Source organism: Microbacterium sp. ZW T5_56, from assembly GCF_044987425.1.
GTDB lineage: Bacteria > Actinomycetota > Actinomycetes > Actinomycetales > Microbacteriaceae > Microbacterium.
In genome coordinates this window covers 57,672-152,275 of the sequence record NZ_JBJDRI010000005.1, presented here as the reverse complement: position 1 = coordinate 152,275, position 94,604 = coordinate 57,672, and the positions used below count along the sequence as shown (strand labels likewise).

The 94,604-nt window shown below is 67.8% G+C and carries 95 protein-coding genes (1 of these 95 only partly in view); 25 read left to right on the top strand and 70 right to left on the bottom strand.

Annotated elements, in window-relative coordinates:
• Nucleotides 1–137 (bottom strand): FCD domain-containing protein (locus ACI3KU_RS04145; protein ID WP_404921022.1); only part of this gene is annotated, 137 nt, incomplete at its 3' end.
• Nucleotides 138–521: 384 nt separating this feature from the next.
• Between ACI3KU_RS04145 and ACI3KU_RS04140 the strand changes: the two genes are divergently transcribed.
• Nucleotides 522–1,496, top strand: a complete 975-nt coding sequence (locus tag ACI3KU_RS04140) for an o-succinylbenzoate synthase (RefSeq protein ID WP_404921021.1) — start codon at nucleotides 522–524, stop codon at nucleotides 1,494–1,496.
• A gap of 70 nt (nucleotides 1,497–1,566) precedes the next feature.
• On the opposite strand, the gene ACI3KU_RS04135 is transcribed toward ACI3KU_RS04140, so the two are convergent.
• The gene (locus tag ACI3KU_RS04135; RefSeq protein ID WP_404921019.1) at nucleotides 1,567–2,241 is read right to left on the bottom strand and encodes a TetR/AcrR family transcriptional regulator; all 675 of its coding nucleotides are present in this window, start codon (nucleotides 2,239–2,241) and stop codon (nucleotides 1,567–1,569) included.
• Nucleotides 2,242–2,365: 124 nt separating this feature from the next.
• Here ACI3KU_RS04135 and ACI3KU_RS04130 point away from each other — a divergent pair, with 124 nt between their 5' ends.
• Both ACI3KU_RS04130 and ACI3KU_RS04125 read left to right on the top strand, forming a co-directional pair.
• On the top strand, nucleotides 2,366–5,095 hold the full coding sequence (locus tag ACI3KU_RS04130; protein ID WP_404921018.1) for an MMPL family transporter: 2,730 nt from the start codon (nucleotides 2,366–2,368) through the stop codon (nucleotides 5,093–5,095).
• Complete coding sequence (locus ACI3KU_RS04125; RefSeq protein ID WP_404921017.1) at nucleotides 5,092–7,635, top strand: YhgE/Pip family protein; 2,544 nt, start codon at nucleotides 5,092–5,094, stop codon at nucleotides 7,633–7,635. The genes ACI3KU_RS04130 and ACI3KU_RS04125 overlap by 4 nt, the downstream gene beginning before the upstream one ends.
• Before the next feature lie 87 nt (nucleotides 7,636–7,722).
• On the opposite strand, the gene ACI3KU_RS04120 is transcribed toward ACI3KU_RS04125, so the two are convergent.
• The 16 genes from ACI3KU_RS04120 to ACI3KU_RS04045 form a co-directional block, all read right to left on the bottom strand.
• Nucleotides 7,723–8,967 (bottom strand): four-carbon acid sugar kinase family protein, encoded by a 1,245-nt coding sequence (locus ACI3KU_RS04120; protein ID WP_404921016.1) that lies wholly within the window; start codon nucleotides 8,965–8,967, stop codon nucleotides 7,723–7,725.
• Nucleotides 8,964–9,833 (bottom strand): NAD(P)-dependent oxidoreductase, encoded by an 870-nt coding sequence (locus ACI3KU_RS04115; protein WP_404921015.1) that lies wholly within the window; start codon nucleotides 9,831–9,833, stop codon nucleotides 8,964–8,966. The genes ACI3KU_RS04120 and ACI3KU_RS04115 overlap by 4 nt, the downstream gene beginning before the upstream one ends.
• 57 nt (nucleotides 9,834–9,890) lie before the next feature.
• The gene (locus ACI3KU_RS04110; protein WP_404921014.1) at nucleotides 9,891–11,285 is read right to left on the bottom strand and encodes an MFS transporter; all 1,395 of its coding nucleotides are present in this window, start codon (nucleotides 11,283–11,285) and stop codon (nucleotides 9,891–9,893) included.
• Between the two features lie 148 nt (nucleotides 11,286–11,433).
• Nucleotides 11,434–12,204: an SDR family NAD(P)-dependent oxidoreductase gene (locus tag ACI3KU_RS04105; protein WP_404921013.1), complete on the bottom strand. Its 771-nt coding sequence runs from the start codon at nucleotides 12,202–12,204 to the stop codon at nucleotides 11,434–11,436.
• 10 nt (nucleotides 12,205–12,214) lie between these two features.
• A complete protein-coding gene (locus tag ACI3KU_RS04100) occupies nucleotides 12,215–13,183 on the bottom strand; it encodes a 3-hydroxyacyl-CoA dehydrogenase family protein (RefSeq protein ID WP_404921012.1) in 969 nt (322 codons plus the stop codon).
• 25 nt (nucleotides 13,184–13,208) lie between these two features.
• The gene (locus tag ACI3KU_RS04095; RefSeq protein WP_404921011.1) at nucleotides 13,209–14,156 is read right to left on the bottom strand and encodes a sugar phosphate isomerase/epimerase family protein; all 948 of its coding nucleotides are present in this window, start codon (nucleotides 14,154–14,156) and stop codon (nucleotides 13,209–13,211) included.
• 140 nt (nucleotides 14,157–14,296) lie between these two features.
• Complete coding sequence (locus ACI3KU_RS04090) at nucleotides 14,297–15,019, bottom strand: GntR family transcriptional regulator (protein WP_404921010.1); 723 nt, start codon at nucleotides 15,017–15,019, stop codon at nucleotides 14,297–14,299.
• A gap of 25 nt (nucleotides 15,020–15,044) precedes the next feature.
• Entirely contained in the window at nucleotides 15,045–15,785 is a 741-nt protein-coding gene (locus ACI3KU_RS04085; protein WP_404921009.1) for a triose-phosphate isomerase family protein, read from the bottom strand.
• Between the two features lie 6 nt (nucleotides 15,786–15,791).
• Nucleotides 15,792–16,247 (bottom strand): ribose-5-phosphate isomerase, encoded by a 456-nt coding sequence (locus ACI3KU_RS04080; protein WP_404921008.1) that lies wholly within the window; start codon nucleotides 16,245–16,247, stop codon nucleotides 15,792–15,794.
• 1 nt (nucleotide 16,248) lies between these two features.
• Nucleotides 16,249–17,970, bottom strand: coding sequence for a dihydroxyacetone kinase family protein (locus ACI3KU_RS04075; RefSeq protein WP_404921006.1), 1,722 nt, complete (start codon nucleotides 17,968–17,970; stop codon nucleotides 16,249–16,251).
• Between the two features lie 319 nt (nucleotides 17,971–18,289).
• Complete coding sequence (gene ccsB, locus ACI3KU_RS04070) at nucleotides 18,290–19,291, bottom strand: c-type cytochrome biogenesis protein CcsB (protein ID WP_404921005.1); 1,002 nt, start codon at nucleotides 19,289–19,291, stop codon at nucleotides 18,290–18,292.
• 4 nt (nucleotides 19,292–19,295) lie between these two features.
• On the bottom strand, nucleotides 19,296–21,089 hold the full coding sequence (locus tag ACI3KU_RS04065; protein ID WP_404921004.1) for a cytochrome c biogenesis protein ResB: 1,794 nt from the start codon (nucleotides 21,087–21,089) through the stop codon (nucleotides 19,296–19,298).
• Nucleotides 21,070–21,810 (bottom strand): cytochrome c biogenesis CcdA family protein, encoded by a 741-nt coding sequence (locus tag ACI3KU_RS04060; RefSeq protein ID WP_404921003.1) that lies wholly within the window; start codon nucleotides 21,808–21,810, stop codon nucleotides 21,070–21,072. Before ACI3KU_RS04060 ends, ACI3KU_RS04065 begins: the two co-directional genes overlap by 20 nt.
• A gap of 28 nt (nucleotides 21,811–21,838) precedes the next feature.
• Complete coding sequence (locus tag ACI3KU_RS04055; protein WP_404921002.1) at nucleotides 21,839–22,447, bottom strand: TlpA disulfide reductase family protein; 609 nt, start codon at nucleotides 22,445–22,447, stop codon at nucleotides 21,839–21,841.
• Complete coding sequence (locus tag ACI3KU_RS04050) at nucleotides 22,444–23,073, bottom strand: histidine phosphatase family protein (RefSeq protein WP_404921001.1); 630 nt, start codon at nucleotides 23,071–23,073, stop codon at nucleotides 22,444–22,446. Before ACI3KU_RS04050 ends, ACI3KU_RS04055 begins: the two co-directional genes overlap by 4 nt.
• A 58-nt stretch (nucleotides 23,074–23,131) precedes the next feature.
• Nucleotides 23,132–23,485, bottom strand: a complete 354-nt coding sequence (locus tag ACI3KU_RS04045; RefSeq protein ID WP_404921000.1) for a hypothetical protein — start codon at nucleotides 23,483–23,485, stop codon at nucleotides 23,132–23,134.
• Between the two features lie 157 nt (nucleotides 23,486–23,642).
• Here ACI3KU_RS04045 and ACI3KU_RS04040 point away from each other — a divergent pair, with 157 nt between their 5' ends.
• The 5 genes from ACI3KU_RS04040 (at nucleotide 23,643) to ACI3KU_RS04020 (ending at nucleotide 27,922) form a co-directional block, all read left to right on the top strand.
• A complete protein-coding gene (locus ACI3KU_RS04040; RefSeq protein ID WP_404920999.1) occupies nucleotides 23,643–24,803 on the top strand; it encodes an ABC transporter substrate-binding protein in 1,161 nt (386 codons plus the stop codon).
• Entirely contained in the window at nucleotides 24,800–25,720 is a 921-nt protein-coding gene (locus ACI3KU_RS04035; protein WP_404920998.1) for an ABC transporter permease, read from the top strand. The genes ACI3KU_RS04040 and ACI3KU_RS04035 overlap by 4 nt, the downstream gene beginning before the upstream one ends.
• Nucleotides 25,717–26,526, top strand: coding sequence for an ABC transporter permease (locus ACI3KU_RS04030; RefSeq protein WP_404920997.1), 810 nt, complete (start codon nucleotides 25,717–25,719; stop codon nucleotides 26,524–26,526). The genes ACI3KU_RS04035 and ACI3KU_RS04030 overlap by 4 nt, the downstream gene beginning before the upstream one ends.
• On the top strand, nucleotides 26,523–27,623 hold the full coding sequence (locus ACI3KU_RS04025) for an ABC transporter ATP-binding protein (RefSeq protein ID WP_404920996.1): 1,101 nt from the start codon (nucleotides 26,523–26,525) through the stop codon (nucleotides 27,621–27,623). The genes ACI3KU_RS04030 and ACI3KU_RS04025 overlap by 4 nt, the downstream gene beginning before the upstream one ends.
• A gap of 116 nt (nucleotides 27,624–27,739) precedes the next feature.
• Nucleotides 27,740–27,922 (top strand): YegP family protein, encoded by a 183-nt coding sequence (locus ACI3KU_RS04020; RefSeq protein WP_404920995.1) that lies wholly within the window; start codon nucleotides 27,740–27,742, stop codon nucleotides 27,920–27,922.
• A 42-nt stretch (nucleotides 27,923–27,964) separates the two neighbouring features.
• Here ACI3KU_RS04020 and ACI3KU_RS04015 read toward each other — a convergent pair whose 3' ends face one another.
• The 7 genes from ACI3KU_RS04015 to ACI3KU_RS03985 form a co-directional block, all read right to left on the bottom strand.
• Nucleotides 27,965–28,264 carry a Dabb family protein gene (locus ACI3KU_RS04015; RefSeq protein ID WP_404920994.1) on the bottom strand — a complete coding sequence of 100 codons (300 nt, stop codon included), beginning with the start codon at nucleotides 28,262–28,264 and terminating at the stop codon, nucleotides 27,965–27,967.
• Between the two features lie 17 nt (nucleotides 28,265–28,281).
• On the bottom strand, nucleotides 28,282–28,554 hold the full coding sequence (locus ACI3KU_RS04010) for a glutaredoxin family protein (RefSeq protein WP_404920993.1): 273 nt from the start codon (nucleotides 28,552–28,554) through the stop codon (nucleotides 28,282–28,284).
• Between the two features lie 60 nt (nucleotides 28,555–28,614).
• Nucleotides 28,615–28,905 carry a rhodanese-like domain-containing protein gene (locus ACI3KU_RS04005; RefSeq protein WP_404920992.1) on the bottom strand — a complete coding sequence of 97 codons (291 nt, stop codon included), beginning with the start codon at nucleotides 28,903–28,905 and terminating at the stop codon, nucleotides 28,615–28,617.
• Entirely contained in the window at nucleotides 28,892–30,595 is a 1,704-nt protein-coding gene (locus ACI3KU_RS04000; RefSeq protein ID WP_404920991.1) for an FAD-dependent oxidoreductase, read from the bottom strand. Before ACI3KU_RS04000 ends, ACI3KU_RS04005 begins: the two co-directional genes overlap by 14 nt.
• Nucleotides 30,596–30,681: 86 nt before the next feature.
• Nucleotides 30,682–30,780, bottom strand: a complete 99-nt coding sequence (locus ACI3KU_RS03995; protein WP_003792170.1) for a 30S ribosomal protein bS22 — start codon at nucleotides 30,778–30,780, stop codon at nucleotides 30,682–30,684.
• A 105-nt stretch (nucleotides 30,781–30,885) separates the two neighbouring features.
• Entirely contained in the window at nucleotides 30,886–31,077 is a 192-nt protein-coding gene (locus tag ACI3KU_RS03990; RefSeq protein ID WP_231091616.1) for a helix-turn-helix domain-containing protein, read from the bottom strand.
• Between the two features lie 369 nt (nucleotides 31,078–31,446).
• Nucleotides 31,447–31,848 (bottom strand): ArsR/SmtB family transcription factor, encoded by a 402-nt coding sequence (locus ACI3KU_RS03985; protein ID WP_404920990.1) that lies wholly within the window; start codon nucleotides 31,846–31,848, stop codon nucleotides 31,447–31,449.
• A gap of 69 nt (nucleotides 31,849–31,917) precedes the next feature.
• Between ACI3KU_RS03985 and ACI3KU_RS03980 the strand changes: the two genes are divergently transcribed.
• Nucleotides 31,918–33,360 carry a TrkH family potassium uptake protein gene (locus ACI3KU_RS03980; RefSeq protein WP_404920989.1) on the top strand — a complete coding sequence of 481 codons (1,443 nt, stop codon included), beginning with the start codon at nucleotides 31,918–31,920 and terminating at the stop codon, nucleotides 33,358–33,360.
• On the top strand, nucleotides 33,353–34,024 hold the full coding sequence (locus ACI3KU_RS03975) for a TrkA family potassium uptake protein (RefSeq protein WP_231091613.1): 672 nt from the start codon (nucleotides 33,353–33,355) through the stop codon (nucleotides 34,022–34,024). Before ACI3KU_RS03980 ends, ACI3KU_RS03975 begins: the two co-directional genes overlap by 8 nt.
• Nucleotides 34,025–34,032: 8 nt before the next feature.
• On the opposite strand, the gene proC is transcribed toward ACI3KU_RS03975, so the two are convergent.
• Nucleotides 34,033–34,869, bottom strand: coding sequence for a pyrroline-5-carboxylate reductase (gene proC, locus ACI3KU_RS03970; RefSeq protein WP_404920988.1), 837 nt, complete (start codon nucleotides 34,867–34,869; stop codon nucleotides 34,033–34,035).
• A 226-nt stretch (nucleotides 34,870–35,095) separates the two neighbouring features.
• On the opposite strand from proC, the gene ACI3KU_RS03965 reads away from it, so the two are divergent.
• The 4 genes from ACI3KU_RS03965 (at nucleotide 35,096) to upp (ending at nucleotide 38,346) form a co-directional block, all read left to right on the top strand.
• On the top strand, nucleotides 35,096–36,199 hold the full coding sequence (locus ACI3KU_RS03965; protein ID WP_404920987.1) for an alpha/beta fold hydrolase: 1,104 nt from the start codon (nucleotides 35,096–35,098) through the stop codon (nucleotides 36,197–36,199).
• Between the two features lie 70 nt (nucleotides 36,200–36,269).
• Complete coding sequence (locus tag ACI3KU_RS03960) at nucleotides 36,270–37,199, top strand: DUF808 domain-containing protein (protein WP_404920986.1); 930 nt, start codon at nucleotides 36,270–36,272, stop codon at nucleotides 37,197–37,199.
• Between the two features lie 31 nt (nucleotides 37,200–37,230).
• Nucleotides 37,231–37,662 carry a nucleoside deaminase gene (locus ACI3KU_RS03955; RefSeq protein ID WP_404920985.1) on the top strand — a complete coding sequence of 144 codons (432 nt, stop codon included), beginning with the start codon at nucleotides 37,231–37,233 and terminating at the stop codon, nucleotides 37,660–37,662.
• Between the two features lie 51 nt (nucleotides 37,663–37,713).
• Nucleotides 37,714–38,346, top strand: a complete 633-nt coding sequence (gene upp / locus ACI3KU_RS03950) for a uracil phosphoribosyltransferase (RefSeq protein ID WP_404920984.1) — start codon at nucleotides 37,714–37,716, stop codon at nucleotides 38,344–38,346.
• A 59-nt stretch (nucleotides 38,347–38,405) separates the two neighbouring features.
• On the opposite strand, the gene ACI3KU_RS03945 is transcribed toward upp, so the two are convergent.
• From ACI3KU_RS03945 to ACI3KU_RS03910, 8 genes are all read right to left on the bottom strand, one after another.
• Nucleotides 38,406–38,582 carry a PspC domain-containing protein gene (locus tag ACI3KU_RS03945; RefSeq protein ID WP_404920983.1) on the bottom strand — a complete coding sequence of 59 codons (177 nt, stop codon included), beginning with the start codon at nucleotides 38,580–38,582 and terminating at the stop codon, nucleotides 38,406–38,408.
• A 33-nt stretch (nucleotides 38,583–38,615) separates the two neighbouring features.
• The gene (locus ACI3KU_RS03940; RefSeq protein WP_404920982.1) at nucleotides 38,616–42,128 is read right to left on the bottom strand and encodes a TM0106 family RecB-like putative nuclease; all 3,513 of its coding nucleotides are present in this window, start codon (nucleotides 42,126–42,128) and stop codon (nucleotides 38,616–38,618) included.
• 242 nt (nucleotides 42,129–42,370) lie between these two features.
• Entirely contained in the window at nucleotides 42,371–42,547 is a 177-nt protein-coding gene (locus tag ACI3KU_RS03935) for a hypothetical protein (RefSeq protein WP_404920981.1), read from the bottom strand.
• Between the two features lie 58 nt (nucleotides 42,548–42,605).
• Nucleotides 42,606–45,908: an AAA family ATPase gene (locus ACI3KU_RS03930; RefSeq protein ID WP_404920980.1), complete on the bottom strand. Its 3,303-nt coding sequence runs from the start codon at nucleotides 45,906–45,908 to the stop codon at nucleotides 42,606–42,608.
• Nucleotides 45,905–47,059 carry an exonuclease SbcCD subunit D gene (locus ACI3KU_RS03925; protein ID WP_404920979.1) on the bottom strand — a complete coding sequence of 385 codons (1,155 nt, stop codon included), beginning with the start codon at nucleotides 47,057–47,059 and terminating at the stop codon, nucleotides 45,905–45,907. The genes ACI3KU_RS03930 and ACI3KU_RS03925 overlap by 4 nt, the downstream gene beginning before the upstream one ends.
• Nucleotides 47,060–47,178: 119 nt before the next feature.
• Entirely contained in the window at nucleotides 47,179–47,592 is a 414-nt protein-coding gene (locus tag ACI3KU_RS03920) for a VOC family protein (RefSeq protein ID WP_404920978.1), read from the bottom strand.
• A 105-nt stretch (nucleotides 47,593–47,697) separates the two neighbouring features.
• Nucleotides 47,698–48,675: a DNA-3-methyladenine glycosylase family protein gene (locus ACI3KU_RS03915; protein ID WP_404920977.1), complete on the bottom strand. Its 978-nt coding sequence runs from the start codon at nucleotides 48,673–48,675 to the stop codon at nucleotides 47,698–47,700.
• Nucleotides 48,676–48,728: 53 nt separating this feature from the next.
• A complete protein-coding gene (locus ACI3KU_RS03910; RefSeq protein WP_404920976.1) occupies nucleotides 48,729–49,424 on the bottom strand; it encodes a winged helix-turn-helix domain-containing protein in 696 nt (231 codons plus the stop codon).
• A gap of 386 nt (nucleotides 49,425–49,810) precedes the next feature.
• Here ACI3KU_RS03910 and ACI3KU_RS03905 point away from each other — a divergent pair, with 386 nt between their 5' ends.
• A complete protein-coding gene (locus ACI3KU_RS03905; RefSeq protein WP_404920975.1) occupies nucleotides 49,811–50,296 on the top strand; it encodes a DIP1984 family protein in 486 nt (161 codons plus the stop codon).
• Nucleotides 50,297–50,549: 253 nt separating this feature from the next.
• On the top strand, nucleotides 50,550–50,843 hold the full coding sequence (locus tag ACI3KU_RS03900; RefSeq protein ID WP_404920974.1) for a GNAT family N-acetyltransferase: 294 nt from the start codon (nucleotides 50,550–50,552) through the stop codon (nucleotides 50,841–50,843).
• A gap of 7 nt (nucleotides 50,844–50,850) precedes the next feature.
• Here the strand turns inward: ACI3KU_RS03900 and ACI3KU_RS03895 are convergent, their stop codons facing one another.
• The gene (locus ACI3KU_RS03895) at nucleotides 50,851–51,669 is read right to left on the bottom strand and encodes an alpha/beta fold hydrolase (protein WP_404920973.1); all 819 of its coding nucleotides are present in this window, start codon (nucleotides 51,667–51,669) and stop codon (nucleotides 50,851–50,853) included.
• 271 nt (nucleotides 51,670–51,940) lie between these two features.
• Nucleotides 51,941–52,645 carry a phosphatase PAP2 family protein gene (locus ACI3KU_RS03890; protein ID WP_404920972.1) on the bottom strand — a complete coding sequence of 235 codons (705 nt, stop codon included), beginning with the start codon at nucleotides 52,643–52,645 and terminating at the stop codon, nucleotides 51,941–51,943.
• Between the two features lie 144 nt (nucleotides 52,646–52,789).
• On the opposite strand from ACI3KU_RS03890, the gene ACI3KU_RS03885 reads away from it, so the two are divergent.
• From ACI3KU_RS03885 to ACI3KU_RS03875, 3 genes are all read left to right on the top strand, one after another.
• Nucleotides 52,790–53,152 carry a PLDc N-terminal domain-containing protein gene (locus ACI3KU_RS03885; protein ID WP_404920971.1) on the top strand — a complete coding sequence of 121 codons (363 nt, stop codon included), beginning with the start codon at nucleotides 52,790–52,792 and terminating at the stop codon, nucleotides 53,150–53,152.
• A gap of 71 nt (nucleotides 53,153–53,223) precedes the next feature.
• Nucleotides 53,224–54,603 (top strand): hypothetical protein, encoded by a 1,380-nt coding sequence (locus ACI3KU_RS03880; RefSeq protein WP_404920970.1) that lies wholly within the window; start codon nucleotides 53,224–53,226, stop codon nucleotides 54,601–54,603.
• Nucleotides 54,604–54,645: 42 nt separating this feature from the next.
• Complete coding sequence (locus tag ACI3KU_RS03875) at nucleotides 54,646–55,524, top strand: alpha/beta hydrolase (protein ID WP_404920969.1); 879 nt, start codon at nucleotides 54,646–54,648, stop codon at nucleotides 55,522–55,524.
• A 3-nt stretch (nucleotides 55,525–55,527) separates the two neighbouring features.
• Here the strand turns inward: ACI3KU_RS03875 and ACI3KU_RS03870 are convergent, their stop codons facing one another.
• The 4 genes from ACI3KU_RS03870 to ACI3KU_RS03855 all read right to left on the bottom strand — a co-directional run bounded on the left by ACI3KU_RS03870 (nucleotide 55,528) and on the right by ACI3KU_RS03855 (nucleotide 58,954).
• Entirely contained in the window at nucleotides 55,528–55,938 is a 411-nt protein-coding gene (locus ACI3KU_RS03870) for a DUF6157 family protein (protein ID WP_404920968.1), read from the bottom strand.
• A gap of 36 nt (nucleotides 55,939–55,974) precedes the next feature.
• A complete protein-coding gene (locus tag ACI3KU_RS03865; protein ID WP_404920967.1) occupies nucleotides 55,975–56,613 on the bottom strand; it encodes a dihydrofolate reductase family protein in 639 nt (212 codons plus the stop codon).
• 41 nt (nucleotides 56,614–56,654) lie between these two features.
• On the bottom strand, nucleotides 56,655–58,271 hold the full coding sequence (locus ACI3KU_RS03860) for an ABC1 kinase family protein (RefSeq protein ID WP_404921020.1): 1,617 nt from the start codon (nucleotides 58,269–58,271) through the stop codon (nucleotides 56,655–56,657).
• Between the two features lie 137 nt (nucleotides 58,272–58,408).
• On the bottom strand, nucleotides 58,409–58,954 hold the full coding sequence (locus ACI3KU_RS03855) for a PadR family transcriptional regulator (RefSeq protein ID WP_404920966.1): 546 nt from the start codon (nucleotides 58,952–58,954) through the stop codon (nucleotides 58,409–58,411).
• A gap of 196 nt (nucleotides 58,955–59,150) precedes the next feature.
• Between ACI3KU_RS03855 and ACI3KU_RS03850 the strand changes: the two genes are divergently transcribed.
• On the top strand, nucleotides 59,151–60,131 hold the full coding sequence (locus ACI3KU_RS03850) for an aldo/keto reductase (protein ID WP_404920965.1): 981 nt from the start codon (nucleotides 59,151–59,153) through the stop codon (nucleotides 60,129–60,131).
• Nucleotides 60,132–60,192: 61 nt separating this feature from the next.
• Nucleotides 60,193–60,618 carry a GIY-YIG nuclease family protein gene (locus tag ACI3KU_RS03845; RefSeq protein ID WP_404920964.1) on the top strand — a complete coding sequence of 142 codons (426 nt, stop codon included), beginning with the start codon at nucleotides 60,193–60,195 and terminating at the stop codon, nucleotides 60,616–60,618.
• Here ACI3KU_RS03845 and ACI3KU_RS03840 read toward each other — a convergent pair.
• The 25 genes from ACI3KU_RS03840 to rpsJ all read right to left on the bottom strand — a co-directional run bounded on the left by ACI3KU_RS03840 (nucleotide 60,608) and on the right by rpsJ (nucleotide 74,394).
• The gene (locus tag ACI3KU_RS03840) at nucleotides 60,608–61,024 is read right to left on the bottom strand and encodes a VOC family protein (RefSeq protein ID WP_404920963.1); all 417 of its coding nucleotides are present in this window, start codon (nucleotides 61,022–61,024) and stop codon (nucleotides 60,608–60,610) included. The two genes, ACI3KU_RS03845 and ACI3KU_RS03840, sit on opposite strands and share 11 nt — an antisense overlap.
• A gap of 105 nt (nucleotides 61,025–61,129) precedes the next feature.
• Complete coding sequence (locus tag ACI3KU_RS03835; protein WP_404920962.1) at nucleotides 61,130–61,906, bottom strand: DsbA family protein; 777 nt, start codon at nucleotides 61,904–61,906, stop codon at nucleotides 61,130–61,132.
• Nucleotides 61,907–62,024: 118 nt separating this feature from the next.
• Nucleotides 62,025–62,876: a type I methionyl aminopeptidase gene (map, locus tag ACI3KU_RS03830; RefSeq protein ID WP_404920961.1), complete on the bottom strand. Its 852-nt coding sequence runs from the start codon at nucleotides 62,874–62,876 to the stop codon at nucleotides 62,025–62,027.
• The gene (locus tag ACI3KU_RS03825) at nucleotides 62,876–63,478 is read right to left on the bottom strand and encodes an adenylate kinase (protein WP_404920960.1); all 603 of its coding nucleotides are present in this window, start codon (nucleotides 63,476–63,478) and stop codon (nucleotides 62,876–62,878) included. The genes map and ACI3KU_RS03825 overlap by 1 nt, the downstream gene beginning before the upstream one ends.
• Nucleotides 63,475–64,800, bottom strand: coding sequence for a preprotein translocase subunit SecY (secY, locus tag ACI3KU_RS03820; protein WP_404920959.1), 1,326 nt, complete (start codon nucleotides 64,798–64,800; stop codon nucleotides 63,475–63,477). The genes ACI3KU_RS03825 and secY overlap by 4 nt, the downstream gene beginning before the upstream one ends.
• Nucleotides 64,801–64,891: 91 nt before the next feature.
• Nucleotides 64,892–65,443, bottom strand: a complete 552-nt coding sequence (rplO, locus tag ACI3KU_RS03815; RefSeq protein ID WP_404920958.1) for a 50S ribosomal protein L15 — start codon at nucleotides 65,441–65,443, stop codon at nucleotides 64,892–64,894.
• The gene (rpmD, locus tag ACI3KU_RS03810; protein ID WP_167038504.1) at nucleotides 65,443–65,628 is read right to left on the bottom strand and encodes a 50S ribosomal protein L30; all 186 of its coding nucleotides are present in this window, start codon (nucleotides 65,626–65,628) and stop codon (nucleotides 65,443–65,445) included. The genes rplO and rpmD overlap by 1 nt, the downstream gene beginning before the upstream one ends.
• Nucleotides 65,628–66,314, bottom strand: a complete 687-nt coding sequence (gene rpsE / locus ACI3KU_RS03805; protein ID WP_404920957.1) for a 30S ribosomal protein S5 — start codon at nucleotides 66,312–66,314, stop codon at nucleotides 65,628–65,630. The genes rpmD and rpsE overlap by 1 nt, the downstream gene beginning before the upstream one ends.
• Entirely contained in the window at nucleotides 66,311–66,670 is a 360-nt protein-coding gene (gene rplR / locus ACI3KU_RS03800) for a 50S ribosomal protein L18 (protein WP_404920956.1), read from the bottom strand. The genes rpsE and rplR overlap by 4 nt, the downstream gene beginning before the upstream one ends.
• Nucleotides 66,671–66,672: 2 nt before the next feature.
• Nucleotides 66,673–67,209, bottom strand: coding sequence for a 50S ribosomal protein L6 (gene rplF, locus ACI3KU_RS03795; RefSeq protein ID WP_404920955.1), 537 nt, complete (start codon nucleotides 67,207–67,209; stop codon nucleotides 66,673–66,675).
• Between the two features lie 6 nt (nucleotides 67,210–67,215).
• The gene (gene rpsH / locus ACI3KU_RS03790; RefSeq protein ID WP_404920954.1) at nucleotides 67,216–67,614 is read right to left on the bottom strand and encodes a 30S ribosomal protein S8; all 399 of its coding nucleotides are present in this window, start codon (nucleotides 67,612–67,614) and stop codon (nucleotides 67,216–67,218) included.
• A 156-nt stretch (nucleotides 67,615–67,770) separates the two neighbouring features.
• Complete coding sequence (gene rplE / locus ACI3KU_RS03785) at nucleotides 67,771–68,337, bottom strand: 50S ribosomal protein L5 (protein WP_404920953.1); 567 nt, start codon at nucleotides 68,335–68,337, stop codon at nucleotides 67,771–67,773.
• Nucleotides 68,337–68,696, bottom strand: coding sequence for a 50S ribosomal protein L24 (gene rplX / locus ACI3KU_RS03780; protein WP_404920952.1), 360 nt, complete (start codon nucleotides 68,694–68,696; stop codon nucleotides 68,337–68,339). The genes rplE and rplX overlap by 1 nt, the downstream gene beginning before the upstream one ends.
• 2 nt (nucleotides 68,697–68,698) lie before the next feature.
• The gene (rplN, locus tag ACI3KU_RS03775; protein WP_231091576.1) at nucleotides 68,699–69,067 is read right to left on the bottom strand and encodes a 50S ribosomal protein L14; all 369 of its coding nucleotides are present in this window, start codon (nucleotides 69,065–69,067) and stop codon (nucleotides 68,699–68,701) included.
• A gap of 34 nt (nucleotides 69,068–69,101) precedes the next feature.
• Nucleotides 69,102–69,392: a 30S ribosomal protein S17 gene (gene rpsQ / locus ACI3KU_RS03770; RefSeq protein WP_269143071.1), complete on the bottom strand. Its 291-nt coding sequence runs from the start codon at nucleotides 69,390–69,392 to the stop codon at nucleotides 69,102–69,104.
• Entirely contained in the window at nucleotides 69,392–69,703 is a 312-nt protein-coding gene (rpmC, locus tag ACI3KU_RS03765; protein ID WP_404920951.1) for a 50S ribosomal protein L29, read from the bottom strand. Before rpmC ends, rpsQ begins: the two co-directional genes overlap by 1 nt.
• Nucleotides 69,703–70,122, bottom strand: coding sequence for a 50S ribosomal protein L16 (gene rplP / locus ACI3KU_RS03760; protein WP_404920950.1), 420 nt, complete (start codon nucleotides 70,120–70,122; stop codon nucleotides 69,703–69,705). Before rplP ends, rpmC begins: the two co-directional genes overlap by 1 nt.
• Nucleotides 70,122–70,886 carry a 30S ribosomal protein S3 gene (gene rpsC, locus ACI3KU_RS03755; RefSeq protein WP_404920949.1) on the bottom strand — a complete coding sequence of 255 codons (765 nt, stop codon included), beginning with the start codon at nucleotides 70,884–70,886 and terminating at the stop codon, nucleotides 70,122–70,124. Before rpsC ends, rplP begins: the two co-directional genes overlap by 1 nt.
• Nucleotides 70,886–71,281, bottom strand: coding sequence for a 50S ribosomal protein L22 (gene rplV, locus ACI3KU_RS03750; protein ID WP_231091572.1), 396 nt, complete (start codon nucleotides 71,279–71,281; stop codon nucleotides 70,886–70,888). The genes rpsC and rplV overlap by 1 nt, the downstream gene beginning before the upstream one ends.
• A gap of 21 nt (nucleotides 71,282–71,302) precedes the next feature.
• Nucleotides 71,303–71,584 (bottom strand): 30S ribosomal protein S19, encoded by a 282-nt coding sequence (gene rpsS / locus ACI3KU_RS03745; RefSeq protein WP_040162977.1) that lies wholly within the window; start codon nucleotides 71,582–71,584, stop codon nucleotides 71,303–71,305.
• An 11-nt stretch (nucleotides 71,585–71,595) separates the two neighbouring features.
• A complete protein-coding gene (gene rplB / locus ACI3KU_RS03740) occupies nucleotides 71,596–72,435 on the bottom strand; it encodes a 50S ribosomal protein L2 (RefSeq protein WP_404920948.1) in 840 nt (279 codons plus the stop codon).
• Between the two features lie 21 nt (nucleotides 72,436–72,456).
• Nucleotides 72,457–72,756, bottom strand: a complete 300-nt coding sequence (gene rplW / locus ACI3KU_RS03735) for a 50S ribosomal protein L23 (protein WP_231091570.1) — start codon at nucleotides 72,754–72,756, stop codon at nucleotides 72,457–72,459.
• Entirely contained in the window at nucleotides 72,753–73,409 is a 657-nt protein-coding gene (gene rplD, locus ACI3KU_RS03730) for a 50S ribosomal protein L4 (protein WP_404920947.1), read from the bottom strand. The genes rplW and rplD overlap by 4 nt, the downstream gene beginning before the upstream one ends.
• 2 nt (nucleotides 73,410–73,411) lie before the next feature.
• Nucleotides 73,412–74,071 (bottom strand): 50S ribosomal protein L3, encoded by a 660-nt coding sequence (gene rplC, locus ACI3KU_RS03725; protein ID WP_404920946.1) that lies wholly within the window; start codon nucleotides 74,069–74,071, stop codon nucleotides 73,412–73,414.
• A gap of 14 nt (nucleotides 74,072–74,085) precedes the next feature.
• The gene (rpsJ, locus tag ACI3KU_RS03720; RefSeq protein ID WP_040162964.1) at nucleotides 74,086–74,394 is read right to left on the bottom strand and encodes a 30S ribosomal protein S10; all 309 of its coding nucleotides are present in this window, start codon (nucleotides 74,392–74,394) and stop codon (nucleotides 74,086–74,088) included.
• Nucleotides 74,395–75,048: 654 nt separating this feature from the next.
• Between rpsJ and ACI3KU_RS03715 the strand changes: the two genes are divergently transcribed.
• Nucleotides 75,049–75,888 carry an endonuclease domain-containing protein gene (locus ACI3KU_RS03715; protein WP_404920945.1) on the top strand — a complete coding sequence of 280 codons (840 nt, stop codon included), beginning with the start codon at nucleotides 75,049–75,051 and terminating at the stop codon, nucleotides 75,886–75,888.
• A gap of 670 nt (nucleotides 75,889–76,558) precedes the next feature.
• Here ACI3KU_RS03715 and ACI3KU_RS03710 read toward each other — a convergent pair.
• The 3 genes from ACI3KU_RS03710 to ACI3KU_RS03700 all read right to left on the bottom strand — a co-directional run bounded on the left by ACI3KU_RS03710 (nucleotide 76,559) and on the right by ACI3KU_RS03700 (nucleotide 89,492).
• Entirely contained in the window at nucleotides 76,559–87,085 is a 10,527-nt protein-coding gene (locus ACI3KU_RS03710; RefSeq protein WP_404920944.1) for a hypothetical protein, read from the bottom strand.
• Between the two features lie 239 nt (nucleotides 87,086–87,324).
• Nucleotides 87,325–87,570, bottom strand: coding sequence for a hypothetical protein (locus tag ACI3KU_RS03705; protein WP_404920943.1), 246 nt, complete (start codon nucleotides 87,568–87,570; stop codon nucleotides 87,325–87,327).
• A 110-nt stretch (nucleotides 87,571–87,680) separates the two neighbouring features.
• Nucleotides 87,681–89,492 carry a DUF4012 domain-containing protein gene (locus ACI3KU_RS03700; RefSeq protein WP_404920942.1) on the bottom strand — a complete coding sequence of 604 codons (1,812 nt, stop codon included), beginning with the start codon at nucleotides 89,490–89,492 and terminating at the stop codon, nucleotides 87,681–87,683.
• A gap of 349 nt (nucleotides 89,493–89,841) precedes the next feature.
• On the opposite strand from ACI3KU_RS03700, the gene ACI3KU_RS03695 reads away from it, so the two are divergent.
• Both ACI3KU_RS03695 and ACI3KU_RS03690 read left to right on the top strand, forming a co-directional pair.
• Nucleotides 89,842–90,945, top strand: a complete 1,104-nt coding sequence (locus ACI3KU_RS03695) for a glycosyltransferase (protein WP_404920941.1) — start codon at nucleotides 89,842–89,844, stop codon at nucleotides 90,943–90,945.
• Nucleotides 90,942–91,907: a glycosyltransferase family 4 protein gene (locus ACI3KU_RS03690; protein ID WP_404920940.1), complete on the top strand. Its 966-nt coding sequence runs from the start codon at nucleotides 90,942–90,944 to the stop codon at nucleotides 91,905–91,907. The genes ACI3KU_RS03695 and ACI3KU_RS03690 overlap by 4 nt, the downstream gene beginning before the upstream one ends.
• Nucleotides 91,908–91,970: 63 nt before the next feature.
• Here the strand turns inward: ACI3KU_RS03690 and ACI3KU_RS03685 are convergent, their stop codons facing one another.
• Together ACI3KU_RS03685 and ACI3KU_RS03680 are read right to left on the bottom strand one after the other, a co-directional pair.
• The gene (locus ACI3KU_RS03685) at nucleotides 91,971–93,038 is read right to left on the bottom strand and encodes a glycosyltransferase (RefSeq protein ID WP_404920939.1); all 1,068 of its coding nucleotides are present in this window, start codon (nucleotides 93,036–93,038) and stop codon (nucleotides 91,971–91,973) included.
• Nucleotides 93,035–94,120, bottom strand: coding sequence for a hypothetical protein (locus ACI3KU_RS03680; RefSeq protein ID WP_404920938.1), 1,086 nt, complete (start codon nucleotides 94,118–94,120; stop codon nucleotides 93,035–93,037). Before ACI3KU_RS03680 ends, ACI3KU_RS03685 begins: the two co-directional genes overlap by 4 nt.
• Before the next feature lie 359 nt (nucleotides 94,121–94,479).
• On the opposite strand from ACI3KU_RS03680, the gene ACI3KU_RS03675 reads away from it, so the two are divergent.
• Nucleotides 94,480–94,604, top strand: partial view of a hypothetical protein gene (locus ACI3KU_RS03675; RefSeq protein WP_404920937.1) — the 5' end (the start) only. It continues 502 nt past the right edge of the window; the window shows 125 of its 627 coding nt (coding positions 1–125); the start codon lies at nucleotides 94,480–94,482; the stop codon falls past the right edge of the window.

Here is a 94,604-nt window from a genome sequence, read left to right as displayed (position 1 = left end):
TGCAGCACGGACTGACGCATGCGGTGCAGCTGCGCACCGAGAGACTCGGACATGTCGCTGAGGTAGCGGTTGCCGCAGTGATCGAAGACCACGCGGTGGAAGGCGGCGTCGGCGGCGAAGTAGGACGCCGACGCCACCGACCCTGAGACCACCGACGCACTGGTCTCACCCCCCGCAGCACAGCAGCCTCAACACCACCGAACCTGAGACCACCGACGGCCTGGCCACCAAGCACAGCATTCCAACGCCGACGCCGCCCGACCCGAAGCCAACCACGGACTGGTCTCAACTCCTGCAGCACGCCAGCGCCAATACTGCCCAACTTGAGACCAACCAATCGACTGGTCTCAACACCTGCAGCACAACAGTGCCAACACCGCCGAACCTGAGACCAACGGGGGCGCCGGCGGCGTCATGCGTCAAAGCGGGCCCATGCGCGCCAAACCTGAGACCACACCTGAACCGTGCCGGGCGGCGATCTGCGTTGCGGACCGAGGCGCCGGGGGCAGAATGGGGGCATGATGCTGCCACCGCTGGCCGAGGTCCTGGAGACGATGCGCGTGGTCGCCCTGCCGATGGCGGTGCGATTCCGCGGGGTGGATCTCCGCGAGGTGGCCCTGTTCGAAGGGCCGGCTGGCTGGACGGAGTTCTCGCCGTTCCTGGAGTACGAGGACGCCGAGGCATCAGCATGGTTGGCGGGAGCGCTGAATTTCGGCTGGCACGTCGCTCCCCCGGCACGCCGAGATCACGTACCCGTGAACGCAACGGTGCCCGCCGTCCCGGCCGCGGATGTCGCGGGCGTCCTCGCGCGGTTCGACGGCTGCCGTACCGCGAAGGTGAAGGTGGCCGAGCGCGGTCAGTCACTCGCGGATGACGTCGAACGGGTGCGCGCGGTGCGCGCCGAGATGGGACCGGCGGGCCGGATCCGCGTGGATGCGAACGCGGGATGGAACGTGGACGAGGCGGAGCGGGCGATCCACGCGCTCGCGGAATACGACCTGGAGTATGTGGAGCAGCCTTGTGCCACGGTGGCCGAGCTGGCCGATGTCCGTCGACGCGTGAAATACGCGGGCATCCTGATCGCAGCCGATGAGAGTGTGCGCAAGGCGGAAGACCCGATCGCGGTGGCGCGAGCGAAGGCAGCCGACGTGCTCGTTGTGAAGGCGCAGCCGCTCGGCGGGATCCGTCGGGCGCTGGACATCGTCGCGAAGGCAGGTCTGCCCGCCGTGGTCTCCAGTGCTCTGGACTCGGCGATCGGCATCAGCATGGGCGCGGCCCTCGCGGCGGCGCTGCCGAACCTGGATTTCGATTGCGGTCTCGGCACCGCCTCGCTGCTCCGCGATGATGTGGCCGACGCCCGTCCTCGTGACGGCGTCCTGCCCGCCGGACGCATCGCGCCGGACGCCGGGGCGCTCGCGCGGCTCGCGGCCGACGCCGAACGGACGCAGTGGTGGCGCGAGCGAGTCACCCGCTGCTATCGCCTGCTGGAGACCTGAGCCACACCCCTCACCGGAGCTGATCTCCACCCGTCACGGGAGCCGACCCACACCGCTCACGAGCACTGAGTCAGTCGCGCCCCGTGGTCTGCGAAGCCACGAGCGCGGCGATGATCGCCACCGTGCGTCGACACACCTGCTCGGCCAGATCCTCCTGATCGCGACGCTCGATAACCGCCTGCACGCTGGTGCCCTCCCAGATGAACATGACCATCTGCGCGAGTTCGGCGGGCTGCATCGACAGCTGCAGCCCGGTGCCGCGCGCGATGTCGGCGACGATGCCCACGACACGCTCCTCCATGCCGTGCTGCCAGCCGAGATACGCTTCCGCGGCACGCGGGTCGCGCATCGCACGGGTACGGAACTCATTCATGAGGCGGACGGCCACGGGTTCGTCGACGATCACGTCCAGGATCCGGGTGAGCAGCTCCTCCACGGGCATCTCCCGCAGGCCCTCGGATTCCAGCGAGCGCACGCGGTCGCTCACGGCGAGCAGCTTGCGATCGGAAACCGTGGAGACCAGGGCGAAGAAGAGGTCGTCCTTGGATTCGAAGTTCGAGTAGAACGCGCCACGGGTGAAGCCCGCCCGCTCCGTGATCATCTCGACGGACGCGGCGTCGACGCCGATCTCGCCGAACACCTCGGCCGCAGCCTCGAACAGTCGCGCGCGCGTGTTTCCGCGGCTGCGTCCAGTCTTCGTCTCGCCCGTCACGTCATTGTTGGGGCCGTCGACCTCGTCGCGCATGCATCTCCTTCTCTAGCTCCCAGTCTCACATCCCCCGTTCAGAAACGGGCAACGGATTGGGGTTACGATACAGAACTGTATCCGATACACGACTGTATCGAACCTGAATGCTGGAGGCTCTCGCGTGTCGACCCTGCTCTACTCTCTCGGCCGCTGGTCGTACCGTCACCCGTGGCGGGTTCTGGTCGCCTGGCTGCTCGTTCTGGGCATCGCCGGCGGCGGCGCGATGCTGAACAAGGGAACCGACAACTCGTTCTCGATCCCCGGGACGGAGTCGCAGGCAGGACTCGAGCAGCTGTCGCGCACCTTCCCGCAGGTGAGCGGCACCAACGCGCAGTTCATCGCCGCGGTTCCGAGTGGCTCGATCGAGACCTACAAGCCGCAGATCGAGGCGACGATCGCCGAGCTGGAGAAGCTGGACGGCGTGCTGGCCGTCACCGACCCGTTCGGTGAGACGGTGGACGGGCTGGTCGCGGAAGACGACTCGGCGGCGATCGTGCAGCTGCAGTTCGATGGCGAGGCCACCAACGTCCCCCAGCAGACGAAGGACGATCTGACCAGCATCACCGCAGACCTGCGCACAGAACTGCCGGACGGATCCGACGTGCTGCTCGGCGGAGACCTGTTCGCCGTCTCGATTCCCGCGATCTCCATCACCGAGGGCGTCGGTCTGCTGATCGCCCTGCTCGTGTTGATCGTGACGTTCCGCTCGTTCGTGGTGGCGGGACTTCCGCTGCTCACCGCCATCCTCGGCGTCGGCATCTCGATGGCCGCCATCTTCATCGCCACCCTCTTCACGTCGATCTCCGCCACCACGCCGCTGCTGGCGCTGATGCTGGGGTTGGCGGTCGGCATCGACTACTCGCTGTTCATCGTGTCCCGACATCAGGATCAGGTGAGAGCGGGAGCCGACCCCGAGGAGTCCGCCGCGCAGGCCACCGGAACCGCCGGGTCGGCCGTCGTATTCGCCGGTATCACCGTCCTCATCGCCCTCATCGGTCTGGGTTTCGCGGGTGTCCCGTTCCTCACCACGATGGGAATCGCCGCCTCCGGTGCCGTGCTCATCGGCGTGTGCCTCGCGATCACCCTGACTCCCGCACTACTCGGCTTCGTGAAGGGCAAGGTGGCCGGCCGCCCGCCGCGCAAGGCACGTCCGCGCAGCCGCACGTTCTCGGCGCGCTGGGTTCGTCTGGTCACCCGCCATCCCGTGATCACCACGGTGGCCGTGGTGATCGGACTCGGTGTCGTCGCGATCCCGTCCGGAAGCCTCGCGCTCGCCCTGCCGAACGCCGGCGTGCTACCGCACTCGTCCGAGGCGCGGCAGAGCTACGACCTGGTCGCGGACAAGTTCGGGCCCGGTTTCAACGGTCCGCTCATCGTCACCGGCACGATCGTCACCTCCACCGATCCGGTCGGACTGATGAACGACCTCGCCGACGAGATCCGTGACCTCCCCGGCGTGAAGGCGGTGCCGCTCGCGACGCCGAACATGACGGCGGACACCGGCATCGTGCAGGTGATCCCCACCACGGCTCCCGACGACCCCATCACCGCCGACCTGGTGCGCGAGCTGCGCTCACACCACGATGAGTGGAAGGACACGTACGGCATCGACGTGTCGGTGACCGGCTTCACGGCCGTCGCGATCGACATCTCCGACAAGCTGGGTGCAGCTCTCCTCCCCTTCGGCGTGTTCGTGGTGGGCCTGTCGTTCATCCTGCTGATGATCGTGTTCCGCTCCATCTGGGTGCCGCTGAAGGCCACCGTGGGATACCTGCTCAGCGTGCTCGCCGCGTTCGGCGTGGTGAGCGCGGTGTTCGAATGGGGCTGGCTGGCCGACGCCCTGCACGTGGCGAAGGTGGGACCCGTGATCTCCTTCATGCCGATCGTCCTCATGGGCGTCCTGTTCGGCCTGGCGATGGACTACGAGGTGTTCCTGGTCTCCCGGATGCGCGAGGACTTCGTGCACGCCACGCGATTCCGTCGGGCCGATCGTGCCGTCGCCATCGCCTCGGTGCGCAGCGGCTTCTCCGCCTCGGCGCGCGTGGTCACTGCGGCCGCGCTGATCATGTTCGCCGTGTTCGTGGCGTTCGTGCCCGAGGGCGATTCGTCCATCAAACCCATCGCGCTGGGTCTCGCCGTGGGCATCGCCGTTGACGCCTTCCTCATCCGCATGACGCTGACGCCCGCCATCATGGCGCTCCTCGGCGACAAGGCGTGGTGGTTCCCGCGCTGGCTCGACCGACTGCTACCCCACTTCGACATCGAGGGCGAGGCGGTCGTGCGGGAGAAGGAACTCGAGCAGTGGCCATCGCCCGAATCCACCGCGGTCATCGCGGCACAGGACCTCGCCGTGCGCGACGAGGATGTGGAGCTCTACTCCGGCGTCAGCTTCCAGGTCGAGGCCGATGACACGCTTCTGGTCAGCGGCAGCGGCGATCGTGCCGTCCTGCTGACAGTGGCGGGACGGCTGGCACCCACTCACGGCATCGTGAAGGTGCTGGGACGCCTGCTCCCCGCCCGCGCGTCGTGGGTGCGCTCCAATGTGGGTGTGGCACTGCTGACCGACGCCGCCGATCCGCTGCGCGCGCTGCGCTCGGCGTTCTCCGGCGGCACCCGCCTCGTGGTGATCGACGGTCTGGACACGCTGTCCGCCCCGGCGCGCGAGCAGGCCGCCGCGACGATCCGCGACGCCGGGCTGCGTGCCGCGCGCGCCGGCCACTCGCTCACCGTCGCCGCCGCGGGTGGCCAGTATCCCGCCGCCGTCTCCGACGTGCTGCTGCGGGCCGACCGGTCGCGTCCGGTCGTCGTCGAACTCGCATCCGTCCGCTCCACCCGTGAGGTGATCGCATGACCCTTCCCATCGAACGAGCCGGCACCCGGCGCCGGGTCACCTGGTTGACCGTGATCGGGGTGATCCTGCTCCCCGTGCTGATCGGCGGCGTGCTGGTCGCCGCGCTGTGGAATCCGACCGAGCGACTCGACAACATCCGCGCCGCCATCGTGAACGAGGACTCCCCTGTCACGCTCAACGGGCAGACCGTGCCGCTGGGGCGTCAGCTCACCGCGGGGCTCGTGGAGGGCTCCGACGAGGTCGACAGCAACATCGACTGGGTGATCTCCAACGCGGATGACGCGAAGTCCGGCCTCGCGGATGGAAAGTACGACGCGGCCATCACCATCCCGAAGAACTTCTCCGCCGCCGCCACGTCCACCGCGGGCGACAACCCCGAGCAGGCGAAGATCGCGGTGACCACCTCGCCGGATGCGAAGGTCTTCGACGCCACGATCACCAACCAGATCGCCACGATCGCCTCCGGCACCATGGGCGACATGCTCTCGAAGACCTACCTCGAGAACGTGCTCCTCGGCTTCACGACTCTCAACGAGCAGCTGGGGACCGCCGCAGACGGCGCCACTCAGCTCGCCGACGGCACGAAGCAGAGCGCAGACGGCACGCGGCAGCTGGCCGACGGCGCCACCGCACTCGCGGACGGGATCGGTCAGCTCGGCAGCGGTGCGGAGCAGCTGTCGACGGGTGCGGCGACCGCGGCCGACGGGACGCATCAGCTCGCGGATGGCGCAGGTCAGCTCGCGTCCGGCCTGGATCAGCTCGCCCCGGGTGCGACTCAGCTCGCCGACGGCGCTGCGGCATCGGCAACGGGCGCGCAGGGACTCGCGCAGGGCGCCGGTCAGCTGACCGAGGGCCTCAGCGCTCTGGCGCCGGGCGCCCGCGGCATCGCGACGGGCGCATCGGACCTGTCGAGAGGAGTGAAGACGTACGCCGACGGCGTGTCGGCCGCGCTCGGCGCGCTTCCCCAGCTCTCGGACGGTGCCGCTCAGCTCCGGGACGGCATCGGAACGCTGGCAGACGAGATCCGCGCCAACGCGGAGACCATGCGCTCGTCCTCGCTGCTTCCCGAGGAGCTGCTGACGAACGCCGGCGACGCGGCCGCAACCACGGCGTCCGTCGCCACGCAGATCGGCGAAGCCGCGCAGACGCTGGGCGCGGCGGCGCAGACGTGCATGGCCACGCACGGTCAGACGGATGCCTCGTGCGTCACCCTCGCGCAGCAGGCCCAGGCGCTCGGTGCCCTCGCGGAAGGCGATGCGACCGCCGCCGCCACGCAGGCCGGAACGGCTTCCGCCTACGCCCAGGGCACAGCCGAGGCTCTTCCGGGGACGATCGCGGACCAGCTCGTCGCCCTCGGTGACGCGATCGACACCACCCCCGGTCCCGACGGCACACCCAACCTCGCGCAGGGTGCCACCGCGCTGGCCGCCGGCATCGACGCGCTGATGGACCAGGCGACCCCGCTCGGCGAGGGCGGGTCGACTCTCGCCGCGGGTGCCGCGACGCTCGCCGCGGGTGCCACCTCCGTTGCAGACGGCGTGGACGCCACGGCGACCGGCGCCTCCTCGCTCGCGTCCGGATCCTCCCAGCTGGCCTCCGGCATCCAGCAGCTCTCCGACGGGGCCTCGGGGCTCTCGCTCGGGCTCGGGCAGACGCAGATCGGAGCGGGCTCGCTCGCCTCCGGCACCAGCGCGCTGGCCGATGGCGCCGATCAGCTCGCCTCCGGCGCCTCAGCGCTGAGCGACGGTGTCGGCCAGACGTCGGACGGTGCCACCACGCTCGCCGAGGGAACGACCACCCTGGCCGACGGCAGCACCCAGCTCGCGGACGGCAGCGCCGGTCTTGCTGACGGGCTTCAGGACGCTGTGAAGCAGATCCCGACCTACTCCGAACAGCAGCGCACCGACCTGGCCGCCGTGGTGGCGAACCCGGTGGTCACCGAGGGCACCGGATCGAACATGTTCGGCGACTCCGCCATCCCGCTGCTCGCCGTGTTCGCGCTCTGGTTCGGCGGCCTTGCCTCCTACATCGCCATGCAGGCACGCACCGCGCGCACGCTCGCCGAGCGTCGTCCGTCGGTCGTGCTGACCCTCCGTGCCCTCATCCCGGGTGCGCTGATCGGTGCCGTGCAGGGTGTGTTGATCGCCGGCGTGGTGCAGTTCGTCGCGAAGTACGACGTCGGCGAATGGTTCGCGTTCGCGGGCGTCGCGGCACTGGCGGGCATCGCGTTCGCCGCGGTGAACCAGGCGCTCGTCGCCCTGTTCGGTGGCGCGGGCCGCTGGATCTCCGCGATCGTCGGCGTGCTGTTCTTCGCCACGGGGGTCGTGTCCACCACTCCCGGTTTCCTCGACGCGATCGCCGGTCTCCTGCCGACGGCCCCCGCGTATCAGGGTCTGCTGGCGCTCGTCACTCCGGCCGGCGGATTCGACGGCGCGCTCACGGCCCTGGTCATCTGGACCATGCTTTCGATCGTGGTGACCACCGCCTCGATCGCCCGCCGCCGCATCACCTCGGTCCGGGCCTTGCAAGCCGGCGCCTGACGCTGACGCACGAAGCGGCCCCGGCACATGCCGGGGCCGCTTCGTCGTGTCAACGACGTCGGCCCGCTGCCGGGCCCTGATGCAGTATCAACGGCCGAGGGCCGCCAGCACGTCAGTGAGAGCAGCCGCGTCGCCCACGTTTCCGGGGACCACGACGTACAGCCGCGGATCCCCCTCAGCGGAGACGAGATCCCAGACGGAGACGCCGGCGATCACCTGCCCGCGCACCTCGGCGCGCGTGGCACCGACGCCGGTACGGGCAAGCTCGGCGGAGGTGATCCCGCCCTTCGCGACGACGGCTTCCACCTCCGGGACGAGAGCGCGCACCGCGACGGTGAGCGCCTGCATGACGAGTTCGCCGTGGCGCAGCGTGTTGTGCTCCGGGCGACGGTGCCGCTCCGTCGAGACGATGGCGAGGCCGGTTCCGGCAAGCTGTGCCCGCGCCTGGGCGGCGGCAGCGAGGCCTGCGGCGACCGGATCGGCGAACGCATCCTCCGTCGGGATGACCACCGGCGCAGCGCGAGTCCGCGCGACCGCGTCGAGCTGAGCCGTGGCACCGGCCGTGTGCGAGCCGCAGGCCAGCAGAGTCGGCACGGGTGCGGGCACGAGCGGTCGTGGCAGGAGACCGTCGCTCTCCACGCCGGCCAGAGCCGCAGCCAGGGGCGACGCGCTGCGGACGACAACCGACCGTCCGGCGCGACGCACGGCAGTGATCGCGCTCGCGATCTGGCGGATGTCATCATCGTCAAGGGCATCGGGCACCACCACGGAACCCGCGGGGGCGGCGGCGATCACCGACGCGGCTCGTCCCGAGCGGACCGTGGCAAGGTCCACCGGGACGGCCACACGATCGGACTTCTCGGCCACGTACTCAACGAGCACGCCAGAGGAGAACGGGAAGACCGGGTCTTCGGCGTACTCGGTCTCATGTGCCGGCAGATCCCGATCCCCGATGCGCACGCGGTGCACACCGTCGAGCGTCGTACGACCCCCGGCGGGAAACGCCGGGCAGAACACGATGACGGAGTCCTCGTCGAGGAACTGCTCCGTCTCCGCGAACACGTGCCCACGCAGGGTCGAGTCGCCGCGGAGGACGAACTGCACGTCCTCACCCAGCTCCGCCGCCGCCTGGCGTGCGGCATCGCGAACGGCGGACACGAGAGTCACCGCGGCGGCCTCATCGATGGCACGGGAGTTGGTCTGGACGTAGACGCTGTCCGCACGCGAGAGCGCCTCCCGGATGAGGTCGGCGTCGAACTCCAGCAGGACGGTCACACCCGACGCGGACTGCGTGCCGGTGGGGTCGTCGTCCAACACCACGGTCTTCATCATGCGACCACCGTACGGTAGGTCTCGATGACGCTGGAGTCGTCGCGGGTGCGCAGCCCTGCGGCATCAGCGAGCAGGAAGCGATCTCTGGCCGCCTCGAGCACCGGCAGGGAGACGCCCGCGGCGACGGCGGCGTCGGCTACCAGTCCGGTGTCCTTCACGAAGATGCCCACCTGGCTGCGCACTGGGGCCTCTGCGCCCTGCAGCATCCGCGGGCCACGATCGCCCAGCATGAACGACTGCGCCGCACCGTCCGCCACGACGTCGAGCACGAATCCGGGATCCAGACCGAGGCCCTCCGCGAGCGCCAGAGCCTCGGCGGCAGCGACGATATGGACGGCGCACAGATGCTGATTGACGACCTTGACCGCCTGGCCGTCGCCGACGGTGTCGCCCACGACCCGCGGCGAACCCATCGCGTCCAGCACCGAACGCACGGCGGCGATGTCGTCGTCCGTCCCGGATACAAACAGCGCGAGCTCGCCGGTCGCGGCACGGCCGACACCACCGCTCACGGGTGCATCGACCACGCGTGCGCCCGCCTCGACCAGCCGCTTCGCCTCCCGGCGCACGGCGTCTGGTCCCACCGTGGACATCACGATCCACCGTGATCCCGCGACAGATTCGGTCGTCAGGGCGGTGTCCGCCACGGCACTGAGCTGGCCGGCCGTGGCCACCATGACCACGACGGTGCCCACCTCCCCCGCGTCGGCGAGCGACGCCACGCAGGAGATCCCTGCCGCGGCTGCACGCTCACGACCCTCGGGAGAGGGCTCCACACCCAGCACGGGCGAGCCCGCTCGGGCGATGCTCTGCGCCATCGGCAATCCGATGGCCCCGAGTCCGATGAAGACGATCGTGGATGACATGCGTTCCTCCTGTCGAAAGAGCAGGGGGCGCGCACCGTGTGGTGCGCGCCCGCTGATTCAGTGTCCCGGAGCTCGATCCGTGACGAGCAGGGCATCGGCCTTCGCGCTGAAGAACCGCGTGGCCCACATCATCACCGCGGCGACGAAGGCGAACACACCGAGCGACACCACACCCCAGGCGCCGCTGTCGGTGGGAACAGCATCGTTGATTCCGGTGCGCATGATCGGCGCCACGAAGCCGCCGAGGTTGCCGAGCGAGTTGATCAATCCGATGCCGGCTGCCGCAGCGGCACCCGTGAGGAACGAGGTCGGGAAGGACCAGGTGATGGGTCCGGTCGACAGGAACGCGGCGACGGCGACGGTGATGGCCGCAATGCCCAACAGCCCCTGTCCGTTGGCGCCTGCCCAGGCCGACACGAGGATCGCGATGCCTGTGGTGAGGAAGAACAGCGCTCCCCAGGTCCGCCGCCGCTTCACCGTGGTGGCGTGCTTGCCCACGTAGTAGCAGGCGAACAGACCCACCGCCCACGGAATCGCGGAGACGAGACCCACCTGCCAGCCGACCGACTGGCCGATCAGGCTCGACACCTGCTGCGGCAGGTAGAACGTCGTTCCGTACACAGCGATCTGCAGGCAGAAGTAGATCGCCGTGAAGTACCAGACCTTCCAGCTGATCATGGCCGCTCCGATACCGCGCGGGCCGTCGGACTCCTTGACGGCATCCTCGTGAGCCATGACCTCCTTGAGCGCGGCCTTCTCGTCGTCGTTGAGGAACTTCGCCTTCTGCGGGGAGTCGACGAGGAAGAAGAATGCGGCGATACCGGCGACGACGGCCATCAGACCCTCGACGAAGAACATCACCTGCCAGCCGGCCCATGGCGTGACCTGGTTGCCGAAGCTGATGAGGCCGCCCGATAGCGGAGCACCCAGCATCTGCGAGAACGGCTGCGCGAGGTAGAACAGCGCGAACATCTGGACGCGGCGCTTGTTGGGGAACCACTGCGCGAGGAACATGATGACGCCAGGGAACAGGCCGGCCTCCGTCACACCCAGCAGGAAGCGCAGGATGATGAACATGGTCTCGCCGTTCACGAAAGCGAACGCCGCGGCGACGATTCCCCACGTGATCGCGATGCGAGCCAGCCAGAAGCGGGCGCCGAACTTGTCCAGCAGAAGGTTCGAGGGGATCTCGAAGATCGCGTAGCCGATGAAGAAGATGCCGGCGCCCAGCGCGTACGCGCCGGCCGAGATGCCGCGATCCACCTCCATCGCGGCTTCGGCGAAGCCGACGTTCGTGCGATCGAGGAACGCGACGAAGTACAGGATGATGAGCATCGGCATGAGGCGGAAGGTCGCCTTGCGGATGCCGCTGTTCAGATGCGGGCTGGACAGCAGGTCCTGTGCGACGGTGACATTGGCCCGCGTGGCGGGACCGAACTCCGAGTGAGACACAGACTCTCCTTTGAGTGGTTGTCGTGAGGGGAAAGGGTCAGCCGCCCAGGGTCGGGAGGATCATGACGAGGCCGACGGCCACGCAGATCACCCCGACCACCAGGAAGGCGATACGGCTGGTGGACCAGCGCCGAGACATGTGCGCGCCTCAGTGCATGTACAGGCCACCGTCGACGTTCAGGGTCTGGCCCGTCACGAATCCGGCGTCCTCGCTGATGAGATAGGCGACCGCGGCGGCGATGTCGGTCGGCGTGCCGATGCGCGGCAGCACGCCGTCTGCGGCCATCGCTGTCTTGCGCTCGTCGGTCAGGGTGCCGCCCATGATGTCGGTGTCGATCGGTCCGGGCGAGATCACGTTGGCCGTCACGCCCAGCGGTCCGAGCTCGCGGGCGATGGATCGCATCAGGCCGATGACGCCCGCCTTCGATGCCGAGTACGGCGTCTTGGAGAACGTGCCGCCACCGCGCTGCGCCGACACCGACGAGATGCCGACCAGACGACCGACACCGTTCTCGGCCAGGGTGCGCGCGACGCGCTGGGTGACCCAGTGCACACCTTCGAGGTTGATCGACTGCACGCGGTGCCACTCCTCGGGAGTGACCTCCAGATACGGGACAGGCGACGAGACGCCGGCGAAGTTCACCAGCGCGACGGTCTGCGGCAGCTCGGCCTCCAGCGCGTCGACGGCGGCGACGGCCTGCTCGCGGTCGGCCACGTTAGCGCCGACACCCGCGGCGCGAACACCGTGAGCTTCGGCGACCTCAGCGGCGGTTCGCGCTGCGGCGTCTGCGTCGACGTCGATGATGCCGACGTTCCACCCGCGCTCGGCGAGGTAGAACGCGGTGGCGCGGCCGATGCCGCGGGGGCTGGCGGCGCCCGTCAGGATGACGGTGCGCTCAGCGGGAAAGGGAGTGGCCATGATGCTGCCTTCAGTTCTGCGCGGGCTGGATGGGGGCGGGACCGAGTTCGTCGATGAGCTTCTTCATCGCGACATAGGCCTTGTTGCGGTACGCCACGAGCTCGGGCGTGCGATCCGCGGGCACGTCGAGGAAGCCGGCACCCGACTTGGTGCCGAGCTTGCCGGCTGAAACCAGGGCATCGAGGATCGGCGGGGTCGCGAAGCGCTCGGGGAACTCGGTCTGCAGCGAGGCGTAGCAGAACGCGTACACGTCGAGACCGGCCATGTCGGCGATCGCGAACGGGCCGAAGAACGGCAGGCGGAAGCCGAAGGTGGTGCGAACGATCGTGTCGATGTCCTCCGGCGTCGCCACGCCCTCTTCGACCAGCTGGGTGGCCTCGTGGAACAGCGCATACTGCAGACGGTTCAGGACGAAGCCAGTGGCGTCCTTCACGCGTGCCGTCTCCTTGCCGGTGGCGGCGACGATCGCCTCGACCACGGGCAGCACGGACTCATCCGTGCCGGCGTGCGGGATGAGCTCCACACCCGGGATGAAAGGAGCCGGGTTGGAGAAGTGAACGCCCAGAAAGCGCTCCGGGTTGCTGACGGCCTCGGCCAGGCGACCGATGAGAATCGTGGACGTGTTGCTGCCGATGATCGCGTCAGGCGCGGCCGCCTCGGAGATCCGACGCAGCGTCGCGTGCTTGATCTCGATCTTCTCCGGCACGGCTTCCTCGATGAAGCTGGCGCCGACGACGGCCTCCTCGATGGTGGCCGCGACGACGCGCTCCGCGATCAGCGTGGCGGCGTTCTCCGGGAACAGGCCGTCGGCGGTGAACTGCTCCGCCTCGGCGATGAGACGGTCGCGGTTGGTGCGCGCGATCTCGATGTCGACGTCGGCGATACGCACATCGGCACCCGAGAGGGCGAGCATCTGAGCGATGCCACCGCCCATGTAGCCGCTGCCGATCACCGCGTAGACGGGACGCTCTTCGGTCATGTCATTCTCCTTGTGGATCAACGGATCAGGCGTCTGCCGCGTCGGGCAGAAGCGTTCGCAGGTAGTCGCGGTTGGCGGCGCAGACTCCGAGGCTGTCGCCGCCGTACTGCTCCATGAGGAACGGTCCGCGGAAGCCGATCTCCACGGCCCGCGCCACCATCGCGCGGTAGTTGATGAGGCCCAGCTCCATGCTGGTGGGCACCGCGGTCTGCCAGCTGCCGTCGGCCGCCTCATCGCGGATGTAGTTCTTCACGTGCCAGTAGTTGGCGTACGGGAGAGTCTTCTCGTGCATCTCTCGCCAGTCCTCGATAGGACGGTGCAGGCGCACCAGGTTTCCGATGTCGGGGTTGAGGCCCACGTTGTCCAGGCCGATCTCCTCGATCAGGCGCACGGCGCTGTCTGCGGTGCCGAGATAGGTGTCCTCGTACATCTCCAGCGCCATCGGCAGGCCGACGGATGCCGCGTGCTCGCCCAGCTCGCGGAGGCGTCGCACGGCCAGCGCGCGCGTTTCCGCGTCATCCGGGTCGACCGGACCCTGCGCGGTCCAGAACCACAGTGCCCGACGCTGCGCCTCGCTGAACGGCTGGTGCAGACCGGTGGAGAAGACGCTCATGCCGAGCTCTGCAGCGGCGTCGATGGCCCGGTGCGCGTAGGCGAGGTTCTGCTCCCCCTTGCCCGGCTCGATAACGCTCTGGCGCTGCACGTGCACCGAGATCAGCTCCACGCCGTGCGAGGTGGCGATCTGCTTCAGCTCGGTTCGACGTGCGGGGTCCAGCTCCGACGGGCGGATGTGGCTGTCGGCGATCTCGACGGCGGTGAAGCCCAGACGCTCGATCTGGCGGAAGACGCCGTCCCAGGTCTCGGCCGACGCATCGTGCAGGCGCGTGCCGTCGGCGGCGACGGGAGCGAATCCGTGCATGCAGACGGCGATGGGCCAGTTCTCGCTGGTGAGGGGGTGCGACGTTGCGGTCATGACGACTCCGTTGACGTGATGGCGAACCGGTATCGGCTCTTCGTAGATCCTATAGGAAATAGGTCACGGGTCAACCCCTGACTTCCATGCGACAAGCGCACGGTCTCGGATGAGACCGTGCGCTTGTTGTCATCGACGAATCAGACCTGCTCGAGATCGAGGGAGCGAGCCCGCACCTGTTCGATGTGGTGCTGCATGAGGCGTTCAGGCGCATCGGGGTCGTTCCCCGCGAAGGCGTCGGCGATGGCCTCGTGCTCGGCGATCGCCTCGCGGACGTCGGTCACACCGTGCAGCACGGACTGACGCATGCGGTGCAGCTGCGCACCGAGAGACTCGGACATGTCGCTGAGGTAGCGGTTGCCGCAGTGATCGAAGACCACGCGGTGGAAGGCGGCGTCGGCGGCGAAGTAGGACGTGGTGAGCTCCACATCGGTGTCGCCGGCGCGCAACGCGGTGATCACCTGCTCTCCGATCCGACGGTGCGTCTCCTCCGCCGCCCGCAGCTCGTCCAGCATCGCGGGAGTGGCAGGCGTGGCGAGGCGGGCCGCGCGGGACTCCAACATGATGCGCGCATCGAAGAGTTCACGCAGCTGAGCGACACCCAGAGGTGGGGCGACCCGATAGCCCTTCAGCGCCTCACGGGTGACCAGGCCGGTGCGCTCCAGCTGCACCATCGCCTCACGCACCGGGGTGGGTGAGACATCGAGCTGGCGGGCGATCGTGTCGATGGACAGGCGCGCACCCGGCGCCGCCTCCCCGCTCAGCAGCAGGCGCAGGATGCGGTCGTACACGTGGTCGCGCAGGCCTCGACGTTCGATCGTCGAGTCCAGTCCGCGCAGACCACCGTCGCCTGCTGACACCATCCGTACCTCCCAGAGCCGAGCGCGATCATGCCGTAAGAGCGCCCACTTCATCGAGGATGTCACGAACTGCGCCCGGTTCGTGCGCGAATCGGCCGAGGAACAGTCCGTCCACACTGTCGGCGATGCGGGTGAGGAGTCCGGGTCCGGCGCTGCCCCCGTAGATCACCCGCGCGGGGCGTTCCGCCGCGCGCAGGTGGGCACGCAGTCGCGTGCAGACGCCGCGGATGTGGTCGTCGGCTGCCGGGGCCGGTGCGCCGATCGCCCAGAGCGGCTCATACGCGATGACGAACTCCCCACGCACCCCCGCATCGTCGGCGGCAGCGAGGGCGGAGCGGATCTGCTCGATGCAGGCGCTGGCTGCGGTGTCGGCGTCGACCCGCTCAGCTTCCCCGACACACACGATGGGCACCAGGCCGTTCCGGATCGCAGCGTGGGTCTTCGCCGCGACAACGGCGTCGGTGTCTCCGAACATCCGTCGACGCTCCGCGTGGCCCACCTCGACGAACCGGCATCCGAGCTCCGCAAGCACCGCGGCAGAGACCTCACCCGTGAACGCGCCGGAGTCCTCGGTCGCGACGTCCTGAGCGCCCACAAGGAGATCACCCGCCCGATCGAGAGCGCCGGGGATGGACGGGTACTGCGGGATCACGAATGCCGTCACGGCGCCTCGGGCCGGGTGCGCGGCGACGATCGCGGCGACCTCCGACACCCACGAGATCGTTCGCGCGTGGGAGAAGTACATCTTCAAGCTCGCGCCGATGAGCATCGCGATTCAGCGTTCCTCGTACGCGCAGATCTCTCGCACCTTGTCCGCGGAAGCGCTCTGCGGATCGAAGGTGTAGGTCAGCCACTCCGCGGCAAGGCGGCGGGCCAGTTCGATGCCGATCACGCGCTGCCCCATGCACAGCACCTGGGCGTCGTTGGAGAGCACGGAACGCTCGACCGAGAAGGAGTCGTGCGCGGTGACGGCGCGGATGCCGGCCACCTTGTTCGCCGCGATGGCGACGCCGAGGCCGGTGCCGCAGAGCAGGATCGCTCGATCCGCTTCGCCCGCCGCGACGCGCTCGGCCGCCGTGGTCGCAATGGTCGGGTAGTTGGTGTGACCGTCGGCGTCCACGCCCACGTCCACCACCTCCGACACGAGGGGGTTGTTCAGCAGGTCCGCCTTGATGCGCTCCTTGTAGTCGAAGCCGGCGTCGTCGGATCCGATGACGAGTCGAAGTGCCATGTCAGTTCTCTTTCTGAAGGATGTCGAGCACGGTGTGAGTGATGAGGGCGAAGGAGATCGCGCCGGGGTCGGGGGTGCCGAGGCTCTTGTCGCCGTGGGCACGGGCACGGCCGAGTCGCGCGGTGAGCTGGGCGGTGGCCTCGGCCGCAGCGGAGGCGGTGTCCGCGGCACTCTCCCACGCTTCGGTGAGCCCCGCGCCCGCCGTGAGGTGCTCGGCGAGAGCGTCGGCGAACGGCACGATCGCGTCGATCATGGTCTTGTCACCGACCGTTGCCTTGCCGAACGACATCACCGCGTCCTTCATCCGACCGACGCCCGCTCCCACCTCGGCGGCTCCGACTGCGGCATCGTCGCCGAGCGACTCACCCAGAGCGACGAGCATCTCGCCCCAGATCGCCCCCGACGTTCCGCCACCGATGTCGGCCCAGGAATCTCCGGCGTGGTGCAGCACCGTGCGCGCGCCGGCGCCGCGCGACAGCACCTCAGCCGCGGTCGTCGCCGCAGCGCGGCTGCCGCGCTGCATGCCGATGCCGTGGTCGCCGTCCCCCGCGATGCGATCGATCCGACCCAGCTCGTCGGCCTCGGCGTCCAACATGTCCGCGACGGCGGCGAGGGCGGCCGCGATGGTCACCGCAGCGCGACGGGATTCTTCCGTCGCCGGCGGGATCACGATGTCCTCGGCGGCCTGCTCGACAGCTTCGACGGCGACACGACCCTCGACCGCACCGCGTCGGAAGGCGGGGGTGTCACAGGCCGCGAGCCACAGCCGCTCGAGCTCGTCGTCCAGCCACAGCAGCGTGAGGGAGGCGCCCGCCATGTCGAAGCTGGTGCAGAACTCGCCGACCTCCGGGGAGACGACCGTGACGCCGGCTTCGGTGAGCAGGCGATCCACGGTCGCGTAGACCACGTAGAGCTCCTCGTACTTGACGCTGCCGAGTCCATTGAGGATCGGCACCACGCGCGCGGTGGTGAGGTCGATGTCGTCGGACACTTCGGCGAGGAGGGAGGAGACGAAGAGCTCCGCGAGTCCTTCGGCGGTGGGGATGTCGACCTCGTCGATTCCGGGCTCGCCGTGGATGCCGAGACCGACGGCCATCCGCCCCTCTGGCACCGTGAACAGCGGCTCGTCGGCGCCGGGCAGGGTGCAGCCACTGAAGGCGACCCCCAGCGATCGCGTGCGCTCGTTGGCCAGCGCGGCGACGCGCTCGACGTTGTCGAGATCCTGACCCTCCTCGGCGGCAGCACCGGCGATCTTGAAGACCACGAGGTCGCCGGCGATGCCGCGACGCTTCTCGCGCTCCGCGATCGGCGCGCTGGAGATGTCGTCGGTGACGGTGACGGTACGACAGTCGATGCCAGCCGCGCGGAGACGTTCTTGGGCCTGGCCGAAGTGCAGCACATCGCCCGCATAGTTGCCGTAGCTCAGCAGGACGCCGCGCCCCTCGTGCGCCGCGGTGGCGACGGAGTGAACCTGGTGGGCCGACGGAGAGGCGAACAGATTGCCCATCACCGCGCCGTGTGCGAGCCCCGGTCCGACGAGTCCGGCGAACGCCGGGTAGTGGCCGCTGCCTCCGCCGATGACGACGGACACCGTGGGCTCAGCACCGCGCGTGGAGCGCACCACTCCCCCGGTGACGCCGCGCACCCACCGACCCGAGGCCGCCACGAACCCCGCCGCCGAATCGGCCGCGAAATCATCCGGGTCATTGAACAAGCGCGTCATTGCGATCTCCTCCGCTGGAGCGGGCCTTCCCCGCACCAGCATCCTATAGGAAATTGGAAACAGGAAGCGAGAGGGAGGCGGACGCCGGTCTGACATGACTCCGGGCCGTCGCGAATCGAGGACGATGCCGCCAAACGAGGATCACTTCGGCTGAAATCCCCTCGTTTGGCGACAATGTCCTCCACTGGCGACAGTGTGACGAGCTCGCACCGCCACTGGCACGCTCATCAACCGCCGCACGACCCACGCCCCACCGCACCGCCGCCCCGCCGCAGAAACAGGAAAACCCCGCTTGCGCGGGGTTCTCCTGCACCGGAACTCAACTGAGGCCGGAGTAGGCGTGCAGACCCTTGAAGAACACGTTCACGATGGTGAAGTTGAACAGCACCGCGGTGAAGCCGACGATCGACAGCCACGCGGAGCGCGAGCCGCGCCAGCCGCGCGTGGCGCGCGCGTGGATGTAGCCGGCGTACAGCACCCAGATCACGAAGGTCCAGACTTCCTTGGTGTCGAAGCCCCAGTAGCGACCCCACGCGTCGTTGGCCCAGATGGATCCGGCGATCAGCGTGAAGGTCCAGAGGATGAAGCCGACGATCGTGAAGCGGTACGCGAGACCCTCCAGACGCGTGGCGTCCGGGATCGTGTCGAGGAACGAACGCTTCACCGGCGCAGCCCCTGCAGCGAACTTCGCGGCACGACGCGACTGCATCAGCTGCAGGATCGAGAGCCCACAGGCCAGCGCGAAGAAGGCGCACGCGAGGGTCGCGACGAACACGTGGATGACGAGCCACACCGACTTCAACGGGTCAGCCAGCGGCACCACCTTCACGTAGAAGCTGAGGGTCGCACCCGCCAGGAACAGCACCACGATGAGGGAGATGAACGATCCGAGGTAGCGCAGGTCGTAGAAGAACAGCACGACCAGGTACACCAGCGACACCAGGAAGGTGCCGGTCATGGCGAACTCGTACAGGTTCGACCACGGCACGTGACCGATCGCGAGGCCGCGCAGGACGATGCCCGCGAAGTGCAACACGAGACCGAGCCACATGACACTGGTGGCGATGCGCGCATACAGGTTGCGCCTGCCCCCCGACCCCACGGCAGCCGGGATGCTCGCCCCGCCGCCGGTGACGGGGTTGCTGCCGTCGGCGCCCACCAGCACCCGCTCGCGCACGGTCACGGCGGCGTCGACACGGTCCGCCGCCTGCTGGGCGCGACGAGCGATGTCGAAGGCGTAGATGAGGAGGGCGAGCGCGTAGAGCGCGATCGCTGTCCAGATCGACAGAAGGGAGAACTGCTCGAAATCGGACGCGGACATGGGCTCAGTCTACTTTCTGACCGGAATCGGACGACGGCTGGGGGGATTCGGCGAGCGCCGCCTGATGTTTGTCCGCGATAGCCTCCACGGCCGCGGCGAGCTGGGGATCCTCACCGCGCGCCAGGCCCGCGTACTCGAGGGTGACGTGCGCCCCCTTCGGGGTGGCCCTCACCCACACACGCCGACGCGGGATGAACAGGGCGAGCAGGAGTCCGAGCAGCGCGAGCACGGCGAAGATCAACACGAAGATGGACGTGGGGTCGTGATGCATCTGCAGTGAGACGTAGCGCGGGACGGAATGCTCATACTCCGTGCTGTGATCCGCGGCGGGCGACAGCTGCGCCTTCGGATCCAGGTTGTCGAACGTGACCGTGCCCCAGTTGTTCGGAAGGTCGACGGTCTCGCCCGGCTTCATGATGAGGGCCGGGAAGTCCGCCTTGGGTCCGGCAATGTTGCGCATGCTGGAGACGTCCAGCGTGTAGACGTTCACCGGGGTGCCGTCGTTGATGCCGAGGTCTCCGGCGTAGACGTTCAGGGACAGCGTCGGCATGATCAAGTCGGGATAGACCGACGTGAGCGCACCGGTATCGAGCTCGCCGACCGTGGGATAGAAGAATCCCTGCAGGCCCACCTGCTCCGGAAGTCCGTCGGTAATCTTCACCACACCGCCGGACATCATCGTGCTGTTCTCCTGCGGCACGAAGGGCACCGCCTGGCTGAAGATCGCCTCGCCGTCGGCATTACGCACCGTGATGTGCGGCGCGTAGCCGTTGCCGAGCAGGAACACCCGATCGCCCCAGAGGTCGAGCGGGTGGTTCACACGAACCGTCTTCTTCTCCTTGTGACCGTCGCCGGGCGCGGTGATGGTGAGGTTGGCCGCGAAGTCACCGGCCTGGCCCGGAGAGTTGCTGTCGGGCAGCTGATAGGTCACATCGAACGAGTCGAGCGTCATTCCGTATGGCACCAGGGCGTCATCGCCGACGAAGCGGCCCTTGTTCATCGACGAGTAGTCCACGAGCTGGTTGACGAAGGTGGTTCCTTCCACGATCACCGTCTGCCCGGTGTAGGAGAACCCCCCACCCATCCCGACGGAGATCAGCACACCCACGAGCGAGATGTGGAACACCAGGTTCCCGGTCTCGCGCCAGTACCCGCGCTCGGCGGACACCGAGAACGCGCCGCGTCCGTCGAAGCGCTCCACGCGATAGCCGGCGGAACGCAGCTGGGCTGCGGCCACCTGCACGGCGTGCTCGGCCTCTGCTGCAGCGTCGCCCGGCACCTCGAACACGTCCGCGCGGTGATCAGCGAGACGCGACAAGCGCGCCGGAGTGCGCGGCGGGCGCGAACGCAGCGCCTTCGCGTGGTGCTTGATGCGCGGGATGATGCAGCCGACCAGCGACACGAACAGCAGGAGGTAGATCGCCGAGAACCACACCGACGTGTAGACGTCGAACAGCTGGAACCAGTCCGCCACCGGGAACATGTCGGGGTTGTTGGTCTTCCACGCCACGACACCGTTGGGGTCGGCGCTGCGCTGCGGGAAGATCGACCCGGGCACGGCCGCGATCGCGAGGATCAGCAGCAGGACGAGCGCGGTGCGCATGCTGGTCAGCAGCCGCCACGCCCAGCGGATCCAGCCGATCAGGCCGAGCGCCGGCGCGTTGATGTCCTCGCGATCTGCGCCGGAAGGGCTGTCGATGTAGTCCGATGGGCGAAGCGGATCGGTGGCGTCGGCCGCGGAGGCCTTCGCGATCCGAGGCTTGCCACTCGGGCGAGAGTCAGAGGGGGAGGATGACACTGGACATCACTGATCCAAGACGGGTCATGAGCATCGTCCAGACGCCCAGGACCATGAGAAGGCCGACGATGATGAGGAGCACGCCGCCGATGACGTTGACGACGCGGATGTGCTTGCGGATGAACGCCACGGACTTGGAGGCCCAGCCGAGTCCGAGCGCCAGCAGAATGAACGGGATCCCGAGGCCCAGCGAGTAGGCGATGCCGAGAATCGCCGCCCGTCCGGGATCGCCGAGTCCCCAGGCCACCGAGATGATCGTGGCGAGGGTCGGGCCCATGCAGGGAGTCCAGCCGACGCCGAGGGCGATCCCCAGCAGCGGCGCTCCGATGAGACCCGTCTTTCCAGAGACGTCCATCTTCACCGTGCGCTGCAGGAACGACACCTGACCGATGAACACCAGTCCCATGAGGATCACGACCACGCCGAGGATGCGCGTGATGAGGTCCTGGTACTGCAGGAAGACGCCGCCGAAGAAGCCGCCAAGGACGATCACGACGACGAACACCGCCGTGAAGCCGAGGATGAACAGCAGCACCCCCAGCAGCAGCCGGCGACGCGAGACGGTGCCGGCTTCCGTGCCACGCGACATCGTGCCGCCGAGGAAGCCGAGATAGCCCGGAACCAGCGGCAGCACGCACGGCGACAGGAAGGAGATCAGACCGGCGAGCAGGGCCACGGGCAGTGCCGCCCAGAGCGCACCACTCGCGACGAGCCCGTTCACGAGACCTCCCCGGCCGACAGTGGGCCGGTCACGATTCGTCGGAGAGTTCGGTGACGAAGGTGTTCAGCACGGACGGGCCGTCGATCGCGCCGATGATGGTGGCGGCGACGCGGCCCTCCTTGTCGAGCACGACCGTGTTCGGGGAGGCCTGCAGCGGAACCGTCTGCGCGAAGGCGATCTTGGCGGCGCCGTCGCCGGCATCGATGATGCTCGGGTACGTGACGCCATAGGTCTTCATGAAGGACTTCGCGGTGTCAGCCTGGTCAGCGGTGTTGATACCGATGAAGCTGACGCCGGAGTCCTTGTGGTCCTGGTAGATCTTCTCCAGGTCGGGAGCCTCGACACGGCACGGACCACACGCGGCGTACCAGAAGTTGATCACCACGACGTCGCCGCGCAGATCTTCGCTGGAGATCTCGTCGCCGTCCTGCGTGACTCCGGCGAAGTCGACCGGCTCACCGCGATCGGCCTCGGGAATCTCGGACCAGCGCCCGTCACCACCGATGTAGCCGGCGTTCTGGCCGTCGCGGAAGGCCTGGGTGGCGGCGTCGGTTGACGCGCAGGCCGAGAGCGAGACGGTGAGAGCCACAGCCGCGAGCGCGGCAGCGGCAGTGGCGAACAAGCGACGCCTGGTCATACTGCTCCTACATCGACAGCGGATCCTGTGGATGCCGGCTCGGCGTAGCCGACTTCGGTCCACACGCCGCCATGTCGTTCGAACGACGTGACGGAGGAGAGCGCGCAACGACGCGTGCTCGGGTTGTGCGCGAGCTTCTCGCCCGCGACGGAGAGGTGCGTGATCCAGATGGGTGCCTGGTGTGACACGATGACCGCGTCCGCGTCGTCGGTCTCGTCCCAGAGGTCGTCCATCGCCGCGCGCATGCGGGCGGCGATCGACGTGAACGGCTCGCCCCAGCTCGGGATGGACGGACGCATGAGGTAGCGCCAGTTGAGCGGATTGAGCACCGCGAGTCGCATCCGCTTGCCCTCGAAGGCATTGGTCGGCTCGATGACCCGATCATCCACGACCGGTGCGAGACCGAAGCGCGCGGTGAACGGTTGCGCCGACTCCTTCGTGCGCTGCAGCGGAGAGCAGACCAGCGCTCCAACCGGCCGGTCGAGACCAGCGATGTAGTCAGCCGCCTGGGCCGCCATGGCGCGACCAGCCTGGCTCAGCCGATACCCCAGGAGACGACCGTAGAGCACGCGCTCGGGGTTGAAAACCTCCCCGTGGCGCACCAGGTGGAGACGGGTTGCGGGCACCCTTCGATCTTACTGAGGGCCACCTGGCGAGCGGCTGGACGGATGCTGTGCGAGGGTGTCAGCCGAGCAGCGACAGCCCCAGGCCCGCGAGGTGCCCGACAACACCCGCGAGGATGCCCAGCAGGATGCCCAGGATCGTGAGCCAGACCGCCCCATTTCCGCGCTGACGTCGACGCAGCAGGCCGATCAGGAAGAAGACCAGCGGCAGCGCGAACGGCAGGACCATGGTGGCGAGCGCTACCAGGCGCCGCGTACCGCTCGCGTTCGCCGGGGTCGGCAGGCTCGTGTAGTCCATCAGCAGGACGGCACCACCCCAGCCGAGCAGCAGGAACACGAGAGCGAGCACGAGATCGGCGATGCTCGGGCGGATGCGATCGACCGTCTCTGCGGTGGCGGTGGTGCGTGGCGACATGGTGCTTCCACCGTAGGCGATGCGGGGCCGTCACGCCCGTCCCCGCTCGGAAACCCGCGGATCATCCGTCGTTCACCCGGCGGACGATTGGCCGCCATGCTCGATGCATAACGTCATCGAGGCCCTGCCGCCGGCCGGGCCTCGAGAGGACACAGCAATGACCCGAACCATTCGTCCGTTCCGCCGCCTCGCCGTGGGCGTCGCGGTCGCCGGAATCGCCGCGCTCACCCTGTCGGCGTGCTCCGGGACCGCTGATGCAGCGGGCACCGCCGGCGCCACCGACTCCGGATCGTCGTCGGTCGACGCCGCCACCGCCACCAGCCTCAGCGACTTCGGCACCCTGGCCGACCTGGAGGCTGCCGCGAAGAAGGAGGGCAACCTCAACGTCATCGCCCTGCCGCGTGACTGGGCCAACTACGGCGAGATCCTTGACGCGTTCACCGCGAAGTACCCCGAGATCACCATCAACGAGCAGTCGCCCGATGTCTCCTCCGCCGAGGAGATCACGGCCGCCAAGACCAACCAGGGTCTCGACACCGCTCCCGACGTGTTCGACCTCGGCCTCACCGTCGCGCTGCAGAACACCGACCAGTTCGCCGCCTACAAGGTGCAGACCTGGGATGAAATCCCCGACGCGCTGAAGGAGTCGACGGGCCTGTTCGTCGGCGACTACGGCGGGTACATGTCGGTGGGCTACGACTCGAAGAAGTTCCCGGCCCCGGCGGCGATCACCGACCTCCTGAAGAGCGAGTACAAGGGTGCGGTCGCCCTCAACGGCGACCCGACGCAGGCGGGTGCCGCTTTCAGCGCCGTGGGCCTGGCCACCGTCCAGAACGGCGGATCCCTCGACGACTACAGCGCGGGCATCGACTTCTTCTCGAAGCTCAACACGGCAGGCAACCTGCTCAAGGTGGATGTCACCACGGCGACGGTCGCCTCGGGCGAGACTCCGGTCGTGTTCGACTGGGACTACCTGAACGCCGCACACGCGAAGGACAACAAGGACTGGAAGGTCGTGGTCTTCCCCGGTGACGGCTACGCGGCTTACTACAACCAGGCCATCAACGTGGACGCCCCGAACCCGGCGGCTGCTCGCCTGTGGCAGGAGTTCCTCTACAGCGACGAGGCGCAGAACCTGTGGCTGAAGGGTGGCGCCCGTCCGGTCCGCATGGAGGCCATGACGAAGGCCGGCACCATCGACGCCGACCTCGCAGCTCAGCTTCCGAAGGCACCGGCCGACACGCTGGTTCCGACCGAGAAGCAGAGCACGGCGGCCGGCACCCTTCTCGGTGAGAAGTGGGCGGCTGCGGTTCAGTGACCGCCACCGCCGTCTCCCACGGCACCGTTCCCGCCGGCTCGGGGCTTCGCGCCCCGGGCCGGCGGCTTCGCCGTTCGTCCCTCGCTGGCCTCGGGCTCGCGCCGTTCCTGGCCTATGTGGCCCTGTTCCTCGTGGTGCCCACCATCATCGCGATCGGCTCCGGCCTGTTCGCGAAGGACGGCTCCTTCACGCTGGCCTCCTTCGCCGCACTCGGCGACCCGGTGATCCTTGCCACCTTCTGGAACTCCACCTGGCTGTCGCTGCTCACTGCCGTGGTCGGCGCGATCGTGGGCGCCCTCGTCTGCTACGCGCTGCTGGGCCTGTCCCCCACCGGCTTCGTGCGCACCACGGTCGACGCGGCCTGCGGCGTGCTGGCGCAGTTCGGCGGCGTGATGCTGGCGTTCGCGATGATCTCCACCATCGGAATCCAGGGTGTCCTGACCCGATTCCTCCGCGATGTGATGGGGATCGACATCTTTGCCGAAGGCGCCTGGATCTACGCGCTGCCCGGCCTGATCCCCACCTATCTGTACTTCCAGGTGCCGCTCATGGTGATCACCTTCATGCCCGCCGTCGCCGCGCTGCGCGCGTCCTGGGCGGAGGCCAACCTCACGCTCGGCGGCACCCGCGCGGGATTCTGGCTGCATGTCGGCGTTCCCGTGCTGGCGCCGTCCTTCCTCGCCAGTGCCCTGCTGCTGTTCGCCAACGCGTTCTCGTCGTATGCGACGGCCGCGGCTCTTGCAAGCCAGGGGTCACAGATCGTGCCGCTGCAGATGCGCACCGCGCTGACCAGCGAAACGCTGCTCGGGCGAGAGAACCTCGCCGGTGTGCTCGCGTTCGGGATGATCGTCGTGATCGGCGTGGTGATGTGCGCGTACGCCCTCGTGCAGCGACGGGCTGCGAGGTGGCAGCGATGAGCCGCACCGCCGGAGACATCGGCCCCGCGCTCCCCACCCGCTGGACCATCGGGATTCTGGTGGGCGGGATCTTTGCGATCCCGCTGGTGTCCACCCTGCTGTACACGCTGCAGGACGCCGACGGCGCGCTGACTCTGGACCACTGGATCGACCTGTTCAGCGCCGCGAACCCCTCCGTGATGAAGCCGCTCACCGCGGGGCTCAGCAACTCGCTGATCCTCGCGGTGGTCACCGTCGTGATCGTGATCGTGCTGCTCGCACCCACGATGATCCTCGTGAACCTGCGGTTCGCGCGGGTGAAGGCGGTGTTCGAGTTCGTCGCGCTGCTGCCGATCTCGATCCCGGCCATCGTCGTGGTCGTCGGCCTCACCCCGATCTACCTGCAGATCGGGCGCACGCTCGGCACCGGCGCGTGGACGCTCGCGTTCGCGTATGGGGTGACGGTGCTGCCGTTCGCGTACCGCTCGATCCAGGCATCGATCGACGCGGTGGACCTGCGGACACTCACCGAGGCGTCGCGCTCGCTCGGCGCCAACTGGGCGACGGTGTTCGTCACGGTGCTCGTGCCGAACCTGCGCTCGGGGCTGCTGGCCGCCTCGCTGATCTCCATTGCGGTGGTGCTCGGCGAGTTCACGATCGCGTCTCTCCTCAACCGCCAGGTGCTGCAGACCGCCCTGGTAGTGATCGGCAAGATCGACCCCTACGCCTCGGCCATCTTCACGCTGCTGGCACTCACGTTCTGTTTCCTCCTCCTGCTCGCACTCGGCTTCGCCGCGCGCGGGCGCTCACGAAAGGTGCGGTCATGACCGACGCCCCGCTCGCCCTCCCGCCCACCGGCGACAACCTGCTGCTCGCGGACGCCGGCACCGGCACCCGCGTCGATCTCGTGAACGTGGTGAAGGACTACGGCAGCACCCGCGTGCTGCACGGATTGGACCTGCACATCCGCCCGGGCGAGTTCGTGTCGCTTCTCGGACCGTCGGGCTGTGGCAAGACCACGGCACTCCGCGTGCTCGCCGGTCTGGAGGACGCATCGGGTGGATCGGTGCTGATGGACGGCGTCGACGTGTCGGCGGTCCCTGTCAACAAGCGCGACATCGGCATGGTGTTCCAGGCGTACTCCCTGTTCCCGCACCTGCGCGTGCGCGAGAACACCGCGTACGGACTGCGTCGGCGCAAGGTCGCACGCAGTGAGGCGCTGCAGCGAGCGCAGGACGCGCTGGACCTCGTCGGCCTCGGCGGGTTCGCGGATCGTTACCCGCACCAGCTCTCCGGCGGACAGCAGCAGCGCGTGGCCCTCGCCCGCGCTCTCGTCACCGCTCCCCGGGTGCTCCTGCTCGACGAGCCACTCTCCGCCCTCGACGCGAAGGTGCGCGTGCAGTTGCGCGACGAGATCCGTCGGCTGCAGCTGCGCCTCGGCATCACCACGGTGTTCGTAACGCACGACCAGGAGGAGGCGCTGGCGGTCTCGGATCGGATCGCGGTGATGAACGCCGGGCGGATCGAGCAGATCGGCACACCGGAGGAGCTCTACTCCACGCCGACGACCGCCTTCACGGCCGCGTTCGTGGGGCTCTCCAGTGTGATCTCCGCAGTGGCCGACGGCGCGCGTGCTCAGGTCTGGGGCAGGGAGCTGCCGCTCCTGGAGCCGGCGAGCGGCGAGGTGGAGGTGTTCCTGCGTCCTGAGCACGTCGCGCTGGTCCCGGCCGGATCGGGCGATGCGCAGGGCGTGGTCCAGGAGAGCACGTTCCTCGGAAGCATCCGCCGCACGTTGGTGCGCACGGAGGCGGGCGAGGTGGTGCGGGTGCAGCATGACGCCGCGATCCGCCCCGAGTTCGGCGAGGCCGTGGGCGTGCGGCTGTCGGATCGTCCCGTCACGAGTCGGCCGCGCGGCGAGGCGTAGCTTCCTTCGCCGTCACGTTACCTGCGGGCTCTTCCTGTGAGCCGGTCCGCAGCGCTATGTTCCCCTCAGCGCACGCCTCCGAAATCCCGGATGGTGCCCGACCCAGGAGGTTCCCCATGGCAGGAAAGTTCGAGCTGTACCAGGACAAGGCCGGCGAGTGGCGTTTCCGCCTCAAGGCCGCCAACGGCGAGGTGATCGCCAGCGGCCAGGGCTACGCCTCGAAGTCAGGTGCCCAGGGTGGCATCGAATCTGTCCGCCGCAACGCCGCCGACGCCGAGGTCGTCGAGCTCGAGGCCTGACTCGTTCCGCGCCGGTTCCTGAGCAGCTCTCAGGAACCGGCGTCAGAGCTCGAAGTCGACGGCGACGCGACCGGAGACCACGCTGCGAACGTAGGCGACGACCTCCTGATGCGCCGGGTGGGTCTGATACCGCTCCAGGGCCTCGCGATCCGCGAAGTCCGCGACAAGCGCGACGTCCCAGTTCTGCTCGTACAGTGCCTCCGGCCCCGCGGAGATCGACAGGATCTCGGGGATGACACCTTCGAGCGCCAGCAGCCGATCGGCGATGCCGCGAGCGTGCTCGGCCTTCAGCGCGGCGTCATCGGCGGCAACCTGCCAGGCGACGATGTGACGGATGGTCATGGATCCTCCGAGGGGTGTCAGGAGCGGGCGCGGTCGGCGTCCAACAGCGCGGACTGCAGTCGATCCGCCGCAACGCGCCAGTGCGCGTGCAGGGAGTCGTCGATCAGCACCACCGGGATCTTCTCCCACCACAGTTCGTAGAGCGCCGGTTCGTCGAGAATCGACTTCTCCACCACCTCGACGCGATCAGCGACGTCTTCGGGAAGCTCCGAAAGCACCCGCTCGACGACCCCCTGAGCCACATCGCAGAGGTGGCACTCGGGCTTGCCGATGATGGTGAGAGTGGTCACTCCCTCATCCTATGCCGCTGCAGGCATACGGGATTCGCCGCCCCCAACCATGTGGACAGTTCAGTGTTCGACGGGCTTGCCCATCGCGATCCACGCACCGGTACCGCCGTCGATGTTCGTGGCGTCGTGGCCCTGCGCCTCGAGGTACTCCACCACGCGTGCCGAGCGGCCGCCGGCCTGGCAGATCACATCGAACGCACCGGACGGGAGCTCGGCCAGGCGACCGGTGATCTCCGACATCGGGATGTTGACGGCACCGGGAACGTGACCGGCGGCGAACTCGTCCGTCTCGCGCACGTCGATGAGCGGCAGGCCGCGGCCCTCGAGTTCGGTGATGTCAATGCTCTTCATGGCTGAGGATGCCCTTTCCGTGGAAGGCGAGGAGCGTCTGCATCCCGCCGGAGAGTGTCGCGGAGTCGAACCCGGCCGCCACGAGCTGGCGGTGGGCGAGATACGAGCGTACGCCCGACGCGCAGTGGATGCGCACGAGGCGACCAGCGGCCGCCTCCCGCACCTCGTCGATGCGATCACGCAACTCGGTGTGCGGCACGTGCAGCGATCCCGCGAGGAAACCGCGAGCGCGCTCATCCGCGCGCCGGACGTCCAGAATCAGCGTGTCGCGCTGCGCAGCCTCCAACTCCCACGGGTACCAGAGCACGGTGGTGCCGGTCAGCACGTTGTCGCCGACCAGGCCGGCCATGGTGATCGGGTCCTTCGCACTGCCATAGGGCGGGGCATACGCCAGATCCAGATCGATCAGGTCATCGACATGTAGCCCGGCTCGAATCGCGGTCGCCAGCACATCGATCCGCTTGTCGATGCCGTCGCGTCCCACCGCTTGGGCACCGAGCAGCGTGCCCGTGGCGACATGAGCGTCATCCGCCGCGAAGTGAATCACGAGGTGCACCGGCTCGGAGCCCGGGAAGTAGCCAGCGTGAGAGCCGGCATGCAGGTGCAGTGTGTGGTGCGCGACGCCGGCTGCCAGAAGCTCCGCACGATTGCGACCGGTCATCGCGACGGCCTGCCCGAACACGCGCACGATGGAGGTTCCGAGCGGAGTCGGCTGCGATCGCACGGCACCCGATCCGAGCATCGCGTCGGCGATCAGCCGGCCGTTGCGGTTGGCCGGGCCTGCCAGCGCAGCGACGAGATCGCCGCCGGTGAGCGGATCGGTCACGCTGGTGGCGTCGCCCGCGGCCCAGACGTCGGCCACTCCAGTCGCGCCGTGCCCGTCCACCGCGATGATGCCTGCCGCAGTGAGCGGCACTGCACCACCCAGGAAGTCCGTGTCGGGGCGCGTTCCCGCAGCCACGAGCACGGTGCGCGCGGGTAGACGGGTTCCGTTGCTCAGCACCACCTCGGCCTGGTCACCGTGGTCTTCTATCTCCGAAACGGTCACCCCCGTGTGGACCGAGACGCCCGCGCGCTGCAGCTCACCGGTGACCAGACTCGCCAGTTCCGGCTCCAGCCGGCTGAGCACGTGCCCGCCGCGCTGGATCACATGCACGTCATCCCCGCGGAGGCGGAACGCCTCGGCGGCTTCGAGCCCGATATAGCCACCGCCCATCACGACGACGGGTCCCGTGCCCGCACGCTCGCGCAGAGCGACGGCGTCCTCCACCGTGCGCAGCAGCGACACCTGCGGTGCATCGATGCCGGCGATGTCCGGACGCAGTGATGCTGCCCCCGGAGCCAGCATGAGGCGATCGTAGCGCTCGATACTCTCCCCCGCCGCCGAGCGGACCGTGATCGTGCGCTCGACGGTGTCGACGGCGACGACGTCGTGCCCCACGCGCACATCGATGTCCAGTGCCGCGCGCAGCGACTGCGGCGTCTGCACCAGCAGGGCATCGCGCTGCTCGATCTCGCCGGAGACGTAGTAGGGCAGGCCACAGTTGGCAAAGCTCGGATGAAGGCCGCGCTCGAACACCACGATCTCGGCGCTCTCATCCAGCCGACGTGCGCGCGCCGCAAAGCTCATGCCCGCAGCCACGCCGCCCACCACGAGGATGCGCAGGGGCGCCTTCGTTGACTGATCCATTCGTCCTCCGTGATCTCGGCTGCGAGAAACACGAAGCGCCCGTCCGGAGACAGGCGCTCGGTGTCAGGCCCGCCGGGCCTTGCCGCTTACTTCTTGTTGCGGCGCTGGTGGCGAGTCTTGCGAAGCAGCTTGCGGTGCTTCTTCTTCGCCATGCGCTTGCGGCGCTTCTTGATGACAGAACCCACGGAAACCTCACTAGATCGGGGCTGGGTGAACACATCGTTCACCCGGGAACGGGCAGATGAAAAATTGCCTCGCGGCAGTCTACAGGATGCAGTGAGCCGACTCGTTCAGCCGACGTCCGAGATGGGCCGCTGCAGCAGCTGGGCCACCGCCGACTCGGGCACACGGTAGGAGCGTCCGAACCGAACGGCCGGCAGCTCACCGGCGTGCACCATGCGGTACACGGTCATCTTCGACACGCGCGCGAGCTCGGCGACCTCTGCCACCGTGAGGAAGCGCACATCAGAGTAATCGGACACGAAACCCCTCCTTCCGAACCTGCACAGCCTATGGCTTTCCTGAGAAGGATGTAAACATCCGAGTCCAGCGTGACGCCTGTGGCTCGTGTGATTGCTGAAAACTGTGATCACAACTCAGACGCTCAGCAGACGCATAGGGCGCTTTGCGCCGCGTTTCAGACCGGTGTCGTTTACTTGATGTCATCGGGGCTCGCAAGCGCTCGATGACCGGATGGGCGCGATGTTCTCCCCCTTCACAGCACCGATCCGGTCCGATCGCGGAGACACGGGACTGAATCCGCAGCGAGTGCGGGCCTCGCGGTTGTCGGGACCGATGTGACGGGCGGGTGAGCTGAGCTCCCCGCCCGTCGCCATGTCCGCGGCTGTCGCTCAGCGCGACGGGCGCTTGCGGAACGTCGACGTCACGGCGTGCGTGATGGCTGCCGCGGTGCGTCCGACGAAGTCGGCGGCGTGCACCGCACTGTCGGAAAGTGCCGCCACCACCTGGTCGTCGTGGGCGTCGATGAACGGCATCAGCCAGTCCTCGATCTCCTCCATCGGCGTGATGTCCAGGCTGTAGAAGCGATGCTGGCCCTCTTCGCGGACGGTGACGAGCCCGGCATCGCGCAGCACCTTCAGGTGCTTGGACACCGTGGGCTGACTGATCCCCAGCTCCGCGACGATCTGGGAGACGCTCGTCCCGTCGTATGCGGGGGCGTCGGATCGGTCCAACAACAGTCGGAGAATCTCTCTCCTGGTGCTGTCGGCGATCACGTCGAAGATGTCGGCCATGTGTTTAGGGTAGTCAGGACCAGACCGGAGTACCATGACGGACGGCCGGAATCGGGAAGAGGGAGCCAGATGGCACGCGTGTCCGCACGTCGGCTGATACCTCAGGAGCCGGGATCATGGATCCAGCGACTGGGTGTGAAGCTGCGTGACACCACCACCGAATCGCCCGCTCGATTCGCCGTCGTGATCTTCGTCTCGCTCATCACCCTGTTCACGGTGCTGTTCTCGCTGCCGGCCGCCAGCGCCGACGGCCGGCAGACGTCCCTCGCCGACGCGCTCTTCACCGCCGTCTCGACCATCTGCGTGACGGGCCTCGCGACGGTGGATATGGACTCGCACTGGTCGCCCTTCGGCAACGCGCTGGTGTTCATCGGCGTGCAGGTGGGCGCGCTCGGTGTGCTGACACTGGCGTCGATCCTCGGCCTCGTCATCTCCAAGCGCCTGGGCCTTCGCGCGAAGCTCATCGCCGCCGGTGACAGCAACCCGCTGCGCGTGCACGGCGGCCCCGTGAACGAGGGCCAGACCGTCCGCCTGGGCGAGGTCGGCTCGCTGCTACTGACTGTGGCGATTTCCACGCTCATCATCGAGGCGAGCCTGGCGGTGATCCTCTACCCGCTGCTGGTGATCGCGGGCGTCGATCCCCTGATCGCCCTCTGGGAGGCGCCGTACTACGGCGCGATGGCGTTCACCAACACCGGCTTCACCCCGAACGCGGGCGGTCTGGCACCGTTCGCCGACGACCACGCGATCCTCTTCGTGCTGATGCTGGGTGTCTTCCTCGGCTCCATCGGCTTCCCCGTGATCTTCACGCTCGCCAAGCAGCGCTGGCACTACCGCCAGTGGTCGCTGCACACAAAGCTCACCCTCATCACCACGGTGATCCTGTTCTTCGCCGGCGCGGCGATGTTCCTCATCCTGGAGTACGACAACCCGGCGACGTTCGGGTCGATGGACGCCGGAAACACCACGTTCCAAGCGTTCTTCATGTCGGCGATGACACGCTCGGGCGGCTTCTCCGTGGTGGATCAGGGGGAGCTGCACGGATCGTCGCTGCTGGTGGCCTCGATGCTGATGTTCGTCGGCGGCGGGTCGGCTTCCACCGCGGGCGGCATCAAGGTGACCACCCTCGCGGTGCTCGCCCTCGCGGTGTTCTCCGAGGCCAAGGGACGCCCCAGCGTCCAGGCGTTCGGGCGCCGCATCCCCTCCGACGTGCAGCGCGTGGCGCTGTCGGTGGTGGCGTGGGGTGCGACCATCGTCGCCGCCTCCACGATCATCCTGACCCAGATCACGAAAGCCCCTGTCGAGCACGTGCTGTTCGATGTGATCTCCGGCTTCGCGACCGTGGGATTGTCCACCGGCATCGCGGAGAACCTTCCCGATGCCGGGGTGTATGTGCTCGCGGCCACCATGTTCATGGGCCGCGTTGGTACAGTGACTCTCGCCGCGGCGGTCGCCGCCTCATCGAAGACGCAGCTGTACTCGCTGCCCGTGGAAAGGCCCATCGTTGGTTGAACGGATCCGGAGCGACGCTCCCGTCCTCGTGATCGGCCTCGGCCGCTTCGGTGCCGCGTGCGCCGGCGAACTGGACCGACTGGATCGTGAGGTCCTCGCCATCGACGACAACCTCGAGCTGGTGCAGAAGTGGTCGGAGCGCGTCACCCACGCCGTCCAGACCGACGCTCGCAACCTCGAGGCCCTCAAGCAGATCGGCGCTCAAGACTTCCAGGTGGCCGTCGTCGCCGTGGGCTCATCGATCGAGGCGTCGGTGCTCATCACCGCCAACCTCGTCGACCTCAAGGTGCCGCAGATCTGGGCCAAGGCGGTCTCCCAGGCGCACGGCAAGATCCTCGCCCGAGTCGGCGCGAACCACGTCATCTACCCCGAACGTGAGGCCGGAGAGCGCGTCGCGCACCTGGTGTCGGGCCGGATGCTGGACTTCATCCGCTTCGACGACGACTTCGTGCTGGCCAAGATGTATCCGCCGCGCTTCATCCGTGGCGTGCCCCTCATGGAGTCGGGCGTCCGCAGCAAGTACAACGTGACGGTGGTGGGCGTGAAGAGCCCCGGCAAGCCGTTCCGCTACGCCGAGGCTGCCACCGTGGTCACCAACCACGACCTGATCATCGTGTCGGGGACCAACTCCGACATCGAGCGGTTCGCGGGCCTGGACCGCTGAGACGCGGCTCAGGCTCCGGCCGCGAGCTCCTTCGCGCGCGCCAGCGCCGCATCGGTCGCGCGGGCGAACACGTCGTCAAGATGCGCTTCCTGCAGCACGCCGATCGCGCGCTCGGTGGTGCCCTTCGGGCTGGTGACCCGACGACGAAGCTCGGCAGGATCCTCGCCACTGGCATCGAGCAGGGCTGCCGCGCCGATGAACGTCTGCTCGGCCATCACGCGAGCGTCCGCCGCGCTGAACCCCTTGCCGATGGCCGCCTTCGTGAACTCCTCGATGAGCAGGAACACATAGGCGGGACCGGACCCCGAGATCGTCGACAGCGGGTCGATGCCGGCCTCATCGGTCTCGATGACGGTGCCTACGTACTCGAACAGGCGACGCACCGCGGCGATGTCCTCGGTCGAGGCGTGCGCGTTCGCGGCGATGCCGGTGACGGCTTTTCCCACCACCGCGGGGGTGTTCGGCATGGCCCGAAGGATCCGACGCGTACCTCCGAGTGCTTCTTCCATGGTCGCGATCGTGGTGCCGGCCGCGAGACTCACGATCACCGCTTCGGCATCCAGATCGTCGGCGATCTCGCGCAGCAGGTCGGCGACCATCGCCGGCTTCACCCCGACCACGACGATCTGTGCACCGCGTGCCGCGGCGCGGTTGCCGTCGGGCTGCTCCGCGAGCGCGATCGAGTGCACGCCCTCGAGCTCCGCGAGCGCGGATGCCTTCTCCGCCGTGCGGTTGGTGACGCTGATGCCGCGCACGCCGCCGGCGACGAGGCCCTGCAGGATGGCGCCGCCCATGGAACCGGCTCCGAGGATCGCGATGGACGGGGACGACACCGGTGCGCTCATGCCGTCATCCTACGTCTGCGCCCTCGTCTCGGACCGGCGCACGCCTGTCCCGAGTTCATGAACATGCGCCCAGTTGATGAGCCGTTCGCCGATTCGCTCATGAACTCGGCGCGTGGTCATGAACTCGCGACCCGCTGCCGATGCACCCCGACCATCCAGGTGTCGTGCATATCATCGGAGGACCGATGGCAAACGCGCAGTGGAGCGCGGCGAGCAAAGGAAGATCATGACCCTCTTCGACGGAATCACAGCTCGAGTGGTGCAGACGCCCCGCCTGGCCGTCGGAGTGCTCGAGCGCAACGGAGACGCCGTGGATGCTCCGGCGGATCGCACCATCGTGTTCGTGCACAACGTGGTCGGTTCGGCCGAGATGTGGCAGAAGACGATGCTCGCCCTGCCTCGCGATCTTCGACTCATCGCCGTGGATCTGCGCGGTCACGGACGCTCGGAGCGAGTGGGCGTGGATGCGACGCGCGGCGTGCGCGACTTCGCTGACGACCTGCACGACACCCTTCAGGCGCTGCAGCTCGATGCGGTGCACCTGGTGGGCTGGGGACTCGGCGGCGGCGTGGTGCTGCAGTACGCCCTGGATCACCCGGTGCTGTCGCTGACGCTGGAATCCCCGGTCTCCCCCTACGGCTTCGGCGGCACTCGACGGGACGGCTCGCTCGTCACGGAGGATGCGGCCGGAACCGGTGCCGGAGTGGCTGACCCCGACTTCGTTGCGCGCATCGCGGAGGAGGACGAGACGGCGGAGGTGCCGACCTCGCCGCGCTCCGTGTTCCGTTCGGTGTTCCTCGCCACCGGCTACGTCTCGCGCAATGAGGACGTCTGGGTCGAGTCCATGCTCACCACGGCGGTCGGGGATGACGCGTTCCCGGGCAGCACGAGCCTCTCGTCGTCCTGGCCCGGTTTCGCCCCGGGTACCACGGGTGTGCTCAACGCGCTGTCGCCGCGGTACTTCAACGTGTCCGCGATCGTGGATCTGCCCCAGAAGCCGCCGATCCTGTGGGTGCACGGCGATCGCGACATCATCATCTCCGACGAGTCCGCCTTCGACACCAGCGTGCGTGGGCGCCGCGGGCACATCGACGGCTGGCCGGGCGAGGATGAGGCACCCGCGCAGCCGATGGTGGCCCAGACGAAGGATGTGCTCGATGCCTACACCGCCGCCGGCGGGCACGTGCTCGATGCGCTCTTGCCGGGGGTGGGTCACTGCCCGCATCTGGAGGAGCCGGAGGACTTCCGCGCGGCGCTGCTGTCGCGCATCGACTACGTTCCGGTGGGTGGCCCGCCCACGGAGGTCATCGTCCTGAAGTCCGCCGACTGAGTCGCCGTCGCGCGTGGACCGATAGAATCGCTGGGTCGCCGCACGAACGCACGGCGTCCGAGGGGGATTCATGTCCGTTGGCCTGCTGGCAGTCGTCGATGACATTCTGAGCGCGGCGCTGAAGGCATCAGCGAAGTCGGCGGGCGTCGTCATCGACGATGCCGCCGTCACACCGCAGTATGTGCAGGGCATCACGCCCGCCCGCGAGCTCCCGGTGGTCGGAAAGATCGCGCTGGGCTCGATCGCGAACAAGTTCGTGATCATCATCCCGATCGCGCTGCTGCTGACGCAGTTCGCGCCGTGGATCCTGCCGTGGCTGCTGATCATCGGTGGCGCCTTCCTCTGCTTCGAGGGCGCCGAGAAGGTGCTGGAGTGGTTCGGCGTCGGCCATCACGGCGACGAGCACGGCGAGGACCGCAACGAGAACAAGCTCGTGTGGGGTGCCATCCGCACCGATCTCATCCTCTCCACCGAGATTATGCTGATCTCGCTGTCGAACCTGCCCGAGGAGCTCGACTTCTGGATGAGGCTGGCGGCCCTGGTCGTCATCGCCCTCCTGATGACCGGTGTGGTCTACGGCGCCGTGGCTCTGCTGGTCAAGCTCGACGACATCGGCCTGCGGATGGTCCGCAGCGACGAGAAGCGCGTGCGCCACACCGGAACGCGCATCGTCCGCTCCATGCCGGCGGTGTTCCGCGTCATCAGCATCATCGGCACGGTCGCGATGCTGTGGGTGGGCGGTCACCTCGTCGTCGTGAACCTCGGCGAAGTGGGCTTCCACCCGCCGGCTGACCTGCTGCACGCGGTCGAGCACGCGCTGGCTCCGCTGGGCGGGGTGATCGTGTGGATCGTCGACACCGCCATCTCCGCCGTCGCGGGACTCCTGGTGGGTCTGGTGATCGTCGGTGTCGTGATGCTGATCGGCCGTCTCACCGGACGGGGTACCGCACTGCCGTCTGCGGGTGAGGACCCCGACCTGGCGCGTGCCTCCGGGCACTGAGATGCTGACGACGCCGGCCGAGGATGCCGCGATGACTCGCGCGCTGGCTCTGGCCGCCGAGGCCGCCGCGGCCGGCGAGATTCCCGTGGGTGCCGTCGTGCTGAGCGCGACGGGTGAGATCCTCGGCACCGGTCGCAATGATCGCGAGGAGACGACCGATCCCACCGGCCACGCCGAGGTCGTCGCGATGCGTGCCGCAGCGCGGGCGATCGGGTCCTGGAACCTCCAGGACACCACGCTGGTGGTCACGATGGAACCCTGCGTGATGTGCGCCGGGACCGTCTTGCAGGCCCGGGTCTCACGCGTGGTGTTCGGCGCCTGGGACGACAAGGCGGGTGCCGCGGGGTCCGTCTATGACGTGGTGCGGGACCGGCGCCTGCCCGTGCGGGCCGAGGTGGTTGGCGGTGTCCGCGCCGACGATGCGGTGGCGCTGCTGCAGGACTTCTTTCGCGGGCGGCGCTGATCCCCGACAATCGCACAGCGTGGGGCGGGCCGAGCGGATATTCTGTACCTCATGCGTGTTCACGTCGCCGATCACCCTTTGATCACCCACAAGCTCACGGTGCTGCGTGACAAGAACACGCCGTCGCCCGTGTTCCGTCAGCTCACCAGCGAGCTGATGACTCTCCTGGCCTACGAGGCCACACGAAACGTCCGGGTCACTCCCTACGAGATCCAGACGCCGGTCACCACGACCACCGGTGTGCGGATCTCGGAGCCGCGCCCGCTCATCGTGCCGATCCTGCGTGCCGGCCTCGGCATGCTCGAGGGCATGACCACGATGCTCCCGACCGCGGAGGTCGGCTTCCTGGGCATGGCGCGCAATGAGGAGACCCTCGAGCCGCAGACGTACGCGGAGCGCCTTCCCGAAGACCTGAGCGCTCGTCAGTGCTTCGTGCTGGATCCGATGCTGGCCACCGGCGGTTCGCTCGGCGCGGCCATTGAGTTCCTGTTCCAGCGCGGCGCGCAAGATGTGACGGCGGTCTGCATCCTGGGTGCCCCCGAGGGCGTCGCCGCCATCGAGAAGCAGGTCGACGGTCGCGATGTCACGCTCGTGCTGGGTGCTCTGGATGAGCGTCTCGACGAGCACGGCTACATCGTCCCCGGCCTCGGCGATGCGGGAGACCGTCTCTACGGCACCGTCTGATCTCTGATTCCTGCCCGAATCGCCCCGCTGTTGCAGCGGGGCGATTCGTGTTCATGAAGTCACTCGGAGGGGATCAGCACCCACGCCACGACGTAGGCGACGAGCGAGACGCCCAGCAGCACCGTGAGGATGCGGACGAGGGTGACGTTGATGTTGAAGTGCTCGGCCAGCCCGAGGCAGACGCCGCCTATCCATCGGCCGTCGCGGGGGCGCCGCAGTGGTGTGTTGATCGACATGTGAGCAGGCTAGGCCATCGACGACCTCACCGGTCAGTCATCCCCCGGCTCGGCACCGACCATGCGCGTGAACGCGGACAGGCGCGCGACACCGGCTGGCGTGCGTGGCAGGTCGTCCAGCAGGCCCGGGGCGTAGAGCACGTAGGCCGCCACCTGGGCGCGGGAGATCGCCACGTTCAGTCGGTTCTCCAGCAGGAGGAACTCCAGACCCCGCGGTGCATCGCGCGCGCTCGATGCAGCCAGCGAGACGATCGCCACGGCGGCTTCCTGACCCTGGAACTTGTCGACGGTGCCGACGGGGGTGTCGGCGAATCCCGCGGCGACGAGCGCCTCGTGCACGGTCTGCTGCTGAGCGTTGTAGGGGGTGACCACGATGACGTCGCTCGGCTCGAGGGGACGAAGAGGTGCCCCCTCCCCCGGATTGAAGCTGCGGCCCATGAGGTTCTGCATGAGTTCCACGACACGCGCGGCCTCAGCGTCACTGTGAGACGTGTTTCCTCGGTGATCCACGGTCACGGCGTGCAGGCCGGGCTCGATGCCGTCGATGGTGCGCTCGAGGGCGGCAGCCGCGGCGGTGAGCCGACCCTCGTAGGACAGGGCGGACACCACGTCTGCCACCTCGGGACGCATCCGCCAGGTGTGTTCCAGGAAGTAGCCGAACTCGGGGCGGATCACGTCGTCACCATCCATCACCCACCCCAGCGCCGACGTGTCCACCGGTTCGGGATGCGTGCCCTGGCTCACCTGGGGCAGCTGCTGCGGATCTCCCAGCAGCAGGAGGTCGCGTGCGGCCACGGAGGTCGCGATGGTGTTGGCGAGCGAGTACTGACCTGCCTCGTCGATGACGAGCAGGTCCAGGCTGCCCGGCGGAACGCGACGGCCGTTGCAGAAGTCCCAGGCCGTGCCACCGAGCACGAAGCCCTCGCGATCGAACTCCTCGCGGAACTGTCCGATGCGGTCGCGTTGGATGGGGGTGAATCGTTCGTCTTCCGCGTCTTTGTCGGCGGTCGCCTTGCCAACCCGCTCGATGGGGAGCCCGGCCTGCACCACGCGAGTCAGCAGGTTCTCCACCACGGCGTGCGACTGTGCCACGACCCCGATGCGGTAGCCGTGATCGGCGACAAGTCGTGCGATCACGTGGGAACCCACAAAGGTCTTCCCGGTACCAGGAGGCCCCTGAACCGCGACATAGCTGGAGTCCAGGTCGCGCACGCTGGCGACGATGGCCGCCACGTCGTCGCCAGCTGACGGAGTGAGTCGTCCGGATCGGGTACGCGGCGGGCGCCGCAGCAGGATGTCCGCGGCGGCATCACGCGGCAGCGCGGGTGCCGTTCGGAGCACGCCGTCTGCCCAGAGGTCGATGCGCTCCTGGATGTTCTTGGTGGATGGAGGCGGGCCGGGCACCACCGCGATCGGCGCGCGGTCCCACTCGATCTCTGGCATTCCGCGTTCAGCGATGAGCAGTCCGTCGTCTCGCACCTCGATGATGCGCGCTGGCACCGGTACATTGATCCACCGCGACGATTTGAGGGCGGGGAACGGAACCGGACGCTCGTAGATGGTGAACACCTCCGACCCTTCACGCAGGCTGGAGCCCGGCGCGATCTCACCGCGCAGCATCAGTTCGCGCTGCGGTGAGTGGGCTCGTTCGGGGAGGTACCAGGGCTGGGCGACGTACGAGCGGGCAGAATCCACCGTCAGGACGTCGCGGCCCTGATTCCAGCTGGAGAGCGGCTCGCGCAGGCGGAGGTAGTGGCCCGCCCAGAACGCCCGGCTCTCGCGCGGGTGGTAGTCGATGGCCGCGGCTGCCAGGCGCAGGGCGGTCTCCTCGGGCGTGCGCTCGGTGCCCGGTGTGCGCGCCGCCAGCGCCTCGGCGTCGTGCAGCAGCGCGGTGGAGCGCTCGGACGGGTGGTAGGCGTTGGTCTCGGCTTCGATCTGCTGGCCCGGCTCAATGCCTGCCTCCGCCGCGCGAGCACGCAGCCAGTCCCGCAGGCGGCGAGTGGAGACGCAGTCGTATCGGTTGTAGTCGGCGAGGTCGTCGAGGATCTCCTGCGCCGCGGCATCGTGTCCGTCAGCCGCGAGCGCGCGTGCCTCGACGTAGCGCTCGATCGATTCGTCGCCCTTCTGCACCTCGGCCGTGCGGACCTCGTCGCCCATGTAGAGCGGTTCGAGCTTCTTGATCGAGTACGAGCGAGACCCCACGCGCACAGCGCGCTTGATGATCGGGTACAGGTCCACGAACACGCCCTCGGCGAGCAGCCGGTCGACATCGGCCTCGCCGAACCCGTGACGCGCGGCCATCGCCGCGAGGTGGGTGGGCTCATAGGGGGCGTAGTGGTAGATGTGCATCTGCGGGTGCTGCGAGCGCAGCAGAGACACCGTGCGCAGGAACGTCTCCAGCGCCGATCGTTCGGCGGCGAAGTCGTGGGCCCAGATCGCCGAGTACGTCTCACTCTCGTCGACCCAGCCGAACAGGTAGTCGAGTCCCCACTGCTCACCGGCACCCTCGGTGTACAGCGGATCGCCCTCGAAGTCGAAGAAGATGTCGCCGGGGTCGGCGGGAGGCAGGATGGCCAGCGCGGAGGGCAGGATCACCTCGTAGGTGGGCACCGGGTGCGCCGGCGCGTCTTCTCCCGCCACGGGAACGCCCGCCGGGCTCGCGAGCTGGAGCTGGGCCTGGATGCGGAGCGCATGGAACACGTCGGCCGCGATGTCGTCGGGAGCGGTCTCGGCCACGGCGAGGTCATCGATGGTGATGATTCCCGTGGAACGGAGCCGGCGGCGCTGCTGCGGGCGCATGCCGGCCACCAGCAGGAGGTCACGGTGCGCGATGGACTCGGACTCGCAGGTGGCGCAGCGGCCGCAGGCGATGAGGCCGAGATCGCCCCGCTCATCGGCCCAGGCGACGGCATCGACGGCGGTGCCGGCGGGCACCTGACGATCCGCGATGAGGGCGCGCAACCGCTCGCGACGCAGGCGAAAGACGGGACGGATGTCGTCGATGCGGTGCGTGCTGATCTCCCCGGTCCCCAAGATCAGCTCGACGGTGGGGGCGACGGGAATGCCCTCGGCCTCCAGCCGGTCGACGTAGGCGACGAGTTGCATCAGCGCGGTGACGCGGGCGGTGCGGGCGAGCTTGGTGTCTTGTACCAGCCATCCGTCGGGCGTGCGGACGATGAAGTCCGCGAATCCGATGAAGTCCGCGGCCGTGAAAGCGCCCTGGTACACCACCTGCGCGTCTGTGCCGCGAAGGGCCTCGAGAGTGCGCGCGAAAGCTAATTCGCGATCTTCGACGCCGCCCTGGCTGACATCGTCGATCTCGACGACAGCGCCGGGAAAGCGACGACGGTAGTCCGCCAGGACCCGCTTCTCGTGCTCCAGACCGAGATCGATCGCACGACGCATCATGGCGTCTTCCGGCTCTTCTACGGCCTCGATGCGCCCGAGCTTCGCGTCGATCCCGCGCACCCAGGCGAACTCGCAGTCGGCAGCCTTCTTCAGATCGGTCGCGCTCCAGATGACCCGGCCGCCATCAGCAATTCGCATGTTTCCTCCTGCCCATGACGCTATCGCGAGCCTCCGACACTGAGACGTGCTGCGGCACGACGGCAGTGTCGTGGACACCGCGGCGCAGCGCTTGCGGCCGTCGGATGGCGACGACCGGCACCGTCAGAAGTTCGCCCGCGTCGCGGGCGGAGTGAGCTGTCCTGGTCGAATCAGCTGTCGCGGTCGAATCAGCTGTCGCGATCGGGTGAGCTGTCGCGGTCGACTGAGCTGTCGTGGTGGAGTCAGCTGTCGCGGCGCGTGGTCGCCATGCGGATCACGCCGTAGACGATCACGGCGACGATCGCCACGATCGCGATCTTGGCGATGAGCCAGGCGAGGGAGAACAGCACATTCACCAGGACCCAGGCGATCACGACCGCCACGATCACGGTGATCCAGGTTCCCAGCGAAGACTTCATGACTTCACCGTATCGCTCGTTCCCGAGCGCACGCTCGATGCGCGGATCGATGGAAGGGTCAGAGCGGTGGCGTCGCGGCCTCGCGGGAGACCACGCTGGTGCCGTCCGCGCGCACGCTCACGCGCAGTCGGGCCGGAATCTGGTCCTGCATCGCCTCCACGTGGCTGATCACGCCGACGGTGCGTCCACCTTGGCGCAGTTCGTCCAGGGTGCGCATGGCGACGTCGAGCGTCTCCACGTCCAGGGAGCCGAAGCCCTCGTCGATGAACAGGGTGTCCAACTGCACGCCGCCCGCCCGCGAGGTGACCACCTCCGCGAGGCCGAGTGCGAGCGCCAGCGAGGCCAGGAAGGTCTCGCCGCCGGAAAGCGAGGTTGCGGGCCGGGAGCGACCGGTATGAGCATCGACCACCTCGATGCCCAGCCCGGACGCGGCATTGCGAGCCGCGCGCTCATCGGTGTGGGCGAGCGTGTATCGCCCCGAGGACATCTCGGCGAGGCGGAGGTTGGCTGCCGCAACGATGTCCTCGAGCTCGGCGGCGAGGACGAAGGTCTCCAACGACATCTTGCGGGTGTTGGGTTCGCGGCCGGCGATGGTGTCGGCCAGCCGAACGATCACCGCGCGGCGGGCCTCGGCATCGCCGGTCTCACGCAGCGACTCCTCGGCGTCTCTCGTGGCCCGGGACAACTGCTGCACGGCGGATTCGGCTCGGGCGGCTTCGGCTGCGGCGTCCGCACCCGCGACCCGAGCCGCGGCGAGGGCATCCTGCGCGGATTGCAGATCGATCGGCTCCTCCGGGAGCATCTCGAGCTCCGCCTGGAGAAGGACGGCGCGAAGGTCTCGAAGTGCGGCGTCGTGGGTGGCAAGAACAGCCTCAAGCCGGTCGCGCTCTGCGCGAGGGAGGAGGCCCGCGCGCGCCTCCTCGACGGATGCGATGCCGGTGCGCTCCAGCACCTCGGACAGCAGCGCGCGTGCCTCGGTGAGTGCCTCGAGCCGATCCGCGCTGTCGTCGAGCGCCTCCGCGAGGGCCGTGGCCGCGTCGCGGACCTCCGTGAGCCGTGCGATGCGTTCGGCCACGCTGGCCGCGCCGGCGCGCGCGTGCGCGATGGTCTCCGACGCCGCCCGCACGCGCTCGGTGACGGCATCGTGGATCGACTGCAGGTCTGCGCGCTCACGGGTGAGGACGGCGAGCGCCGCTTCCTGCTCTTCGCGGACACCCGTGAGCTTCTGGATCTCCTCGGCGAGAAGCTCGGCCCGCAACCGTGCCGCCTCCGCGATCTCGCTGGCTGAGCGAGCCGTGGCTGCGAACTCCTGGAGCGTCTCGGTCTCCTGTCCGCCGGCCGCGGCGAGCGCGGCGGCGTACGCTTCGCGGATCTCGCGCGCGCTGTCTGTCGAGGCCTGCGCGGCCAGCGCCGCGGCCTCCGCGGCCTTCTCGGCCGCGGCCACGTCGGCGTCGGATATCGCCTCTCCATCACCCGCTGCCGGTGCCGGGTGGTCGGGCGATCCGCAGACCGGGCAGGCTTCCCCGTCATGAAGATCGCGCGCCAGCTCGGCCGCGTGCCCGTCGAGTCGGCGTCGCATCAGCTCTGTGAGCGCGGCGCTGGTCCGCGTGCGGGCGTCAGATGCTGCCGCCTGCTCTTCCTCCGCGCTGCGCAGCCGGGGACGGATGGTGTCGGCCTGGCGCGCGGCGGCCAGGGCCGCTTCCAGGCGTTTCTGTTCGGCACGCGCCGCGGAATGCGCGGCGTCCGCGGCGATGGCCTCCGTGTGCTGATCGTTGCGTCGACGCAGTTCTTCGGGAATCTCCGCGAGCCGCGCGGTCGCCTGAGTGATCCGCGCGTCGATCGCCGTCAGATCGTCCTGCGCCTGCCGCTGTTGCGCAGCGCGTTGATCGGCATCCTGTTCCAGCTGATGAGCGTGGGCCAAAGCCCCGAGCAACTCCGACGCGCGCGACGCCGTCGCACGCAGCACGGTGACACCAGCACCAGCACCAGCACCAGCACCAGCACCAGCACCAGCACCAGCACCAGCGTCATCATCACCGACAAGCTGCCAGCGGGATCGGGCCACATCCACCGCGGCCTCGGCATCACGATGGCGTGCTTCAGCCGCGACAAGCGCATCCAGCGTCGCGCGTGTCTCCTCCGCCCGCTGAGCCGCGAGCAACCGCGCGCGATCCTGCTCCCGCGCCGGCACCGCCGACTCAACCTTGGCCAACTGCGCCCGGGCGTCGTCACGGCGACGTTGTCGCTGCCGCTGCACCTCTCGTTCGGCCGCGACGCTCGCGAGCCTGTCCTGTTCGGCCACCAACCGATGCGCCTCGTGATGGGCGACGTCACGGCGGTACTCCGCTCGCGGCAGCGCGTCCCGGATGGCGTCCAGTCGCCCCTCACAGCCGAGCGGCACCACCGCAACGAGAGGACTAACAGCGCTTCCGCCGGCCAGCGAAGCCGGAGCCGTCGGGCTGCTGTCCGTCAGCGCTGCGTGGGACGCAGATTCAGCAACGGCAGACTCATCAACGTCGGGCTCATCAACGCCGGATTCACGACCGCCGGATTCAGCGCCTCCGGATTCATCACCGCCGAGGTCTTCCGTCATCGACGCCTCCGCTGCGGGGTTCCCCTCGGCCGCGATGGAAATCGAGCCAGACCCGGCCTGCACGGACCCTGCCGCCACCGGATCCTCATCGAGACCGAGGTCTCGAATGATGCGCTCCGCCGCATCCAGCCGAGCGTCCGCAGCGGAGGCGCTACCGGCAAGCTCGGCCTCCGCAGCGCGGCGGCGCGCTTCGAACGCATCGGCGTAGTCCTGGAAGCGGCGCGTGCCGAACAACGTCTGCAGCACCTTGCGTCGTTCGTCGTTTCCGGCGAGCAGGAACTCGGCGAAGCGGTTCTGCGCGAGCAGGATCACCTGCAGGAACTGCTCGCGAGACAGTTGCAGGATCTCGTCGAGGTCATGGCCGACATCGCGCGCGCGGGCGGACATCCCGCGCCACTCGCCGTCCTCCCACCGTGCCAGCTGGACGGCAGCCGCCTGTGTGGTCATCCCCTCGCCACGCTGCTTGGGTTTCAGATACTCGGGATTGCGGATCACTCGATAGCGGTGATCGCCCGCGCTGAACTCCAAGACCACCTCGGTGGGCTCCTCTGGGGCACTGTGGTCGCTGCGGAGTCGCTTCTCTCCGCTGGAGTAGCGCGGAATCGAGCCGTAGAGGGCGAAGGTGATGGCATCCAGAATGCTGGATTTGCCCGCACCGGTCCGACCGGAGATGAGGAAGAGTCCGTCTGCCGCGAAATCATCGAAATCGATGTGCTGGCGTTCGCGAAAGGGGCCGAACCCCTCGATCTCGAGGCGGTGAAGTCTCATACCAGCGCCTCAGCGCGCGCGTGCTCATCCAGAATCTCGCGGATCAGCGCGCGTTCGGCCGGGCTCGCTCCCTCCTCCGCCCGAACGTGTACCAGGAACGCCTCGATGCGCTCTTCGTCTGAGGTGGCGGCACGGAGCCGGTCGCGATAGGTGGCCGTCGTCTGCACCTTCGCCCCGTGGGGCACATGCACCACCACCGCGCAGAACGGGAAGCGCTGCTGCAGGCGGCGCATCGTGTCGCGCTGAGGAGTGCGATCGGTGTACTCGACCGACACCCAGGCGTCTTCCACACCCGAGTACGCGGGATCGGTGAGCAGGGCATCCAGGGTGTCCCGTAGCACGACCAGTCGTCGCGGCACCGGCAGCGGCAGCCACTCCACCTGCGTGAGACCCGTCGCCCCCAGATCCACGAGCCAGGAGCCACGCGGCTTGTCGCGCTCTCCGAAGCTGTAGTGCAGCGGAGCCCCGCTGTACCGGACGCGGTCCGACAGCTGCTGGCGACCATGGATGTGGCCGAGCGCCACATAGTCGGGTCCGTCGAACGCGGAGAGCGGCACCATGTCGAGGTTTCCCTGTCGCACCTCGCGTTCGACGCCCGGCGTGGCCTCTACACCCACCGCGAAGCAGTGCGCGATCGCGACCGAGCGCACCCCACGACGCTGGATGGAGGCGCGAACGAGGGTCATCGCGTGGCCGATGGTCTGCGCCTGGGAACGCAGATCTGCGCCCTCCCAGGTGTTTCGCACGATGGCGGGCTCGAGATACGGGATGCCGTAGAAGTCGACCTCCCCGTGCTCATCACGGATGGTGAGCGGGAGATCCAGGGCCAGCGGGTCGGTGACCACGTGAATGCCCTCGCGCAGCAGCGCGGACTGGAATCCGAGTCGCGCGGGGGAATCGTGGTTGCCGCTGGTGACGATGACCGACGCTCCCGTGTCGGCCAGGGCGCGCAGCGTGTCGGTGAGCAGGGTGTAGGCAGGGGCAGCGGGTGTGGAGGAGTCGAACACATCTCCCGCGACGATCACGACATCCACATCGTTCGCCCGCACCTGCTCCACCAGCGCGTCCAGCACCTCACCGAGCGCGGCCAGCGTCGGGTTGCCGTGGAAGGTACGCCCGATGTGCCAGTCAGAGGTGTGCAGGATTCGCATGTCTTCACCGTAGAAGGGGCCTCCGACATTGCTGCGGCGGCGAGCCGACAACGGCCCGGAGACATCGATCGGCCGGTGCCGTGGAGGCACCGGCCGATGACGCGACAGCGCGGCGGAACTCAGGAGTTGTCGTCGATGGAGAGCATCCAGCTGATCCCGAAGCGGTCGATCAGCATGCCGAACTCGCCGCCCCAGGGCGCCTTCTCCAGCGGCTGCGTGATCGTGGCACCCTCGGCCAACCCATTCCAGAAGCCCCGCAGGGAGCCGTCGTCAGAGCCGGAAACGGAAACCGACACCCCGGCGGGCGCCGCCCACTCCATGTGGCTCGGGGTGTCGGAGCCCATGAGCACGAAGCCGTCGGGCGTGGTGAGCTGCGAGTGCATCACCAGCGTGTGCTCGTCATCGGGCATGCCCATGCCGCCCATATCGGCGAAGGTCATCACCTGCAGGTCGCCGCCGAAGACGCTCTGATAGAACTCCATCGCCTCACGCGCATTGGTGTGGAAGGAGAGATAGGGGTTGAGGTTCGACATCTGTGGTTCCCATCCGCGCGTCGATCTGAAGCGCACGAGGGACAGTGTGGAACCGCCACGACCCGTGGGCAATACCCGCGGGCGAATTCATAGGTAGGGCACCGATCAGCGGTCGCGATGATCCTCCGGATGCAGCCGGGGCGCGCGTCGCGGCTCCCCGAGACCTGCGGCAGCGATCAGTCGGATCACGCGCTGCCGCTGTCCTTCCCAGGGCGCGAGAAGTCGCAGCATCCCGACATCGTCTGTGCGACGACCCGCGAGTGCGTGGCCGACATGATGAGCCAGATGGAAGTCACCGACGCTCACCGCATCGGGGTCACCGAACGCCCGGATTCGCACCTCCGCCGACGTCCACGGGCCGATCCCCACGAGCGAGGTGAGAATGCGTTCGCGTTCGACGGTGTCGGGCGCCGAGCGCACCGCATCGAGCAACGAGGGTCCGCGTGACGCGGCCGCGACGATCGTTCGTGACTGCGGCGGCTCTACTCCCGCACGATGCCAGGCCCACGACGGAACGCGCCGCCACTGCGCCCAGGTGGGGGCCACACGCAAGGGCCGAGGCGCCGGAGACGGCACCGTCTCCCCGTAGCGGGTGACGAGGTACCGCCACGCGCCGTAAGCCTGCATCGCGGTGACCTTCTGCTCCAGCACGGCGCTGACGATCACCTCGCTGAGGCCCGAGCTGGCGCCGATGCGCAGACCGGGATGGCGTCGGTGTGCCTCGGCGATGACGGGATTGACGCCCGGATCGAACTCCTCGGGATGATCCTCCGCCCCGCAGAGCCATGGCACGGTATCGAGAGCCTCCGCCGCACCGCTCCCCCACGCCGCGACGAGCACCTCGTCGGAGCTTTGCCGCAGTGCCAGCACTGCGGGTCCCGCTGGCGTACGCAAAGCACGCCAGATCACACCGCCCACGATGAGCATGGTGGGATCGGTCCCGCCGCGGCGGTGAATCCCGACGGTGCGCATCAGATCGAGCTCGTGCCGTGGTCGATAGCGTGTCTCTCGGCGTGCCGGAGTGCGCACAGGCCGGTCCGCACCGGACGTGCGCGGGAGCGTCCGAGGCGGCGACAAGGTCATGCGATCACGCTACGCCGCACCTCCGACAACGGTCGGCAGGACCGCGGGCGCTCTCAGAAGCGGTCGGGAGAAGGCGTGCCCGAGCCGTACCGGATCACGACGTCGGCGTGACGGTCGAAGCGGTATCCGACGCCGCGCACGGTGCGCACGATGTCCTCGTAGCGTCCGAGCTTGGCGCGCAGGCGGCGCACGTGCACGTCGATCGTGCGCTCTCCGGGGGCGTCGACATCGCCGGCGCTCCACAGCGACGAGACCAGCTCGCTGCGCTCGATGGTGCGACCTTCGCGCAGCACCAGGTACTGCAGCAGCTCGAACTCCTTGTAGGTGAATCCGGCGGACTCACCATCGATCACGACGCGCTTACGGGAGATGTCGACGATGACGCGGCTGGCCTCGTCGTCATCGACGGTGCTCGGACGGTTGCGTGCAACGGCGCTCGGCTCGTGCAGAGCGAGACGGACGACGTCCACGTCCCGTCCGCCCGCGCTGGTGGGGGCAAGGGCCACGGTGGCGTAGGTCTCTGCGGACGGCGACAGCTCGGCGAGCGTACGACGCAGGGCGTCGACCAGAACCGGGAGGCTGACGCCGTCAGCGGCGGCCTTGAGCTCGTCGATGCCGACGTAGAGGGCGAAGCCGCGGGGCGAGGGACCGGTGGTCACGACGTTCTCCGTGCGAGGGACGGCACGCAGGTGCGGCTGGCTGAGGGGGGCGGTACGGGCGGGTGCATCGATGTAAGCGAGGTTCGACATGATGATGAGGAGTCCTTGAAAGGGTTGCCGAAAAGGCGAGTGAGCTTGCTGCGAGGTGGGGCCGTCATCGGCCGGCGCCATCGCTCAGCGCCTCCTGGTGTGGGGCGGAGCGGCGACGCAGGGTCCACATGTCTCACGCCAGATTGGAGCGTGGAGTCGGACCGAGCGAGAGCTGCAGGTTTAGCGGCACATTCGGCAACACATGCCAACACGGCCGGCCATCATCATGCCGGCACTCCCGTTCGCCTCCCAGGCGGACACAGGATATGCGTTGTTGGTCATGTGGGCATTATGACGAGACAAGTCCTTCCATGTCAAACTGAGGCATGCTATGAGCGGCCTGTGATCGTCTGGCGGCGACCCCTCAGCGCCGCTAGGGTCAGAGCATGAAACTCGCTGAAGCGCTGGCTCTGCGCGCGGATCTGCAGCGGCGGATCGAGCAGCTGCGCAGCCGGATCATCCAGAATGCGCGCTACCAGGAGGGTGAGCCTCCGGCGGAGGATGCAACCGATCTCCTGGCCGAGGCAGAGCGCGGCGTCGACCGATTGCGTCTTCTCATCTCGGCCATCAACACCACCAACGCCGCGATCGACCTCGGTGCCGACGGCACGATGACCGAGGCGCTGGCGGCGCGCGACACCCTCCGTCTGCACCACTCCCTGCTGACCGCTGCGGCCGATGCCGCAAGCCCCGGCGGCTTTCGCCAGATGCGATCGGAGCTGCGTCAGATCGCGGCCTTCGATGTTGCCGACGTCCGCACGCGTGCGGACGAGGTCGCGCGCCGGCTGCGGGAGCTGGACGGACGCATCCAGCAGGCGAACTGGCTGAACGATCTTCGCGAGGAGGCGGGTGTCATTCAGCAGGACGATTGAGCGGAGTTGGTAGTCGACGACAGCGGACACACAACCCACGAGCACGGGTATATGTGCTCACTGCCCGGGTCTGAGCAGCCCATCCATCACGGCGCACGCTCAGCACACCGCACCTGTGACGGTGCATCGGGACAGTGCATCACCACGTGTCGGGTCGTCGGTGAGGGTGGGATCGGGGACCTCCGCTGAATGTCCGCCGCGCATCGCGCACGCCCGGCGCTGCACCCGCACGCGACAGGCGTACGCTGTGCCGATGACTGATCTCGAGTTCGCGCGCGAGCGGGATGCGGCGCGCTTCACCCTGCGTCGGGGCGATGATCTGCTCAGCGTGCTGGACTACCGCGACGACGGGCGCACGATCGCCCTCACGCGGGCGTACACGGTACCCATCCATCGCGGTCACGGATACGCTTCCGTGTTGGTGGAGCGTACGGTGACCGAGCTGGAAGCCGACGGCGACCGCGTGGTTCTTCCGGTGTGCTGGTACGTGGCCGACTGGTTCCGTGATCACCCCGAGCGGCGTGCCATCCTGGCGGCGCACAGCTGAAGCGGACTCAGCGCAGCCCACGCTCCACCAGGAACTGCTCGATACGGATGACGGACGCCTCCGGTCGGACGATGAGCGCGGCGTGGCCGCGACCCGGAAGCTCGGTGAGTGCGCCATCGGGAAGCAGGGCGAGCACCTTCTCGCTCCACTTCTTGGGCACGACGTGGTCGTTGGCACCGCGCAGCACGAGCACCGGAACCCGCATTCGCGGATAGGTCCGCTCGGGACGGTGGACGACGGTCGCGCGAGCCTTGCGCACCAGATTCGGCCCGGCCTTCAGATACTCCGCGGCTCCGCGGACGAAGGTCAGCGGATGCGCGGTGACGATGTCCCGAGCCAGGCGCAGCGTCTGGCGCATCAGTCCGCGAGCGCGGGCGTCGGTGGTGGGCGCGACGAGCACGGCAGCGCGCACGGCGGCGTCGGGGTGGCGGGCGACCGCCTCGGCGACGATCTGCGTTCCCATCGAATGACCGATGAGGACGACGTTGCGCAGCCTCCGATCGGCGATGAACGCGGCGACGAGGTCTCCCAGCTCCTCCATGGTGGGAGTGCGAGACGGTTCGGGTGCGGCTCCGAAGCCCGGCAGATCGAGCGCGATCACGCGACCGGCCGGCGTCAGCCGATGTGCGATCTCGATGTAGGTGGAGCGTCCGAGACCGAAGCCGTGCACCATGATGAACGTCACAACGCGCGGCCCCGCGAGCTCTTCGGCGACGAGCTCGCGGCCCTCGAAGGAGAAGGTCGTGACGCTGGTATCGGATTCGGACAGTTCGGGCTCGGGCAGGTCATCGGCATCGGGGTGCCGGTCCGCGCTCGTCGAGGTCATGTCGACTCCTTCCGGACGATACGGGGGCGCGGCCGGAAATGGGGTGGTCGTCCTGTGCCCCCCGGCGTTGACGACCACCCCGCGCGGTCTCGATGAGCTCCGGCGCCTGCAGCGTTACCGCTGCTGCTGCGATCGCCCCCACGACGACGGCAGCAGTCCAGGTGGGCGATCCGTGGATCGCCCTGTCGTCCCACGCGGCCGCGGAACGACGGATTTTCCCTCATTATGCATGCCGCACCTGGGTGGCAGCACACTGCGACCCCGCCACCTCTCACGATGGCGTCTCGCCGCTGCCGTTCGGTGCTCGAAGTCCGCGCTTCGCAACCGCTCGCTCATACACGGCGAAGACCGCGGTGGAGACCACGGGCACCAGCAGAATCGATGCGGTGACGTCGGTGGGGTGATGCACCCCGAGGTGCATCCGCGACCAGGCGGTGACCAGGGCCAGCGCTGCGGCGACGACGGTCACGACCACGACCGGAGTGGTGCGGCGCGTGCGGCTCAGCACCGTCCAGACGAGCGCCATTCCCAGCGCAGCCGCGAAGCCGGTGTGGCCGCTCGGATAGCTGGCGGACAGGGGTTCGCGGATGATCTGCTCCACAAGGACGCCGGAATCCGGACGCGGGCGGGACACCACGGCCTTGACCACATCCACGACGAGCCAGGGCACCACCACGAGCAGTGCGAATCGTGCCGCCGGCCACGGCCCACCCCCGCTGACACCCACGGCGACCGCGACGATCAGAGACACGATCACCGCCCCGATCGGTCCGAAGCCGGTGTTGATCACGAGCGCGAGCGGTGTGAGCCACGCGCTGTGCCTGGCGCTCAGATCGTGCAGGAACGACAGCTCTGCGTCGTTCACGGCGGCGCTGTCTCGAATGAGGATGCCCGCCACCGTGATCGCGACGACGACGGCCACCGCGATCGGAACCCAGACCACCGGTCGTGGTCGGGGCGGCGGAATGTCACTCATCCCGACAGCGTGCCACAGCCGACCGAGCGGTTCCTGCTGACGGATCGTGAACCACCGGGCCACGTGAGGACATTCTCATGCAGGGGGCGCAACCCATCGACGCCCGCCCAGCCAACACATAGATTGAGGACCATGATCCCGTTGATGACTCTGCTCACGGTAGCGCTGTTCGTCACGTCCCTGGTGGACATCATCCTGCGTGACTCGAGCAAGGTGAAGCACCTGCCGAAGGTCTTCTGGATCCTCATCGTGATCCTTCTTCCCCTGATCGGAAGCCTGTTGTGGTGGATTCTCGGTCGCGAGTACGACGGCACACGCCTGCCTGCCGCTCGCACCCGACGCCCCGCGGCAGGGCCCGGATACCTGCCGCCACGCACCGCGGACACCCGCACCACGGAGCAGCAGATGGCCGACCTCGATCGCGAGATCGAGGAGTGGCGGTTGCGGGAGGAGCTGGAGCGTCGCCGGCGCGCAAACGAGGGTGGGAGCACTCCTCCTGAGGCGTGAGCGTGACACCCGCTGTACCATCTTTCTCAATGATCGACGGGCTGCGCGGTCCGTCCTGAGGGGGAGTTGCGATGAGCGACAACAGCGCTGACCAGCCGACGAACGACAGTGTGCCCGAGCAGCCGACGACGCCGTTCGAGCAGCCGACCATCGACTTCGGAGATGCGCCCGTGACGGTGCCGCCGCAGCCCGAGTACGGCGAGCCCTCCCCGTCTGCGCCACCCTACGGCGGCGCACAGCAACCCACGCCGCCGTACGGCGCACCGAACCAGCCCACCGCTCCCTACGGCGCACCGAGCCAGCCTCTCCCGCCCTACGGCGCACCGAACCAGCCAACGGCGCCCTATGGGGCGCCGGCGGGCTACCCCGGCGCCCCGGCAGGTCCGGGGGGACCCGGCGTCCCGATGTACGGCTCGACGGTCATCCCCGACCGCCCGAAGCGCAACGGTCTGCTCATCGGGCTGATCATCGGCGGCCTCGCGGTGCTCGCGGTCATCATCGTCATCATCGCTCTGGTGATCAACTCGATCCGCGGGGCGGCAGGCTCCGACGGCGGTCGGCCCGCGAACGGTGACGCGTCGGCGGCAGCAGCGGAGACGGTGCAGGGCTTCTTCGATGCCCTGATCGACTCGGATTCGAAGAAGGCGCTCTCCTACCTGGATGACACCGCCGGGTTGGACAAGACGTTCCTCACCGATGAGGTGCTGGAGTATTCCAACAAGCTCTCCCCGATCACGGATGTCGAGATCGACGCCGACGATGTTCGAAGCTACGGCGGGTATGCCACGGTCGACTTCATGGTGGGCGACAACGCGGTCTCTCAGGACTTCATGATCTCCGTCGACAAGAAGGGCCGCGCGAAGGTCGCGTCCTACGACATGGTGCAGACGCTCTACCTCTCCCCCGCTCAGTTCGCGCTGGAACTCAACGGCGTGCCGCTGACGAGCGACACCGCGGACGTCTTCTTGGGCGTCTACCAGGTCGCACCGGCCAACAAGAACTTCACGCTCCCGCACGACGGCATGTTCGCAGTCACCCCGCTGAGCGCATCGGCACCGCGGTCAAGCGAGATCCAGCTCACCGACAACGCCCGCACCAAGGTCATCAAGACAGTGAGCGACGCGATTACCGCCTGCCTGGCGGAGAAGACGATCGAGGCCGGCTGCGGTCTCTCCCTCGACCCGTCGACAGTGGGGGAAACCCTGACGGAGAACGGGATCACCCGCAGCATGGACGAGGACTCGCTGAGCGACCTCGCCGACCCGACGATCGATATCTCCTACGACGGTGTGGCCGTCGAGGTGACCGACTTCGGCTCGGTGGATTTCGCGGCCACGTGCACGAAGGACGGCGCCACGGCACCGTGTGAGCTATACAGCACCCCGGACTTCTATCGGGTGACCGTCGACATGTCTGACGAGACCTGGAAGCTCACCTGGGAGAACTTCTGATCACGACCGCGCTCACTCCTCTCCCGCGTCTACGCTGGAGAGGTGAGCGCACCCGATCCAGCCTCGTCCGCAGCCGACGGCGACCCCATTTCCGCTGAGGACGTGGTCGACGCCGAGGCACCGGCCGAGCGCTCGGACGAGTCCCGCGGAGACGATCGCCCGGCCCCGAAGCAGCCGCGGCCGCACCGCCTTCGCCGCGTGCTCGGCTGGGTGGGGGGAAGCGTGCTCGCCCTCGTCATCGGCGCGGCTGCCGGCTTCCTGATCTGGGCGAACACGGGTGTCATGGCGGCAGAGCCGGACCCCTTGGCGGCGGTTCGCGCCGATACCGGGATCGAACTGGTCGATGAGGGCACGGCGTGGGTCATGCGTCCGACCGATGCCTCCGACGGCACGGGGTTGGTGTTCATCCCGGGCGCGAAGGTCGCCCCGGAGGGGTACGCCGCGACGTTCCAGGCTCTGGTCGACGACGGCACCACCGTGGTGATCACCAAGCCACCGCTGAACCTCGCCATCCTCGACCTGCGTCCGCTGTCCCGATTCACCGATCTGGTGCCGGAAATCTCAGACTGGGCGGTCGGCGGCCACTCCCTCGGTGGGGTGAAGGCCTGTCAGCTGGTGGGCAACGCGGGCGTGGAGCGACTGATCCTGTTCGCCAGCTACTGCTCCAACGACATCTCCCAGACCGGGTACGACGTGCTCAGCATCTCCGGCAGCGCGGACGGCTTGTCCACGCCGGCGAAGATCGAAGCGGCCTGGCCCCTGCTGCCGGCCGACGCCGCAGCCTTCGTGCTGGACGGCGGCAGTCACGCATCCTTCGGTGCCTACGGGCCGCAGGCCGGCGATGGCACGCCCACCATGCCTGCGGAGGAAGCGCATGCGCGCATCTCGAGTGTGGTGCGCGCGTTCCTCACCGCACCGTAGGGCTCATCCGCGGCGAGACCTCATCGCCGCGGTCTGCGCCAGCTCGCTCGACGCAGACAGCCGTTCGTACTCCGCGCTTCCCATCGGCACCAGCGCCACGCGTCCCTCAGCGTCGTGATGCGTTCCCCAGCCGTACCGCTTTCCCAGGGCGCTCGCACGCAAGCAGGCCTGCCCGCGAGAGAAGAATTCCTCCCTCGCCCGCGCCCGATCCGACTCGGCAATGCCCGCGCGATCCGCGTAGACCGTGAAGAGAACCTCGTCCGACGTGTACTCGTACGGGTGGCCGTGCAGCATCGCGAACTGTCGAGCGGCGATGCTCGGATTCTCGCCCTCGGCCGGCGGCGCCTCCGCGGCCACCGCGCGGCTGTCCGGTGCCACGGCGATGAAGGTGTCGACGTAGTTGGTGGTGTGCATGACGACATCCTCACACGGGGTGCCGACGTCGGCGCGCTATTCGCCGACGGTGCCGGTCTGCGGCGCCAGGTCCACCGGGCCGTAGCGCAGGGTGAGCACTCCGAGCGGTGAGGTGGTCGCCGGCGCCAGCAGTCGGACGTTCGCCGGCGTCGCCCCCTCCGGGAACACCCGCTTGCCCTGCCCCAGAACGAGTGGGTACGTCCACAGCTTCAGCTCGTCATACACCTGAGATGCGAGCAGCGTCTGCACCAGATCCACGCTGCCGATCACGTGGATGCTGCGGTGCCGATCTCGCAGCGCGTCCACCTCGGAGGGGACATCGGCACCGATTCGCGTGGTGTTCTCCCACTCGGGTTCCCACTCGCTCCGGGAGGCCACGTACTTCGGCACCGCATTGATGATCCGCCCGATCATCCCCTCCGGACCGTCCACGTGGTGGGGCCAGTACGCCGCGAAGATGTCGTAGGTGCGCCGCCCGAGCAGCAGCGCGTCCATGGACTGCAGACCGGCCACGATGTCCGCACCGACCGCCTCGTCTTCGAACGGCGCCTGCCATCCGCCGAAGCGGAATCCATTGCTGGGATCCTCCTCTGGCCCTCCCGGTGCCTGGACGACCCCGTCCAGGGTGCTGAACAGATCGATCACGATGCGCCCGCGCGCGTTCTCTTCGCTCATGCGCACAGTTCACTCCTCAGAAGCTGGCACCCGCAAGCCCCTCACCGGGAGCGGGAGAAGAGAGCGAAGGCTCCGACCGGAGCCGACCCGATCATCAACGCCGCGCCCAGCACGGCGTCGGACGCGTGCACCACCGCACCACCGATGATCAGCCCGGCGAAGATCACCACGGCGATCACCCGACGCGCGAGCCTCTCCACCCTGCGCTCCAGACGGGACGTGTCCACCACCAGCCGACCTTCGTCCAGGGTGGTGATGAGCGTGTCCGCCCGCTGCGGCAGCCGCGCCACCACAGCGGCGACGTCCGCCGCCCGCTTTCCGAGCCCCCGGAGCGCGCCGCCGGTCTGCCGGGTCATCAGGCCCATCGCATACGGCTCCGCGGCGTTCCAGATGTTGAACGCCGGATCCAGCGCACTGCAGACGCCGGACGTCAGGGATACCGCGCGGATGAGCAGGAGGAAGTTCTCCGGGAGCTGGAAGGGCAGCTCGCGGACGACATCGCCGAACTCCCGGGCGAAGTCGCGGAACTCCCGCGGATCGACCTGTTGCAGCTCAGCGAACCCCATCCCGCCGAATCGTTCAAAGAGGGCGGTGAGTGCCCGCTCCAACTCGGCCGTATCCGCGGAGGGCAGCAGCATCCCGACGTCGCGGAAGGCGCGGACCACACCGGCTCCGTCTCGAGAGACCACGGCGATGACGGCGGTCTGCAGTCGTTCTCGCAGCTCGCCGGAGACCTCGCCCATCATCCCGAAGTCGATGAACGTGAGGCGGAATCCACCCTCGGCACTCGCATCGGGCGTCACGAACACGTTTCCCGGATGCGGGTCGGCGTGGAAGGGGCCGTCGAGGAACACCTGGTCCAGCATCGCGGTCGCGAAGGCGTGTGCGACGGCGGTCGGATCGATGCCCGCGGCTCGTAGCGCCGCCACGTCACTGATCTTGATCGCGGAGACATCCTCCAGCACCAGCACGTTTCGCGTGGTGCGCTCCCACGCCACTCGCGGTCCGTCCACGCCCGGCCGGTCGGCTGTGTCCATCGCGAAGCGCTCGGCGCTGGCGGCTTCGTGCAGATAGTCGATCTCATCCCGGCTGACCGCGGCGAACTCGGCGACCAGCGCGGGGGCGTCGACCCGACGCGACACCATGCGCACACGCGCCAGGATGCGACCGATGCGTGCGAGAGCAGCCAGGTCGGTGTCGACGATCCGATCGATGCCGGGGCGCTGGATCTTCACGACCACGTCTGCGAAGCCGGCGATCTCGGCATCTTCGGGACGCAGCACCCCGCGATGCGCCTGCCCCAGCGACGCCGCCGCCAGCGGGATCGGATCCAGACGCTCGAAGGCGCGATCGAGAGGCACTCCCAGGCTCGCCTCGGCCGCGCGACGGATCTCCTCAAACGGCACCGGAGGGGCTTCATCCTGCAGATCCGCGAGCTCTGCCGTCACCTCGGGCGGCAGGACGTCCAGTCGCGAGGAGAGGAACTGGCCCACCTTGATCATGAGCCCGCCGAGCTCCACGGCCAGCGGATGGAAACGGCGGGCGATTCCCACCATGCGGCGTGTCCGCGAGCGGTTCGCGAGAGCGCGCAAGCCCACCGTGGGCAGCACCAGCTCGTACCACCACGACTGCACCAGCACACGCGTGGCGAAGCGCATGATGCGGCGATAGCGCCCGCGCAGGGCGGGATCCACCCGCGCGGGCGCTGCCGATGTGCCTGTGTCGGCGATGCCGAGCTGCCGGATCACCGCGTCCGCGGCGGATCCGGCGGTCGATTCGCGCCGGTCTTCGGCCATCACTCCTGTGCGAGGATCGCGTAGAGCTTGCGACGCGCGTCTTCCAGCACGGCGATCGCCGACTCGACCTGAGCGGGCGTGCCGTCACGTCCGACCTGGGCCGCCGCTTGCGCCAGCTTCGCGCCGGCCTTGGGCAGCGCGAGATTGTGAGATGCGCCCGTGGACGAGGCCGAGCTCTCCCAGGGAGCCGCGCCGTCACTCGCCTCCGCCGCCGCGCGCCCCTCGTCCGTCAGCGAATAGGTCTTGCGTCCGTCGGCTTCGTCCGCCTCGATCAGGCCTTCGTCGGCTAGCAGCTGCAGCGTGGGATACACCGACCCCGGGCTGGGCTTCCAGGCGCCTTCGCTGCGGTCGGCGATCTCCTGGATGATCTGGTAGCCGTGCATCGGCTGCTCGGCGAGGAGGGTCAGGATCGCCGCGCGCACATCACCGCGTGCCATCCGGGGCGGCGCGAACCGGCGCTCGAAACCGTCGCGCAGCTGCTCCATCGCATCCCACAGGCCGTTCATCGGGTTGCCGAATCCGGGCATCGAGTTGGTTGCGTTCATGGTGGTCTCCTCCTCCGCGTCGACCGGGCCGACGCATCAAGCGATATATACCGATATATCGCTTGAATCTGATGATCGCCAGAGACCCCGGCGCTCTCCCAGCCGACCCGCAGGCCACAGGGGTCCTCGCAGAACCTGGCAGCATCGGCCACGCGTGCGTAGCGTCTCTCCTAGCAACACATCGAAGGAGCCGCACATGCACACCAGAACCCTGGGCCAGAACCTCGAAGTATCCGCGATCGGTTTCGGCGCGATGGGGATGTCTCAGTTCTACGGTCCGAATCCGGGATCACGAGAGGACATGATCGCGGTGCTGCGCTCAGCACCAGAGCTCGGTGTCACCCTCATCGACACAGCGGAGGTCTACGGCCCGTACGACAACGAGGAACTCGTCGGTGAAGCGCTGGAGCCGCTGCGCGACGACGTGGTGATCGCCACCAAGTTCGGGTGGGACATCCAGGGCGGGCAGATGGTCGGACTCGACAGTCGCCCCGAGCAGATCCGCCGTGTCGCCGAGGCATCGCTGCGTCGACTGCGCACCGACCGGATCGATCTGTTCTATCAGCACCGGGTCGACCCGGCCGTGCCGATCGAGGATGTCGCCGGCACCGTGCGCGAGCTGATCGCCGAGGGCAAGGTGGGTCACTTCGGGCTCTCCGAGGCCTCCCCCGCCACCATTCGCCGCGCGCACGCGGTGCAGCCGGTCACCGCGGTGCAGAGCGAGTACTCGCTGTGGACACGCAATCCGGAACAGGGCGTGCTCGCCGTACTGGAGGAGCTGGGCATCGGGTTCGTCCCGTTCAGTCCGCTGGGACGTGGGTTCCTGACCGGCACGGTAGACGCATCGACGCAGTACGCAGAGGGCGATTCCCGCCTCAGCAGTCCGCGCTTCGCGGAGGAGAATCGCGCAGCCAACGCCGCTCTCGTGCAGCGCGTGGCAGAGCTCGCCCGCGACCACGATGCGACGCCGGGTCAGGTGGCCCTGGCCTGGCTGCTGGCGCAGCGTTCCTGGATCGTGCCGATTCCGGGTACACGCCGTACCGCGCGTATCGCGGAGAACGCGGCGGCGACCACGGTGGCCCTCTCCGCCGACGAGCGGCGCCTACTGGACGATCTGGCCAGCCAGGTCCAGGGCGAGCGCTACACGGCCGCCCAGGCGGCATGGGTGGACCGCTGAGACGCGCCTGGCGTGCGGCTCCCGTCATCCACTGTCGGCGGCCCGACATAGGGTGAGCGACATGTCCGAGCTGCCCGCACCGTGTCTGCTGTGCCGGGGGCTGCGCGCCGAGCGCCTCGACGGCGGCCTGCGGTGCGCGCGATGCGGCTGGCGGTTCGGGGATGCGCCCGATCCGGACCTCCCGCCGCCGCGCGTGGATGTGGTGTACTACCTGCGCTGGCGCGACCGCATCAAGATCGGCACGACCGCCAACCCCCGCCAGCGTCTCGCCGCCATCGCGCACGAGGAGCTGCTGGCCTTCGAGCGCGGCGATCGGACGCTGGAGCACAGCCGCCATCTCGAATTCGCGGAGCTCAGGCTCGGCGGCGAGTGGTTCGCGGCCGCGGACGTCCTCGTGGCGCACGCCGCTGAGCTTCGCGGCAACCAGGACCCGTGGGACAGCTACGTGCGCTGGTTCGCCACCGACCTCGCCGCGATCACGGGGTGACGGCGGGTTCCTCGTCCTCATAGCCGATCAGCCAGCGCACGCCCCAGCGGTCGCGCAGCTGACCATCGTGGGATCCCCACGTCGTCGCGTGCAGCGGATCGAGCACTGTGCCGCCCTCCGCGAGCAGATCGAACCAGCGCGTGAGAGTCGGAGCATCCGCCGTGCCGAGCAGCGCGATCGCCACACCGCGGATGTCGACGGCGTCCTCGCCTCCGGACGCGTCAGTGGCATACAGGGTCACGGGGCCTTCGACGTAGCCATGGGCGATGGCGTCAGCCGGCCCGTCCGCGCGGCCGAACTCGGCGTACGTGTGCTTGGTGATCTCGCCACCGAACACGGACTGGTAAAAGTCCAGTGCCTCACTCGCGTTGCCGGGGAACCAGAGGTACAGCGTCGGTGATGTCACGATGCTCCTTCGTCCGTGTGCCCCACCCTACGCCGCTGATGCCTCGCGGGTGCCGCAACGAACAAGAACGGGCCCGCACCAGTGGTGCGGGCCCGTTCGGAGGTGTTACTTCGTCGCGGAAGGCGACGGCGTCGCAGTGCTGGAGGACTCGGGCGAAGCCGAGGCGCTCGGGGCGGGCGACTCGGTGGACGTACCCGCACCGAACTTGTCGGTGAAGAAGCTGGCAGATGCACCGATCGTCGCCAGCTGCTGGTACTCGTCGTCGATCACGATGGTGGGCGTCGCGCCGCTTCCCGTAGCCGGGTTCGCGGGCAGCTTCTTCGTGGACCAGGTCACGTACTTGGCGAACTTCGCCTCCTGCTGGCAGGTCGTGATGTCGACGCCGACGTCCTTCGCGAATCCGACGATCTGCTCGTCCGTCAGACCCGAGCTGTTCTCCGCGGGCTGGTTGGCGAACATCGTGGTGGTGAACTCCTGCAGCTTCGAGCTGTCGGTGTCTGCGACGCAGTAGTAGGCGTTCGCAGCGCGGCTGGAGTAGTTCGTGCCCATCGAGAAGCGGTCCAGGATCGCCACCGGGTGCACCGCGAGGGTGATGACGTTGTTGTCGGCAAGCTCCGCCAGCTGCTCGCCATAGGCGCCCTCGAACTGGTTGCACGCGGGGCACTGGAAGTCGATGTATGTCTCGACGCGGTTCTTACCCTCGCCGAACAGCAGCGCGCCGCTGTCCTTGTCGAGGTTCGAGGCGGCCGGCGCGGTACCGGAGCTCGTCGCGACGCTGTTTCCCACGACGACGGCCACACCGGCGCCGATCACGATGACAGCGACGATCACGCTGGTCCAGATTGCGAACCAGTTCGTCTTGCGGGCAGCAGCCTTCGCCATGTCTTCCTCTGTTCAGTGCCGTGGGCTCCAGAGCGGAGCCGCATTCAATGCGCTGGAATCCATTTTGCCCTGCACCTGCCTGAGCCTGCGGTGTGAGCGAGAACGATGATGTAACGGATCAGGAAATCGGAACCGGCACAACACCGAACGGCGCAAGACCAGCTGCTCCCCCGTCGGCGGCCGTCAGCACCCAGATGCCGCCGTCGTGCACGGCAACGGAATGTTCCCAGTGCGAGCCCATCGATCCGTCCGTGGTGCTGATCGTCCAGTCATCCTCTTCGACCACGACCTGCTCGGTACCGGCGGTCATCATCGGCTCGATCGCCACGCAGAGCCCGGGTTCGATCTCGGCACCCGGGCCGCCGGCCTCATAGTTGAAGATGCTCGGCTTCTCGTGCATCTTGCGTCCGATGCCATGACCGACGAAGTCGCGGAGGATGCCCGCCGGACGACCGTGCTCCGACAGCGGGTGCTCGAGGATGTACTTCTCGATGGCCACACCGATGTCGCGCGTGTGCGTCGAGGTCGCCATTGCGGCGATACCCGCCCACATCGACGTCTCGGTCACGCGCGAGAGCTCATGGCGATGCGTCACGACCTCCGGCCGGGACGCATCGGGGATGACGAACGTGCGGGCGGAATCACCGTTCCACCCGTCGAACTCGGCGCCGACATCCACCGACACGATGTCGCCGGGCTGCAGCACGAGGGGTCCGGGGATGCCATGCACCACCTGCTCGTTCACCGAGACGCACGTGGTGTGGTGGTAGCCCTTCACCATCTTGAAGTTGCTCTTCGCGCCGTGGCGGAGCATCTCCGCCTCGGCTGCGGCATCCAGGTCCAGCGTCGTGATGCCGGGGCGGATGGTCGCTGCGACCGCGTCCAGCATGGCGCACGTGATCCGCCCAGCCACGACCATCTGGCGCAGCTGGGCTGGAGTCTTGTACTGCGAGTTGGGAAAGAGGCGCATCAGACCGTGACGGGAGCCAGGCCGCGTGCGGCCAGCGCTGCGAAGATGCGCTCGGTGATCTCATCCAGAGTTCCGACGCCGTCGATCGTGTCGAGCACGCCACGCTCCGCGTACATCGCAAGGATCGGAGCGGTCTCCCGCTCGTAGATCTCCAGACGGTGAGCGATGGCATCCGGTGTGTCGTCCTCACGACCCTGCTCCTGCGCCCGCAGCGCGATCCGGGCGATGGACTCCTCGCGGGGAACGTCCAGCGCGATCACAGCGTCCAGGGCGACGCCCTGATCGGTCAGAATCTCATCCAGGTGCCCCACCTGCGCACGGTTGCGCGGGTAGCCATCCAGCAGGAAGCCCGCAGCAGCGTCCTCCTGCGAGAGGCGGTCGCTCACCAGCTCCCCGGTGAGCTCGTCCGAGACGAGGTCACCGGCGGCGGTGATGGCTTGGACCTTCTTGCCGAGGTCCGTGCCCTGCTTGATGTTCGCGCGGAAGATGTCGCCGGTGGAGACCACCGGGATGCCGAACGCGTCCGCGATGCGGACCCCCTGCGTTCCCTTTCCGGAGCCCTGCGGGCCGACGATCAGGAAGCGTGCAGAGGAGTTCGTCATCGGAGGAGCCCTTCGTAGTGGCGCTGCTGAAGCTGCGCGTCGATCTGCTTGACGGTCTCCAGCCCCACACCGACGATGATGAGAATGGAAGCGCCGCCGAACGGGAAGTTCTGGTTCGCGCCGACCGTGGCCAAGGCGATGAGCGGGAGCAGAGCCACGAGACCGAGGTAGATGGCACCCGGAGTGGTGATGCGGTTGATCACGTACTCGAGGTAGTCAGACGTCGGCTTGCCAGCACGGATGCCGGGGATGAATCCGCCGTACTTCTTCATGTTGTCGGCGACCTCGACCGGGTTGAACGTGATGGCCACGTAGAAGAACGTGAAGCCGACGATCAGCAGGAAGTACAGGAACATGTAGAGCGGGTGGTCGCCCTTCACGAGGTACGTCTGGATCCAGACGACCCAGCCCGGGATGTTGCCGTCCTTGTCCGGGTTCTGGTTGAACTGGGCGATGAGGGCGGGCAAGTACAGCAGCGACGAGGCGAAGATGACCGGCACCACACCGGCCATGTTGACCTTGATCGGGATGTAGGTGTTGGTGCCGCCGTACGTGCGACGACCGACCATGCGCTTGGCGTACTGGACCGGGATACGACGCTGCGACTGTTCGACGAACACCACGAGCGCGACGACCAGGATGCCGACGGCCAGCACGAGGAAGAAGACCTCGGGGCTCTTGGCAGTCCAGATGGCCCACATCGATGCCGGGAAGCCGGCGGCGATGGACGTGAAGATCAGCAGGGACATGCCGTTTCCGATGCCACGCTCGGTGACCAGCTCGGCGAACCACATGATCAGACCGGTACCGGCGGTCAGCGTGATGATCATCATCAACTGCGCCCACCAGGCGGTGTTGGTCAGCAGGTTCTCACACGCGGCGGGACCGCCGGTGCCGAACAGCTGCCCGGTGCGAGCCACCGTGACGAGGGTGGTCGACTGCAGGAGCGCCAGCGCGATCGTCAGGTAACGCGTGTACTGCGTGAGACGCGCCTGACCGGCCTGGCCTTCCTTGTAGAGCGTCTCGAAGTGCGGGATGACCACTCGCAGCAGCTGCGTGATGATCGTCGCCGTGATGTACGGCATGACACCGAGGGCGAAGATCGACAGCTGGAGCAGTGCCCCACCGGAGAACAGGTTGACGAGCGAGAGCAGACCTTCAGAGGTCGATGCACTCGCGACACAGGCCTGCACGTTCGGGAAGTCCACGAACGGAGCCGGGATGTGCGCACCCAGGCGATAGATGGCGATGATCAGCAGTGTGAAACCGATCTTGCGCCGAAGATCCGGGGTGCGGAAGATCCGCGCGATTGCGCTGAACAAACTCGTCCTCCTGACGAAACGTCTAAAAGCGGGGAACGGGCGGCCGGGGTCTTGACCCCGGCCGCCCGTTTCACGACTCAGGCTCTGAGCCTCAGCCTACCGAACCACCGGCGGCGACGATCTTCTGCTCAGCAGAGCTGGAGACCTTGTCCACCTGGACGTTCAGCTTAACGGTGATGTCACCGTTGCCGAGAACCTTGACCTTCTCGTTCTTGCGCACAGCACCCTTGGCGACCAGGTCGGCGATGGTCACATCGCCACCGGCCGGGTACAGCTCCGAGAGCTTGTCCAGGTTCACGACCTGGTACTCCACGCGGAACGGGTTCTTGAACCCGCGCAGCTTCGGGGTGCGCATGTGCAGCGGCATCTGCCCACCCTCGAAGCCGGGACGCACCGAATAGCGCGCCTTCGTACCCTTGGTACCGCGACCCGCGGTCTTACCCTTGGAGCCCTCACCGCGACCGACACGGGTCTTCGCGGTGTGAGCGCCCGGGACGGGACGCAGGTGGTGGACCTTCAGCACCTGCGGGCGCGAGGCGGGAGCCTCGGCCTTGGCGGGAGCCTTCTTGGCGGCCGGCTTCTTGGCGGCAGCCTTCTTCGGGGCGTCGACCGTCTCCACGGTCTCGTCCTTCTTCTCTGCCATTAGTCGATCTCCTCAACCTTGACGAGGTGAGCGACGGTCTTGACGTAACCGCGCGTCTGCGCGTCGTCCGGACGGACGACCGAGTCGCCGATCCGCTTCAGACCGAGCGAACGCAGCGTGTCGCGCTGGTTCTGCTTCTCGCTGACCTTGGACTTGATCTGGGTCACCTTGAGACGCGAGGCCATCAGGCACCAACCTTCTCAGCTGCTGCATCGGCGGCGGCCTGGGCCTCCGCCTTGAGGATCTTCGCCGGAGCGACCTGGTCGTAATCCAGGCCACGGCGAGCGGCCACGGCACGCGGCTCCTCGAGCTGCTTCAGTGCCGCAACGGTCGCGTGCACGATGTTGATCGTGTTCGACGAGCCGAGGGACTTCGACAGGACATCGTGGATACCAGCGCACTCGAGCACGGCGCGAACCGGACCACCGGCGATAACACCGGTACCGGCAGCAGCCGGACGCAGCAGGACGACGCCTGCAGCGGCCTCACCCTGAACGGGGTGCGGGATCGTCTTCAGGATGCGGGGAACGCGGAAGAAGTTACGCTTCGCCTCCTCGACACCCTTCGAGATCGCCAGCGGAACCTCGCGCGCCTTGCCGTAGCCGACGCCGACGAGGCCGTTGCCGTCGCCCACGACCACGAGGGCCGTGAAGCTGAAGCGGCGTCCACCCTTGACGACCTTCGACACGCGGTTGATCGTGACGACGCGCTCGAGGAACTGGCTCTCTGCGCGGTCACGCGAACCGCGGTCACGGTTCGGGTTGCGCTCGCGTCCACCACGACGCGGCTCGCGCTCGCGCTCGGTGGTCGCCGCCGCCTCAGCCGCGGGGGCTGCGGTCTCGGTCACTTCGGTCTCCTTGTTGTCGCTCACAGGCTCAGACCTCCCTCACGGGCGCCGTCAGCAATAGCTGCGACGCGACCCGCGTAGCGGTTGCCACCGCGGTCGAAGACGACCTCGGTGATGCCTGCCGCCTTCGCACGCTCGGCGACGAGCTCGCCGACCTTACGTGCCTTGGCGGTCTTGTCCTCGGTAGCCGCACGGAAGTCCGCCTCGAGCGTCGAAGCGGAAGCAACGGTGTGACCCTTGCTGTCGTCCACGACCTGGACGAACACGTGGCGGGCGGAACGCGTCACAACCAGGCGCGGACGCTCGGCGGTGCCAACGATGCGCTTGCGAAGACGGGCGTGACGACGCGCGCGGGCGTCGGACTTGCTCTTCACAGCCATGATTACTTACCAGCCTTTCCGGCCTTGCGACGCACGACCTCGCCGGCGTAACGCACGCCCTTGCCCTTGTACGGCTCGGGCTTGCGGATCTTGCGGATGTTGGCAGCGGTCTCACCGACGGCCTGCTTGTCGATACCCGCCACGGTGACCTTGTTGTTGCCCTCGACCGTCAGGGTGATGCCCGCGGGCGGGTCCACCAGGACGGGGTGCGAGAAGCCGAGGGCGAACTCGATGGAGTCACCCTTCTGAGCCACACGGTAACCGGTGCCGACAACCTCGAGGCCCTTGGTGTAGCCCTCGGTCACGCCGATGATGTTGTTGCTGATGAGGGTGCGCGTCAGGCCGTGCAGCGAGCGCGAAGCGCGCTCGTCGTCGGGACGAGTGACCAGAACCTGGTTCTCCTCGACCTTGACCTCGATGGGGCTGGCCACGGAGAGCAGCAGCTCACCCTTGGGGCCCTTGACGGCGACCTCAGAGCCCTCGATGGTCACAGTGACGTTCGAGGGGATGTCGATGGGAAGACGACCGATACGAGACATCGCGGGTCACCACACGTAGGCGAGGACTTCCCCACCCACGCCCTTCTGGTCGGCCTGGCGGTCCGTGAGGAGGCCAGACGAGGTGGACAGGATCGCGATGCCCAGGCCGCCGAGGACGGTGGGCAGCTCGGTGGAGCGTGCGTACACGCGAAGACCGGGCTTCGACACGCGCTTGATGCCGACGATGGAGCGCTCACGGTTGGGTCCGTACTTGAGCGAGAGGGTCAGCGTCTTGCCGACGCGTGCATCCTCGACGTTCCATCCGGCGATGTAACCCTCCTTCTGGAGGATCTCGGCGATGTGCGTCTTCAGCTTGCTCGACGGCATCGACACGGAGTCGTGGTGCGCCGAGTTGGCGTTGCGCAGACGGGTCAGCATATCTGCGACCGGGTCTGTCATTGTCATATGTATTTTCCTTCGTTCACCAGGTTTCGACTCCGCTGGAAGGCGGGCCGACCTGTGGTGGAGATACCCAAAGATCGATCCTCTCATGCCGACTCCCCGCGCACAAAACGCAGGGAGTCGGCAGAGAGGTGATCTCAGGTGGGCGTTCCCGCCGGATTACGCCTGAGCGTCGTCCGACTTGAACGGGAACCCGAACTGCTTCAGCAGCGCGCGTCCCTCGGCGTCCGTCTTCGCGGTGGTGACGACAGTGATGTCGAAACCGCGAACGCGGTCGATCTTGTCCTGATCGATCTCGTGGAAGACCGACTGCTCCTGCAGACCGAACGTGTAGTTTCCGTTGCCGTCGAACTGCTTGTCTGACAGACCACGGAAGTCGCGGATACGCGGCAGGGCGAGCGAGACCAGACGGTCCATGAACTCCCAGGCGCGGTCACCGCGGAGGGTGACGTGCGCACCGATGGCCTGACCCTCGCGCAGCTTGAACTGCGCGATGGACTTACGGGCCTTGGTGACGATCGGCTTCTGACCCGTGATCGCGGTGAGGTCTGCGACCGCACCCTCGATCACCTTGGAGTCACGAGCCGCTTCACCGACACCGGTGTTGACGACGATCTTGACCAGACCGGGGATCTGCATGACGTTCGGGTAGCCGAACTCCTTCTGCAGTGCCGGTGCGATCTCGGACTTGTACTTCGCCTTCAGGCGGGGCTCAGCCGTTGCCATCAGAGGTCCTTACCGCTCTTCTTTGCGTAGCGCACGCGAACGGTGCGCTTCACGCCGTCCTTCGTCTGCTCCTCGACGCGGTGACCGACCTTGGTCGGCTTCTTCGACGAGGGGTCCACGATGGCGACGTTCGAAATGTGGATGGGGGCTTCGATGGTCTCGATGCCACCCGTCTTGGTGCCGCGCTGCGACTGGCCGACACGCGTGTGGCGCGTCGAGTAGTTCACACCCTCGACGACCACACGGTTCGACTCGGCGAGGACCGCGAGGACCTTGCCCTGCTTGCCGCGGTCGCCGCCCTTGTCCTGCTTGCGACCCGTGATGACCTGAACCAGGTCACCCTTTTTGATCTTCGCCATGATCAGATGACCTCCGGTGCCAGCGAGACGATCTTCATGAACTTCTTGTCACGAAGTTCGCGGCCGACCGGTCCGAAGATGCGGGTGCCGCGGGGCTCCCCGTCGCTCTTCAGGATGACGGCAGCGTTCTCGTCGAACTTGATGTACGAACCGTCAGGACGGCGCGTCTGCTTCTTCGTGCGGACGACGACGGCCTTGACCACGTCGCCCTTCTTCACGTTTCCGCCCGGGATGGCGTCCTTCACGGTGGCCACGATGATGTCACCGAGACCCGCGTAACGACGGCTGGAGCCACCGAGAACGCGGATGGTGAGCAGCTCCTTGGCACCGGTGTTGTCGGCGACCTTGAGGCGGGATTCAGTCTGAATCACTTGTTACTCCTTGGATTCCAAGTAAGCCGAGGGCTTACTTGGCCTTCTCGAGGATCTCGACCAGGCGCCAGCGCTTGGTAGCGCTCAGCGGACGGGTCTCGTTGATGAGAACCAGGTCGCCGATGCCGGCGCTGTTGGTCTCGTCGTGCGCCTTGACCTTCGAGGTGCGGCGGATGACCTTGCCGTAGAGGGGGTGCTTAACGCGGTCCTCAACCTCGACGACGATGGTCTTGTCCATCTTGTCGCTGACGACGTAGCCACGACGAGCCTTGCGGTAACCGCGCTCGAGCTCGGGGGCCACCGTCTCGTCCTTCTTGTCAGCCATTACTCGGCCTCCTCCTTCGGCGCGTCAGCGTCAGCCTTCTTCGCCTTCGTCGCCTTCTTGGCCTTGGGGGCCGCCTCGACGGGAGCGGGCGTGGCACGAATGCCGAGCTCGCGCTCACGGATCACGGTGTACAGACGCGCGATGTCGCGCTTGACGGCGCGGATGCGGCCGTGGCTCTCGAGCTGACCCGTGGCGGACTGGAAGCGCAGGTTGAACAGCTCTTCCTTGGCCTTACGGACCTCCTCGAGGAGGCGCTGGTCTTCGAAAGTGTCGAGCTCGCTCGTGGCGAGCTGCTTGGTACCGATCGCCATTATGCGTCGCCTTCCTCGCGCTTGATGATGCGTGCCTTCAGGGGCAGCTTGTGGATGGCACGGGTGAGGGCCTCGCGTGCGAGCTCCTCGCTCACGCCCGCGACCTCGAAGAGGACGCGACCCGGCTTGACGTTGGCGACCCACCACTCGGGTGAACCCTTACCGGAACCCATGCGGGTTTCGGCCGGCTTCTTGGTCAGCGGACGGTCGGGGTAGATGTTGATCCACACCTTTCCGCCACGCTTGATGTGACGGGTCATCGCGATACGAGCTGCCTCGATCTGACGGTTGGTCACGTAGGCCGGGGTGATCGCCTGGATGCCGAACTCGCCGAAGGACACCTTGGTGCCACCGGTAGCATGGCCCGAGCGACCGGGGTGGTGCTGCTTGCGGTACTTGACCTTGCGGGGGATGAGCATTACGCCGAAGCTCCTTCCGCGACCGGTGCCTCGGTGGCCGCGTTGTTACGCGGGCCACGACGGCGGTCGCCACGGTCGTCACGACGAGCCTTGGGCGCGTTGGCCTGCTCGCGTGCGAGTTCCTTGTTGGTGAGGTCGCCCTTGTAGATCCAGACCTTCACGCCGATGCGGCCGAAGGTGGTCTTCGCCTCGTAGAAGCCGTAGTCGATGTTCGCGCGCAGCGTGTGCAGCGGCACACGACCCTCGCGGTAGAACTCCGAACGGCTCATCTCGGCGCCGCCGAGGCGGCCGGAGACCTGGATGCGGATGCCCTTGGCGCCGGCGCGCTGAGCGCCCTGCAGACCCTTGCGCATCGCGCGACGGAACGCCACACGAGCAGAGAGCTGCTCGGCGATGCCCTGCGCGACCAGCTGAGCGTCGGCCTCGGGGTTGCGCACCTCGAGGATGTTCAGCTGGATCTGCTTGCCGGTGAGCTTCTCGAGGTCAGCGCGGATGCGCTCGGCCTCAGCACCACGACGACCGATGACGATACCCGGGCGCGCCGTGTGGATGTCCACACGAACGCGGTCGCGGGTGCGCTCGATCTCGATGTTGCTGACGCCGGCACGGTCCAGCTGCGTCTGCAGAAGCTTGCGGATGCGGATGTCCTCGGCGACGTAGTCGGCGTAACGCTGGCCGGGCTTCGTCGAGTCCGAGAACCAACGCGACACGTGGTCGGTCGTGATTCCGAGGCGGAAGCCGTACGGGTTGACCTTCTGTCCCATTACTTGCTCGCCTTCTTGCTGGAGCCGGCAGCCGTGTCAGCGGCCTCCGGCGTCGAGAGCACGACCGTGATGTGGCTCGTGCGCTTCTTGATCTGGAAGGCGCGACCCTGTGCACGGGGCTGGAAACGCTTGAGCGTCGTACCCTCGTCGACGTACGCGTTCTTCACGTACAGGTCACGCTCGTCCAGGAACTCGCCGTTCTTGTCGGCGGTGACTCGTGCGTTGGCCATGGCCGACGCGACGAGCTTGTAGATCGGGTCAGAAGCCGACTGCGCTGCGAACTTGAGGATCGCCAGCGCCTCCTCGGCCTGCTTGCCCTTGATCAGTGCAACGACACGACGAGCCTTCTGAGGGGTCACGCGGATGTGTCGCACACGTGCGATGGACTCCACCATTTTTCTCTCCTCTGCGTCGCCTTAGCGGCGACGGCCCTTCTTGTCGTCCTTCACGTGACCGCGGAAGGTGCGGGTGGGCGCGAACTCGCCCAGCTTGTGACCGACCATCGACTCGGTGACGAACACCGGGATGTGCTTGCGGCCGTCGTGCACGGCGATGGTGTGACCGAGCATGTTCGGCACAATCATCGAGCGGCGCGACCACGTCTTGATGACGTTCTTCGTCCCAGCTTCGTTCTGCGAGACAACCTTGCGAAGCAGGTGCTCGTCGACGAAGGGGCCCTTCTTAAGACTGCGAGGCATCTTCTTGACTCCTACTTACGCTTCTTGCCAGCATTGCGGCGACGGACGATGTACTTGTCACTTTCCTTGTTGGCGTGACGCGTACGGCCTTCCTTCTGACCCCACGGGGTCACAGGGTTACGTCCACCGGAGGTCTTACCCTCACCACCACCGTGCGGGTGGTCGACCGGGTTCATGGCGACACCACGCACGGTCGGGCGAACGCCCTTCCAGCGCATACGGCCGGCCTTACCCCAGTTGATGTTCGACTGCTCGGCGTTGCCGACCTCGCCGATCGTCGCGCGGCAGCGGACGTCGACGTTGCGGATCTCACCGGAGGGCATACGCAGCTGGGCGTAGGGGCCGTCCTTGGCGACGAGACGCACCGAGACACCAGCCGAACGCGCGATCTTCGCACCGCCGCCGGGGCGGAGCTCGATGGCGTGGATGACCGTACCGGTGGGGATGTTCTTCAGCGGCAGGTTGTTGCCCGGCTTGATGTCAGCCGAAGCACCCGACTCGATGATGTCGCCCTGCTGGATCTTGTTCGGAGCCAGGATGTAGCGCTTGGTGCCGTCCACGTAGTGAAGCAGCGCGATACGAGCGGTGCGGTTGGGGTCGTACTCGATGTGAGCGACCTTGGCGTTCACGCCGTCCTTGTCATTGCGACGGAAGTCGATGACACGGTACTGGCGCTTGTGGCCACCACCGATGTGACGGGTCGTGATGCGGCCCTGGTTGTTACGTCCACCGGTCTTCGACAGCGGACGAAGCAGCGACTTCTCAGGCGTCGATCGTGTGATCTCAGCGAAGTCGGCCACCGACGAACCGCGACGACCCGGGGTCGTGGGCTTGTACTTGCGAATAGCCATGTTTCTCTACTCCTCCGGTCCTCAGCCGACAGCTGTGAAGATGTCGATGGTGCCGGACTTCAGGGTCACGATGGCGCGCTTGGTGTCCTTGCGCTTGCCCGTGCCGAAGCGGGTGCGACGGGCCTTGCCGACGCGGTTGAGCGTGTTGACCGACGCCACCTTGACCGAGAAGATCTTCTCGATGGCCAGCTTGATCTCGGTCTTCGACGCGCGGGGGTCCACCTCAAAGGTGTACTTGCCCTCGTCGATGAGTCCGTAGGACTTCTCCGAGACGACCGGCTTCAGGATGATGTCGCGCGGGTCCTTGTTGATCGCGGTCATGCCGAGACCTCCTCAGCGGCGGACTTCGATGCGACGAACGCGTCGAAAGCGGCCTTGGTGAAGACGATGTCGTCGGAGACGATCACGTCGTAGGCGTTGAGCTGGTCGAAGTACAGCGCGTGCAGGTTCACGAGGTTGCGAACCGACAGGGCGCTGATCTCGTCGTCACGGGTGAGCACGACGAGCGTGTTCTTGCCCGGGAACGAAGCCAGCAGCGCGGCAGCCTTCTTGGTCGAGGGGGTGCCCTCGATGCCGAAGCTGTCGACGACGTGCACGCGCTCGCCACGAACACGGTCGCTCAGCGCACCCAGCAGGGCGGCGGCGATCATCTTCTTGGGGGTGCGCTGCGAGTAGTCGCGCGGCTTCGGTCCGTGGACGATGCCACCACCGGTCATGTGAGGAGCACGGATGGAGCCCTGACGAGCGTTACCGGTGCCCTTCTGCTTGAACGGCTTGCGGCCGGCACCGGAGACCTCACCACGACGCTTGGTCGAGTGGGTGCCCTGACGCGCGGCAGCCTGCTGCGCGACGACGACCTGGTGGATCAGCGGAACGTTGGTCTTGACGTCGAAGAGCTCAGCGGGCAGATCGACCGAACCGGCCTTCTTGCCTGCAGCGCCCTGAACGTCGAGCTTGAGAGTCGTGTCAGCCATGCTCACGCGCCCTTCACTGCGTTGCGGACGTAGACGATGCGGCCACGTGCACCGGGGACGGCGCCCTTGACGAGCATGAGTCCCTTCTCGGCGTCGATGGCGTGCACCGTGAGGTTGAGGACGGTCACGCGCTCGCCACCCATACGACCAGCCATGCGCATGCCCTTGAAGACACGGCTCGGGGTCGAGGAAGCACCGATGGAACCGGGCTTGCGGTGGTTGCGGTGAGAACCGTGAGATGCCGAAACGCCCTTGAAGTTGTGGCGCTTCATGACACCCGCGGTGCCCTTGCCCTTGCTGGTGCCGACGACGTCGACCAGCTGACCGGCCTCGAAGACGCCGTCAACGGTGAGCTCCTGACCGAGCGTGTACTCGGCAGCGTCAGCGGTGCGGATCTCCGTCACGTGGCGACGCGGCGTGACGCCGGCAGCCTCGAAGTGACCGGTGAGGGGCTTGGTGACCTTACGCGGGTCGATCTGACCGGCGGCGATCTGGACGGCGTTGTAGCCGTCACGCTCGGCCGAGCGGACCTGAGTGACCACGTTGGGAGCGAGCTCGATCACGGTGACCGGGATGAGCTTGCCGTTCTCGTTCCAGACCTGGGTCATGCCGAGCTTGGTGCCCAGCAGACCCTGGGAAACCTTCGTGTTGATGTCAGTCATGTTCGATACCGGCCTTACAGCTTGATCTCGATGTTGACATCAGCGGGCAGGTCGAGGCGCATCAGCGAATCGACGGCCTTGGGCGTCGGGTCGATGATGTCGATGAGGCGCTTGTGGGTGCGCATCTCGAAGTGCTCGCGGCTGTCCTTGTACTTGTGGGGCGAGCGGATGACCGCCACCACGTTCTTCTCCGTGGGGAGTGGAACCGGACCCACGACGGTAGCGCCCGCCCGGGTCACGGTGTCGACGATCTTGCGCGCCGAAGAGTCGATGACCTCGTGGTCATACGACTTCAGTCGGATGCGGATCTTCTGTCCCGCCATCTTTATCTCTCTTTCCGCGTCGTACCTCTGGGGGCATTGGACGCACGGGGCGCGGGTTGCGCCTCTGGCACTCGCACACGACTCATGGCCGTGCGATGCTGCACCACTGTTCTGCTGTCATCGCCGGCGTGGGCCGGCTACCGATGGCCGCACGAAAGCAGAGCCCTCATGCGAGTATCGGATTGCGTCCTGCTACCCGCGGCCCAGACCCTGACGCTCTCGCGCCGCCTGTGCACTGCCGTGGTAGTGATCCCGCATGGTCATGAGGACATGACGGCACGCAGAAATGTGGAACCTCACTAGTTTGCCACCCCGGGAACGGTACTGCAAACCCGGGCGTGTCGCGCTCGGGTGATTCCCGGCTTCGGCCGGGATTCCGGGGTTCGGCTCCTCCCCACGGCTCGCTCCGCGGCATCGAGGCCAGGGCGTCGTCGCCAAACGAGGACATTGTCGCCATCCGAGGACATTGTCGCGAAACGAGGACGAAATGCGCCGAAGTGGTCCGATCAGCGTGAAATGTCCTCCGTTCGGGACAGGCGTTGCCGCCCTCCGCAGCACCCACCCGTTCCTCCACAGTGCCGGTCACCATTAGATCCATCCGCGACGGTGCCCACGTAACCCGGAAACGCCCGGATGCACGCGGAGGATTCGACCATGAACCTCCTGACATGGCTCCAGCAGCAGGGCGGGATCGCGCATCGGAAGCAGGCGTGGGATGCCGGATTCGACGCCCGCCACATCCGGCCCGCCGTGGCGGCGCACGAGGTGACCACGATCGGGCGGAACTGGATCGCGTCGCACCAGGTCGACGCAGATCTCGTCGCCGCAGCGCAGGTGAACGGGCGCGTGGCCTGCGTGACGGCGGCGGCGTCGCGTGGCTGGTGGATGCCCGATTCGATCCCACGAGGCCGCCACCTCCATGTGAGTCCGCACTCCTCCCCCGCCGCGACGTCCGACCACCTCCATCGGAACCGGCCGCTCGTCGCGGTACCCCGCGGCGCGCTCATCGAGTCGGTCGAGGATTCACTGCAGCACATCGCGACCTGCTGCGACCCGGAGAGCGCACTCATCATCTGGGAATCGGCGTGCCGCACCGAGAAGCTGTCGGCAGCGTCACTGCGACTCGTCGTGTGGGCCTCGCCCGCCGCGCGTCGATTAGCCGAAGAGGTCACCGGCCTCGCCGACTCCGGCTTGGAGACGATCCTCGCTCGCGGGTTGGCACCACTCAACTGTCGGATTCGGCCCCAGGTCCTCGTCGCAGACCACCGGGTCGACGCGCTCCTGGGCGACTGGCTCGTCCTTCAGGTTGACGGTCACGAGTTCCATTCGTCCTCAGCGACGCGCACGCGCGACGTGCGCCACGATGCGGAGCTGGCGCTGCGGGGCTACACGGTCCTCCGCTTCACCTATGCGCAGGTCATCCACGACTGGGCGGCCGTCTACCGCACGGTGGCTCGAGCCGTCGCCCAGCGCCGCCACGCGCGCCCCCGCTGAGTCACGCGCGGGTGATCCGCACCGACATGGGCGCGATCCGAACGGAGGACAATTCGCCGTCCCAGGCCCGGATCCGACGTATTGATCCTCCGTTGGGTGAAACGTCCTCGTTTCGCGACGCGCCCGCAGGCGGCAAGACGCCACAGCCGGCGCAGGGATGAAGACCACACCGACACGGGCGTGATGCGAACGGAGGACATTTCGCCGTCCCGGGCACGGATCGGACGTATTGATCCTCCGTTGGGTGAAATATCCTCCGTTCGCGCCGCGCCGCGCCCGCAGCCGGGCAGGACACCACAGCCGGCACCACGGATGAACCACACCGACACGGGCGCGATCCGAACGGAGGACAATTCGCCATCCCGGGCACGGATCGGACGGATTGATCCTCCGTTGGGTGAAATGTCCTCGTTTTGCGACGCGCCCGCAGGCGGCAGGACACCACAGCCGGCGCAGGGATGAAAACCACACCGACACGAGCGGGATCCGAACAGAGGACATTTCGCCGACCCGGGCACGGATCGGACGCATTGATCCTCCGTTGGGCGAAATGTCCTCGTTTCGCGACACCGCCGCAGTTCGCAGGGACACACCCCGGACACGGCGATGCCCCTCCGGAGTGCGGCTTCGGAGGGGCATCGACATACTTCACGTCGTGAAGCTGATCACCTCATCGGCGGGACAGCGTCCGACGGCGGAGCACCAGCAGCGCGGCGCCGGCGGCGAGCAGCATCACGGCGATCGGGGCGCCGTAGCCGAGCGAGACGCCCGTCACCGACAGTTCCTCGACCGTCACGGTGCCGCGGGCCGAGGCCGTCGGCGGCTCCTCGTTGCTCATCGAGTCCGACGACACCGATGCGGTGTTGACGAGTTCGCCGCGCGCTCCGCCATCGACGGTCGCGGTGACGGTGATCACTCGCTCCTCGCCGGCCGCGAGGCCGGGAATCACACACGTGATCGTGCGGCCCTGCACACTGCAGGTATCCGAGGTGCCGCCCGCCGACGCGAACGTCAGCCCGGCGGGCAGCTCGTCGGTCACCGTGAGAGGACCGGCATCCTCGGTGGGTCCGCTGTTGCCGACGGTGATCTCGTACGTCGCCGTACGACCCGTCACCAGCTGACCAATGAGACGCTTCTCGATAGTCAGCGTGCTGAGCGCAGGAACCGGCGAGGTGACCGTGGAGGTGTTGTCCCCCACCGTGCTGAGGTCCTCCGGCGTTGCCGCCGTCACCGTGGCGGTGTTCTCCACCGCCGGGTACGCGGCGGCCGAGACCGTGGCCGTGACTGTCACCGTGGCCGTGGCGCCGACGGCGAGCTCGGGCAGCTGGCACGTGACCACATCGCCGTCGCCGACGACGCAGGTCCACCCGTCGCCTGCAGCGGAGACGCCCGTGAGAGATGCGGGCACCGCGTCGCTCACGATCACACCGCGAGCGATGGACGATCCGGCGTTGGTCACCTGCAGCGTGTAGGTGATGCGCTCACCGATCTTCGCCTCAGTCGCCGTCTTCACGATCGAGAGGTCTGCCACCTCGGCCACCGTTCCGGTCACCGTCGATGTGTTGTTCGACGGGTCGGAGTCGGGGGTGTCCGAGGTCACCGTGGCGGTGTTAGCGACGTCGCCGCTCAGGTCGTCAGACGCCTGCACTTGGAGCTCGACGACCACGACCGCACCGCTCGCCAGCGTTCCCAGCGCGCACGTGACCAGCTGGCCGTCCGCTTCGCAGGAGCCGTCGGAGCTCACGAACGTGAGTCCCTCGGGCAGCTCATCCGTGACGACCACGCCGACCGCATCGGACGGACCGAGGTTCGTCACCGTGAACAGGTACGCCCCCGCGGTGCCCGCCGTGAAGCTCTGCGACACCGTCTTCACGATCGAGACGTCAGCCGCAGCGATCACCGGAGTGACGCTCGTGGACGAGTCCGGCCCCTCGCTGCCCTCGGGCTGCGGGGTGCGGCCCGGAGTGACGCTCGCGGTGTTGACGAGTTCGCCCGTCACTCCCGCGGCCACATGACCGGTGAGCGTGATCGGCGCGGCAGCACCGACGGCCAGGTCCTGAGCCAGCTGGCACACGACGGTGCCCTCAGCGCCGGTCTCGCAGGTCCAGCCGTCACCCGTCGCCGAGACGAACGTCACACCCGCGGGGAGCACATCGGTCACGGTGATGGGGTGTTCGGCTTCGGCATGCGATACAGAGGGTCCGTGGTTGGTGACCTGGATGGTCCACGAGAAGTCCTCACCCGCGGTCGCGGAGTCGGCGTTCGCCGTCTTCACGATCGAGAGATCGGCCTCAGGAGAAACAGTGACGGTGTCCGCGCTCTCGCGCGGCTTCTCATCGGGCAGCGGGGTGATCCCCGGAGTCACCGACGCTGTGTTGACGATGTCGCCCTCCAGGTCGGCAGCCAGCTGCACCGGAACGGTGAACGACACGGAAGCACCCGGAGCCAGGGTCGAGGTGATCAGGCACGTGACGATCTGACGCCCATCCTGCTCACCGGTGACCGCACAGTCGGTACCCTCCGACGAGAGCGTGACACCCATGGGCAGCACGTCGGTCACCACGATCGGGTGCGCCTCGGTGGCACGCGAGTCGCTCGGGCCGTTGTTGGTCACGGTCAGCGTCCACGCGAACGGGGTCCCGGCAATCGCGCGCAGCTCGGGAGCGTGCGACTTCACGATCTGCAGGTCCGCGACCTCCGCGACCGTTCCCGGCACCGTCGAGGTGTTGTTCGACGGGTCAGGGTCGGTGGTGTCGGAACCGACGGTGGCCGTGTTCACGATGTCACCCGTGGCAGATTCCGAGGCGCTCACGGCGATGTCCACCACGACCTGCGCACCCGCCGCAACCGTCCCGAGCACGCACGTGACCAGCTGACCCTCGACCGTGCACGAGGAGTCCGAACCGACGTAGGTCAGCCCCGCGGGCAGCTGGTCCGTGATCACCGTGTTCACCGCATCGGACGGACCGGCGTTGTTCACGACGAAGCGGTACGCACCCTCGGAGCCCGCGGTGAACGACTCGAGCACCGTCTTCACGATCGACAGATCCGCGATCGCCAGCGTGGGCGTCGTGACCGTCGACGAGTCCGGCTGCGTGTTCTCCGCGGGCTGCAGGGTGAGACCCGGTGCCACCATCGCGGTGTTCACCATATCGGCCGTCACCTCGCTCGCGACCAGACCCGTCACCGTGATCGGCGCCGCAGCACCGACCGGCAGATCGGCCGTCAGCTGGCACACCAGCAGACCGACAAGGTTCACGTCACAGGTCCAACCGTCGCCCGCAGCAGAGACGAACGAGACACCCGCCGGCAGCAGATCGGTGATCGTGATCGGGTCCCCAGCATCCGCATGGGACACCGACGGACCGTGGTTGGTCACCGCGATCGTCCACGAGAACTCCTCACCCGCCGTCGCGGACTCGGCGTTCGCCGTCTTCACCACCGACAGATCAGCCTCCGCAGCAACCGTGACGAGATCCGTGCTCTCGCGCGGCTCCTCGTCCGGCAACGGCGTGATCCCCGGAGCGACAGACGCCGTGTTCGCGACGTCACCCTCAAGATCCGCAGCCAGCAGCACCGGCACCTCGAACGACACCGAGTCCCCCGGAGCCATCGTCGACGTGATAAGGCACGTCACAATCTGACGCCCATCCTGCTCACCGGTGACCGCACACCCAGAGGCGTCGGAAGCCAGCGTGACGCCGGCGGGCAGCACGTCCGTCACCGTGATCGGGTGCTCGGCATCGGCGCGCGATTCGCTGACGCCCTCGTTGGTGACCGTCAGCGTCCACGCGAACGGCGTTCCGGCAATCGCCGGGATATCGACGTCGTGCGTCTTGCTGATCCGCAGATCAGCGCGCGTGATCACCGTGATGTCGGCGGAGTCCTCATCCCCGGCATCGCTGGGCGAGGTGACCGCGGCGGTGTTGGTGATGGTCTGAGCGTCCAGGCTCGGAGCCGTCGAGGTCACCACGGTGAGGAAGGGAGCGCTGGTGTTCGCGGGCAGCGCCACCTGCTCGCCGTCAACGCCCACCAGCACACACGTGAGCGTGCCGTCCGTCACCTGGCAGTCCCAGGAAATGGGCCCCGATCCGGAATCGGCGCGGACGAAGTCCAGACCGTCGGGGATCGCATCGGTGATCGTGATCGGCAGAGCGGCATCCGACGGACCGTGGTTCTCCACCACGATTTCCCACGTCGCGTAGTCGCCGGCGTCGATGGTCGGCGTGATGGCCTTCTTGTGGATATCCAGGCCGCTGACCGCATCGGTCACGATGGTTCCGCTGCCCGGGTAGGGGACACGATCACCGGTGGTGTCGTCGACAGACGAGCCTGTGGTGGCGACCGCGGTGTTCGTGAGGCTCGTGGCATCCAGGACGCCCGTACCGACGCGAGTGGTCACGCGCACGCTCGCGGTCCCGTTCAACGGAAGATCGGCGAACGAGATGTTCATGGTGTCGGCGTCGAAGCCGATCACACGGCTTCCGGCCGGAGCGTCACCGAGCGTGACGTCCGTGATCTTCAGCCCCTGCGGCATCTGATCGGTGAGCTGGGTGTCGTAGGCCGTCGAGGGTCCGTTGTTGCTGACCACGATCGTCCACGTCACGTCGGTCCCCGACACCACCGTGGTGGCATCCGGCGTCTTCACGACGGACAGCGCGGCCTTCGGCGTCAGCTCGATCGGAGCGAACGACACATTGTTGTCGAGCTTGGTGTCGTTCGAGGTCGAGACCTGGACACCGAGGTCGACGGTGCCGTTGACATCCGTGGCCACCTGCAGCGTGAGGGTGAAGTCGTGCGACTCCCCCGGCGCATACGGCGTCGGACGCGTGAGCGTCTGCTTTCCATCGACGGTGCTGACGCTCCAGCCGTCCACCACATCGCCGTCCTGCACGTCGCCGGCCAGTGTCGTGCCGACGGGCAGGGTGACCACGGTCACGCCGTCGTGGGAGGTGGACGGACCGGCGTTCGCGATGTTCAACGTCACGTCGAACGGATCGCCACCGGGCACGGCCTTCGCCGGCACATCGGTCCAGGTCACCGACATGTCGATCTTCGCCTGCACGCCCGCGGGCACCTCGACGACGTTCGTGCGGTCGCCGTCGGAACGGGCCTGCGCCGCGTTGACGATCTTCGCCAGCGCCTCCGGGTCGGTGATGGTTCCCGTGGTAGCCGGATCGATGTCCACGACGTAGACCAACGTCGCGGTCCCACCCGCGGCGAGATCGCCGTGCGTGAAGGTCACGTTGCGCCCGTTCGCGGACGCGGTCCAGTCGTCCATGCCGTCGCCGAGGCGGGCGAAGGTGGTGCCTTCGGGCAGCACATCGGTCACCACGACGTTGCGGGAGTCGGACGGACCCTGTGCCTGAACGGTGACCTCGTAGGTCATGGTCTCGCCGGGCGTGACCACGATGAGGTCGTTCGCGGCGGTCGGGTCCACGATCTTCTTGCTGATGCTCAGCTTGTCCGCTGTGCCGATGACGACCGGCGCAGATCCCGAGTTGTTGCTGGCATCAGGGTCCGCCGTGATCTCGGGAGTCACGGTCGCCGTGTTCCGGATCGTGGTTCCCGAGACGACCGACGCGGCGACGCGCGTCTGCAGCGTGATCGAGATGGACTCGTTCGGAGCCAGGTCGCGCGGGATCTCACACGTCAGCTCCGCCGCGGTGAGGGAGCAGTCGACACCACTACCGTTGGGCACCGCGACGCTCGCCCCGGAGAGCCCCGCGGGAAGCACATCGGTCACGACGATCGGCTTGGTGGCAGACCCCCGCGAGACCGACGGTCCCTGGTTGGTGACGGTGACGGTCCACGTGGCCAGCTGACCTGCGGTCGCCGTGTCCGGGCCCGACTTCACGATGGCGAGGTCCGCCTTCGTCGTGACGGTGCCGGTGGCCGAATCGGTGTTGTTGTCCGGGTTCGGGTCGTACGGGGAGATGTCCGATCCGGGCGCGGCCGGCGTCGACACCGTGGCGGTGTTGCGCACGTCCGTGCCATTCGCCACGTCCGCCGCGATGTCCACGACAACCGTCAGCGTCCAGCTCTCGCCGTTGCCGAGCGCGGCACCATCGGTGCGCGTGCACGAGTACGTATCGCCGTTCAGCGTGCAGGTCCAGCCGTGCGCCGCAGCATCCGGAAGGCTGCCCAGCGTGACACCGGAGACGTTGTCGAGCGTGTCCTGCAGCAGAACACCACTCACCGCGTCGGGACCGTTGTTCGTGACAGTCACGGTCCACGTTCCGGTGCCACCGGCGACGAAGTTGTCCGGGACATCGGCGACGACCTTCGTCACCGACAGATCGGACTTCGGGATCTTCACGGTGGCCGACCCCGGGGTGCCGAGGTAGGAGGTGCGATCGGAGCCGATGCGGTCGTAACCGGCGTTGTCCGTCACCGCGATCGGGTTGACCGTGTTGGTGTGAGCGACTCCGAGACCAAGCTCGTCACCGCCGAGATCAGCGCGCACCGGCTTGGCCTGGTACGTGAAGGAGGCCTGCTGACCGGGCGTCAGACGACCCCCGGCCAGGGGGACGCTGTCCCACCGGAGCTCACCGCCCGAGATCTCGGGTTCACCGGCGCCCTGGCTGGATCCGGCGATGTACGCCCATCCGTCGGGCAGCACGTCGAGGGCGCCCGCGGTGAGAGCGTCGCCCGCGCCCGTGTTCGTGAGGGTCACGCGGAACGTGACCGGCTGGTTCAGGAGCGCGACTGAGCCAGCACCCGTGGTGGGAACCGGATCGATGACAGCCTTGGCAGCGTTCACCTTCGGCGTGCGCGGGGTGACGTCTACCGTCTTGGTCGCGGTCGAGGCGTAGGTGTAGCCGTCGGTACCGGGCAGCGACTTCCACGACGGAGCCGACGCGGAGTTGCGGATCGCCGCCGCAGTGATGTCGGTGGACGGCGCCAGCTTCACGTAGAACGTACGCGTGGTGCTGGTCTGCGGGGAGATCGTCGCGATGTTCCACGCGATGGTGGATCCACTGACCTGTCCCGGCTGCTCGCCCGCGTTCGGGCTCGCGGTGGTGCCGCCCGTGATCGGGCGCCCGTCTGCGTTCACGACCACGACGCCCGCGGGGAGAGCATCCTGCAGCACGACATCGTAAGCCGGCACGGACCCGGTGGAGGTCGCGGTGACGGTGTAGGTGAACACCTCACCCGGCTGCGGGGTGGCCGTGCTCACCGTCTTGGCCACGGCGACAGCCGGGGCGCGGAAGGTGGTGGTCGCCGACCCCCGTGTGCTCGTGTCGCGGTTCGGGCCGGAGCTGGTCTTCGGCGTCAGGTTCCACGCGATGGTGGCACTGTTGGACAGGGTGGTGCCGTCGGCGAGAGTCGCGTTCTTCGGGATCGTGGTGCGCACCGTCACCGTGACCACACGAACCTGGCTGGACGGGGCGACATGCCCCGACGGGTCGGTACCGCGCAGCTCGGCGATGCTCACGCCACCACTGGTGGACTGAGTGCCCAGCGTGAAGCCGCAGGGAAGCGATGCGCCCGTCGCCTGCGCGGTGCAGGAGAGGCTGTCCGCATCCCACGTCACTCCGGCGGCACCGCCGAGGCCGGCCGCCGCGGTGTCGGTGAGGATAGCGTCGTACAGCCACGCATTGGCGGGAATCACCGAGGTGAGAGTCCAGGTGACCGTCTGACCGGCGACCACGTTCTTCTGGGTGGTGCTCTTGGTGAGCGATGCCGGATCCACCCGCACCACGGCCTGCACCGGACCTGCTTCCCGCTTCGCGCGATCGGCCGTGTTGGTGGGGTGCGTGTAGCCGGTGATCGCGGCCGTGTTGACGTACGACGAACCCGCCGCAGCGGTGTTCGGGATCTTCAGCGTGTACTCGGCCTTCACCGATGCTCCGGCCGCGAGCGGGCCCTCACCCGCCCAGGTGTATGCCGTGGTGCCCGCGGCGCAGGTGCCTCCGGCGACGAACGTGCCGGTTCCGGGAGTGGTGAAGCCCATCGGAGCGCCGAGCTCCACGGGGATGCAGTCCAGGACGCTCCAGTCATGCAGCACCGATCCGCCGGTGTTGGTGGCCGTGAGGGTGTAGGTGGCCGTCTCCCCGGGAGACACGGCACCGTCCGCCGGGCTCTTCAGGTTCTTCTCGATCTTCGGCGTGGGCCGCACAACGCTGATACCCGTGGTGGAGCGACCGATCTCGACGGCCGTGCCACCCGCGGCGGGAGCCGCGGACAGGGTCGCCGTGTTGTTCTGCGTCCCGGTGGCCGCGCTCTTCACGACCGCGTAGTACGTCACGACGAACGTGGCCGGCCTGTTGGACGTGTTCCGCCAGGAGGTGGGGAACTTCAGCGCACCATTCGCGCACAGGGTCACGTCGACGACGGCTCCGGCGCACGTGCTGTTCGGCTGCACTGCAATTGCGGAACCATTCGGTCCGACCGCGCTCACCGGACGCGTGTCGTCCTGACGCAGACCCGCACCGAGGATGTCCGCCGTGGACCCCGCGAAGATCGTCGTCTGCGCGGGGACGGTGACGGTGTACTTGTACTGCACCCACTCGCCGTTGGTGGCCTGGGACTGAGCGTTGTTGCCGGGCTCGGTGAGGCCCGTGGCCACCCGCTCCTTGAGGATCGTCGCCTTCGGCGTCGTGATCGTGGCGGTGTCGTTCGCCGCCGGCGCGTTCGGCTGGTAGGAGGAGCCCGCGAACGGGTTGTTCTGCGGGAACATCTGCTCCTGCGTGGTGTCACTGTCGGTGCTGTCCACGAAGTACGACGTGACACCGGCGGTGTTCGTGTGGCTGGTTCCCTGGCCCACGGTGGCGGGCATCGTCATGTCGTAGGAGATGCGCGTGGTCGCGCCGGGAGCGAGCGGCCCAGGAATCATCCACGTGAGGATCGTCTGTCCGGCGAACGGCGACCCTGCCGACGCGACCTCGGCGACGTAGTTGCCCGGCGTCACGTTGGTGACGTTGTCGATGGTGACCCCCAGCGGCAGCGCATCACGCACGGTGATCTTGCTGACCGGCTGGTCGGTGGCATTCGCCGCCGCGCCCTCGTTCTTCACGTCGATCGTGTAGCGGAACACCTTGCCCTGCGTGGCGTCGGCGTTGCCGGTTGCCGGGGTCACGTTCTTGTCGAGGCTCAGCGGCACGACGGGCGCGATGGAGAAGTCCGCGGAGGCGCGCGCCGAGAACACTTCGCCATCGGTGTTCTGGTAGCGCAGCTTCGCGAGGTTGCCCAGCACGTCCGGCTTGGTGGTGAGGTTCGTCTCGGTGATCTTCGCGACGACGAGGAGCTCGAGGTGCGCGCCCGGCTTCACGTAGGACGCGCCGCCGTTCGGGGTGCCGAGCAGCCAGTTCAGGCTGTCGCCCTGCTGCCAAGTGGTGTTCGTCACGCCGGGGACGGCGACATTGTTCGCTGTGGTCGGAACGACCTCGACAGCGGTGGTGCGCGGCGGGATGAAGTCCGTCAGTCGCGCATTGCGGGTGTCGACTCCGGAGGGGAAGTCGATCGAGATGCGGAAGCAGATGAGGTCGCCGAAGCGGACGACGGGACCGCCCGTGGACGTCCAGTTGGCGGAGTCGCCGAGGTTGCAGTCGCTCGCGCCGCCGATCGGCATCCGGTTCGGGTTGGTCCACGCCTCCTTGACAACGGTCACCTGGTCCGTCTCGAGCGTGTGCGAGGAGGTGTTGGTGGACGTCACCGGCCCCTGATCCACCGTGTTCCCCGCGATGGGGCTGGTGGTGCCGTCGACGCGCACGTTGTTGGTGAACGAGTCCCCGGCCACGGTGGGCAGCGTGTTGCGGGTGTTGCTGCCGTAGTCGGTGCGCTGCATGACGCGGTAGCTGAACGTGGTCTCCGACGACGCCGCCATATCGGTCAGCGCGAACGTGAGGACGTAGAGGCCATCGGCGTTGGTGGTGACAGACGTCAGCGTCACACCGGCAGGAAGCGTGTAGGGCGCGGCGTCGTTGTCGCACGACGCGGGCAGGCTGACGGCCGGGCCGCCCTGCGGGATCACCGGGCACAGACCGTCGGGCAGCGTATCGGTCACGGTAATGCCGGCGGCGCTGACGTACTCGCTGGTGCGCACCGTGAGGGTGTACGCGCGCACGGTGCCCTCCTGGAACACGCCGCTGTCGCCGCCCTTGAGGATGCTGAGATCCAGCACCTGCACGCTGTGGCTGTCCTGCACGTCCACCGTGCGCGAGGCCTCGTCCTTGACGTTGCCGAGGTAGCGGCCCGTGGCGTGTGCGGTGTTCTCGCTCCCGTAGCCGTCCACCGGCTCCGTTCCGACCGGACGCGTGGCACCGCCCGTGAGGGTGCCATCGGCGGCGACGTGGTTGAGGTCCACGTGTGCGGTGTACTTCAGCACGACCTCCTCCCCCGGGTTGAGGGTGGCGAGGTCCCACGTGATCTGCGTGAAGACCTGACCGTTCTCCTCGATGATCGCGGTGGTGCACGGCCGCGTGCTGTCGCAGCTGTCGATTGTCATCACGCCCGGGAGCTTGTCGACGACGATCACGTTCTCCGTGTCGGCGTTGGCGGCGGCGTTGCGGACCGTGAGCTGGTAATCGATGGGCTGGCCACGCAGCGCTTCGCTCTCCGGCGTGTTCGTGGTGGTCTTGGAGAGCTTCAGCGGAACCACCATGACAGTCTGGTCCTTGACGCCGCTGCTCGTGGCACCGGTCACGGTCGGAGTGCCGACGGCGGGAACCTGCACGGCGGGAACTGTGCGCTCATTGGCGTTGGCGTACACCCCGACGCCGACGGTGAACTCCGACCCCACCGGGTGTCGCGCGTCGTCGGCGGCGACATCGAACGAGACGGTGACGCTGGAACCGGTCACCAAGTCGGAGATGTTCGGCCAGGTCAGCACCACACCACACGACGCGGGGTCGTTCGCCACCGCGCACCACGGGGTGGCGACCGGGGCGGGCAGTTGCCTACCCTGTCCGTCCACCGCAGGCCCCACGAAGCTCACGCCCGGGGGCAGCACCGCCACGACACTGGCGTTGTACTGATCGGGCCCCGTCGTGTTGGTCGCGGCGACCGTGACGTTCGACTTCTCCCCCGCGAGAAGCTGGTCGCTCTCCACGGTGAGTCCCAGCGTGGTGGGAGTGGAGCCGATCGGAACCGTCACGGGGACGGTCGCGAAGGCGGCGGGCGCGACGGCGAGTCCCGCCACGAGTGCGGTCACCACCACCATCACCAGTCGCGCGAACCATGTTCGCAGGGTCATCGGGGCGTGGGTATGCGAGCGCACAAAAGACACGGGGATATCTCCGGGGGATGAGTCCACGGGTCGGAATCGGGGACTCTGGCTTGGGGGTAAAGCGCACGGCCTCGGGTGGCCTCATCCCAACCTAACCCGACACGCCCAAGCCCTATCCAGGTGCCTCCCAGGTTCGTCAGCACGGCTTACAAAAGCCGAACGCCCGGCCCCTCGCGGGGGCCGGGCGTTCGTCGGAGTCGGGTGACTTACTCGTTACCGACCTGCTTGTCCACGTTGTCGCGGATCTCGTCGATCTTCTCGGCAGAACCGGGAGCGACCTTCTTGGCGAGGTTCGCGACACCGTCCAGGATCGAGTCGCTGATTCCCTCGGCCTGCTCCGAGTGGAGGGCCTCGTCGACCTTGTCCTTGTTCTGCTCGTAGAGGTCCTTGGCCTTGTCAACGCCTTCGCTGACGGCTTCCTTGCCCTTGTTCACCACGTCATCGATACCCATGGGTGCTCCCCTTCGGATTGGTTTCACGGCCCATGTGAGCCGCGTTCATTCTGCTACGTCTGGGGTGTCGAGCAACAGAGCCGACACAGACGGACATAGTCAGTTCACAGTCAGCCTGCCGGGAGGGTCGTTCCGGGGAACATCGACTGGCAGCTCTCCTCGATGGTGACCGGGGTCTTCGAGGTGGTGGGTGTCCATCGCACGCTCAAGGGAGTGGTGGCATCCGCCGGGACCGACGAGGTGAACGAGAACGTGCGCGTCTCCCCCTGGCCGATGGCTGCCGTGAGGCTCTGCGTCTGGCGTCCGTTGTAGACGCCGGAGCGGTCGTTGTAGCTGATGTCACCCTCGCCGGGATCGGTGCCGACCAGTTCGCCCCCGGGAATCGCCATACCCAGCACATCCAACGTGATCGTGTTGCTGGAGTAACCCCACTGCGTGTTGCGGCGGCCCAGGGTGTACGTGCTTCCGATCGAGTCGGGGATGCTGTTGGTCATCGACACGCTCGTGGTGACGGTGCGCGCCTCGGCGTTGCAGCTCACGGCCATCGTGGTACCCAGCCAGTACTCCAGCTTCGAGTACGACGTGTCGTTGAGGTAGATCCCCGTCTGCACCGTCTGCGAGTTGTCACTGGTGATCGCGCCGTCGAGGCTCAGCTCGTGCGACATGGCCTGCGACGCCTCATCCGGGAACCACAGGTAGATGCGCTGCTCCGCTGCGGCCGCCTTGAGCTGGTCGAGCATGGCGAGGGGGTCCCAGCCGCCGGCGGCGACCTTGTCGAAGATCGCGGATGCGGCCTTGCCGAAGTACCAGCTGGCCGCCAGTCCGTCCGCACCGAAGCGCTCGTACGTGTCGCTGAGCAGCAGCTGCACCGCGTTGTCTGCGGTGATCTGCTCGTCCTCACCGTCGACCGTGACAGGTCCGGTGACGCGCAGCATGTACGACAGCGCGACGGGGTCGAGGCTGATGACGCCCTGGATCGGGGTGTCGCTGACATCCGTCCACAGCCGGGAGACCACGTCAGCCGTGTCGCGGAAGTCGGGATACCGGCTGAAGTTCTGGCTGTTGTTCCAGGTGTCGTTCTCGAAGAGCTGAGCCTTCTCGGCGGGCTCGATCGGTGCGAAGCCGGTTCCGCCCAGTCCCCGTTCGACGAACGCCGCGCTCTCCCAGTCGTCGCGCATCTCGATCTTGCCGTTGTCCACGTGCAGCACCGCCGCATTGGAAGGGTTGCCACCGGTGGAACGGATCTCGGCGTTGTTCTGGAACAGCAGGATGTAGTCGCGCGGGCCGTCGGCCCCGAGCATCGCGAGCATCGCGGGCAGGTACTTCTCCGCCAGATCGAACGCCGGCGACGCCTCGTCGATGATGTCCACCAGCTGGCCGATGTTGTCCTTGACGAACGGCAGGATGGCGGCCTGGTCGATCTTGTCGACGTGCGACTTCGCCTCCGCGAATGTGGCCGCGAGCGCGGGGATCTGTGGCTGGGCATCGCGGAACGGCTGCAGGTTGAAGCCGCCGCCCTGCAGCGTCAGGTTCTTGAGGTCCAGCGCCGCGATCAGGTTGAGCCCGGTGGGCAGCGCGTCGCGCACCAGGATGTGCGTGGCCTGTGTCGTCTCGCTCACGGCGGCGACGTTGGCGCCCACCACCGGCACCTTCGCGGCGATGTCCCAGAGCTCGCCCTGGACGATGCCGTCGGCTTCCTTCGTGAGCGCCAGCACCTCTTCGGCGATCGGTTGGATCTGCGCGATGTCGCCGGACTGCACCATCGGCATCACCGCGGTGACCTTGTCCTTGGTCTGCTCCAGGAGGTCGCGGACCTTGATGGCTTCCTTCACGAACATCGCGGCGAACACCGCACCCGCGATCAGCACGATCAGCAAGGGGAAGACCACCCACGGCCACCAGCGCCGACGCCGCCTCTTCACGGGCGGACGCTCACCCCCGGAGCCTCCCGATGACAGAGGCCGGGTGTCGTCTACGAACGTGTCCACGGTCTGCGTGGGCTGTGCGGACTGAGTCAGCTCGCGTGCTTCGCGGCGGCTGCGGGGCGCGTCGGGGTCGATGTTGAACTCCTCAGGTGTGTGTCGAAATCATAACGGCCCACCCTGTGTGCGACCTTCCTGAGCGGGCGAAGCGAGACGAAGGGCGTGGGCGACGTGCGCTGGCGACGCCGCCCACGAGTGGACCGTTCTGTTCGTGAGTAACCTGAACATGGAAGAACTTACGTCGCCCTGCCCAGGCGCGGCGCGGCCGTCAGAAGCGGGGAGGTGCGACGTGTCCGGCATTCTGGTGCACGAGTGGCTCGCCCGTCACGGCGGTTCGGAGAACGTGTTCGAGGCGCTCTCCGACGTCTTCCCCGAGGCGGATCGCTTCTGCCTCTGGAATGATAGCGACGGCCGTTTCACCGACGTCTCGGAGACGATGCTCGCGCGCACGCCGCTGCGTCGCAGCAAGGCGGCCGCGCTCCCCTTCATGCCGTTCGCGTGGCGTCATCTCCCGGCCCGCGAGGCCGACTGGGTCCTGTGCAGCAGTCATGTGTTCGCGCACCAGGCACGCTTCGCCGGCCCCGCCCGCATGGCACCGAAGCTGGTCTACGCGCACACCCCCGCGCGCTACGTCTGGACCCCGGAGCTCGACGGGCGTGGTTCCGGCATCGCGGCGCGTCTCGTGTCGAGCGTCTTGAAGCCGCAGGATCGTCGCCGGGCTGCCGAACCGATCGCGATCGCCGCCAACAGTGCGTTCATCGCCGACCGCATCGCGCAGACCTGGCAACGTGAGTCGACGGTGATCCATCCTCCGGTGGACGTCGCCGCGTTTGCCTCCCCTCCCGCCGCGTCGCCGGAAGAGAACGCCCGCATCGATGCGCTGCCCTCGCCGTTCCTGCTGGGTGTGTCTCGGTTCGTCCCGTACAAGCGCCTCGACCGGGTGATCGACGCCGGAATCGCCGCGGATCTCCCCGTGGTGCTCGCCGGCGGTGGTCCCGACGAGTCCCGCCTCCGCGAGTACGCCGAGGCTCGTCGCGCGCGGGTGACCTTCGTTCACAGCCCGTCGACGGCGATGCTTGCTGAGCTGTATCGGCGCGCTCTCGCGCTGATCTTCCCGGCCATCGAGGATTTCGGCATCATGCCGGTGGAGGCGATGGCGACCGGCACTCCCGTGGTGGCGAGCGCGATCGGCGGCACGGCGGAGACCGTTGTCGACGGCGTGACGGGGGCGCTGGTGCACGACTGGACCGGCGATGAGCTGCGCGCCGCGGTCGAGCGCGCGGCCGCCGCGGATCCCGCCGCCTGCGTGGCGCGTGCCTACGAGTTCGATACCGCCGTGTTCTCCGAGCGCATCGCGGCGTGGGTGGCGAGCACGACCGGCACGGCCCCATGAGCACCCTCTTCGTCGACGACCGTTATCGCGGCGCTCACGGCATCGGTCGCTACGCCCGCGAGGTGCTGGCACGACTCGAGCCCGAATGGGAGCCGCTGGGGCTCACCGGAACCCCGTACTCCCCCGCTGATGCCTTTCGAGGGCTGCCCGAAGTCGGCGAGCACGATGTGGTGTACTCCCCCGGCTATGGCGCGCTGGTGCGCGCGCCCCGCCAGATCCTCACGGTCCACGACCTCATTCAGCTGCGATCCCCGTGGCCCGGTCGGGCGAAGTTCGCCGCCTACTACGCGGGTCCGGTACGGTACACGATCCGCCGGGCCGGAGTGGTGCTCACCGTGTCGGAGACATCCGCCCGCGACATCCGAGCCTGGCTGCGCGACGACAGTGTGCGGGTCGTCAACGCCGGAAACGGCTGCTCCGCGGCGTTTCGTCCGGACGGACCCGCGCAGGAGGATGCCGATCCGTACGTCATGTACGTGGGCAACACCCGCCGACACAAGAATCTCGAGGTCGTGGTGCGGGCTCTCGCGCAGGTGCCCGGCCTGACGCTTCGTGCGGTTCTTCCGGAGTCTGAGGTCGATACCGCCACGGGGTGGGCCGACGCTGCGGGCGTCGCATCGCGCGTGGAGCTACTGCACGGGGTCACCGATGACCGCCTCGCCGAGCTGTACCGCGGTGCTGTCGCGACCGTGCAGCCGTCGACCGACGAGGGCTTCGGCCTCCCTGCTCTGGAGTCGATCTCCTGCGGCGTTCCCGTCATCTTCTGGCCCGGCTGCGAATCTGTGGCCGAGATCGTCGGCGATCGAGGCTGGGCCGTGCCGGAGGCCCACGATGCATCCGCGTGGGCTGCTGCGCTGTCAGCGGCCGTCGACGCCCGTCGCCGGGTGGAGCCCCCCACCGGCTACGACTGGGACCGCACCGCCACCCTCATCTCGGATGAGCTTCGGCACGCCCTCGGCTGAGTTCGCACAGTTTCTGAGCACCCGCCCTGGCACCCCGCATTGGCACCCCGCCCCGCGGCTGCGTCAGCGCGACGCGAGCCCGAATACAAACCGCTGCAGCTGCGCCGTCTTCGCACCCCAGCCCTCCGCCGCGGCCCGTCGCACGCCGGCCGCGTTCGGCGACGGATGCGCGAGACCACGACGCAGCGCCGCGTCCGCGTCGTCACCGTCCCGATACGTGTATACCCCTGACTCCGCGTCGGCACGAAGCACCGGCGTCTCCCGAGTCACCACGGCCGTCCCCGCCGCCAGGTACTCATACAGCTTCATCGGACTGCGTCCCGCGTTGAGCGGATCATCCGACAGCGGCAGCAGCCCGACGCGCGCTCGCTGCAGCAGCGCCGGAAGCTGGTCGTAGGCGATCGCCCCCAGCATCTCGACATTCGGGGTGAGGGTCAGCGGCGCGATTCCCGGCCCTGCGACGACGAAGCGCACGTCCGGATGCATCCGTCCCCACGCAGCGAGCTGCTCCCAGTCGAATCGCCCATCGAGCGCTCCGACGTACACGCACAGCGCCTCGCGCGCATCAGACTCCTGCGGTGCGGCGAACCGATCCGCGTCGACGCCGTTCTCGATCACCAGCGTCGGAACGCCGACGTCGCCCAGTGCCCCGAGCACCGCAGACGACGTCGCCAGCACTCCGTCCGCAGCCGCGATGATGCGCTGTTGGAGACCGTGCTTGACGCCGTCGGGATACATGTCTGTCGGCCGATACACGAGTCGCTCGGTGAGCGAGCGCACCGACTCATGCCAGAGCAGCGGCTGATCGATGAGGATCGCATCGAATCGATCTGCGATCCCGTGCCGACGCAGCTCCCGATCGACCCGGAACCGCCCGTAGGGCACGGGCACGAGGGTGCGAGGGACCAGATGCGTCACGCCCGCCGCATCGCGCACCGGCCCCCGCGGCAGCATCGCGAGCGTCTGCGAGTCGATGCGCCCCGTCACCCGGTGCGCCAGCGATACCGGCGTCGACAGATGCACCACGTCGGCACCGGATTCCGCGAGCGTGCGCGCGTAGTGATGACTCCCCACGCGGAACGGACCGAACGCGTGGCTGTGGGACAGCAGCAGGAAGCGCGGGGCGCTCATCGTCGCGCCCGTCGGATGCTCTCGCGCATCCGCGATTCGACGTGGGCGATCTTGTCCGCGGCAACAGCGACGGCGGCGACGACCTCGTCGCGCCTCCCGAGCTGGTCGGTCAGCACCTGCGTGAGCGCAGCGACGTCCGCATGGGACGAGTCATAAGTGATGTCGTGCAGCCCGATGACCGCGAACGCCGCTGTGATCTTCCCCGTCGGTGCAGGGACCAACTCGACCGGCACCGCGCCGCTCAACGCGGCGAGGACCAGCACATGCATCCGATCGCTGATCACGATGCGCGCGCGGTCGTATCGATCCCGCAGAGCGCGCTCCTGAGCCACCGCGTCGGTGTCGCCCCAGGCCTCGAACTCGCCTCCGAGCGCGTCCGCCAGCTCCCGCGAGCGCTCTTCGTCTTCACGTACCTGCACGACCGTGCGGATGCGCAGGCCCTGGGCGGCAGCGAACGACCGGACCGCCTCGATCCAGGCCGGTGACGGCATCGGTCGCGCCCCGCGCAGGCTGATGATCAGCTCATCTCGTTCGGCCCAGGGATATCCCGGTCGCACTCCCGCCGCGAAGCCGATGTCGGGAACCACGTGCTTGCTGCCGGCCAACGCCGCGCTCTTCTCATCCCGCCACGTGGCCACTTGCGACAGCCGAGCCGCGACCGCGTGCAGCCACAGCGCCGGGTTCGAGGCAGCGCGGATGCCCCTCGGTGGCCGCACCACGACGCCCCGTTTGAGTCGGACGATCACCGTCTCCGCGAGGAAGACAAGCTCACGCAGGCCGTTCCCGCGGTCGAGCGGCACCTCTCCCGCCTCCAGAACCAGGACGGGTCGCCCCGGCGCCGTGGTCAGCAGCCAGAGCCAGCGCGGGACGCTGCGCTTGGTGCGCAGCACGATGGTGCCGGTGGGAACGCCGAGCTGACGCAGCCATACGTCGGGTGCTTCGCCCACGTACGCGACCAACTCGTCAGAGGTGCCCCGCGCCCAATTCAGCGTCTCCCGGCGGATCAGCGCGTCGCCGATGTTTCCCGCCGGCCCCGTGAGGGACACGAACGTGCGGGTGGGACGACGACGGGAGGAGCTCACTTCTTCAGGCTATTCGCTCCCCCGTGGGAGGAGCGTTCTCGGCACGACGTTGTCCACAGCCCCATTCACGCCCGAAGCCGTTCGGTGATACGCACATCTGACCACCGAGAGGGCTCACCATGCATTCCACCCGTTGCGAAGAATCAGTTGGAACAACCTGCATATGCGCGTGCGGAAACACGCTCCATGGACATCTCCTCGTCCGTGGATTTGTCTCGCGAGATGACGCCACGCACGCTCAGGCCCGAGACACGGTGTCTCCGCTTCGTTGGGGCGCTCTCGACGATGAGCCACGGCAGACGACATCCGCCAGCGCCAGCGCTGCTCGGTCCCCGGCGCTGAAGGGGGTTGTCAGTGAGTTGATCATCGCCGTGATCTCGGAGGCGTCGGCTCAACCCAGCGCCACCGCTCCCGACCAGCTTGACGTGATCGCAGTCCTTGCTCGAGGGATTTCGGAGGAGGTGAGTGCTCAGGTTGAGTCGCA

What these genes read in the sequence shown, in the direction of transcription:
- ACI3KU_RS04055 (WP_404921002.1), bottom strand. Translation starts at nt 22,447, where the DNA reads ATGACCAGGCGTCGCTTGTTCGCCACTGCCGCTGCCGCGCTCGCGGCT.
- ACI3KU_RS03955 (WP_404920985.1), top strand. Translation starts at nt 37,231, where the DNA reads ATGACTCGCGCGCTGGCTCTGGCCGCCGAGGCCGCCGCGGCCGGCGAG.
- rpsS (WP_040162977.1), bottom strand. Translation starts at nt 71,584, where the DNA reads ATGCCTCGCAGTCTTAAGAAGGGCCCCTTCGTCGACGAGCACCTGCTT.
- ACI3KU_RS04135 (WP_404921019.1), bottom strand. Translation starts at nt 2,241, where the DNA reads ATGCGCGACGAGGTCGACGGCCCCAACAATGACGTGACGGGCGAGACG.
- ACI3KU_RS03915 (WP_404920977.1), bottom strand. Translation starts at nt 48,675, where the DNA reads ATGACCTTGTCGCCGCCTCGGACGCTCCCGCGCACGTCCGGTGCGGAC.
- ACI3KU_RS04020 (WP_404920995.1), top strand. Translation starts at nt 27,740, where the DNA reads ATGGCAGGAAAGTTCGAGCTGTACCAGGACAAGGCCGGCGAGTGGCGT.
- proC (WP_404920988.1), bottom strand. Translation starts at nt 34,869, where the DNA reads ATGAGCGCACCGGTGTCGTCCCCGTCCATCGCGATCCTCGGAGCCGGT.
- ACI3KU_RS04075 (WP_404921006.1), bottom strand. Translation starts at nt 17,970, where the DNA reads ATGACGCGCTTGTTCAATGACCCGGATGATTTCGCGGCCGATTCGGCG.
- ACI3KU_RS03860 (WP_404921020.1), bottom strand. Translation starts at nt 58,271, where the DNA reads ATGCGCTTCGCCACGCGTGTGCTGGTGCAGTCGTGGTGGTACGAGCTG.
- rplR (WP_404920956.1), bottom strand. Translation starts at nt 66,670, where the DNA reads ATGGCTGTGAAGAGCAAGTCCGACGCCCGCGCGCGTCGTCACGCCCGT.
- ACI3KU_RS03925 (WP_404920979.1), bottom strand. Translation starts at nt 47,059, where the DNA reads ATGCGAATCCTGCACACCTCTGACTGGCACATCGGGCGTACCTTCCAC.
- rplE (WP_404920953.1), bottom strand. Translation starts at nt 68,337, where the DNA reads ATGGCAACGGCTGAGCCCCGCCTGAAGGCGAAGTACAAGTCCGAGATC.
- map (WP_404920961.1), bottom strand. Translation starts at nt 62,876, where the DNA reads ATGCGCCTCTTTCCCAACTCGCAGTACAAGACTCCAGCCCAGCTGCGC.
- ACI3KU_RS04085 (WP_404921009.1), bottom strand. Translation starts at nt 15,785, where the DNA reads ATGCTCATCGGCGCGAGCTTGAAGATGTACTTCTCCCACGCGCGAACG.
- rplV (WP_231091572.1), bottom strand. Translation starts at nt 71,281, where the DNA reads ATGGTGGAGTCCATCGCACGTGTGCGACACATCCGCGTGACCCCTCAG.
- ACI3KU_RS04000 (WP_404920991.1), bottom strand. Translation starts at nt 30,595, where the DNA reads ATGGATCAGTCAACGAAGGCGCCCCTGCGCATCCTCGTGGTGGGCGGC.
- ACI3KU_RS04140 (WP_404921021.1), top strand. Translation starts at nt 522, where the DNA reads ATGCTGCCACCGCTGGCCGAGGTCCTGGAGACGATGCGCGTGGTCGCC.
- ccsB (WP_404921005.1), bottom strand. Translation starts at nt 19,291, where the DNA reads ATGTCCGCGTCCGATTTCGAGCAGTTCTCCCTTCTGTCGATCTGGACA.
- ACI3KU_RS04100 (WP_404921012.1), bottom strand. Translation starts at nt 13,183, where the DNA reads ATGACCGAAGAGCGTCCCGTCTACGCGGTGATCGGCAGCGGCTACATG.
- ACI3KU_RS03890 (WP_404920972.1), bottom strand. Translation starts at nt 52,645, where the DNA reads ATGAGTGACATTCCGCCGCCCCGACCACGACCGGTGGTCTGGGTTCCG.
- ACI3KU_RS03705 (WP_404920943.1), bottom strand. Translation starts at nt 87,570, where the DNA reads ATGGGTATCGATGACGTGGTGAACAAGGGCAAGGAAGCCGTCAGCGAA.
- rplD (WP_404920947.1), bottom strand. Translation starts at nt 73,409, where the DNA reads ATGGCTGACACGACTCTCAAGCTCGACGTTCAGGGCGCTGCAGGCAAG.
- ACI3KU_RS03825 (WP_404920960.1), bottom strand. Translation starts at nt 63,478, where the DNA reads ATGACGAACTCCTCTGCACGCTTCCTGATCGTCGGCCCGCAGGGCTCC.
- ACI3KU_RS03865 (WP_404920967.1), bottom strand. Translation starts at nt 56,613, where the DNA reads ATGAGCGAAGAGAACGCGCGCGGGCGCATCGTGATCGATCTGTTCAGC.
- ACI3KU_RS04040 (WP_404920999.1), top strand. Translation starts at nt 23,643, where the DNA reads ATGACCCGAACCATTCGTCCGTTCCGCCGCCTCGCCGTGGGCGTCGCG.
- ACI3KU_RS03980 (WP_404920989.1), top strand. Translation starts at nt 31,918, where the DNA reads ATGGCACGCGTGTCCGCACGTCGGCTGATACCTCAGGAGCCGGGATCA.
- rpsJ (WP_040162964.1), bottom strand. Translation starts at nt 74,394, where the DNA reads ATGGCGGGACAGAAGATCCGCATCCGACTGAAGTCGTATGACCACGAG.
- ACI3KU_RS03685 (WP_404920939.1), bottom strand. Translation starts at nt 93,038, where the DNA reads ATGAGCGCCCCGCGCTTCCTGCTGCTGTCCCACAGCCACGCGTTCGGT.
- rplB (WP_404920948.1), bottom strand. Translation starts at nt 72,435, where the DNA reads ATGGCTATTCGCAAGTACAAGCCCACGACCCCGGGTCGTCGCGGTTCG.
- ACI3KU_RS03855 (WP_404920966.1), bottom strand. Translation starts at nt 58,954, where the DNA reads ATGAACGCAACCAACTCGATGCCCGGATTCGGCAACCCGATGAACGGC.
- ACI3KU_RS03690 (WP_404920940.1), top strand. Translation starts at nt 90,942, where the DNA reads ATGAGCACCCTCTTCGTCGACGACCGTTATCGCGGCGCTCACGGCATC.
- ACI3KU_RS03715 (WP_404920945.1), top strand. Translation starts at nt 75,049, where the DNA reads ATGAACCTCCTGACATGGCTCCAGCAGCAGGGCGGGATCGCGCATCGG.
- ACI3KU_RS03710 (WP_404920944.1), bottom strand. Translation starts at nt 87,085, where the DNA reads ATGACCCTGCGAACATGGTTCGCGCGACTGGTGATGGTGGTGGTGACC.
- ACI3KU_RS03835 (WP_404920962.1), bottom strand. Translation starts at nt 61,906, where the DNA reads ATGGCGAAGGCTGCTGCCCGCAAGACGAACTGGTTCGCAATCTGGACC.
- ACI3KU_RS04090 (WP_404921010.1), bottom strand. Translation starts at nt 15,019, where the DNA reads ATGGTGTCAGCAGGCGACGGTGGTCTGCGCGGACTGGACTCGACGATC.
- ACI3KU_RS03900 (WP_404920974.1), top strand. Translation starts at nt 50,550, where the DNA reads ATGACTGATCTCGAGTTCGCGCGCGAGCGGGATGCGGCGCGCTTCACC.
- ACI3KU_RS03910 (WP_404920976.1), bottom strand. Translation starts at nt 49,424, where the DNA reads ATGTCGAACCTCGCTTACATCGATGCACCCGCCCGTACCGCCCCCCTC.
- rpmC (WP_404920951.1), bottom strand. Translation starts at nt 69,703, where the DNA reads ATGGCGATCGGTACCAAGCAGCTCGCCACGAGCGAGCTCGACACTTTC.
- rplP (WP_404920950.1), bottom strand. Translation starts at nt 70,122, where the DNA reads ATGCTCATCCCCCGCAAGGTCAAGTACCGCAAGCAGCACCACCCCGGT.
- ACI3KU_RS03930 (WP_404920980.1), bottom strand. Translation starts at nt 45,908, where the DNA reads ATGAGACTTCACCGCCTCGAGATCGAGGGGTTCGGCCCCTTTCGCGAA.
- ACI3KU_RS04005 (WP_404920992.1), bottom strand. Translation starts at nt 28,905, where the DNA reads ATGAAGAGCATTGACATCACCGAACTCGAGGGCCGCGGCCTGCCGCTC.
- ACI3KU_RS03850 (WP_404920965.1), top strand. Translation starts at nt 59,151, where the DNA reads ATGCACACCAGAACCCTGGGCCAGAACCTCGAAGTATCCGCGATCGGT.
- ACI3KU_RS03895 (WP_404920973.1), bottom strand. Translation starts at nt 51,669, where the DNA reads ATGACCTCGACGAGCGCGGACCGGCACCCCGATGCCGATGACCTGCCC.
- ACI3KU_RS03870 (WP_404920968.1), bottom strand. Translation starts at nt 55,938, where the DNA reads ATGCACACCACCAACTACGTCGACACCTTCATCGCCGTGGCACCGGAC.
- rpsC (WP_404920949.1), bottom strand. Translation starts at nt 70,886, where the DNA reads ATGGGACAGAAGGTCAACCCGTACGGCTTCCGCCTCGGAATCACGACC.
- rplX (WP_404920952.1), bottom strand. Translation starts at nt 68,696, where the DNA reads ATGGCGAAGATCAAAAAGGGTGACCTGGTTCAGGTCATCACGGGTCGC.
- ACI3KU_RS04125 (WP_404921017.1), top strand. Translation starts at nt 5,092, where the DNA reads ATGACCCTTCCCATCGAACGAGCCGGCACCCGGCGCCGGGTCACCTGG.
- ACI3KU_RS03920 (WP_404920978.1), bottom strand. Translation starts at nt 47,592, where the DNA reads ATGTCGAACCTCAACCCCTATCTCTCCTTCCACACCAATGCGCGTGAG.
- ACI3KU_RS04115 (WP_404921015.1), bottom strand. Translation starts at nt 9,833, where the DNA reads ATGTCATCCACGATCGTCTTCATCGGACTCGGGGCCATCGGATTGCCG.
- rpsH (WP_404920954.1), bottom strand. Translation starts at nt 67,614, where the DNA reads ATGACAATGACAGACCCGGTCGCAGATATGCTGACCCGTCTGCGCAAC.
- rplW (WP_231091570.1), bottom strand. Translation starts at nt 72,756, where the DNA reads ATGACCGCGATCAACAAGGACCCGCGCGACATCATCCTGAAGCCGGTC.
- ACI3KU_RS03945 (WP_404920983.1), bottom strand. Translation starts at nt 38,582, where the DNA reads ATGTCGATCAACACACCACTGCGGCGCCCCCGCGACGGCCGATGGATA.
- rpmD (WP_167038504.1), bottom strand. Translation starts at nt 65,628, where the DNA reads ATGGCCTCGCGTCTCAAGGTGACCCAGATCAAGTCCAAGGTCAGCGAG.
- ACI3KU_RS03935 (WP_404920981.1), bottom strand. Translation starts at nt 42,547, where the DNA reads ATGAAGTCTTCGCTGGGAACCTGGATCACCGTGATCGTGGCGGTCGTG.
- ACI3KU_RS04080 (WP_404921008.1), bottom strand. Translation starts at nt 16,247, where the DNA reads ATGGCACTTCGACTCGTCATCGGATCCGACGACGCCGGCTTCGACTAC.
- rplO (WP_404920958.1), bottom strand. Translation starts at nt 65,443, where the DNA reads ATGGCAGAGAAGAAGGACGAGACCGTGGAGACGGTCGACGCCCCGAAG.
- ACI3KU_RS04045 (WP_404921000.1), bottom strand. Translation starts at nt 23,485, where the DNA reads ATGTCGCCACGCACCACCGCCACCGCAGAGACGGTCGATCGCATCCGC.
- ACI3KU_RS04015 (WP_404920994.1), bottom strand. Translation starts at nt 28,264, where the DNA reads ATGACCATCCGTCACATCGTCGCCTGGCAGGTTGCCGCCGATGACGCC.
- rplC (WP_404920946.1), bottom strand. Translation starts at nt 74,071, where the DNA reads ATGACTGACATCAACACGAAGGTTTCCCAGGGTCTGCTGGGCACCAAG.
- upp (WP_404920984.1), top strand. Translation starts at nt 37,714, where the DNA reads ATGCGTGTTCACGTCGCCGATCACCCTTTGATCACCCACAAGCTCACG.
- ACI3KU_RS04095 (WP_404921011.1), bottom strand. Translation starts at nt 14,156, where the DNA reads ATGACCGCAACGTCGCACCCCCTCACCAGCGAGAACTGGCCCATCGCC.
- ACI3KU_RS03905 (WP_404920975.1), top strand. Translation starts at nt 49,811, where the DNA reads ATGAAACTCGCTGAAGCGCTGGCTCTGCGCGCGGATCTGCAGCGGCGG.
- rpsQ (WP_269143071.1), bottom strand. Translation starts at nt 69,392, where the DNA reads ATGGCTGACAAGAAGGACGAGACGGTGGCCCCCGAGCTCGAGCGCGGT.
- rplF (WP_404920955.1), bottom strand. Translation starts at nt 67,209, where the DNA reads ATGTCTCGTATCGGTCGTCTTCCCATCGACATCCCCTCGAACGTCACT.
- ACI3KU_RS03985 (WP_404920990.1), bottom strand. Translation starts at nt 31,848, where the DNA reads ATGGCCGACATCTTCGACGTGATCGCCGACAGCACCAGGAGAGAGATT.
- ACI3KU_RS03940 (WP_404920982.1), bottom strand. Translation starts at nt 42,128, where the DNA reads ATGCGAATTGCTGATGGCGGCCGGGTCATCTGGAGCGCGACCGATCTG.
- ACI3KU_RS03880 (WP_404920970.1), top strand. Translation starts at nt 53,224, where the DNA reads ATGAGCGACAACAGCGCTGACCAGCCGACGAACGACAGTGTGCCCGAG.
- ACI3KU_RS03885 (WP_404920971.1), top strand. Translation starts at nt 52,790, where the DNA reads ATGACTCTGCTCACGGTAGCGCTGTTCGTCACGTCCCTGGTGGACATC.
- ACI3KU_RS04105 (WP_404921013.1), bottom strand. Translation starts at nt 12,204, where the DNA reads ATGGCCACTCCCTTTCCCGCTGAGCGCACCGTCATCCTGACGGGCGCC.
- ACI3KU_RS03960 (WP_404920986.1), top strand. Translation starts at nt 36,270, where the DNA reads ATGTCCGTTGGCCTGCTGGCAGTCGTCGATGACATTCTGAGCGCGGCG.
- ACI3KU_RS04025 (WP_404920996.1), top strand. Translation starts at nt 26,523, where the DNA reads ATGACCGACGCCCCGCTCGCCCTCCCGCCCACCGGCGACAACCTGCTG.
- ACI3KU_RS04120 (WP_404921016.1), bottom strand. Translation starts at nt 8,967, where the DNA reads ATGATGAAGACCGTGGTGTTGGACGACGACCCCACCGGCACGCAGTCC.
- ACI3KU_RS04030 (WP_404920997.1), top strand. Translation starts at nt 25,717, where the DNA reads ATGAGCCGCACCGCCGGAGACATCGGCCCCGCGCTCCCCACCCGCTGG.
- ACI3KU_RS03965 (WP_404920987.1), top strand. Translation starts at nt 35,096, where the DNA reads ATGACCCTCTTCGACGGAATCACAGCTCGAGTGGTGCAGACGCCCCGC.
- ACI3KU_RS03845 (WP_404920964.1), top strand. Translation starts at nt 60,193, where the DNA reads ATGTCCGAGCTGCCCGCACCGTGTCTGCTGTGCCGGGGGCTGCGCGCC.